Origin of the sequence: Salinimicrobium marinum, assembly GCF_014651535.1 — a bacterium.
GTDB classification, from domain to species: domain Bacteria; phylum Bacteroidota; class Bacteroidia; order Flavobacteriales; family Flavobacteriaceae; genus Salinimicrobium; species Salinimicrobium marinum.
Window position 1 is genome coordinate 115344 of record NZ_BMXB01000003.1, and the last position, 115343, is coordinate 230686.

Sequence of the window (115343 nt, forward strand, 5' to 3'; positions counted from 1 at the left end):
GCAAGAAGCTCATTCCTGGTTTCCTGGTCGTATTGATGTTCATCTACAAGCTTCGAAAAAACCTCTTTGGGTTTTAAATCTTCCAGCTGCTGCGAATTTTTATAAAGATCACCGGCAGATTTTACCTGATTTTTAAAGGTGGCCCTGTGTTTCACAATTTCAAAACCAGGGGTTTTAAAATTTGTGACCAGCTCGTCAAGTAAATAAATTTTTGTTGCGTCGTAATTTTCTTCTTTCAGTTCCACTTCAATTAAAGAATCAAGGTTCTGATGAGTTTCCAGAGCATCCAGCTTAAAGTGTAATTCCTCCACAGTTCCCGAGATTTTCAATAATTTTCGAAAGGAGGGCACAGGTATACTTTCCGGAATCCAGCCATTTTCAGGATCTATAAGCAGCACGCGTTTATTATCTTTTCTTTCGCTGAACGAGAGCTGAAGCGGAGATCCGCTATAGTAAGTTGGCACGGCAGCAGAGACTTTTTGCGGTTTATGGATATGGCCGAGGGCGATGTAACTAAAGTATTCTCCAAACTGAAGCGCATTAAATGCCGCCTGATTCCCAATCTGGATGTCTCTTTCACTTTCTGAAGTTTCAGAACCTGCAGCAAATAAATGTCCCATTGCAAGTGCCGGTAAAGCCGGGTATTGTTTTTGGCAAATATCTGCTGCCTGTGCAAAGATCCCCTGAATGCCTCTCCTGATGGCTTCCAGCCGATCGTCGTACGTGTAACCATCTTTGGCGCCCCGCAAATCTGAATCCCGCAAATAGGGTAGTGCTGCGATTACCAGCGCTGGTTTTCCGTCTTTATCAGTTATAGGGATAATTACATCTTCCAGATTTTCCGGTAAACCTCCAATGACATGCATATCCAGTTCCCGAAGGATTTCCCTGGGTGCATCCAACATCCCCGGGGAATCGTGGTTGCCTCCGGTAAGGATGATTTTGCAGTCCAGTTTCCGCAGTTCCATGAGGGCCTTGTAATATTGTTTCCGCCCTTCCGAGGAAGGATTGGCAAGATCAAAAACATCTCCTGAGACAAGCAGGACGTCAACTTTTTCCTTTTCAATAGTACCGGAGAGCCAGTGAATAAAGAGCTCAAAATCCTTGGAAAGATCATGTTTATGTAATTTCTTGCCAATATGCCAGTCGGCGGTATGGAGGATTTTCATGATAATAGTTTAATGCTGTGGAAATGCTTTTGCAGGTCCCGAAATTAAGAAAAAAGCAATAGAATAACTCCTGCTTTTCTATTTTCAAAGATACTTTTACAATGGGACAAAGGCTGCCGTTTCTTTTATTTTGTAGAGATAATTTTATTTGTTTTTGAAGTGTACATGAGGTGAAAACCTCAAGATTAGCAGCTTTTTTAAAAAAATATGATTTCCATCATATTTTAGGGAAGCGAGGTATCCCATCTTTACCTGCTTAAACCAATTCGAGATGCAAACACTATCACCACATAATTTTCATATACCTGTGATGGGTATTGCGTTTACCATTGATTCGCCTCTTAAAGTGGCTCATTTCGGGATTACCTCTGCCTTATCGATCATTGAGGATAATCTTATCGAAGCAATGCGTAAATATTATTATCAACAGAACGAGGAAGCTTACATTCCTATCACCACAAAAGAAAAAGATTTCAGGTCCCGGCGAATTACAGATTACCTTAACTTAATTAACCGGAATGTACAGGGAAAGGTAGAACAGCTGAAAAATTCAGCTTTTGAAGCAGGATCAGACCTTGTAAAATATTTCGAAATGCTTCCGGAGAACCACGGCTTAAAGGAGAAATTTCGGGATTTGATGCATTTGACAGATGAAACTGAAAAAAAATCTTTGGAAAACTTACTTCGGAAGGAAGTAAAACCCGGAGCTATCGAGGTAAACATTATGACCAAGGTAGATAAGACCAATCTGGATAAAGCCGGAAATCCGATCGAAAACGGATCGGATGCACTGGAGGCCCTAAAAGGGTACGCCCAGAGTAATTTAGATAATTCGGCCGTGATATTTTCAGCAGGAATGAATCCGAGGCTATACAATTACCTGGAGAATTTCAGGGAATTTGATGCTACCGGCTGGGGAGATTTCAGGAAAAAAGTAGTTATAAAAGTCAGTGATTACAGATCTGCACTTATCCAGGGGAAATATTTAGCTAAAAAAGGTATTTGGGTGAGTGAATTCAGAATTGAATCGGGTCTTAATTGTGGAGGTCATGCCTTTGCCACCCAGGGATTGTTGCTGGGTCCTATTCTTGAAGAATTCAGAAAGAAAAAAGAAGAACTGGCAGAAAGCCTTTTTGATCTTTATAATCCTGCAATCGCAGAGAAGGGGCTGGAAACCTTTGAAAAGCCTCACCCTATTAGAATTACGGTGCAGGGCGGGATTGGTACTTTTGAAGAAGCAGATTTCCTGCAGTCCCGCTACGGGATAGACAGTACAGGCTGGGGTACCCCGTTCTTATTGTGTCCAGAAGCTACTACAGTAGAGGAGGAAACGCTTCAATTGCTTAGCATAGCAAAGGAAGAAGATGTGGTGCTGAGTAAAAATTCACCTTTGGGTGTACCTTTTAATTTCCTGAAGGGGACCAGTTCTGAAAAAGAAAAACTGGATCGTATCGACCGTGGAATTCCAGGAAGTCCCTGTACAGAAAAGTACCTGGTTTCCAATACCGAATTTACCAAAGAACCTATTTGTACCGCTTCTCGAAAATATCAGAAATTAAAACTAAAGCAACTGGAAACCGCAAATTTACCGGAAGATGATTACAAAAAAGAAGTGGATGATCTGCTCGCAAAAGAATGTCTTTGTATTGGATTGAGCAACTCGGCTGCAGTGGAATATAAAGAACCATTCCTGAAGAAACTAACCGCTGTAACTATTTGTCCGGGGCCAAACATTTCCAATTTCTCGAAGGTCGCTTCTCTCAAAGAAATGACCGATCATATTTACGGACGTATTAGTTTGCTCACTAATCCCCAGCGACCGCACATGTTTATAAGGGAGCTGGAGCTTTATATGGATTATTTCAGGAAGCAGGTGAAGGAGCTGCGGAATCCCGATAAGAAGGCACTGAGGACCAACACTTCTTTCCTTAACAGTCTCCTGGAAGGGATTGGGTATTACAGAGATTTGGCAGCAAGTTATGCTTTTCCAAATCGTTTCGAAGAATCGCTGAACAAGGCAGAAAAGGAGTTGGAGGAGTTATCTTCAAACCTGCAGGTTACCGCCTGATCTTTGGCAGATAAAAAAAGTACAAAACACCTTTTAAAACAAAAAAGCTGACTAAAGAGCACTTTTTACGTCAACCTACCCTGAACCTGTTTCAGGTCAGGATCATAGAAATCAAAACAATAAGATTCTGAATTAAGTTTCAGAATAAGGATTTAAAGCTTTTTAGACAGCCTCTTTTTTAGAAACAAAGAAGAGGCTGAATAAAAAGTTGATTTGTACGTCTACCTGTTAATTAGGCTTTAATATTCTAAGAAATAGAACATTTTAATCCCTGGTGTATTGGGATCAAAGGACGTTTTATGGAGTATTTTATACAGCCTCAATCCTCATTAATTAATTTCTACGCATTTGTTGCTGAATTTTTTCTATGGCGTTTTCTATGGATTTATCTGGTTCTATAATATTATTTTCTCCCCAAAAAGCCATGTCATTAAATCCGGAAGCATCATCTGCCATGACTACTCTTTCATTAATAAAGGAATCATCTCTTTTAACTTTACCATCAGGATTTCTTTCCCAGTCAGTAACGGCCATTTCACTGTTCACTGTGTAACGGGAGTTGAATAATTTCCGTTTCCAGTTTATTACGAATTCCAGTTCGGCACGTCCATAGCCATAATACCATTTGCCATTCTGTTCGCGGTAATTTACTTCATAATTCACATTAACGGGATAGGCCTTCGTGCCGCCTGGCTTTTTCTTTACAAAAAGATTGGCTGCGGCTTTCCGATCATCTACATTAAGGTTAAAATCTGCTTTAACAAGAGTCAGGGTTTCGGCATCAATAAACAGTTTTCCGAAATACCATGGTTCCCCCTGATATAGTTCACGAAAATCTACTACGTAAAGATATTTGTTGTTGATCCTGGCTGGGTCATCAAATTCAAATTCGTAATTATCAAGTTCATCCCTGTTGAAAATGAACTGCGGATTTTTCATCAGGTCTATGTGCAGTGTATTGAAAGGGCCACCTCTAAGTTTCAGGGCAAGGGTATCCAGTCTTTCATAATCGGCACTTTTGCGGGATTTGATTAGGGAAATTTCATCCTTAGCCCAGGAGTCGTATGGTTTCTTGTGTATCTCAACTACTGCTTCAGAAAGGGAGACATTTCTGCTGCCTTTTTTAATGGTTTCCCTGTAAAAAGCCTTCATCTGTGTGTCTTCAGTAAAATAATTATCACCTCTTTTACTGAGTACCTCACGCACAAGGGATTTAGCATCAGTAGCACTAAAAATGCTTACTTCAGATAGTTCTTCAACCGATTCCTGCATCTCAATGACGGTGTTACCTTCCTTAAAATAACTGAGGGCGAGTTTTTGTCCTGCGTATCCCATTGCAGAAACCGTCACTGTAGTCTCGAAAATGTCTTCAGGTACCTTGAGGGAAAAATCCCCTTCAGAATTGGTGACCGTAGTAATATTGGTTCCGTCTACAGAAAGATAAGCAGAAGAAATCGCTCTGCTACTGTTTTGATCGACTACTTTTCCTTTATAGGTGTCATATCCTGTAGTCTCTGTTTCCTGGTAAAAAGCGGTTGCACTATGAGGACCTAACCCCATAAGAATAAGGAGTAAGGTAATTAGGGCCCTTCCTCCGGTAACGTTCAGTTTTGTTTCCATAATGAAAAAATTATGTTAATCAATAAAATACATTCTTCCTAAGATACTGAATTTAAGTGAATTGTGGATATCTTCAAAAGTTAAATATTCGAGCTTAGGCCAGTAGCTGCAGTGGGTGTAAGGAAATCTGTACAGCTTTTAAGGAGATGCATTTTTCAGGCTTCTGAAGAGTACACCAAACAGGGAGTTTTTCATTATGTTTCCTAAGAAACAACTGATGTTTTTACTAAAGGAATTTGATGAAGAATTTGTAAATATTAATCTATTTTATCCTAATTTAATTCTTCCCACCACTTTGTGAAATTCTGATCATCACTTTTTAAATAAACTTTTTCGCCTATTCTTGGTGTGAGTAACTGAAAGTAATCGTTTCTATGCAAAGTGCTGATAGTTTTAAGGGGTGCATCCCAGGAATGATTGGCAAGTGCGAATTTTGAATTGTGCACCGGCAGCAACCTTTTTGTCCGTAGATCTTTTGCAGCCTGCAAAGTTTCTTCTGGCATCATATGGATATATTTCCAGTGCCTGTTGTATTGTCCGTTTTCCAACAGCGCGAGGTCAAAAGGACCGAATTTCTTACCTATTTCTTTAAAATGATCATCATATCCGCTATCCCCGCCAAGAAACATTTTATAAGAGGGAGTTTGTAAGACGAAGGAGGTCCAAAGCACGCCATTCCGCTTAAACCCTCTTCCGGAAAAATGTCTGGCAGGAGCTGTATTTACCTTAATACCATCTTCCAAAATAACTTCTTCATTCCAGTCTTTTTCGGTAATTATTGCCGGATTAAATCCCCAGGCTTCCAAATGTTCCCCCGTTCCCAATCCGGTGATGATCTTCTTTATTTTTGGCTTTATTTTCATGATGGTATCATAATCCAGATGATCCCAATGATCATGAGTAAGAAAGAGAATATCTATTTCGGGAATATCTTCTGCCTTATAATTATTTGTTCCCTTAAAAGCCCTGGCGCTAAAAGCAACCGGCGAGGCGTGACCGCTAAAAACTGGATCTACCAGTATTTTTTTTCCGTCAACCTGAAAAAAATAAGAGGAATGTCCAAACCATACCAGGACTTCTTCCTGTGGGTTCAGGTTCTGTAAATCCGTTTTTATAGTAGGAATTTCTTTTGACGGAGTGGAACGTTTATCTTTTTCAAACAGAAATTTTTTCAGGACTGTAAAATAATTAGCTCCTTCTGTAAAGGAAGGGGTGTCACTAAGATTCTGAAACTGGCCGTTCCTGTAATTGGGAGAATTTTCCACTTTATTTTTTCTTTCTCCCGAAGGTGCTTTGCCAAACTTAGACTGCTTCATAAAAGCATATCCTCCGATACCAAGAATTGTCAGAACAGGAATTGAAATATACATAAGATTTTATATAGGTGAATGAGTTAGGCTCAAAAAGTAAATCTTTTTGCAGAGAATCAATCTTATAGAAGTGATAAAATCATCCTGATCTAGTTCGAAGCTTGCGATCTGAATATGTAAATTATTTTAGTGAAGATAAAATGACAAAGATGTTATGATATCAGCCATGCGAGGGGGTGGGCCAAGATTTGAAACCTAATTGTTAACGCTCCTTTAACAAAAGATAATAAAGAATTGTAATATTTTCACATTTTGAAATTTACAGATAGATTTCGTATAAAAATATCCTAAAACCTGTGTTTTTTGAGGTATTATTCATGTCATATATGGTCAATAGACATCAATAATAGCTTTATTTTTGAATCTTTCTATTCCTAAATTAAAAGTCGACCCATATTCCTATGAGGAAATATACCCACAAGCTACCTTCTGAATCTCCCAATCAGAAAGAATTAGCAGATGAAGTAAGAATTGTTGCGATTGGTGCAAGTGCAGGAGGATTGGAAGCTCTTAAAGCTTTTTTTGAAGGTGCCCCTAAAGAAGATACTAATGCCTATGTGGTAATTCAGCACCTTTCTCCCGATTATAAAAGTATGATGGGGGAATTGCTGAAAAAAAGCACCGGTTTACCTATCGTGGAAGTTTCAGAAGGACTGGAAGTTCTACCGGGACATGTGTATCTCATTCCTCCGGTAAATAACCTCATTTTACAGGACGGTTTCCTTCACCTTACCGAAAAACCAAAAAATCAATCCCTGAATTTGCCTATTGATATGTTCTTTGAATCTTTGGCAAAGACCAGGAAAGAAATGGCTATAGGAGTAATCCTTAGTGGCACCGGTAGTGATGGTACACGTGGAGCACGAGCCATTAAAGAATATGACGGGATGGTAATGGTGCAGGATCCATTGCAGGCACAGTTTGACGGCATGCTTAGGAGTGCCATTAATACAGGACTTGTGGATTACGTACTTCCTGTTGAACAAATGGGCACAGAGATTAAGAATTTCATAACAGCCCCCGAATTTCCGTTTGAACTTGGGGATGAGGAAAGTGAGCAGACAGAATTAATGAAGATCCTTACATATGTAGATGAAACTACAGGTCTGGATTTTCGAGAATATAAGAAATCCACTTTGGCCAGACGGGTTGCCAGAAGGGTAAAGGTTTGCAAATGCAGTTCCCTTTCAGAATATTACACTCATTTAAAAACTGAAAAGGAAGAAGTTGATATTCTTTATCACGAATTTCTTATCGGGGTCACCAAATTTTTCAGGGATAGCAATGTGTGGAATATTTTACGTGATAAAGTAATTCCCGAAATTGTTAGAAATAAAAAGAACGGAGAAGTCCTGAAGGTATGGGACGTGGCCTGCAGCACCGGGGAAGAGGCCTACTCGTTTGCTATGTGTATTAGCGAAGAAATTGAGCGCCAGGGTAAAACCATAGAACTCAAAATATTTGCAACAGATATTTCGGAAAGACACCTGGAAACGGGTAGCGCCGGGATATATCCCGAAAGTATTGCTGCCGATGTGCCACATGAGCTGCTAATCAAATATTTTATTAGTCACCCCAGGAGTTATAAGGTGGTGGAAAAGCTTCGCAACTCTGTGGTTTTCTCCCGTCATAATATTATCAAGAATCCGCCTTTTAGTAACATGGATCTTGTGGTATGTAGAAACCTGCTTATATATTTTGAACCTGCTATTCAGAAAAAAGCATTGCACATGCTGCATTATGCTTTAAAGAAGGACGGTGTTCTGGTTCTGGGAACCAGTGAGACGGTGCAGACAAAAAAGGAAGATTTCTATGAAATTGACCGGAAATGGAAAATCTACCGGAACATTGCTCCCAGTACCCGGCTAAATTCGGGGGTTTCACCGATCCGGGCGAATCATCTTATAGAAAACCGAGCCTACAGAGAGAGCCGACCAGCCAGAACTAACACTACTCAAACAAGCCCTTTAAAAAATAAACTTCGGGATGAACTGCATGAAAGTATCCTGGAGCAATTTGGAGGGGCCAGCGTTTTTATAGATTCAGATTTTAATATTCTTGAAGCGCTTGGGGAGTTCAGGAAATATGCAACTTTACCTACTCATGGGTTTTCGATCAACCTTCTGGATATGATGGGGGATGATCTTAAATACATTCTTCAAAATACGCTGCGAAAGGCTAATAAGCAGAATGATAAAATTTACTATAAAAATGCTGTTTTTCAACATGAGGGAGAACCAAAAGCTGTAGATATTATTGTAAAGCCTTACAAGCAAAGAAAACTGGATGCAGAAAACACATTCGTGGTAACTTTTATTGAAAAAGAGCTCAACCTTGATGATGTAAAAAGCGTTGACAACATAACCATTACGAACCATACCAGGGAATATGTTTCAAATCTTGAGGAAGAACTAAAGCAGACGAAAGAAGATTTACAAACCTCTCTCGAGGAAATTGAAACCAGTAATGAAGAGTTGCAGGCAGCCAATGAAGAGTTGCTTGCTTCCAATGAAGAGCTGCAAAGCACCAACGAGGAGCTGCAAAGTGTCAATGAGGAGATCAATACGGTAAATGCAGAGAATATCCAAAAAATGGAAGACCTCGAAGCTTTAAATGCCGACATGAATAACCTTTTGGAGAGTACACAGATTGGTACTATTTTCCTTGATTCGTCGCTTTGTATAAGAAAATTCACCCCGGCAATTACCCGACATTTTAGTTTTATTAATTCTGATATTGGAAGACCAATTACTCATTTTACGAGCAACATAGGTAAAAATAATCTCCTTAGGCGTTGTGAGAAAGTTCTCAATACAGGTGAAGTGCTGGAAAGAGTGATTACTTCAAAGGAAGGCGGGCACTATTTAAGAAGAATTTCTCCTTATATAGATTCAAAAGACGAGATAAAAGGTGTTGTGATCACTTTTATTGATGTGGAAACACTACAGAAATCCAGGGAGAAATTATTGGCCAGCGAGAAACGCTATAAGTCATTTTACGAGGAAGACCCGGTAATGCATATAAGTGTGGATCCTAAAAGTTCACTCATTGTTCATTGTAATGCAATTGCCGTCACATCTTTGGGGTACGAATTTAAAGATGAACTTATTGGTATGCCAATTTTTGACCTTTATAGCGAAGAAGGGCAGATCAGAGCCATAAAGAACAACAAAACATTTCAGAAAACTGGAGAACTGGTGAATCTGGAGCAGAGTTTAAAAACCAAGTCGGGAGAAATTCTTCCGGTCATCTTAAATGCAATTGCAGAAAGGGATGAGCAGGATAGTATTATTACGATTCGATATACCTGCGTAGATATTTCGGCTCAGAAAAAGGCAGAAAAGCAGTTAAAGCGTCAAAAAGCAGATCTGGAAAGAGCCAACAGGGATCTTGAGCAGTTTGTTTCTATTTGTTCCCATGATCTTCAGGAACCGCTTTCTACTATTAAATTCGGAAGTGATGTACTGGGGAAAATTTATTCCAGTCAATTGGATGAAAAGGGGAAGGATTATATTTCTTACATAAAAAACGCTTCCAACAGACTTTCCTCCCAGATCAAAGCTTTACTGGAGCATTCACGTATAGGTCGTAATGGGGATAAGACGCTTGTGGATACCCAGGAGCTGGTGGAGATCGTTAAATATGATCTTGGAAAAAGTATCAGGGATACCGAAGCCAAAATCCATGCAAATGAACTTCCGAAGATATCTGGTTATGAAGTGGAACTACGACTTTTGTTTCAGAACCTTATAAGTAACGCCATAAAATATACTCCCCAGGAACGGAATCCGGTGATACGCATTTCGGCTTATAAAGAAGAAGAGTACTGGGTGTTTTCTATTGTAGACAACGGTGTGGGAATTTCCAAGGAGAACCTTAAAAACATTTTTACCATTTTTAACCGTGTAAATAAGGATGATGAGAAAGACGGTACCGGAGTCGGACTCGCACATGTTGAAAAAATCGTGCTGTTACATGACGGGAACATTTGGGTAGATTCACAGGAAGGGGTTGGGAGTACTTTCTATTTTAAACTTAAAGCATAGCTTATTGTCTTTAGACGCTCAACTTTACCCAGATAAGATCGATATTTCCAACTGTGAATTGGAACCCATTCATATTATCGGGAAGTCACAATCACATGGGGTGATTCTTGCCTGCAGTTCCCAAAAGATGGAGATAACCCAGTGCAGTGAAAATACTCTGGAGGTTTTCTCATTGCCACATGAAGATCTTAAGGGGGAACCACTGTCGGTGCTTATTGGGGAAGAGCAGGAGACGAAACTGAAAAATGGGTTTTTAAAAGGTGAAGCGCTACTTCCGGAGGAAATAAAGATCAAAGGAAAGTCCTTCCTAATGCTATCTCATATTTTGGAAGCACAGCTACTTCTTGATTTTGAACCTTTGGAAAACCAATATGATCCTGTAACTTTTCAAAGACAGCTTACTCGCATCCTCAACAACCTGAGATCTGCAGGGACTGTAGAAGGTCTTTGCAGGGAGGCGGCCGCACTTACCTGGGATTTCTTTGATTATCACCGCATCATGGTGTACAGGTTTGATAAAGAATGGAACGGAGAGGTAGTGGCAGAGGAAAAAGAAGAAGAAGCTGAAAGCTGGTTAGGATTAAGATATCCCGCCAGTGATATTCCTGCGCAATCAAGAGAGCTTTTTCTGAAAAACAGGGTTAGGATCATTGCCGATGTAAATGATAATCCCGTACCAATTACTCCACAGCTCTCCCCTGTTACCGGTCAACCGCTGGACCTTTCAGAATCGGGATTAAGAGGAGTTTCCCCTATACATATAGAATATCTTCAGAATATGGGAGTGGGAGCCTCTCTTACAGCAGCCATAGTGGTAAACGGAAAATTATGGGGCCTTATCACCTGCCACCATAATTCGGCCAAATTCCTGAATTATTATCAGCGGGAGAGTTTTCGGTTTTTGGCGCAAATGTTCTCCAATGAAATTGCACTAAGGGAAACCAACAGTTTTTTAGAGAAAACATCCATTTCAGAAGAGATTCGAGAGAAATTGGTTGTTCAGATAAACAATAAAAAGCCTCTTTTGGAAACCCTGACTTCAAAAGTGAAATTTACAGATCTCGTAGCCTGTGGCGGGGGAGCTTTGTTCTTTAATGGAGAATTATTACTGCAGGGGAATACGCCTTCAGAAGCTGAAGTGAATTCCTTGATCGATGTTTACTTGAGCAAGATAAAGAAAGGTGTTTTCTACACCTCAAAACTTTCTGAAGACTTTCCTGAAGCGGAAACCTATAAGAAAACTGCTTCGGGAATTCTTAGTATTCGTATTTCAGAAAATAATTTTATCATCTGGTTCAGACCTGAAGTTTTACAAACAGTGGAATGGGGAGGTAATCCGGAGAAGAAAATGAGCTATAATGAGGAGAAGCAGCGTTTAAGCCCCAGAAAATCTTTCGAAAAATGGAGTCAGTTGCTCACAGGAACTTCCAGGGAATGGGAAAACCACGATCTTAACGTGGTAAAGGCTTTACAGGAAAATGTAAGGTTCGTGATCCTTGAGAAGCAAAGGAATAAGATTAAAAATCTGAATGCCAGATTGATGAAAGCCAATGAAGAACTTGAACTCTTCAGCTACGGACTTTCTCATGACCTGCGGGCACCCATTCGAGGTATTAGTGGCTATTTAAAGATACTTCAGGAAGATTTTGGGAAAAAGCTGGGAGAAGGGAAGCAATTTGTAGACACCACCCTGGGACTTACCGAAAAGATGGATTTACTTATTGATGATATTCTTTCTTATTCGAGGTTAAATTCCGGAGAGATCCAAAAAAATAATTTTTCTGTTAATCTATTGGTAGCGGAAATACTCGAAGTTTTTAATGTGAAGATGAATTACCCGAAGGCAAGCATCAGGGTGCAGGATGATATGCCCGAAGCCTTTGGAGATCGCAGGATGCTCTTCCAATTATGGGCAAATCTCATTAATAACGCACTTAAATATTCTTCTGCTAACGAGGAACCACAGGTAGAAATTGGGGCGGTGAGGAAAGAAGATAAAATTGTGTATTTTGTGAAAGATAATGGAATAGGCATTGCCCCGGGTTTTCAGGAGAAAATATTTGAAACCTTTACCCGTCTTGCAGGTGAAAAATTTAAGGGTTCGGGGATTGGACTGGCCATCGTAAAACTGGTAACAGAAAAACACGAAGGCGAAATCTGGGTAGAAAGTGAACCTGGAAACGGTGCAATTTTCTATTTTTATATATAACCCTGAAGGAATTGTTTGGGGTTTTGGAAATTGATAAAATGAGAGAATGATAACAACAACTTTACGCATTCTGTTGGTAGAAGATTCAGAAACAGATGTCGTCCTTATTAAGAGGAAAATAGGAAAAATTGTAGAAAACCCTCAGATAGAAGTGGTGGATAATTTGGATGACTGTAACTATCAATTACAGAATTTTGTTCCCGATATCATCTTATCAGATTATAATCTTCCTACCTGTAACGGGATGGACGTGCTCGAACTGGCAAAATCTGTAGATCCATCTGTGCCCTTTATCTTTCTTACTGGAACAATTAATGATGAGGAACTTGCTGCCCATACTATTCTTGCGGGAGCTTCTGGTTATATCCTGAAAAAACACATGGATGTACTGGAAGAAAAATTGAGGCCAATCTTTAAAAAGGTAGTTTTTAACATGGTTGCCAAAAAAGATATCCGGGAGCAGATTCGCAAGAATAAAATTGCCGTAAACCAGATCCATAATTACCTGGATTCCCTGAAGGCAGATAATGCCGAACAAAAGGATAATATCGGGAAAATAAGGGAAAGTATTGGAAAGTTTAAATTCAGAGAGGATGATCACGAGATTTAGAGAGCACACCAGGGAATTACATGAGCAGATAGAAAAAGAGAATCAGGCAAAAAAGATCATGGACCATTCTATAGATCTGGAAGAATATAAAATTTTGCTGCTTCAAAATTATATTGCTTACAGAACGGTGGAAAAGGAGATCTCCAGGCATATTTCCAGTTATGAAGGTTCGAAACATCAACAGCTGGAAATAGATTTAAAAGCACTTGAAGTGGATTTTTCTGTAGCTTCGGAATATGAATCAAGGTTTACCTGTACCAGTTACCTGGAAGCATTGGGGGCTGCCTATGTTGTAGAGGGATCTGCCCTGGGCGGAATGGTGATCGCAAAAGAACTAAAAGAGTGTGAAAACCTGAAAAGCCTGGAAGATCAGAACTTTTTCAGCGGAAAAAGAGATAATTTAAAATCCTGGAACCGGTTTAAAAAAGAGCTGAATTCCCGTGAATTTTCAGAAGAAGAAAAAGAGGAGGCTTCCGAAAAAGCCAAAGAAACTTTTAGGTTTTTTGGAGAAGTTTTCACTTCGGCACCGGGAAGGTCACTGCAGGATTAAAGTTCAGGAAAAATTATATTTCGCCAAAAAGCTCGTGTAATTTTTTTCTCCGGAATTCAAAAATTTCTTCCAGTTTAGGCCCGACCAAAAAAGGATGTACCACTTGCCCCAGAAAGCCGAAGGGAAGTTTGTAATCCACAATGTCTTCCATTTCCACCCCATTTTCGATCTCTTTGATAAAATGCTTGTGGTGCCAGAGGGCATAAGGTCCGAACCGTTGTTCATCTACAAAATATTCCCCCTCCTTTACGTGCGTGATCTCTGTGACCCATCTGGTCTTAATTCCCGCCACCGGAGTCACGATATACTGAATTATTTGCCCCGGATACATGGCCCTGTCTCCACCCGAAATAATATCAAAACCCATATACGGCGGAGTAATGACTTTCAGGTTAGCAGGATCTGAAAGAAAATTCCAGGCTTCCTGTACCGAAATGGGTAGCCGCTGTACGGTCTTTAAGGTGTAGATCTTCATGTATGTTATTTTATTAAAGATATTATTTCTGATCCATTTTTTTTTAAAATAATTAAGCCGCTTCAAATCGGAGCGGCTTAAATATAGTCAGTAATACTTTTTAATTCCGATTCCGGATTTTATTTTAATTAAAGGATATAATCTGTACTTACAAAATTAGATGTTTTAGAATTCAGAAGTTTTTGCAGAATCTCGTTATTGTATGGGTTGTCCTTGGAAGCTACAAAAGTCCTTATGGAAAAAGACCTTAAAGCATCGTGCACACTTAACGTACCGACGGCAGAGTCTTTACGTCCTGTAAATGGAAATACGTCGGGACCACGCTGGCAGGAACTGTTCAGATTCACCCGGCAAACGAGGTTCACCAGCGTATCAATTAACGGAGCGATCTCCTGGATATCCTTTCCGAAAAGACTCACCTGCTGTCCATAATTGGAATCGGCCATTTCATCCAGGATTTCCTGTATGTCTTTAAAAGGTTTTACCGGTACAACAGGTCCGAATTGTTCTTCCTTATACACTCTCATTTCTTTGGTAACAGGATAAAGAACTGCAGGATAAATATAGTTATCGGAAATTTCCCCTCCTTTTTCATTAATGATCCTAGCTCCTTTTTCAAGGGCATCGTCGATTAGCTCTTTGATATATTGAGGTTTCCCGGGCTCTGGTAACGGAGTAAGTTTTACTCCTTCTTCCCATGGATTTCCAAATTTTAAACTATCTACTTTTTTAGCATAACGCTTATTAAATTCCTCCCTAATGTCTTCATGTACATATACTATTTTGAGGGCTGTACAACGTTGTCCGTTAAAGGACAATGTTCCCGAGATACACTCTTCAATAGCAAGGTCAAGATCGGCATCGGGTAAAATGATGGCTGGGTTTTTTGCTTCCAGCCCAAGCACAAGTCGTAAACGGTTTTTATATGGGTGCTGGTCCTGCAAGGCAATGGCAGAGGTACTGTTTCCTATAAGGGCAAGCACATCAATTTTTCCGGTAGCCATGATTGGCGCGGCTACTTCCCGGCCGCGTCCGTAGATCACATTCACTACACCTTTTGGAAAACTGCTTCTAAAGGCTTCCAGTAATGGGGATAATAAAAGAACCCCGTGTTTTGCAGGTTTAAATACCACTGTGTTCCCCATGATAATTGCCGGGATGAGAAGGGCAAAGGTTTCATTTAAAGGATAGTTATAGGGCCCCAGACATAAAACAACACCCAGTGGGCCACGGCGAATATGAGCGTTGACGCCATCACGTTTGGAAAATTTAGAACTGTCGCGATCCAGCTGCTTGTAATCTTCTATGGTATCTTCAATGTATTCTACCGTACGGTCAAATTCCTTTTGAGAATCGGGCAGGTTTTTTCCAATTTCCCACATCAGATATTTTACTACTTCTTCCCGTTTGGTCTTCATTTGAGCCACAAAATTCTCCATGCATTTAATTCTTTCGGCTTCTTTCATGGTAGGCCATTGTCCCTGTCCGCGAGCATAGGCATCACAGGCAGATTGCAAAACATCTAATGCTGCTTCTTTATCCATGTGAGGAACTGTACCTAATAAGGTGGGTTTATACTCTTTGGTAGAAGAAATGGTGGAATACACTTCATCGGTTTTCCCTTTCCATGCTACCAGTTCCCCGTTCTTTAAATAGGTGGTTTGGTGCAGAGGATCTTTAATTGCAAAATTAGAAGGTATGCTCATAAATTAAATTTTAGTTGGATTCCTTGGTTAAAAAATAAGACGAAAAGTTACAAATTATATGTTGACTAAATTAACTTTTCGAGTATAGAATTATTTATGAAACATTTAAAACTCATTTGATGATTAGATAGTTATATTGAAGAGATAATCAAAATCATGGAAACAATGAAAGAGAAAAAGAACAAAACAGTATTAATTACAGGGATTTCGAGCGGAATTGGTAAAGCACTTGCACATGAATTTGCTGCAGAGGGCTATGACTTGATTGGTGTGGCAAAAGAGGAAGATTCACTTCGAAAAGCATCTTCTGAATTAGAGAATAAACATGGGATAACCGTAAAAGTTATTTCTAAAGACCTGGCGAAAGATGGAGCCGCACAGGAAGTTTATGATGAGATTAGATCATGGAACACAACGGTAAATATTCTGGTGAATGATGCCGGAGTGGGGCAGCGGGGCAATTTTGTAGATATAGCACCGGCGAAGTATTCAGAAATCATTCATCTTAATGTGATGTCTCTTACCCATCTTACACGACTTTTTCTACAAGATATGGTGGACAGGAACGAAGGGAAGATCATGAATCTTGGATCTGTTGCGGGATTTCAACCAGGACCTTTATTGGCCGTGTATCATGCAACAAAAGCTTTTGTGGTTTCTCTTTCTGAAGCTATTGCGACAGAACTGGAAGAAATGGATAGTGAGGTGACCGTAACCTGCCTGTGCCCGGGACCAACAGATACCAATTTCTTTTCCAGGGCAGATATGGAAGGAACCAATGTAGTGGAGCACAAGGATAAATTAATGCTCCAACCCGAAGAAGTGGCCAAAGGAGCTTACAAGGCCCTAATGGATGGAGAAAGGATCTTTATTCCGGGTGGCATGAATAAAGTAACAACTTTTATTCGACGGGTGATTCCAAAAAGTACCCAATCCAAAATGCAGATGAAATATTATGAAAAAAAGGAAGAATAAGGTTTTCTTCTGAAAAGCTGAATAGTAAGAAAATTTCACATAAACCTAATTTCCTCCATTTGAAAAAACCCACTGTACTATGCCAGAATCAGAATTTGTTGCTCCTGCTGAAACAAGGATTGGGCATGTCCACCTGAAAGTATCCAATATAGATCGAGCGCTGGAATTTTACCGGGACCTCTTGGGATTCCAGATAACCGAAAGAATGGGAGACTCGGCTGTCTTTCTTTCTGCCGGAGGATACCATCACCATATAGGGTTGAATACCTGGCAGAGTGCAAATGCTTCAAAAGCTTCGCAAAATGGAGTTGGGCTTTTTCATACTGCCATTGTATTTCCCACCAGAAAGAATCTTGCAGAAATGCTGCAACGGCTCCATGAAAAGGGATATCCTCTTACAGGAATGGCAGATCATGGGGTTTCTGAAGCAATCTATTTAGACGACCCCGATGGTAACGGAGTGGAGTTATACTGGGACCGGCCCCGGGCAGAATGGCCTCAGAAGCCTGACGGATCCCTTAGAATGTACACCCGCAGACTGGATGTGAACAACCTGCTGGCAGAATTGCTTTAATCTCAGATTTGGATTTTTTTATCAGTTCTTCTCAGGAGTCACCATAATATGCGCCCTGTGAGTGCCGGGATCCATGAGCCATGGCATTCCGGGAGCATGTGGTTTATCTGGTAATCCGGTGGATTCTGTGGTTGCAAAAGGAGTGTAGATCACATACCGGAAATACGAATCACTTAATTCACCGGTCTCTTTGTTGTAATTTTCGTCGTCTCCACTAAGAATATAAAGCATGGAGGGAGCATCGGGCATTTCCAAGGTTCCCGATTCCACTTCCTGTTTTCTGGTTTCGCGAATGCTCATCATATCACTTCCCGCGGCCTGCAGTTCTCTTCCGCGCTTCATAAAAGGTTCCAGTTTTTTTGAATAACAGGATATATTGATGCCTTTTTTGGAAGGATCATCAGCCAGACACACCATGTTATTGGTGCCTTCCCTCAGGACGACCATTTTACCCGATTCGTCATAACCGTACACCATAGCTGCATCTCTGTCTTCTCCCGGTGCAGGGAGAACAGCAGTTTTGATCTGGATCTCTGGTGATAAAATTTCCTGTTTTTGCTGTGCAGTAACAGTAAGGCCTAAAAGGAATAGAAAGGTAAATGCCGGTATTTTCATAATAGTATTTTTTAAACAAGTCCCTGTATGATTTTAAAGATAAGAAAAATCAATACAGGAACTTTAATGCCAGCGTGTATTCCTATAAATTAATCCCAGTCCAGCAACCTTTTTTCTCCTTCTATATTCTTAATATCTGTAATATCCTGGGACATTTCGATCACACCGCGATATTTTTTTTCAGTATCTCTTACTGCGAAATACCTGATGTAGATAAGCCGACCTTTGAAATTGATCCAGAAAGAAGATTCATTTTTAGTGCCTTTTCTGAATTCTTCCAGAATACGTAATACGGTACCCACACTTTTCGGCGGATGACAGAATTTTACTTCGCGACCAATGATGCCTGCACTTCTTGGAAAAACACGTTCTTCACCGCGGTTGTAAAAAATCACCTTGTCATTTTCATCTACATATGTAATATCCAGCGGCATGGTTTTAAGCAGAAGATTTACCTGTTCCACTGTCATATATCCTTCATCATAGTGAGCTGTATTTTCTGTCGAAAAAGTGAGTTCCCGTCGCGTATGATCCTGGCTGGGGTGAATATATTCTTCTTCTTCTTCTTCTTCTTTTACCTCGGGATAAGCTGCGGGCTCTTCAGGAAGCATCCAGCCAATCTCTTCTTCCCCTTTTCTTACCTGTTTCCAGTCTTCCTCCGTCAGTAGGCTAAGTGCATTTGGGAAAAGCACCGAATCTTCAACATCAAGTAATCTAAAGATGCTGCTAATCAGGTAGTGTGCATCCTGATTTATTTCTGAATAATCGCTGTTTTCGATCTTCTTCCGAAGTAATCTGAACTGGTCTCTGATGGTGTCATGAAACGACCACATATTTTTGGAAGGCCCGGTCCAGCCTTTATGCTCCAGCACCGGAAAAAGCTGATTCTCCTTACGTTCAAACCGCCTTTCAATTTGCTGTAACTGATTAAAAACATTATAAAATTTCTGCTTTTCTGATTCAGGATCTGTTCCCTGTAGTTCCTCTCCAAGTCTTTGGATCAGCTCCTTTTCTTTGGAATAGATGCTTACAGGATGGCCTGCCGGAAGAGTGGAAATATCAAGAGTCTCGTTCATGTTTTAAATTTTTGATCCGGAAGGAGTTTAAGAGCGAGTGAGAATGTGAGTTTGAACCCTTTACCGGTTTGTTAGTTAATCGAGACAAAGAAAAGAGGAAAAATCAGGCTGATTTATGACTCTGGTCACAAGCGATATTTCAGATAAAAGTAACCTTTGGCAAGTAATATTGTTGGCCTTTACTTCGGAAAAATAACTTCCTGAAATATGATTTTCGTCACTTTTTATTGGAAGCCTGATCCATACTTTTGCAGCGTTTTTTCGGGCGCAAAGGCTTCTGAAGAAATGGATTTAAAAGCTGAAAGGAAATTAAAGATAAAAGTAATGAAACGCGGATCTGAGAAAATAGAATTAATGGCACCTGCCGGAAACTTTGAATCGCTGCAGGCTGCATTGGACAATGGTGCCGATTCAGTTTATTTTGGGGTGGAACAACTTAATATGAGGGCTCGCGCTTCCATTAATTTTACGATAGATGACCTTCTGGAAATCGTTACAAAGTGTGAGAAAAAAAACGTTCGTACCTATCTAACCCTCAACACCATTATCTATGACCATGACCTGTCACTCATAAAAGTGGTGATGGCAAAAGCAAAAGAAGCAGGAATCACCGCTGTGATTGCATCAGATCAGGCAGTAATTGCTTCTGCCAGAAGTATGGAGGTGGCAGTCCATATTTCAACGCAACTAAATATCACGAATGTGGAAACGGTTAAATTCTACAGTTTGTTTGCCGAAACCATGGTGCTTTCCAGAGAACTGAGTTTAAGGCAGGTGAAGAAGATCACAGATCAGATAGAAAAAGAGCAGATCAAAGGACCTTCAGGGGAACTGGTGAAAGTTGAAATATTTGGACACGGGGCATTGTGCATGGCAGTTTCCGGAAAATGTTATCTGAGCCTGCATTCTAATAACTCCTCTGCCAATCGTGGTGCCTGTAAACAAAACTGCCGTAAAAAGTATACAGTGGTCGATCAGGAATCGGGGTTTGAGATCGAGATCGACAATGAATATATGATGTCGCCTAAAGATCTTTGTACTATCAACTTTTTGGATGAGGTACTGGAAGCCGGGGTCCAGGTACTTAAGATTGAAGGTCGTGGACGGGCTCCCGAATATGTTGCCACGGTCACAAAAGCCTACCGGGAAGCGATCGATTCCTGGTATGAAGGAACTTATACCGAAGATAAACTGGAGGGCTGGATGGAACGGCTCAGCACCGTTTATAACCGCGGATTCTGGAGCGGGTATTATTTGGGACAAAAGCTGGGGGAATGGAGCAAAACATCGGGATCTCAAGCTACACAGAAGAAAGTGTACGTGGGGAAAGGGGTACATTATTTTCCAAAAGCAGGAATTGCTGAATTTAAAATTGAAGCCTACAACATTAAAAAAGGAGATAAGATCCTTGTCACCGGACCCAGCACGGGGGCTCAGGAGTTGGTAATTGAAGAGATGCTGGTAAACGACCTTGCTGCAGAGGCAGCAAAAAAAGGTGATAACTGCACTATTAAACTGCCTTTCAGGGTACGGATGTCTGATAAGCTTTACAAATTGGTAGAAGCGTAAGATGGTAGTGATCACGCTTCAGCGAAAAAAATGCATAGGCTGCAATTACTGTGTTGAATTGGCACCTGGACAATTCCGGATGTCAAAAAAAGATGGCAAAAGTGTTCTGCTGAAGGCTGTTGACAAAAAAGGGTTTCACACCTTAAAATCATCAGATCATGGGATTCTGGAAACTTCAGAAGCGGCAGCAAAAGCCTGTCCGGTGAATATTATTTCTGTGAAACTTAAATGAAATATTCAGAAGCGGGAATTTTCAGAAGAAGATTGTTTCAGGAAAACATAAGAGTCCAGAAATAGCTAACAATTTCATGTTCTTTTTCAGCATAAAGAATGTACAGGATCAAAGCTATGGATAATATTGCCACTATAATATGTGCGTATTGACAAAAAACAGCATCCCATATCGTCCAGTGCCCCGATTCTTTTAGTAGTTCCCTTTCGTCTTTACTGATGTTAAGCATAGCTCATTTCTTGTGCCATCAAAGAGTATAGGGGATGTTCTTTCGCTGACTTAATTAACTTTATATCACTAAGTTAAAAAAAATATTAAATAATGGTTTACCTTTTTTGTTAATTAAATGCATGTTTACTATGCCTTTCTGTTGAACCCTCTGTTTATGCGGGTAAAATATTAAAAAAAAATGCCTGAATAATTTATAGTAATTCTTGTTGGTGTTTGTTCCTTATCGTAAGAACAGAGTTTCATCAGTAAATTTGCTTTTGAGGAAAAACAGTGCTTTTACATCCATGAGAAAACTATCAACCGCGGACTTACCACGTTCACTGTTCACCTGCGGCTCTTTCATTTTAAAGGGCTAAAATTATTTTATTGTAAATTGTGTTTTCTTTTATCAAGTTTTAGCTTTTTAAAAGCATTTCCGGTTTACATTTTCCTACAAATTTATTACATTTTAAAAAAAAGCCTATGAAGACACCAAATAAGAAAATAGAAAGTTATTTTTCCTCCAACGGCATAGTTTCTGGGAAATTGGGACTTTCAAAAGATGAAATTAAGGATTCTTTCCTTGAGAAGACTTTTTATGGATTGGGAAGAATTCCTGCTTTAGCTACTCAGAATGATTTTTATACTGCTATGGCATTTGCTATACGGGACAGGGTACTGCGACAGTTTGTGAGGTCCACGCAGCAATTCAATGAAAAAGATGCCAGGGGAGTTGCTTATTTATCTGCAGAATATCTTCCCGGACCCCACCTGGGAAATAATTTACTTAGTCTGGAAATCATTAAGGAAACCAGGGAAGCTCTTGCAGAGGTGAATCTGGATCTGGATGAGATTCTGGATCAGGAAGTGGAACCGGGATTGGGGAACGGAGGATTGGGAAGACTGGCTTCGTGTTATATGGATGCGATGGCAACCCTGGGGATTCCCTCCATTGCGTATGGGATTCGTTATGAATTTGGGATCTTTAAACAGGAGATCCGGGATGGCTGGCAGGAAGAATCTACAGATAAGTGGCTGCATTACGGGAATCCGTGGGAGATCGTACGGCCCGAAATTGCGTACGAAGTTCATTTTGGCGGAAAAACTGAATCTGGTATTGATGAGAAAGGCAATTATTCTGTTGCATGGAATGCCGATACTGTAATTAAAGGAGTTGCTTATGATACCCCGATCCTGGGATATAAAAGTAACGGAATCATCATGAGGTTGTGGAAGGCTGAAGCAATAGAATCCTTTGACTTTTCAATTTATAATTCCGGAGATTATTATAAGGCTGTGGAAAAGAAAATGCGGTCCGAAAATCTTACCAAAGTTCTGTATCCCAACGATGAAAACCTTCAGGGAAAGGAGCTGAGGTTAAAACAGCAGTATTTCTTTGTTTGTTGTTCTTTAAAAGACACCATCAGGCTTCACCTGTTACAGGGTAGAAAACTGGACCAACTTCATGATAAATTCACTATTCAGTTAAATGATACGCATCCATCCATTGCGGTAGCCGAGCTCATGCGATTACTGGTAGACGAACATAAAATGGAATGGGAAAAAGCCTGGCATGTGACGCGCCATACCTTTGCGTATACAAATCACACCCTGCTGCCTGAAGCCCTGGAAAAATGGTCGATAGATCTGTTCGGCAGACTTTTACCACGACATCTTGAGATCATATATGAAATAAACAGTAGATTTCTCAATGAACTTAGGGAACTTCAATACAGTGCAAACAAAATTGCCCGTATGTCTCTGATCGAAGAAAGCGGCGAGCCAAGTATACGAATGGCACATCTTGCCACTGTGGGAAGTTTTAAGGTGAACGGAGTTTCTGCCCTTCATTCGAGACTACTGAAGGAACAGGTTTTAAACGATTTTGCCGAGCTATGGCCCGATAAGTTTACGAATGTTACCAATGGAATCTCACATCGAAGATTTTTGGTAGTTAGTAATCCTGCTTTATCTGACTTAATTTCTGAAAAAATAGGCAGGGACTGGCTTACAGATCTTTATAAACTGAAAGGACTTGAAGCTTTTGCTGAGGATGAGGATTTTCAGAAAAAATGGATGGACATAAAACTGGAGAATAAAAAAGCCCTGTCGAAGCATATCGAAGAATACGCGGGAGTAAAGATTGACCCAACTATGATGTTTGATGTCCAGGTGAAAAGGATCCACGAATATAAACGGCAGCACCTGAAGGTACTTCACATTCTTAGTCTTTACCGTCGAATTAAGAAAGGAGAGGGAGAACGCATATCTCCAACGGCCTTTATTTTTGCAGGAAAGGCTGCGCCCGGCTATTTTATGGCCAAAAGGATCATTAAATTGATCAGCTCGGTAGCCGATCTTGTAAACAAGGATCCAGATGTCAATGGAAAACTAAAGGTGGTATTCATTCCTAATTTCAATGTGAAACTGGCGCAACGGATCTATCCGGCATCAGATCTTTCTGAACAGATCTCCATGGCAGGAAAAGAGGCTTCGGGGACAGGAAACATGAAGTTCGCCCTGAACGGAGCTCTGACCGTAGGAACGTTGGACGGAGCCAATGTGGAAATCAGGGATGAGGTAGGAAAGGAAAACTTCTTCCTTTTCGGATTAACCACCGAGGAAGTGCAGCAAACCCGGCAGGACGGTTATCGTCCTTCAGAATATTACGAGCAGAACAAGGAACTGCAGGGGATTCTGGATATGCTGATTTCCGGGGAGCTTTCAAACGGGGATACCGAATTGTTCAAACCCATTTTTGAAAATCTGCTGCAGCAGGATCCTTATTTACTACTGAAGGATTATCAGTCTTACATAGACTGCCAGGAAGAAATCCATGAGGCGTGGAGAAAACCAAAAGAATGGGCCAGAATGTCTATTCTGAATGTCGCCAATATGGGGAAATTTTCAAGTGACAGATCGATTCAGGATTATGTTGAAAAGATCTGGAACCTGCAACCCATAAAAGCCGATTAAAATTTAAGATAAGAACTGCTTTAATAAAAGAACTGCCTGAAGAGGTTTTATTACTCCTAGTGAAAGCAGGAATAAGAAGCTTTTCAGGCAGTTTTATTTTTTAGGAATAGGGGCCATGACTAACAAATAACTTCTTTTATAATCCAATAGTCCTGAAGCTTTGTAATTCCCTTTTATGATTTATTCTGTAAAAATCTTTCCGATGGAATAAGTTCTTGCTGCACCTGTAATTAATACCCTGTCTTCCCGGTTCCTACAGAATAACTTACCACCACGTTCGGACAATTGTTTGGCTGTGAGCTCCTGTTTTCCGAATTTAATACTCCAGTAAGGGATGAGGGAACAGTGGGCAGAGCCGGTTACAGGATCTTCAAAGACAGAAGCTCCGGGGGTGAAAAAGCGGGAAACAAAATCACAATCGGTTCCTTTTGCAGTCACTATGACGCCGCCTGTACCTAGCTGTAGTTGATCAAAATGCAGCCGGTCAATCTCTATGTTCTTTACCGCTTCCTCATTTTCCAGGACCAGGACAAAATCCCTCGCTTTTAAAACTTCTATTGGCTGAATGTTCAAAGATTTACGCAGCAATTCCGGTAGTTCTGCAGGTTCAGGATTGCGGGCAGGGAAATTCAACGTGTACTTTGAATTTTCCGCTGTGACTTCCAGTTCTCCACTCCGGGTTTCGAAGAGGATCTTCTTTTTTGAATATTTCCTGATTTTTCGAAGGGCATGAGCGGTGGCAAGGGTTGCATGTCCGCAAAGATCCATTTCCATTTCGGGTGTGAACCACCTTAGTTCAATTCTATAACCGGAATCCACAAAAAATGCAGTTTCGGCTACTGCATTTTCTTTTGCTATTTTCAGCAGTAAATCATCTGGAAGCCATTCTGAAAGCGGTACTACGCAGGCAGGGTTTCCCGAAAAGATTTCTTCTGTAAAGGCGTCTATTTGATAAAGGTGTAATTGCATATGTATTGATAAAAATAAGAAGCTAAAAGTAGGGAAACCACAGCAATTAATTCCTCTTTTTGCAGGTTGAAAAAATGGCTTTTACGGGAGTTAATTCTGCTCTTTTCCCGGGTCTTGGCGTCTTTCTTTCCTTTCTTCGGAAGCTTCCTTCTCCGAAACCTGTTTCCTCAAACGAATGATGGTGTATACGATCACAGCTAAAAGGATTGCCCCCATGATCACCCCAAAACCTGTACTAAAATTATTTTGCATGTTCTTCCTTATTTATAGCAAACAGCCTATTTCAGAAATATGTTTGATTTTTGGAACCAGCTGTTCATTTATCTGAATTTAAAAAGCAGGATAAGATTAGCCTTAACTTTAAGAAACAATTGTCTTTTTTATGGGAAAATTTTAATACTGGCAGCGATAAAATAATCTGATTTTCAGTTACTTTTAAAATTCACCTTAAATTTAAAGCCATGGTGCAATTCGGAATTTGGATGTTTGACGAGAAACTGGGAATAATAGGCCGCCCCGAGAATTTACCTGAATTATATCTGAATAATGATCAGATTTGGGAAATCAAAGAAACCTCTCTGGGAAAAGTATGGAAATGGCCTATAGAATTCGCGCCCAATCAGTGGTTTTCACCCAAGGTGGCAGATGACTTTAATAAAACCTTTTTTTATGCCCATAATTTCTTTAAAGGATTTCGCCCGCCCGAATCTTCTGAAGATCTTGACCTGGACATGAGAACAGTTGAATTACAAACAGATTTATTAAGTGACTATTTCCCGGGACCTGATGGCGGACAGGAAATCAGAGTATAAATTAAAATGTTTAGGAGCCACTTCTATTCTAGTGAATAACTCTTGATCTCCTCCAGAATATCCTGTACATTTTTCTCTGTTTTATAGAGTTTGTCTTTACAAATTTTTAAAAGTTCAGATGCACGTTTTATCTTTGTATCCAGTTCATCTATGGTAATTTCAGAACTTTCCATTTCAGAAATGATTTCCTGCAGTTCCTCGTGAGCTGCGGTATAGCTGATTTCTTCACTCATTTTTTTCAGATTTTTCATTAATTTTTTCAATGCGGCTGCTCACTGTCCCGGCATAAAATCGGGTTTCCAGCAAAACTTCAGGCTGCAATTCTTCAGCACTGGTAATAATTTTTCCGTTTTGCCGCGTAATGCTGAAACCTCTTTGCAGAATATTATCAGGGGAAAGCATTCTTACCATGCCTTCCATGAAGGACAGGTCATTTTTCTCTTCTTTCAAGGGTTTCATCGCATGCAGCAGCACCGATCTTTTCGCCTGCTGTATTTGTTCTTTTTGTGCGGCTATAGTCTGTTGTGCAAGGCTGTCAATTTTAAAAGCCATGCTATTAAGATTCGCCCTTGAATTATCAAGAGCACGATTCGTGAAAGAATTAAATAGTCGCGCGGTCTCTTTAAGATTGTTTTTCTGCTCTTTAAACATCCAGGCAGTTTCATTTCTTATCTTTACTTCCCCGCTGCTAAGGGGCTCTGCAAAATCCTGAAATTTCTGCAACAGGAATTCTGCGATTTTGGTAGGGGTAATGAAACTTTCAAAACTCACCAGTTCACTTACAGTCTCGTTAGTAGCGTGGCCAATCCCTGTTAATACAGGAATGGGAAACGTGGCAATTCTTTCAGCCAGGAAATAATTATCAAAACTGCTAAGGCCAATTTCACCCCCGCCACCCCGAATAATCGCCACAGCATCAAAAACATGGGCATGTGTTTTTATTTTTTCCAGTTGTTGCGCAATCATACCAACAGAGCGTTCTCCCTGAAGAATGGAAGGAAAAAGCAATTGATGAAATTTGAACCCCCTGGTATTATTTTTTATCACATTTAAAAAATCCTGATAACCTTTGCTGGACTCCACAGAGATAACGGCAATGGTTTTAGGCAGGGCAGGTAAAACCGTTTGCTTGTTCTGGAAGAATAAATTTTCAGCTTTAAGTTTTGCAATGGTTTCCGCCTTTTCCCTGGCTAGCTCCCCCAGTGTATATTCGGGATCGATGTCAATGATATTCAGGGCTATTCCGTGGATAGGGTGATAGGTGACCGAGCCTTTGATCACAACCGTCATATCATCTTTAAGCTCCTCCTTTAAAACAGTCCGGAACTTCAGATTGATCATCTTAAACTGCTCTGCCCAGATATTCCCCCTAAGCTCTGCTATCACTCTGCCATTTTTTTTCTCTACCAGGGTAGGATAGCAGTGGCCTGATTTTGAATAGTAATTCAGCTTTACGATCTCTACCTTGATCCAAACCACTTTATTGCAATACGAATTAATAACATTTTGAATGGATTGGGTAAGATTTGAGAGAGAGTAAATTTTTTTTTCGGGCATTGCAGAGCTTAGTTTGGCTAAAGATATTAAAATAACAGAAAGATTGTGGAGTATTTTTTTCTCCTGATTATTAAAAATATGCTTTAATGTATTGAAAAATAGTAAATTACTGCAGGCTTACAGCTTTGTGCAATAAGGAAAATTAATTTTGATTTACTTCTGATTATTTACCTGAATTGAAGATTCATATCTGTTAGAACTTACCTTTAAAAACTTCGAATTCTTAATAGAATGAGTTTTGTGTTATTCCGATGCTCTAAAAACGTTCATCATTTAATCCTTTTAGTGGTGCAGGTCATTCAAAAGATTTTGTGAAACCTAAGTTCAGAATATCAAGAGAAATTGTGGCTATGGAGAGAATAGTAACTGTCAGCCATAGTATTAACTCGAAAGAACCGTTCCCTTCGGTGTAAAATATTTAATAATGAAATGTTAACTAGCAGGTGAAACCGTTAGCAATGGCAGAAATTTACACTTTCCCGCTTTCTGCGGCTTTTCAGGAATAATTAGGAAATAATTAACTTTCTGATATACTTGTTATTACGCGGCTTAAACTTATTTTTGAACCATTGATTTAACAGCCGATAAAAATCCCATAATTTATGAATACAATTCTTTTTGTTGCCTCGGAGAATGATGCCATACCAAATTGTAAAGTTGGGGGAGTGGGTGATGTAATTCGGGACGTGCCAAGGCAAATTTCTGAAAGAGGAGACCAGGTTCATGTGGTTGTTCCTTCGTACTCAAGGTTACATCATAATGGCATTTTGAAAGCCCATTTAAATTTACAATTGAGAGGAGTAACGTATGTTGCGCATTTGTATGAAGTGGAGGGCAAAGAGGAACATAAGAATATACGGCATTACGTGATCCATCATCCCGAAATGGAAGCGGGAGACATTGGAGGCATTTATACCAATGATCTTGAAGAGCCGTTTTTTAGTGATAATGTAAAGTACACGATCTTTTGTACTGCAGTGGCCGAAGCAATTAAACAGGGGGAATTTGGAAAGCTGAACATTGTGCATCTGCACGACTGGCATTCCAGTCTTTTACTTTTTCTGAAAAATTATCATCCAGCTTATGCCGATCTTAAGAAAAGCCGGTTTGTTTATTCCATCCATAACCTGGCTATCCAGGGGATCCGTCCGTTCGAAAATAGTTATTCTTCCCTGAGAAACTGGTTTCCCACACTGGATTTCAATTATGATGATCTAAGGGATCCACGTTATCATGACTGCTACAATTTAATGGCTATAGGAATCCGTCTGGCCGATGCGGTGCACACAGTTTCACCGTCTTATAAAGAGGATGTGCTGCTGCCAAGTTTAGCTCCGGAGTTTATTGGAGGAGAAGGTTTGGAAAATGATCTTAAACGGGCCGATAAAGAAGGACGGTTCTATGGCATCCTGAATGGGTCTACTTATCATAACCTGAAGGATGTAAAGAAAAACCGACTTTTTTTTAACGTTGCAGCCACTATTTTTAAACAGTTACAGAAGGAAACCGACAAAGAAAAAGCAAAATTTCTTGCACATACAGGAGAGAAAATTGTTCCGTTTGTTCAAAAACGTCCCGGTTTTATTTGTGCGAGTGTAGCGAGATTAACAGAGCAGAAATTTTACTTTTTCAAACGCTCTCCCGAAGCCCTGCTTCAAATCCTGGATAAACTGGAAGAAATCAACGGAGTGTATGTTTTGTTGGGAACCGGTGCTCCAGAATATGAAGCATTGCTGAAATCAATTAGTTACCAGAAGAAGAATTTCATTTTCATCAACACCCAATGTGAAGATGTAGTGAATTCCATTTATAAGGACTCCGATTTATATTTTATGCCTAGTCTTTTCGAACCCTGTGGGATTAGCCAGATGCTGGCCATGCGCAACGGGCAACCCTGTCTTGTACACCATACAGGAGGGTTAAAGGATACCGTGCAACATGTGGAAACAGGTTTTTCTTTTGATGGGAAAACCTATGATGAAAAGATAAAGAACATGGTAGCCAGTTTTCAGGAAGCCATCTATTTCTTCCAGAATGACAAAATTAAATGGAAGCAAATACGCGATAACGCACGGAAAATGCGGTTTACCTGGAAAAAATCTGTAGATGAGTATTACAAGCTGCTGTATTCCTTCGGAATGGATCGCAGGATTGCATAAGTTATTCTGCAGTTTACATTTTCTTCTGTAAAATCTTTGCTGGTTCGGCGAAGACTCGAATTTGCAAAAGGAGTGATATTTCCTCTGCCAAAGCCGGAACTTTTTAACAGACTGGCTACATATTTTCTTGCAGAAATGGGAGGCTATTTCTTATAGAAATTATGGGTTTTATCAAGATTAAAATACCTGGATATATCTACTCTTTTTCAGGAATTGTCCAGAGATGGATCGTGGAGCCGTCAATGATCTGGGTCTTTTCAGGCTTCCAGTCGCCCATATTAAAGGAGTGCGAAACGACGCGGGTTCCGGGTTTTAGTTGTTGCATAAGGATTGGTCGTAGTCTTTCATTAAGGCTGCTTAACAGGTAAAGGGTAATGACCGTAGCTTCACTAAAATCGGATTCAAAAAGGTCCGCCTCAATGAATTCGACACTATCTGTTACTCCGGCCTCTGCAGCATTTTCATTTGATTCTTTAATCCTCCTGGGATCTATGTCTATTCCTACCCCTTTAGCACCATAATTTTTTGCCGCAGCAATTACAATACGTCCGTCGCCGCTCCCGAGATCATACACAATATCTGAAGAGTTCACATTGGCCATTTTAAGCATCGCGTTTACCACTGTGTCACCCGTGGGAACGTAAATCACGTCCTGCGACTGAACATGATGAGAAATGAAGGAAATGAGCACTAATACCAAGAGAGTTCGTAGTTTTTTCATTAGAGTTTATTTTAATGTTTGTTATATTTTTCAGGTTATAAATTTTCATTGTTCTGGTTTCTACTTTATATTATTAATATTCTTTGGCTGCAATGGAGGGTTTAAAGATGAGGATCAAAATTCCTGCTGTAAGTACACCAATTCCGGCAAGTGCTCCCCACCCTGTATAGACAATGCTGGAGTATAACAAATAGGCACTTGTGATACAAAAGGCCAGTGGAAGAATAGGGTAGAAGGGTACCCTAAAAGGCCGTTTAACCCTGGGTTCCTTTTTCCTAAGTACGAAAAGAGAGATTCCTACCAGCAGGAGAAAAAACCAGAAGACAGGTGCTGTATAATCTATCATTGTTTCGAAGCCACTTCGGGAGAAGAATCCGAAACTTACCAGAATGAGTGCTATCATTCCCTGGACCAGAAAAGCATTTACAGGGCCTTCGACTTCAGTTTTCCATTTTCCGAGGAAGGAAAAAGCTTTGAAATCCCTGCCCAATGCGTAATTAGATCTTGCGCCTGTGAAAATTGTAGCATTGGCAGAAGTCATTGCGGCCACTGCGACCATTAATGAGATAGATGTTACACCTGCGGTGCCAAATGCAATCCCCAGGAGGTCTCCGGCAACTGCATTTGTTTCTGCCATTCCCTCAATACCAAGTCCCCGTAAGAATGCAAAGTTTACAAGGATATACACCAGCGTAATTATAATGATGCTGAAAATAAGTGCAGCAGCCATTTTTTTACGACCAGATTTTATTTCGGCCGAGATATACGCCGCTTCATTCCAGCCTCCAAAAGTAAGCAGCACAAACACCATGGCAAGTCCCAGGGAGTTGCCGTTGTTGGTTACAGGAACGAATGAAAAAGAACTTTCGAAAGCATCTGGAACAAAAAAAGAACCTACAATAATGATGACTACAATACCTAAAATCTCTAATGCAGTGAGCAATTTCTGTATCCCGGTGCCCATTTTGATCCCAATAATATTGATGACCGTTAAAAGCGTTACAATTATAGCGGCATAAATTACCGAGGAATATTCTCCCAGGTTGTAAATTTGAGTTACATAATCTCCAAATATGAACGCCAGTAAAGCGATAGATCCCGTTTGTATAACACTCATTCTTGCCCATGCGAAGAGAAATGCTGTGCGTTTTCCAAACGCCCGCATCAAAAAATGATAATCTCCACCCGTGTTGGGAAAAGCAGTGGTAAGTTCGGCATAACAAAGGGCACCTATTAAGGAAACTGCACCTCCAACAATCCATGCAAGCATTAACATTCCTCCCGATTCCACATTACCAGCCACCAGCGAAGGCGTTCGGAAGATTCCTGCGCCTATCACAATGCCCACGATAAGAGCAATGGCGTCTATAGCGCTTAATACAGGTTTAGGTACCGTAGCTTTTTCCGTCTTTCGGTCTCCTGGAGGCACTGTTACTGCTTCTGTTGCTATAGGCATTTATTAATCTTTTTCTATGGAAAACCGAAGGAAAATGTTTTTGTTTACACATAAACAGCCTGAATATAAGTGTTTTATAAATACTTGAAGTTAGGATTATGAAAATTTTAGGTGTAAGCTATTCTCTTATCCTTTACCACCAACCAATATTTCGCTCAAGATATGGACAAAGCTTTTTAGCGGATTAGCTTGAGGATTTAACCCGGCTTTAACCTTTACAAATGATGAGGTTGTTATCTTTAAATCCAAAATGAAGCTATGAGGTTATCGAAAAATGTTCAGGTGCTGGTTTTTTCTTCCATAGCTGCTGTTACTACAGGGCTGGCACTGGTCGGCAACAGGTTGCAAAAAGATCCCGGAAAACTGCTCAAGAACACGGTAGAGGATGCTACAACAAAATGGAAGAAAAGACTCTTTCTTACTCCGGAGCAAACAGAACTGATGCGAAAAAACCTGAAGGATTTCGCTCTGCGCAAACACAAGGTCCTGCAAATCAAGATAAATGAGCACGGAAAAAAGGAGCGCCTGAAGGAACTTCAGCTTCTTGAAAATGAGGAAATAAGAAAGTTCCTTACTGATTCCCAATATGACTCTTACCTACAGATCATTTCGGAACGGGTGGAGTAACCCCTTGAGAAATCATTCAACTGGTTCACAGTAGGTTCCGCTGAAAAAGAATTACCGGAAATCCCGAACCCCATCCAAATGAAATCTTATCTGGACCTCTTCGCCAGTTTTTACTGAAATCCTGTAGAGGTCAATAGTGCTGAAACTATCACGGTAAGGGACAACAAAGGTCACCGGGCTGCCAGAGCGGCTGGTACAGTGAAAAATGATCTTTTGTTCTTCGTTTTCCAGAGAATGGATTTTATAAACTTCAACTTCTTTTCCTTGCAGACTTTCGGAAATAATACTAATTTCTTCATTCCCGATCCAGATGCTGCGGTCGATTTCTTTAAAATCTGTTGTAAATAAGTTGGGCCAGTATTGTGTTACAGGAGAAGTAAAGGAAATTTGTCCCGATGCTGTGCTAAGGGAACTGAAAAATAGCAGAATGATAAGGTAGCCTTTCACTTTCCTTAAAGTACAAAAAAATTCAATCAAATGTCGAAAGAAATTTCTCCACAGCAAGGAATTATTTCCAGCCTTTCTGTTTTTTTAGACTTGTAATGTGTGCCAGGTGATGGTTCCCGTGCCAGGCGTAGGTAGCGATCGTTTCATCTACTCTTCGTTCTGTTTCATCTGCAGGATGTATATAGGTTCGCTGCAGTTGATCCCTAGTTAAAGATTCCAGTAAGATCGTCCAGCGCTCGTGAAGGCCATCCAGTGTTTTTAAAGCAGCGGAAACAGGTATGGAAGACGTATCCTGAAGCTGTGCCCAGCGTTCTTCCTGGTATGGCTTTATGGTTGGACGGTCTTCAGTCAGGGCTAGTTTTATCCTTATAAATCCGTTCATGTGGCTATCTGCACAATGATTAACTACCTGCCTTAAGGTCCAACCTCCATCGCGGTAGGTGGTATTCAGTTGATTATCAGATAAAGTATCCACCTCTTTTCGTAATCGATCGGGAAGTGTTCGGATTTCGGAAATGAAATTTTTTAATCCTATTTCACTTATTTTTTCAGGCTTTACAAAGCGACCAATGGGATATTTTTGTTCTTCGAGTGTCATGTGGTGGTTTTAGAATTACCACCTAATGTAAGAAATTGAATTTGTAATTTTTTTAAACTGCGTAAAACATGGGAAGGCTTAATTGATAAACCATAAAATAAAGCAAATTAAACCAAGTAAAATTATGCTACCAAAGATTAATTGCCCTTTAAGAAACAACCAGTCCCAGTTAATTTGAGCTCCGTAAATTTTGTACAAATCTTTTCTGCTGAATTTTTTTTCCCTTGATTCCATGATTGGCGGTTAATGTGGTATATCAGGAGAAACAAGTTTAGTTCCAAAATTTCCTACAACAGAAGCTTAATTTTGTAGGTCATCGGAAAAGAAACCTGGGAGAAAATTACATAGTCCTTAAGAAAGTGGTTTATTTTCAGGATCTAAGGCGGTGGATCCAGTGAGTGATTTCAGATAAAAAAATAGTTCAGGATAGTATCCAGATTAAAATATTATTTTCTGGTTAAGAATATCCGGAGCTGTAACTGTTAAATAAATGAGCATTTTTTCCACACTTTTGCCTGCTTGTTCTACAAAATTAAGAGAACTTTATAGTCAGTGACTAGATCCTGGCAATGGTAAAATCCAAAAGTTATGAAAAATTTATGGTCACTGTGTCTCTAAGAGACAGACCAAAAAGGGCAGAAGCACTTCCCACGGTACTATGGTTGCTTTTATAAACGGCGAGTTCAATGTAGCCCGCGGAATTGAAGATTGCCAGTTTTTTACCATCTTCTTCCCGTACCTCTTTTTGTAATGAAAAATCAATGGCATCGCTGTAGGTGCTGTAGATCTCCCGGAATTTTGCAGCACGGGCGGTAATGAGGAAATTCCGCCCTTTGGCGGTATCTTCAAAAAAACGTTTTTTGATGTTAGTCACCACGTTTCCATAGTGATCAATATAAAGAACATATCCAATAATCTGATCTTTCTCTGAATTCACCACAGGTTCTGTCTCCTGAGTATATCTGAGGTTTGAAATGGATTCCCCTAAACTTTCAGGACTGGCACCGTTCACCAATTGTGCTGCAATGTGTGCAAATGTTAGCTCCGGAAAAGGGGTTTTTGAGGTATTTATGTTGCTAATCCTGATAATTCGGTCAGGTTTAATTTCTGAAGCAATTAGGGAAAGAATTCCGTTATCGGCACAAATAAAAAAATGTCCATCCATTTGCACTAAAAGGTGGTCATTTTCTAAAGTGTTTTCACTGTCAATCCCCAGGATGTGAATAGTACCGGAAGGAAAAGGTCTATAAGCATTTTTAATTATGTAACTAGCTTCTATAATGTGGAAAGGGGAAACAGCATGGGAGATATCTACTATCTCAGCATAGGGCAGGGAAGAATATAATATTGCTTTTAATTTCCCGACGGAGGAATCTTTTAATCCAAAATCTGTAGTAAGGGTAATGATGCGCTGTTCCTTCAATGTGTGGTGTTTTTCGATTGGATTTTACAGGAATTTTCTCATTCCCTGCGACAGGTAAGAATAAATTAGCACTTTTAATTTCCTGTTCCTGAAAGCATAATTCTGTAATTCTATTTTTAGCTTTTGGTAATTCAACAGAACAGATTCTGGCCAGGAAAGTGCATCATTGTCAGAATTTTTTTCCAGTTCTAGCAGGGTTTTCCCAAGCTCGTACGTTAAATTCTCCTTTTCATCATCCAGTAACATCAGTTCCCGGTTTAACAGATCCACATTCACTGCAGATATGCCTGCTTTTTTAATCAATTCTGAAGAAAAAAGTTTCAGGTAGAACTGATTTTCAAGGTCGTGGTAAGTAATTTCAGATTTCCAATTATGCAGATCGGTGCAAATATTAAGTTTTTCAATATCAGAATCTATAGGATAAGGGTAGGCCATGTTTTATTAAATGATTATAAAAATTGACTGCAACGGGGCCGGTTTAATGGGAAAAGATAATTTTGGCTTCGGATCCTAAACAATCCGAAGCCTTTAATTATCGGGGGGCAACTTTTTGAAATTCTCAGGAGTACCTTTTAATTATTTTTGAAAGGCTGATTCTCCTGATTATTGTATCCTAAAAAAGGCTGTTTGATCTCTCTGCTTATAAATTGTTGCAGAGAAGCCTGTAGCGTACGATAATTGCTGAAATGCTTTTCCAGCGATGCCTTGAGCACCAGGTGATCCTGTAAGTAGTAATTCTCACACTGCACATCATCACATTCTTTCATTCCTTCAAGTTTCCGCTGAAAGTCTACAAGCGTTTGATGATGAAATTTATTGTCTACTTCAATATCTTTTAACTGATGCATCCAGTTTTCCACGTCTTCGGAATTACTTCCGAATTTTTCCATAAGGTTTAAATTCAGCAAAGATTTATAAAAATTAATTTCATTCTTATTGAATTCCAGTACCTCTTTCCATTTTGCTGTTTCAGAATTAATATTCAATCTCATGATGTCAGCATCACTATAATGGTCTTCAAATTTTTCGCTCATAGTCCTCTATTTTTACTGTTGCTGTAGGTTGCACTACTTCCAAAATCTTAATGGTATTCGCTCCCATTGGAAATTGCCAGGTGAATTCATCTCCTTTGGCATAACCAAATAAAGCGAGGCCCATTGGGGCAAGAATGGATATTTTATCCTGCTTGATATCACTTTGTTCGGGCACGACCACCTGATAACTTCGTTGTACATTCCACGGGGTTTCAATAGTCACTACCGAGTTGAACCTTATGACATCCTCCGGCAACTTTTTGGCATCAAGGATTTTGGCTTTAGCCAGTTCTCCTTTAAGCTTTTCCAGGGACTGTTTGTAGGTTTCTTCTCTGTAGAACTGAGACGTGGAGAGAATACTTTTTAATAATTCATATTCTCTTTTTTCTATTATTATATTTCCGTATTTCATGACGCTGTTATGAGAGGTCACCACCTTGCAGATGTTGCCCCTTTATTTTAAACTTTTAAAAAGATATTATTTATAAAAGCAATTTATAGGTAATAATCTGATGTTGGAACTATCAGACCATTACCTATAAAAGTTTTACAGGCTTACTTACAGGCCACTCGGAACCTTATTTCTAAGGAAATATTCCGCGTTGTGTGTAAGATGTTTCGATCCTGGAGATAGCAATAATATAAGCAGCCGTTCTCCAGTCTGTTTTTCTTTCTGCTACTTCATTTGAAACATTCTTGAAGACCTGTTTAATTTTCTTTTCCAGTTTCTGCATGACCTCATCGAGTTCCCATAATTCTCCATTTCTGTTTTGCAGCCATTCGAAATAACTACCAATCACTCCGCCAGAATTACAAAGAATATCCGGGATGATGGTTACTCCCTGCTGCAGTAAGATTTGTTCACCTTCTGCATCTGTAGGTCCGTTTGCACCTTCAGCTACCACGGCAGCTTTTATTTTATACGCATTCTCTGCAGTGATCTGGTTGCCCAGGGCAGCAGGAATCAACAGGTCACATTCAAGACCAAAGAATTCTTCAGGTTCCATTTCTACAGCACCTGTAAAGCCTTTGATAGAACCTTTTCTTGGGCTGGAATGCTCAAACAGATCTTCTACTGAAATTCCTTTTTCATTGATAAGGGTAGCGTGAGCATCCTGTACAGCTAAAAGGGTAGCTCCATCTTCTGTTAAGAATTTTGATGCCCAGTAACCTACATTTCCAAAACCCTGTACAATAAATGTTTTTCCTTCCAGATTTTCTCCGCGGGATTCGTACAGCATTTTAATCGTTAAATAAACTCCAAATCCTGTGGCACGATCTCTACCTTCCAGTCCGCCAGATCCTACAGGTTTTCCTGTAACTACATGTTGGTTTTGAGAACGTTCAGAAGTTGATTTTGTAGACATATAGGTATCTGCGATCCATGCCATTGTCTGTGCATTTGTATTAACATCTGGTGCAGGAATATCATGTTCAGGTCCAATATTTTCACCTAGAGCATACGTGAAACGCCGGGTAATTCTTTCCAGCTCAGAAAGGCTGTAATTCCTTGGGTCTAGCTGGATTCCTCCCTTGGCACCACCATATGGTAATCCTGCCAGTGAAGTTTTCCAGGTCATCCACATGGCCAGAGCTTTTGCTGCATCCACATCTACGGTTGGGTGATAACGTAATCCTCCTTTGTACGGGCCCAAAGCATTGTTATGCTGCACACGATAACCGGTAAAGATCTCCACCTCTCCATTGTCCATTTTTACTGGAAAATGTACAATGATCTCATTGTTGGTGAGGGCAAGGATCCTTCTAATGTTTGGGTTAAGATCTATTAGATCTGCTGTTTTATTAAATTGGTTAAGCACGGTATCATACATGCTTTGTTTATTTTGTTTTGCTTCTGTTATCATATTTTTACTATTCAAAATGTTCACAAGTTACTTTTCGTTCTTCTTTCCAAATACAGTGACGCCTGTTATCACAATTAAAGCAGAGACTTTTTAGCATCTCGCGGGTAAGCGGTACAGAAACTTCTTCGGCTTCCAATGTCCGGGCGACAGGAGTCTTTGTTTGTGTCAAGATCATATGTAATTTTTTTTAGAATTTTTCCTGAACACAGAAAGGCAAAGGATATGCCCTTAAAAAATTAAAAATCACATAAAGGTGGTTATGGTCTGGTAAACAGATATTTAGCAGGAATAATTAATCTGAAGATATTTTAGTGGCCGGGGAATAATTACCCGGCCGGAGAGAAATGTACCGTTGCCTAATGAAGCTTTTGACGCAGGGTTTTTCGATCGATCTGAAGGATCTCTGCAGCCTTCGTTTTATTGTTGCCTACAGAAGCCAGCACTTTTAAAATATATTCTTTTTCAATCTCTTTCAGGGGCTTGTGAAGGTCATCGCTGTTAGGGGTAGGAGCAGGATACTTCAGGTAATCGGGAAAATGTTCTAGTTCAATACTGCGCTCACTCATGATAATGGCACGTTGTACTACATTCTCAAGTTCTCTGATATTGCCCGGCCAGCTGTGCCTGTGCAGCAGCTGAATGGCCTTTTCAGAAATTGTAAGATTGGGCCGGTTGTATTCCATCCCGTATTTTCTTATAAAATTTTTAACCAGCAGCGGAATGTCTTCCTTCCTTTCCCGAAGCGGCGGTGTATTAATGTTCACTACGTTTAGCCGGTAATAAAGATCTTTCCGGAAAGAGCCTTTTTCTGCCATTTGAAAAAGGTCACTATTAGTGGCAGCTATGATACGGATCTGGATTTTTTCTGCTTTTTGCGCCCCCAGCATTCTTACTTCCTTCTCCTGGAGAACCCGTAACAGACTGGTCTGTACATTGGCTGGGGCTGTGCCAATTTCGTCGAGGAAAATAGTTCCGCCCGCTGCAGCCTGAAAAAATCCTTTTCGGGTCTCTGTGGCTCCTGTAAAGGCTCCTTTTACATGTCCGAATAATTCTGCTTCCAGTAAATTTTCGGGAATTGCACCGCAGTTAACGGCGATAAAAGGATTGGCAGCAAAGGTTCCCTTGTAGTGGATAGCACGGGCCACGAGCTCTTTTCCGGTCCCACTTTCTCCCTGGATGAGGATGGTGGCACGATTATTTTTTACCCGATCGATGAGATCGATCATTTCTTCAAATTTTTCAGAAGAGCCTGTCATTCCCGCATAACTCTCGCCAGCACCCGAAACCTTCTTTTCAGCTTCAGGAGTAACTTTTGAATGTTTCAGGGATTTCTCAACAGCTTCTGTCAATTCGTCCCGCGTAAAAGGCTTGACCAGGTAATCCAGTGCGCCCGATTTCACAGCATTTACCGCCCCGTCTACAGAAGGAAATCCTGTAATGACCAGTTTTGGAATGTCGGGAAAGTGTTCTTCCACATATTTTATGAGTTCCATACCATTTATTCCCGGCATCTGGAGATCGGTAATGAGCAGGTGGATTCTGCTTGTTTTTAAGATATCTATCGCATCGGTTACAGATGCAGCCTTGTATGTATGAAAGTTGTGACTGTCCAGGTTACGCTGCAGGAGCTCCAGCATATCATAATCATCATCTACAATAAGAATGTTTTCTTTTTTAATAGGCATAGTTATGATTTTAGAGGCAACCGAATCTGGAAAACCGTACCTGCAGGATCATTGTCAAAGGTAATAATATCTCCCCGATGACTTTTTATGATTCCGTGTACGACACTCAAGCCAAGGCCAGATCCTTCTCCAATGGGTTTGGTGGTGAAAAACGGCTCGAAGATTCTGGAGCGGTGTTCTGCCTTTATCCCGGGGCCTTCATCGGCTATCTCTATGAAAAGGTCGTTTTCACGGCTGTACACTTTTATTTTTATAACTGAATTCTTTGGGGAAATGTATAAGGCATTGATCAATAAATTGAACAATACCTGGGTAAGCTGTATGGGATCTAATTGTGCTTCCAAAGAGGCATTTTCTACCTCTAGTTCATGAACGATCTCTGCTTTCCTGAAGTTTGGCCCCAGAAGCGCCAGTGCCTGAGTTATGACAGGTTTCACCCTGATTAATTTCATTTCCTGCGGCATTTCACAGGCAAAGAACATTAATTTTTTCACCACCTCACGAGAATAAATGGCGGCCTTAATAATTTTTCCAATATCTTTTTTTACCTGCTCATTCGCGGTACGTTCCTCAATAAGCTCTGCAAAACCGAGGATATTTCCCAGTGGGGTATTTAGCTCGTGGGCAATCCCAGCTGTGATCTCTCCTAAAATTGAAAGTCGGTCGTTTCTTTGTGCGGTTCTTTTCAGTAGCTCTTCCTGTTCCTTCTGAAGCTGTTTTTCATAAAAAGAACCCATCTCTTCAGCAGCTTTATTGAGGAGCTTTTGCTCTTCAGGCAGGAAATATTTTTCTGAAAATTCTGGGGCAGGATAATGCACTTTTATGAATCCGCTGTTAGCTCCCATGATCCTGATTTCAGTTTGTTGTAAAACAGATTTTTCAGGAACATCTTCGGTAGCAGAGCAATAATCTTTTAATCTTAATTCTACTACGGCTTTTTCGGGAAATCGCCAGGCTTCTTTTAATACAATTAAAATTTCATCCAGCGTGCTTTCAAGATTTCCCTTGTGCTCCCTAAGAATTGAAGAGATCTTGTAGAGGCATTCCAGCTCCTTGATTCTTTCCTGAAGTTCTTCGTGGGTGGAGGTGATGGGTGACATAGAAAATCCTTTACTTGAATGATAGAAGCATCAAATATATTCTAATTTACCCGTAAGTTCTAATGATGAGATTCTGTAATCGGCATTTTCAGAAATGGTTTGCCAATTCAAAAATGTACGAGTAGAAGAGAAATTTTCGTAAAAATTCCGGATATCAACGGGCTTTTGGCTCACCTGGTTAGAAGGATGAAGAAAGCAGCCTGAGAAGCTTCAGAAATTACAAACGTAATTAACTTCGGGTGGAGCTTAGGAACAGCTAAGGTTTTACCGGTGTAAAAGAAAAATGGTCAGGATTGCCTGCAAGACAATCCTGACCAAATTTTAGCTGTGTTAATCAATTTTCAGGAAACTTCCGTCTTGGTCAAATTCAAGTTCGGTTCCGTCCATCAATTCCACTTCCTGTCCTTTATCCTGTTTATCCCAGCTTACAACTTTTGCATCAGGATAGTTGGATTGTAGATAAGAAACGATTTCTGAAGGTAGGGCTGCTACCGGAATAGTTACATTTTTGTGACCGTCTATTTCAAGAACATTTCCGTTTTTGTCGAAATCCACTTCAATTCCGTTAGCAAATCTTACTTCATACTTTTCATCTTCCCAAATTTGCCAGCTGCTGTTTTCCTGAACCTCCTTTATAGTAGCTGAAGAAAAATGCTGACTAATAAATTCCTGAGCAGTTGCCGGAAGTTTATCTGTAGTATTCTGTGCAAACACTCCAACAGACATAAACATTAAAATTCCCGATAACATTACATTTACTTTTTTCATATCTTAATTTTTAAATTCGGGGCAAACTAAATACCTAAAACTGGAAAAAATCGGGAACAGATTCTGGTTCAGTCCTAAATGTTTCCCAATTTAGCTTGTACATTTGACTTATGAAGATCCTGATAATAGAAGACGAGAAGGACATGCGGCAGAATATGAAGGCCACTCTGGAGAAGGAAAACTTTCTCGTGGAACTGGCAGGTACGTATAAAGATGCCATGTCTAAAATAGGAATTTATGATTACGATTGTATCCTTCTTGATATTATGCTCCCCGACGGAAATGGGCTGGAGGTTCTAAAGGCTATAAAGGAAAAGGGATATGGAGACTCTGTAATCATTGTTTCGGCCAAAAATTCACTGGATGATAAAGTACAGGGGCTGGACCTGGGTGCCGATGACTATCTTCCGAAGCCATTCCACATGGCCGAACTTAATGCCCGCGTCAAAGCTGTTCTTCGCAGGCGCAAATTTGACGGAGCCAACCTACTGCAGATTGGAAACATAAGCATAGACATGGATAATCACCAGGTATCTGTAGATGGCAGGGATCTGGAGCTAAATCGAAAAGAGTTCGATGTCCTTTTCTATCTGTGTACGAATCAGAACCGACTTGTAAGTAAATCGGCTCTTGCAGAACACGTATGGGGAGACTACATCGACCAGGCAGATAATTTTGATTTTATCTATTCACAGATAAAAAACCTTAGAAAAAAGCTACTGGATCATCATGCAGAGGTCGAAATAAAAGCAGTTTATGGAATAGGGTATAAGCTGTTGGTCTCATGAAATTACTCAATTATACGACCACTTATTTTGCCGGAATCCTTATTCTCTTACTGGGAATATGGGCAGTAATTTTTTACTTTGAAATCCTGGATGAGATCTATGACAGTATGGACGATGGACTGGACAACCAGAAAATGCTGATTATTAGAAAAGCCCGGCAGGATCCATTTGTACTCGAAAAAAATGCCTTCGAAGACGGAAATTACATTATTACTCCCACAACCCCTGAAAACAGCCACAGTTTTACTGATTCTTACCGGGATTCCCTGATGTACATGGAAAACGAATCGGAATATGAGCCGGTAAGACTTCTAGAAAGTGTGTTTCAACAGGAAGGAAGGTTTTATAAGATAAAGGTAGTAACCTCTATGGTGGAAGAAGATGACCTGCGAAAAGAACTTTTCTTTTCACTTATTTGGCTCTATCTTGGTTTGATTTTAAGCATTCTGGTGCTAAACAATTTCCTGCAGCAAAAGACGTGGAAACCTTTCTATAAACTGCTGTCCAGGCTCGAAAATTTTAGCATAGAAAAGGATCGGGATATCAAATATGAGAAAACCAATATTGATGAATTCCAGTTACTTAACGAGCGGGTAGACCGGCTGCTTAAAAAATCGGTAGAAAGTTATCACAGTCAGAAAGAATTTATTGAGAATGCTTCTCACGAGCTACAAACTCCGTTGGCCATAAGTATTAATAAGCTGGAGTTGATGGCAGAAAATGCGACTCTTTCTCCCGACCAAATGGAGGAGCTGGGAACAGTGCTCAACAGTTTGGAAAGGCTCACCCGGCTAAACAGATCCCTTTTATTGCTCTCGAGAATTGAGAACCGGCAATTTGTGGAAGAAGAAAAGATCAATTGGAATGAGCAGGTGAAAACAGTTATGGCCGAATTTCAGGATTTTGCGGCACATCAACAGGTAGAAATGATTTTTTCTGAAGACGCAGTAGTTGAACATACCGGTAACAGAGATTTGGTTAGAATCCTCCTCTCCAACCTTATAAAAAATGCCATTTTACACAGCTCTTCTGGAACTGTAGTAGAGATACAAATTCTTCCGGAAATCATTCAGTTTAAAAACTCCGGAAACAACCCTCTGGATAAGACCAAGATCTTCAACAGATTCCAGGGAGCGGAAAAAGTTCAATCAACAGGCCTCGGCCTTGCAATCTCGAAAGCCATTGCAGAAAGGTTCGGTCTGGAACTCAGTTATAGTTTTATTGATAAAAAACACGTTTTCATTATAAGATTCTGATTGTCTCCAATTCCTAATTCTTTCCAGTTTCCGGCCTTACCTTAGCTTGAAATGGAATTATTGGTGAGATTAAACCTTTTATATACCGTCTTTTTCTGTGCGCTTTTCATCTCCTGTGACGATGATGATTATCCGTATGCAGACTTGCCTTCTGTAGTATTGAACGGCTTTCGGGCAGAGTTCTCAGATGCGAAAGATATCGAATTTAAAAAAACAGGGGAGCATTATGAAGTTGAATTTGAAATAGATCAGGATGATGCTGCAGCCATGCTGGATTCCACAGGGACGATATTGAAGGAGAGGAGGGAAGTCTCCTGGAAAGATCTGCCATCCCAAATACAAATAAGCCTTGACAGTGAATTCGGAAAGGAAAAAATTGAGGATCCGGAGATCATTACAGTGGGCGATAAGGTGTATTATCAGGTACAGATACAGCAATTTTTAATGGACAAAAAACTGGTTTACGACGCAAATGGAAAACCGGATGCTTCCCTGGAGTATTGGGACTAATTAAAGTGTAGAAAATGAAAAACTTAAAAGAGATCATACCGGGAATATTGATATTAGTGGCAGGGATACTAGTGGTTCTTTCTTTCAAGCAAAAGCCTTCCGAACAACAGATGACCGATTCCGGTTATGAGATAATCAAAAAGTGGGAGTTGCCGGAGATCCTTAATGAAATATCCGGAATTGCCTATATAGGGGATCATCGCATTGCTTGTGTTCAGGATGAGGACGGCGAACTCTTTGTTTATAACCTGAAATCTTCAAAAGTTGAGAAATCGATCTCTTTTGCTGGTGGTGGGGATTATGAAGGAATTACTCTATTGGGAGAAGATGCGTATGTGCTGAGAAGTGACGGCGTCATTTTTGAAATTTCAGATTTTCAGGATAAAAGTCCGGAAGTAAAAAAATACCTGACCAAAACTCATCAACTTCCGGGGATCAATATCGAAGGACTTTGTGCTGATTCTGACAATAACCGACTTCTGCTCGCAGTGAAGGAACGGAAGAACTCCCCACTCTATAAAGAAATCTTTGCTTTTGATCTTAACACAAAAGATTCAAATGAAAATCCGTTGTATAAGGTAGCATTGGAAGATGGTGTTTTTGAGAAGGTTAAGGGAAAAAAGGAAAAAAGATTCAGTCCCGGGGAAATTGGAATTCACCCGAAGACGGGGGAACATTATATACTTGATGGTAGCAAACCAAAACTTTTGATCACTGCGAAGGATGGTACTCCCAAGGAACTCATAATGTTCCAGTCCAGGGATTTCGGAAATCCGGAAGGATTAACCTTCAGCCCTGAAGGAGCTCTTTATATATCCAACGAAGCCGAAGACGAACCGGCAAATATTCTTCATATAACCCTGAACAGAACATCGAACTAAACATTCCCCAATTTGTCATCAAAGTATCATTAATAAAATAAGATTCTTTCTTTGACCGACCAAGACCTGTAATAGCAACAATATGGAAAACAACTCTTTGGAAACAGCTTCAGTAAAACAAAGTAAGCTCCCCCTTTACATATCAATTGGAATTGTACTCACCCTGGTACTTTCTTATTTTTTAATACCCGGAGTCCAGGGATTTTTGAATGAAGCCTGGAACGTACTTACAAGCGACGATAATGTCAGGATAAAATCCTGGGTGGGTGATTTTGGATGGTTTGGACCCGTGGTTTTGGTGCTGGCAATGGTTGCTCAAATGTTTCTTCTGGTGATCCCTACCATTGCTCTAATGGTCGTGTCAGTGCTGGCGTATGGTCCTGTTTTTGGCAGTCTAATCATTCTGCTGTCTGTTTTTGCTGCCTCTTCTGTAGGATATTTTATCGGAAGTTATTTTGGGCCTGTGATCGTGGAAAAACTTATAGGCCACAAAAATGAAAAGAAGATTGGGGATTTTATTGATGATTACGGATTTTGGGCAGTGATCGTAACCCGACTGAATCCTTTTCTTTCCAATGATGCCATTAGTTTCGTTGGTGGAATTCTTAAAATGGGATACTGGAAGTTTATTGGTGCCACGATATTAGGGATAGCTCCTCTCACTCTTTTTATAGCTATTATTGGAGAAAGTACAGATACATTGACCTCAGGACTGTTATGGGGATCTGTGGTGAGTTTGATTTTGTTTGGATTGTATGTGTACTGGGACAAAAAGAAAAGAAAATCCCGAAGAGAAAATTAGAAAACCATTCATGAAATTTTATTTCCGGAATACTATTTTATTCTTGCTATTTCTGTTGGTGAACTGCAACCTGGCTTTCTCCCAAAACAGTAAATCCTACTATTATGAAAATGAATTTGATCTCTCTCTGCCGGTAGGGGAGAAGTGGTCCATGGAAATAGGAGTTGGAAACCGGGGCATGTCACAGGAAACGCTGGAGGGTGAGAAATTATCTGGGTATCAACATGATCATCTGGAAATAAACCAATTCACAAAATACGAATCCAGCGAGTCTTTGGTGTTAAGCCTGGGGTTGAGGTACCGCTTCAAAGAACTTTTCGATTCTTCTGAAAGTAATGAATTCAGGGTCATTGAACAGCTGGAATTTGAACCTGTCAATGCAGTCGTACCGCTATCTCACCGGCTGCGACTGGAACAACGGTTTAAGGAGCATACCATTCACAGGATGCGGTATGAAATGGAGTTTAGCAGGCCATTAAATGATACTTTTGAAGTTGGCGTAGCAACAGAAGCCTTATATGCAGTTTCCTCCAGGGAAAAGCCCGAAGCAGAACAACGCTTTTCAATAGCAGTGGAGAATACTTCTTTCCGGAATCTGGAACTGGAAATTGAATTTGAATACCGCATGGAAGATTATGCACGTGACCTGGGGCATGAATTTTTTATAGTTACTGGAGTCAGCCTGGAACTTTAGTCAGACTGTTCAGGGGAACAAAATCTTAGAACAATCCAATTCAAAGTCAACTACGTTGTTCTAGACCATGTAGATATTCAAAAATTACCCTCATTAAAATAGATAACAAATTTTAGGAAACTTTTAATGCACGAAATATTTTAACCGCCACGTTATCAAATTGTTCCACTGTAAAAAATAATGGTTTCTAAAAATTGTGGATATCTCTTTGCTGAATTTTGAAGAAGGCTTGTTTAAAATCCTACTTTTGGCTCCCTAAAAAAATATTATGAGCGCAACCTGGTATGAATGTAAGGTGAAATACAGAAAAACACACGAAACAGGAGAACAGAAAGTGACCACAGATACTTATTTGCTGGATGCCGTATCTTATACAGAAGCAGAATCCAGGATCACCGAAGAAATGAAGGCTTATACCAATGAAGACTTCAGGATCATGAACATAAAAGTGGCTAATTTCGCTGAGGTGCATCCTTTTGAAAATTCCGACAGGTGGTTTAAGTCGAAGGTTTCTTTAATAGCCCTTGATGAGGAAAGTGGCAAAGAAAAGAAAACGAATATTTATCTTCTTGTACAGGCCAATGATGTAAAAGAGGCGTTTGAAAATACTACCAAGGCAATGGAAACTACCATGGGAGATTATTCAATTCCTTCTATTACAGAATCTCCTATTCTGGATGTTTTTCCATATTTCACTGGAGAAGAAGAACAGTTAGAGAAATTTAATGTCCTGGATAAATCTGAAAATCCGAAAGAAGAAGAAGAGCAAACGGAAGAGACTGCAGCTGTCTAAAAAATTTAAACTTTTTGGAAGTTTTTGACCGTAGGTTCTGATAAATTCAGGAAATCGGAAAAATAAAATTCTGAAATAAATTCAGAAGGATAATTCAACCCTTTGAAGTAGTTTCCTTATTTGCTTCAGAAGGAATAGAAATAATACACCCGTAACCTTTTCAGGATTACGGGTGTTATTTTTTATAGATATGCTTTAGTTCCTAATCAATGACTCATAGGAAGAGCCAGGGAGGTCTCCGGGACTTCACGATTGTTTTCTTTTAAATAGGTATCGAACCAGCGCATCATGCGTAGGTTGTAATCGTATCTGGCGGTGGAATTCCTGTTGCCATGGCCTTCTCCCGGATAAAGAACCAGTCTTACAGGAGTGTCTGTCCTGGTTTTGATATGCCGGTACAGTTCATATGACTGCCCCGGATCTACACGGGTATCTTCTTTACCGTGCAGGATGAGAAGTGGTGTATTTGCCTGGTCGGCGTAATAGATAGGGCTTCGCTCCAGGTAAAACTGATAATCATCCCAGATCCTTTTGCGGGAGTGCACCAGGAACATTTCTTCCGGAATGTCACTGGTTCCCCACTTTGAAATGTTGTTGCTGATCCCTACAGACATTACTCCTGCAGCAAACCTTTCGGTATGGCGCGTAGACATCCATGCGGTAGCATATCCACCGTAGGAGCCACCTGTGACTCCCACTTTGTCCCGGTCTACATTATGGTTTTCTATGAGAAAGTCAATTCCGTCAATAATATCATCAAACTCTTTTCCGGCAGGATCTCCCTGACTAGTCATGGAGAATTCCACGCCTCTCCCTGTGCTTCCGCGGTAGTTGGGATAGAAAACAGCATAACCCTGTCCCGCGCCTACCTGTCCCGGCATATTGTAACCTGTAAGCCAGCCATTGTCATAATGAGCTTCAGGTCCGCCATGAACCACGGTGATCAAAGGGATCTTTCCGGAACTGTTTAAAGGATGAATAAGAATACCTTCTATCTCCATTCCGTCGGAAGCTTTATAACTAATCCTTTCCTGTCTGCCCATTTGTTTCTCCTCTAACCATGAATTGGATGTGGTAATCCTTTCAGGTGATTTCCCTTTAGCATTCATTACAAAAAGTTCATTTGGATGCTGAGCGGCATTTGCGACCAAAGCTAAGGTGTTGTTATCGGATGCAGAAAATCGAATAATATTGAGATCTTTGTTTTCATAGGTCCTCTCCAGTTTTCCGTTGAGGTTTAATCTGCCAAGACTGCTGTAAACACCTTCGCTGGCCAAAAAAGCCATGGTTTTATTATCAACCCAGGAAAGGCTTTCAAACTTCCCTGTAAAATCTCTTTGCAAAATAACAGGGCTTCCACCGGTAATTTCAGAAATAAAAATACTACCGTCTATGGGGTCATGTTGATCTGCCCCGGCTATAAAAGCAAGTCTTTTGCCATCGGGGCTCCAGGCGAGCATTCCCAGTTTGGCTTTGTGATCTACTTCTGCAGTGACTTTACCGGTATTTGCGTCAACTATGTAAATACGCTGACTGGTATAAAAATCGTCTACAAGGGAAGAAGGCGCTGCACTTACTGCCAGGTTTTTTCCTTCAGGGCTCCATTGAAGTGCACTTACATGGCCGTCTACTTCTAATTCTTTTGGATCTTGACTGTTTAGGTCTACCATGAAACCTGAATTGTTTTGGAGTTCAGTTTCATAAATTTCAGGCTTATAAGGAAGTTCTCCCTCTGTTTTTTCTTTGCTTTTCTGAGATATGAAGGCCAGTTGATTTTTGTTTGGGTGCCAGTCATAGGAAGAAATAGAACCCTCAAATTCATAGAGTTTTTTTGGTTCTCCTCCAGAAGGCGTGATCTCATAAAGTGCAGTCATTTTATCCCCCTCCCTGCGAGCCGTGAAGGTTATGCTGCTACTCCCAGGTTTAAACTTGATGTTGCCGGCGCTAAAATCGGTTACCAGGGCAGTAGAGGTTCCGGCAGTTCTGTCATAAACGTACAGATGGTTTTTTGCAGGAGCATTTTCTACTGTTGGATCTGTAGGAACCAGTAATTGATAAGCAATGTGGTCTCCGTCTTCAGAAATGATTGCATTAGAGATATATTCTAATTTTGCCACATCCTCGGGCGTCAGCACATTCTGCTGGGCTAAAAGAGAATGGACAATAAAAAATAAGAGAAATGGAATGGATCTTTTCATGTTTTTCAAGGATTACAAAGTGTTTAATTTTCCGCTTATTATTATAATGTAAAATGGGAATTAGGGCAAATAGTTTCCTGCTATTTTGTTTAAAAAAGCAGGAATTAAAACACCTATTTTACTGAAAGATAGATCAAACTCCTTTGCTTTTCGAAATTTCGTAAGAAGATGGGTGGTTGTAGAAACTATACTTTTTCAGAACCATCTGCATCCTGAACCTTCTGAACTAATATTATTTTCCTAAGTCTGCTGCTTAGGGATATACTGTTGCCTGATTTTATTATTTTATGCCTGAAAACAAAAAAAGTTACTGAATTGCTTCAGTAACTTTTTTGCTGTTCCGGAAGAAAACTCCTTAAACAGAACACTTAGATCGATCTATCTTCTATTTTTTTTGCGGTAGTTCCCGGGTTAACCAACCTCTTCTATTGGCAGTGGCCATAGCGTAAGGAGTGATCCAGAATAATCCGAAAGTATAGAAAATACTATACGAATAGGCCCAGAAAGCTTCCGAAATATTATATTTTTTAGCATAAAAGAATGCCGGAAGACTTGAGAATATTAAAATACTCAGTAATGTTGAACTGATAAATAACACAGGATGTAAAACCAGGAGAACAATCATCATCAGAAACAAAGGATAAGCGGTTAGCATGTGCATCCATTGATTCAGAAGTAAAAGTCGGGTTCCCGATTTAGATCCATTCCTGAAAGGCTTGAAAGCAAATTTTGACATCATTAAATTTTCACGCACATTACTTCTTTCCCATCGGGTAAACATTTTGTGCAGACTGCTGAATTTTTCAGGAATATTTGTCAATACATACGCATTACGTTGAAACAACACGTGATAACCTTGTTTAAGGATCATGTTGGTCATGGCACGATCTTCACCAATATCTGTAGGTTGCCCCATAAACGTTTGGTTGATCCACTCTGGCAGGCAGTCCATCACTGCTTTACTTCGATATGCTGCCAATGCACCCGGTGTACAAAGTACAGATCCCAACATACTTTGTGCGGAACGAATGAATTCAAAACTGAAAACAAAACTCACATTAAGCATACGTGGAATAATGGCTTTTTCGTTATTCAGAACCCGTACATTTCCTGCAACTGCGCCACAATCTTTATTGGTTACAAAAGGAGAAACAAGGTTACGTAGAGTATCTTTTTCTACAATAGAATCACTGTCAACCGTAACGAAAACTTCGCCTTTTGCTAAATTGAATCCGCGGTAAAGTGCATGTCTTTTTCCCTGATTATTTGGTTGCTGATAAATTGCCACCCGGTTTCCAAGGTGCTCTTTGGCTTTTTTCATCCAGTCCCAGGTATCATCTTTACTTCCATCGTCAATGGCGATCAATTGCAGCTTTTCTTCCGGAAAATGGCTGTTTGTTAAACTTAACAAGGTCTCATAAACCTGTTTTCCTTCGTTATAAGCCGGTACGATCACAGTACAGGTCGGTAATTCTTCATCGCTAACCGAACTTACAGGTTTATAACGGAAGAATAACCTGGAAATATAGGCCAGAAATCCTAATCGAAACAGCAGTAAAAAGCTGGATACAAAGATCAGGATCATTCCACCAAGGGTGTTCATTCTGCCCAAATTCATCTCCTGAAATTGTGGCTGTAGCAGGTAAACTGAAAAAGCTCCTCCCAGCAGGAGTAAGAATGTTCCTGCCAAAGTGAAAAGATGTCTTTTTGTGAAAGTTGCTTTACGATAATTCTCTGAAACCTGTTCCTTTTCGGTTTTACCAGAGGTACTCTTTTGTTGTGGTTGTGTAAGGTAATTAGATTCTGAATTCTCAGCAGATACTGAAGGGGGTAACCTAAGTTCTCTTGTTATCATCTTAATCATTGTTTTTTCTGTTTCACATTCATTTATAGCTTTTATCTTAAAGAGAACTATAAATGATCCGATCCATTTCCGGAGAGGAAAAGCCAATTACTGTACCGCAACCTAACGCCTTTGATTATCAGGCTATACAGCTTTAAGGCTGTGGAATATGTTGTGGTGGAGCTGGAAAAGTGTGGATTAATTCCACACTTTAGTATGTAGAGTGGGGATATTTAATGGAAATTCTAATCTTGATGGAGTAGGATTTTCGGATTTATTAATAGATGGTTTCTGCAGGAAAATAAGCGCTACGAGAGACAACTTTAAAAAGGAAATAATAGCAAAACTTCATTTTAAATATGGCAAACATTTAGGCTTTAAACCAACCTTTAAATGGTGAAAAATGATTATAATGTTGAAAACGGGAAAGTTACCTAAAACAACCGGAAAAAAATTTAAGATGAAGTACAATATAAAAATAGAAGAGGTTCATACAGTTGATGAAATTCAAGAATTTTGGACCAATGAAGATTATGTCCAGTTATTGGAAAAGTTCGACTATCCCGATGCAAAAGATTCCAAAAATGAGAATCTAAGGGAACTATTGTTTATGGCCATTACAGATTTTGAACCTTCCGAAGCAGCGAAAGTGGTTCTGAGGTATAAACTCGGTGAACAATTATCCGAGGGGCAGGTGGAGCAGATTTCCAATGATATGTTGATAGATACGGTATGTGAAGAATATCCCGAGATGGAATTACAGTCGGTTTTGTTTCATATCAACCAGTTACTCTTTAAAGCCTACAATGGGAAGTTTCCCAGTTCCAGTGCTACGATCATAGAATGCTCCATGAATCCTTCCGGAGAGGAGCATGCGCCGGGTCTTACAAAAGAAATGGTGTTGAGGCTATTAAATGATGGTCTTTCCGACAGGAACATTGTAAAAAGGTTGTTTGAAGATCAAATGAATGGAAACGGAGCATTTCCCGAAGCAGAAAATATCATTTGGGACCTGCAGCATTCAAAAGATAATCATTATAAAATTACAACTTCCGGAAATCTTATCAAAAAAGAAGAGATAATCTCTTCAGCATGGGAAAGCGAGGTAGAAGAAATGATGGTTGATTCTGATAAATAAATCATTTGTTTAATTAAACCAGGATTATTAAATGCTGCTTCCTCTTGGGAGCAGCATCTTTTATATTGGCTAAACATATCTGCTGCATTCAGGTATTGGATGGAAAAATTCCAATCTGTTGGATATTTTCCGGATATTAAAATATTATTTCTATTTTTACCTTCTTTAAAGCCATTTATGAAAGATCAGTTATTTGCAGTTATTGATGTGGAAACCACCGGAGGAGGAATTAACGGAAATCGCCTAACGGAAATTTGCATTGTTCTTCTACGCGGTCCGATAGTTGTTGAAAAATTCACCAGCCTCATTAATCCTGAAAAGGACATTCCGCGGCATATTACAGCGCTAACAGGTATAGATAATGCGATGGTTGCAGATGCTCCCAGGTTTTATGAAGTAGCCAAAAAGGTAGAGGAATTTACCAGGGATGCCATTTTTGTGGCGCACAATGTCAATTTTGATTATAACGTACTGCGGAATGAATTTAAGGAACTGGGATTTGAGTATAGCCGCCGAAAGCTTTGTACGGTAAGACTTTCCCGGAAACTTATTCCCGGATTGTTCTCTTACAGTCTTGGAAGATTATGCGACTCCATTAATATTCCAATTTCTAACCGCCACCGTGCCGAAGGGGATACCGATGCCACAGTGATCCTTTTCCAGCGTTTACTGTCCTTAGATGACGATTACAAGGTGATTAATTCTTTCCTGCATGTTCATTCGCGGCAGGCCACCTTACCACCCCATATTGAAGCTGAACAAATTCACGGGCTGCCCGAAAGTTCAGGTATTTATCTATTTAAGGACCGGCAGCATAAAGTGATTTATGCAGGAAAAGCCATCGATATCAAGAAAAGGGTGGTATCCCATTTTTATGACCGCATGAGCAAGGAATATCAGCTTGGACAGGAAACGTATCATATAGATCATGAAACTACCGGTAGCGAACTTGTAGCTTTGCTCCTGGAAGCAGAATGTATCAGAAAATACTACCCGAAGTTTAACAGAGCTCAAAAACGACCGGGAGCGGTATACCAGATCGTTTCTTATACCAATCAGCGGGGAATCCTGCAGCTGGCTTTGGAAAGAACCAACAAGCTGAGAGAATCCATAGGTACTTTTTACAGCAGGGCACTGGCGCAGGAAAAGCTTGAATTCCTGTGCAGGGAATTTAGTCTCTGTCCAAAATATTGCAGTCTGCAACGCAATGTGGAGGAATGCTCGCACTATAGTATTGTGAGTTGCGAAGGAATTTGCTCCGGAAAAGAATCAGTGCAGGCATACAATGAGAAGGTAAGAGCAGCCATTACTTCTATTACAGAGGAATCTTCAACATTCGTTATCAGGGAGAAGGGCAGGCATTTTGAAGAAGAGGCTTTTGTGTTAGTGAAGAACGGAACCTATCAGGGCTTCGGATTCATTGATGCTGAAGTACAGGTAAGTCGGGTGGAAGATTATGAGCCATTTCTAAAACGACAGACGGCCACGTATCATACCCACAAAATCCTGAGCAATTATCTGAGAAAGCAGGGAACTCCGGAGGTTATATTTTTTGAAAATGAACAGGAAACTGAAATGGAAAAACCGGTAGCCGGGGCTCACAGGAACGCTTTGATCATGGCTACACATGGTACCCTGACCATGGAATTTTAGATTTTATTTACCCGATAGATCTTGGTCCATGAAGTGACTGCATTAATTTTTTGCTATTCTACTTGATGTTGTGATTAAACATAATTTTCTTTTCCCTTTAAATATTATCCAAATCTTGAATTAAAGGAAAGGAATATTGTTTCAAGTAGGGAGAATGTGTTCTCTATTCATCTTGTTCTAAAATTTTCAACAAGAATTGGAATAGGAACACCCGGTTTGATTCAGGAGAGATGACATTTGTGTTTGGTTTTCCTAAAAAACCCGTGCTAAGCCTTAATATCTGCTTATATTTATTTTTTTGAAAAAAGAAAAAAAAGCCTTTATGCGCATCATTAATGCCCACCAGAATAATCTCAAAAATATTACTTTAAACATTCCTGAAAATCAATTGATCGTCGTGACTGGATTATCGGGTTCGGGCAAATCATCCCTTGCCATGGATGTTATTGCGAATGAAGGCTACCGCTATTTTTTAGAAAGCCTCCCTGCATATAATCAGCAAAATGGCCAGTTAATACCCACTGCTGAAGTGGATGATATTTCAGGATTACCACCAGTGATCAAGGTGGAGCAATCCAAGCGCTTCCAGTCTGTTAACGCCACTTTCGGTACACTCTCAGAGCTCGCTGCTGTCTTCAGGATCTTGTTTGCCCGCTACGCCGGCACAGAAACCATGAGCAAATCCCTCTTTTCCTTCAATCATCCAAAGGGGGCATGTGGCCGTTGTAATGGTATTGGCCAGGCAGAATATATTGATCTTGATAAGTTGGTTGGGGATGAAAACAAGACCCTTAGGGAAGGAGCCATCACCACCACCTTACCCAATGGTTACATCGTCTATTCCCAGATCACCGTAGATGAATTAAACAAAGTGTGTAAGGCACACGGATTTAACGTGGATGTCCCCTGGAAGGAACTTTCGGAAGAACAAAAGGATGTGGTTTTAAACGGAAGTGAAAGGATTCAGGTTTTTTATGGAAAACATACTATAGAGTCCCGGCTGAGATGGACAGGCTTTAAAGCAAAGCCGCGGGAAGAGGGCTTTTATAAAGGGATACTGCCCATCATGAACGATATTCTTAAAAGGGACCGGAATCCAAACATCCTGAAATTCGCAAGTTCCAGTATTTGCCCAGGGTGCAAAGGCGCGAGAATTAAACCTGAACACCTGAATTTTAAGTGGAAGGGGCGGAACTTTCAGGAATGGATGGACCTTTCCTTAAACGAGTTATATGGCAAGCTGAAAAGCCTTGCCCTTATAGCAGGAGAGAAGGCGTTGGTTGATAAGGTCTGTGTTCAGTTATCTGATCTGATTCGGCTGGGGATGGAGGAATACCGACTAAGCACACCAAGTATTGAGATCTCTTCCGGTGATGCACAGCGTATAAAATTGATCAGACAGGTGAACAGTAATCTGCAAGGGATCCTGTATGTATTTGATGAACCCTCCATCGGGTTATCTGAAGACTACCAGCACTATTTACGTCACATTCTCCATCGCCTGATAAGCCGTGGAAATACTGTGATGGTAGTAGAGCACGACTTAAACTTTATAAGATCTGCAGATTGGATCATCGAATTAGGACCCGCAGCGGGAGCGAATGGAGGAGAAGTTGTTTTTAGTGGTGCCATCAGGGAATTTTTACATGAGGAAGGGCTAAAGACTCCCACTTTAACTGAATTACAAAAAGGAAAATTTACGCCTGAAAATGGACCAACACTCGCTTCAGCAGAGTCATTTCAGCCTTTAAAAGAAGCCTTGATGGTGGTTAGCAGGAAAACACCTCAGATCCTGAAAAAGCTTTCAGAATATGTAGAAAAAAAGGATTTTAAATTACTTACCGTTTCAGATCAACCCATTGGCAAAACCCCAAGAAGTAATCCAGCTACCTATACCGGGCTAGCCGATAAAATACGTGATCTATTGGCTAAATCTCCGGAAGCAAAATCCCTGAATTTAGCCAAAGGAGCATTCTCTTTTAATAATAAAAGTGGAAGGTGTGAAACCTGTGAAGGGGCAGGTGTGATCACCCTTTCTATGAATGTGATGGGGACCATCAATCAGGTTTGTCCCAGGTGTAACGGCAAACGTTTTAAATCTGAGGTTTTGCAGGTGCATTGGAATACTAAAAATATTGCTGAGATTTATAACCTCAGTATTTCCGAAGCTTATGATTTCTTTTCAGAGGAAAAGAGGATCACTGAAATTCTGTCGTTAATGCTGAAGCTGGGGCTGGGATATATAAAGCTGGGACAACCCTCTAATACTTTATCTGGTGGGGAAGCGCAGCGAATCAAACTAACCAAATATTTCGCGAAACAATTAAAAAAGACATTTTTATTACTGGAAGAACCCAGTATAGGGCTGCATCAGCAAAATGTGAGGCAGCTGCTAAAAGCTTTGCATGAACTAAAAAAGCAAATAGCAGGTATTATTTGTTTTGAAAATCATCCGCTTTTTCAGACTTCATGCGATGTGCTGGTGGAGAATGCTCCGAAAGCCCAGGCACCGGAAATAAAAGAATTAGCAGATCAACGCAGGAATATGATCTCCATGAAAGGGGCTCGAACGCACTACCTTAAAGACATTGATATTGATTTTCCCAAAAACCAGTTATCGGTGATCACAGGGATTTCGGGTTCGGGAAAGTCTTCTTTGGTGATTGACACCCTGCATGGTTATGGCCTTCAGGAAATGACCAAACAATTTTCAAGCTATCAGCAGTCAAGGGTAGGAGTGAATTTTCAGTTTGAGGTTGATCATATCGAAGGCCTTAGTCCCACCATTTGCATTACACGTAAAGAAAAGAGCTTTACAGATCGCTCTTATATTGCCAAACAAACGGGAATAGATAAAATTTTACGGTTTGCTTTCTCCCGGAAAGCACAGTACGACGGAGAGGATTTATCTGCCAGCCATTTTTCCAATAATCACGAACTGGGGAAATGTCCCATCTGCGATGGGGTAGGCCAGGAATTACTTCCTGATACTAATAAAATAGTGCTCAATAGTGAAAAAGGCATTGCTAACGGGTTGTTTGAACACAACAAATCCCTGATTTATTATGGGCATGCCGGGAGTCAGTACATGGCGATTGCAAAGGAAGTAGGAGCCATCCACGGATTTAGCCTGGATACCCCTTTTAAGGAACTGACAGCCCAGCAAAAAGACCTTTTGTTTTGTGGTGCGGGTGAAAGGGTATGGAAGACGCAATGGGTTTATAAAACGAAAACAAGGCAGGGATTACAGGAGATAAGTATGGTATGGAAAGGACTTTTCCATTACTTAAAAGAAGAATATTACAAGACCCGGAAGAATAAACATATTGACAAGCTAAAAGCACTTTTTTCGCTGGAGGAATGTAGCCACTGTTCGGGAAGCGGATTAAAACCGGAGCGTTTAGTATTTCAAATCGGAGGAAAATCCATTCATCAAATCAAGTCAATGGATTTTAAGGGTTTGGAAACATGGCTTTTTGCTGATCATACGCAAGAGGAAATAGACCGAAAACTGCTTTCAAGGATAAGGCCTCTTTTGAGCAACACCATCAAAAGAGCAAAGCAGTTACATATAGATCACCTGCAACTCAACCGTAAATCATCCACCCTTTCCGGCGGGGAAAATCAACGGATAGCACTTATTAAACAGTTGAACAGTCCGCTCAAAGGTATTACCTATCTACTGGATGAACCTTCCGCAGGATTATCCAGTGACAATATCCCGGACCTGGTCAAAATTCTGAAAGAGCTTATTGGAAAAGGAAACACGGTTCTGGTAATTGAGCATAACAAAGAGATTATCATGGCGGCTGATCAGTTGGTCCAGCTGGGACCTCAGGCTGGAAAGTTGGGCGGCTATATTACCTTTCAGGGTACGCCTGCGGAATTTTTAAGACAAGACGATTGCCATCCTTATCTGAAAGAATTTTCAAAATCGGTAAGATTAAAAGCAGGAAAAGATTCTATAACCATTAAGAACCTGTCCAGGCATACTTTGGTGAAGGAATCGCTGGAGGTTCCTGTAGGAGAGATCACAGCTATCAGCGGTAAATCGGGGATAGGCAAAACCACCCTCGTGAAAGACATTCTGATCCCGGGTATCGAGACCGGAAACCCGGTGAATTGTGAGAGCATAAAATTCCCGAAAAAATACATGGGGGTGCATTATTTTGAGCCTAAAAAATTGCGTTCACATGCAAAGACGTTATTGGTATCCTATCTGGATTTGCTCAAAGGAATAAGCAAAATTTTTGCAAGGGAAACAGGCCGAAAACCAAGTGACTTTTCTTATAAAACTACAGCTAGCCAATGTCCAAACTGTAAAGGAAAAGGCTATTTGGAAACCAGTTTAGATGTAGCAGCCAATGCAATTGAAAAATGTGAAGTATGTAAGGGGCAACGGTATCAACCGCAAATACTGGAACATACTGTTGGTTCAAAAAATATCGCTGCGGTACTCGCATTGAATCCCCATGAATTAAAAGAATGGTTAGCCGGATTCAGGGTATCTGAAAAAACTTTTGAATTCCTGAATCAGTTAGAGGAAATAGGATTGGAACATCTCAGATTAGACCAGCCGGTACAAACTCTTTCCTCGGGCGAGAAGCAACGATTATTGTTACTGAACTGGCTGCAGGATCAAACTAATGGGGTGCTTTACATCTTAGATGAGCCCAGCACCGGATTACATTATGCAGATATTGATCTGTTGTATGCTATTCTTAAGAAACTTAGTTTTAACAATGATATTCTAATTATTGATCATAATCCATACTTATTAGGGAAAATAGGGGTTGGGGTGGTTTTAGAATGAGTTGGTTTACCATTTTCGACTCACAAATTAGCGCATGATACATTATAGAATTGTGGTTACCTACAACCCATTTTTTTGGCCGGTGGTAAAAATCGAACCTGAGATAAGTATTACATATTTCCCCTGTAATACTCCAACACCTTTACCCTTAGCAGATATTCATACTTTGCGTTGGCCAGCCGAATTAGGGAATTATCGAGGTTGTTTTTGCTGATGATATATTCCACAATATTTGAGACGCCGCTGTTGAAGCGAATTTCATTTACACGGAAAGATTCTGAAAATGCTTCTGCCTGCTCCTGGAGGATGTGATATTGTTCAAAAGCTGCTTCCATGTCTGCATGTGCCTTTTTAATAGCCTGGCGGAATTGCAAAAGTGTGTTTTGATAATCCACTTTTGATTCTTTCAACTGAATTTTTTCCAGAGCCACATTATTTTTTGCCCGGAAACCGTTGAACAACGGAATATCAATTCCAACGCCCACTACCGAATTCAGGTTGTTGTTCAACTGATCGTAATACGGAATGGCTTCTTCAGAATAAATGATTTCATTGGTAAACACTGGGATGTTCTGATTTTCTATTGTTACAAAGCCGCCGGTTTCCGAACGTTGCGTTCCTGTTTCGTTATAGAGGCGAGCCACACTGGAATAGTTGGTATTCAGTTGAGCAAAAAGGGAAATTTCCGGAGAATATAAAGATTTTGAAACACTCACATCTTCTTCCGCAGCTTGTATACGTAACTCCTTTGCTTTAAAAGTAGCCAGGTTCTGGTGGGCATCTTCGAAAACTTCTTCCGCAGAAAGTTGATATTTTACAGGTTCCAGGAGCATATTCATATCTTCTGCAGTGATAGGATAATCAATATTCAGCAACTGCGAAAGGTTGAGAACGGAACTGAAATATGCATTTTTAGCATCTATCACATTCGCCCGGTCATTCGCCAGCTGCCCCTGAATATCGGTATAGTCTGCCGGATTTCCCTCGCCTTGATCATAAAGCGTTTTTAACCGATCCTGTTGTTTTTCCGTAGCCTCCAATCTTAACCGGGCGAGCTCAATTAGGTCACTATTGTTCAGGATTTGCAGATAGGCAAGGGTAATATCCAAAACCAGGTTTTGTTTGGCTTCTTCCGTTTCCATTTCTGAAGCCCTCAGGTTGTAACGATCTCGCTGAATGCTATTCCTCATCCTAAACCCATTGAAAATGGTCGCATCCAGGTTAAGCCCTGCATTTGAAAAGCTTAGTTGCTCATCAATATAAGCATTGGTAAAAGGGTCAATACTTCTCCCGTTGTTCAGCCCTACGTTCACTCCGGCATTTAAACTGGGAAGCACATTGGAGCGGGTTTGTTTAAAATTCACCTCCGAAGTTTCTGCCCTTAGTCCGGCACTTTTCAAGTCGAGGTTGTTTTCAAGCCCAAGTTCAATGCTTTCACCAAGCGTCAACGGAATGGTGTCATTCTGAGCGCAGGCAAAACTGAAAATAAAGAACCCTAAGCCTGTAAATAATTTTTGTAACATATTATATAGTTTCAGATTTCTCCCTTACCATACTGCCGTCCAGGAGGTGGATGATTCGGGAACCGTATTCTGCATTGTTTTCTGAATGTGTGGCTTGTATGATGGTCACGCCCTCTTCATTTAATTCTTTAAAAAGCTCCATAATTTCCTCTCCCTGTTTTGAATTCAGGTTGCCGGTAGGTTCATCTGCCAGGATGAGTTTTGGTTTTGTGATGAGAGCCCTGGCGATGCCAACGAGCTGTTGTTGTCCGCCACTAAGCTGCGCCGGAAAAAGATCTTTCTTGCCAACGATATTGAACCTGTCCAGGATATCTGCAACCAGAGCTTTTCGTTCAGAAGATTTGACGTTTTTGTACAGCAGTGGAGTTTCAATATTTTCATAAACCGTGAGTTCGTCAATTAAATGATACGCCTGAAAAACAAAGCCTATATTTTCTTTGTACAGGTTGGCACGCTGCTTTTCCTTTATAGTATGTACAGGTTCCTCCAGGAAGTAGTATTCTCCTTCATTAAAATCATCAAGCATCCCGATGACATTAAGCAATGTAGATTTCCCGGAACCCGAAGGTCCCATAATAGAGATAAATTCCCCCGATTCGACTTTAAGGCTGAGGTCATTCAGCAGGAAGATTCTTCTCCCGCCTGCTTTTACCCATTTATAGATGTGGTTTAGTTCTAGCATAATTTTAATATTGAGTAGTTAATATTGAGAATAGTAGTTAGTATATATTATCTTTTCCATTCGTTCTTCCTTCTTGTTGATGGATGACCTTTTTCCCTTGCCACAAATGCACAAATGTTCTTCTGAAAAAAAGGGAAATTTGGTCATTGGAATTTTAGTCTTTTGTCTTGGTATTATTCTCTTGGTGATTTTATTCTGTTCTTAAAATGTCGACCGGATTGGCAGTAGCCGCTTTAATGGTTTGAAAACTTACAGTTGCAAGGGCAATTAGCACCACCACCATCCCTGCGGAAACATACACCCACCATTCAATTGTGGTTTGGTAGGCAAAATCCTGAAGCCAAATATCCATTGCCCACCATCCCAGGGGAATGGCTATGAGACTTGCAATAAATACAAGCAATAGAAAATCCCGCCCAACAAGTGCTGTGATATTTCTGATATTTGCTCCCAATACTTTCCGTATCCCAATTTCTTTGTTCCGGTGTTTGATCATAAAAGCTGTTAAGGCAAATAATCCCATGACCGAGATGAGGATTGCTATACTTCCAAAGAAGGTAAGGATCTTCTGAAGTCGAAAATAAGAGCTGAACAACTGCTGAAAATTGGCATCAAGGAAGGAATAGCGAATCGGGAAATTGGGTTCTATAGACTTCCATTGCTGCTCAATGGCCGCAACTGAAGCCTGTATTTGATCTGATTTCAGTTTCACAAGGAATGCCCCGTTAGACTGGTACATGCAGGCTTTATTCTCTATAGTGTAGACAGCCGGCTTAATGGCAGATTCAAATCCGTGGACGTTGATATCTTTTACCACACCCACAATTTTTACCGTGCCTTCATCACATCCGCCGAAGGAAATTATTTCTCCAATAGGATCCTCAACCAGTAGTTTCCTTGCTGCAGTTTCATTGATGATAGCGCTGCGGGTATTCTGGTCGGCATAGCTTTCATTAAAATATCTTCCCGTTATTAACGGAACCTCCAAAGTCTTAAAATAATCGGTGCTCACCTTTACCGATCCCATACGCAGTTGTTCTCCTTTGTAATCAAAGTTATAGGTGGAGGAATCGGCAATCTTGTCGCCGGGAACCGTAGTAGTTTTAGCTACGCTGCTTACCCCGGGAATCGAGAGCAGCGTGTTCCGGGTTTGCTCAAATCCCTGTTCCCGTGTGGCTTGGGTGGTTTCGATGCGCAGCACCTGTCCATCTGTAAAACCCTTGTCTGAATTTTGTAAATAATCGAGCTGCCTGTTCACTCCCAGGATTGTCACGATGAAAAATGCCGTTACCATAAACTGAAAAACTACCAGCACGTTCCTAAATCCTAAACTCTTCTTTCCGCTGGAAAAATTGCCTTTCAAAACCCTGATCGTATTGAATCGGGACAGATAGAAGGAAGGATAAAGTCCGGAAAGCAATATGATGACCAGCAGGCAAATCCCGAGTTGTCCTAAAAGTTTCCATGTACTTTGTTCCCAAAAATTGAGCTGTAGGTTCAGGGAAGTATTGATTACTGGAAGACTTACAACGACTATTAAAAGAGCAATTATCAAACTGATACTGCATTGCAGCGCTGTTTCGCTCATAAACTGAAAGATGAGTTTCCGGCGCCCGGAACCCAGCACCTTACGAATTCCCACTTCTTTTGCCCTACCTATAGATTTTGCTACGGTAAGATTGCTGAAGTTAATCGCTCCTGTGAGCAACAGTAACGTAGCAAGAATAAACAGGATAGAAATAGTTTTGATGTTACTGTTTCCATATTTTGAGAAATTTTGAATATTGGAAACGGCATCTGTAAACAATAATGTCCGGTTCCCTGTAGCAGATGCTTCTTTTAGTTCTTCATCATTTTGGATCCTTTCTTCAAAATATATCCTGTTAAGGTCTTTTTCAAGATCAGCTTCAGCAATGGGCTCTTTTAGTTTAATATAGGTTTCATAAGAGAAATTATTCCAGAAAAAGTTCTGTTTCTCATAAGGATCCCGCATTAGTAACTGAATTTTGCGGTGAGAAGGCGTCTCTGGCAACTGCATCACCCCTGTTATCACTCCTTCCATTGCATTGAATACTTTAACAGTCTCTCCCATAGGATTGTTGTCCCCAAAGAGCATTTTTGCGAGTTCCTCACTTATGATCATCGCATTTGGTGCATTGAGTGCCGTTGCTCTGTCTCCCTGACTTAGCTTATAAGGAAATACTTGGAAGAAGAGGGAATCGACAGATGTAAATCCGTTTTGGTAGATGCTTTTGTCCTGTGCACTTATTAAAACTTCATATTCTCCCGTACCTTGGAGGTAAGTAGCTGCCTCTAAATTGGGATATTTTTCCGCTAAAAAAGAAGCCAAAGGTGCCGGGGTAGCCTCCATAATATCGTCCTGCACTCGCATGGATACTTTATGCACCTTTTGCAATTCAGGATCCCACTGGTCATAGCTCAGTTCATAATTGAGCGCCAGCAAAACGATGATGAAACTGGCCATTCCCGCAGCCAGTCCCAGGATGTTTATCGCATTATAAGTCTTGCCCCTTCCAAGGTTTCTCCACGCGATTTTAAAGTAGTTTGTTATCATTGTTCTTTTTTTAACTCTATATAGGGTTCAAATAAACCTGTGTGGTTAGAGATTTTATTCGGTCCTTAAACTATCGACCGGGTTGGCAGTAGCCGCTTTTATACTCTTATAGGCAATAGTTAAAAATGCAATTACAAAAGTGATCAGTGCGGCCATTACAAATACCTGCCATCCGACTTCTATGCGATAGGCGAATTCCTGCAACCATTTATTCATTAGGTAAAAACAAATTGGAAAAGCAATTAAAAAGGAAATAAGAACCAGTTTCAAAAAGTCTTTTGAAAGCAAGGCTACAATTTGTGGTATTGATGAGCCAAGGACTTTTCTTATTCCTATCTCCTTAAATCGTTGTTCTGCAGTGTAGGTAACCAATCCGAAAAGGCCAAGGCAGGCTACAAAAATGGTTAGGAAGGCGAAAATGCTTAGAATGCTGCCCATCTTTTGTTCCGTACGATAGGTTTGATTGTAGGAATCGTCGAGGATACTATAACTGAAAGGTTCGTTAACATTAAAGCTGATCCAGGTGGCATTTAAGTCTTTAATTAAATCCGACATATTTGCTGTTTTCGCCCTTACGATTATTCCGCCGTAAGGATTGTTCAGCATAATCAGGGGATCGATGTTCTGGTGTAATGATTTGAAATGGAAATCCTTCACCACCCCTATTACGGTTAATTTTTGGCCCCCGTCGTGGGTATCACGTATAAAAGATTTTCCCAGTGGATCTTCCTTGAAGTCAAGAATTTCAGCAGCACGTTCATTAATGATCACATTAGTGGAATCAGATCCATACTCTTTGGAAAAATTACGTCCTGCAACCAGGTCCATTCCCATTGTTGGGAGGTACTGCTCATCAACGTTATAAACAAACATTCTTCTCTTGAATTCCTGCTGAAGAAACACTCCCGACATACTGTTGTCTGAAGGTCCTGCCGGCACAAACGCCGATTGCGTCACGTGTTCTACCCTGGGGTCACGGATGATCTTATTCTTAAAAGCATTCTGTTTATTTCCCAACAAATAAGTCTCCCGCAGCACCAGCATCTGGTCTTTTTCGTATCCAAGATTCTTGTTTTGAATATATTCCATTTGCTGATTTACGATAAGGGTAGCCAGTATTAGTCCTGCTGAAATAACAAACTGGAAAACCACCAGTCCACTACGTATATTTTTGCTCTCACCTGAAGAAGAGAATTTATTTTTAAGAGCTGCAATGGGTTTAAAGGAAGAGAGAAAGAAAGCGGGATACCCCCCTGCAAGAAATCCAATGATAATTATTAAGCAAACTAACATCAACAATATGTTTGGTTGAAGCAGGTAATTTAACGGAAGCTCTTTTTCGGCCAAATCATTAAACACAGGCAATGCAAGGGAGAAAAGAACTATGGCAATCAGCATTGCAAGAGTAGTTGCTATAAATGATTCTGCCAGGAACTGATAGATAAGCTGATTTTTACTGGATCCCAACACTTTGCGAATGCCTACTTCTTTGGCTCTTTTTGAAGCTGCAGCAGTAGCAAGATTGGTAAAGTTGATACAGGCAATCAACAACATGAATAAGGCTACAGCACTGAAGATATAGATGTACTTTATATCGCCTCCCTGTTCCAGTTGCGTGGAAGCTATAAAATCAGACTTCAGGTGAATATCTGTTAGTGGCTGTAAGAATAGCCCGATTTCATTATTTTTTTTAAATTCAGAAAAAGTCATTCCCATTTCTCCTTTCATCTGTGGACCCATATATTTTTCCACGATAGAAGGTAATTTAGCCTCGATATTTTCAGAAGAAGTGCCTTCCTTCAGCAATAAATAAGTATAGAATTCAGAATTCATCCAGGAAGAGTTCTGTGCAGGTAGATAACCTTCCGTAGAAGCAAAAATATCAAAGTGGAAATGTGAGTTTTTAGGCACCTCCTCAATTACAGCGGTGACTTTAAACTGCTGGTTCTCATCTTCAAGGATCAGTATTTTTCCTATAGGATCTTCATCTCCAAAATATTTTTTTGCCTCCTGTTCTGTGATCACAATACTGTTAGGCTCTTTTAAAGGATCATTTATATTACCTTTTACAACAGGTAAGGTGAAAATTTCAAAGAAATTTGGATCTACATAAGCAAACCTACTGTCTCTATAAGAAGTATTTTTAAAAGAAAATTCTGGGTTGTAATGATTGGTTAACCGTGTAGCATCCACCACTTCCGGAAATTCACTTTTCAAGGCTTCGGCAACAGGGGCCATTACTACTGCCTCTTTCATCTCTTCCCCGTTAACTTTGGCTTTGAACACCACCCGAACAATCTCATCGGCATTTTCATTGAACCTGTCATAGCTAAGTTCATCCACCACGAACAGCGTAATCAAAAGACAGGAAGCGATACCTATTGCCAGCCCTGCAATATTGAGAGAAAAGATTCCCGTGTTTTTAAGAATGCTCCTCCACGCGATTTTGAAATAGTTCTTTATCATTGCTTTCTGTTTTTATCTCTTTTTAGTCAGCCTCGAATACACGAATGTTTTTTGGCTGTACTTTTTACCTTTTTATACTCCTCATCATAGCTCATAACTAAGTGATTTTTTTCTATTCTCTTCCTCAATCCTGGCTCCTGATGCTTGCCTCTTGCTTTATTCTGTCTTTAAACTTTTTACCGGATTTTGTAATGCTGCTTTGATCGTCTTAAAACTGATCGTAAGTACTGCAATAACAGCTGAAAGCACTCCGGCGGCGATAAAAATCCAGATGTTAAGTTCAATTTTATAGGGGTACTCCTGAAGCCATTTAGACATAAGCCACCAGGCAACGGGCGCAGCAATAAGAAAGCTGATGCCAACCAGTTTTAAAAAGTCCTTTGTCAACATTAAAGTAATGGTGGAGACACTGGCACCTACTACTTTTCTTATTCCTATTTCTTTACGGCGCTGAGCAACAATGAGGAGTGAAATGGCAAACAGACCAATGCAACTTAAAACAATAGCGATGATGGCACCACTGCTGATTATTGTGGTCATAGTACGTTCCCTTTTTAAAGTTCGATCAATATTTTCATCCAGAAAGGAACCTGTAAATTCGGCGTTGGGTTCAATTTTATTCCAGGCGGCTCGTATCTTTTCAAAGGAAGTTGTGGCATTCTTCGGAGAAACTTTTACGTAAGCATAGCGAGTACTCCGCTCAGGGTTTAGAAATAGCGTAATAGGTTCTATGGTGTTATCTAGATCCTGAAAATTATAATCCTTCACAACTCCAATGACAGAAAAGGATAGGGAATCATCCAGATAAATACGTGCATTCAGCGGATTTTCTTCCTGAATTGTACGTGCCATAGCTTCATTGATCACTACCGAAAGGCTGTCTGTGGCATACTTTCTGTCAAAAGATCTTCCTTGAATAACTTCCAATCCAATAGTTTCTGAGTAATCATAATCCACAAAGAGCATATTTGTATAGACGTTTCGACCTTTGTATTCAAATCCCAATACACTGGTAGAACGGCTGCCATCTTTGCCCAGCCCCAGGATATTGTTTGCTGCCGTTATCTGCAGGATTCCGGGTTTATCCTCCAGTTCGTCCCGTAGTAGCTGCATAGTACGGGTATCGTTTTGTTTTCCGTTAAGTGCAAAGGCAACCACTTGTTCCTTGTTAAAACCTAAATCTTTGGTACGCATAAACTCTAATTGGTTATGCAAAACAAACGTGCCGCTTATAAGCAGGATGGCAATGCCAAACTGCAGTACCATCAGGAAATCCCGCACCCTGTTTTTTCCTGATAATTTCAATTTTCCTTTTAAGGCTTGAATGGTGCCGAGTTTACTGAGAAGCAGTGCAGGGTAGCCTCCGGCAATCAGGGTTATTAAAAGCAAAACGAATATAAATCCGGTTAAAATTTCTGGAGTGGCAATAGAGGAAAATGTCGCTTGGGTATTGAAGAGGGTTTTGAAAGGATCCATCAGCGCAAGAGCAATCAGCATTCCCAGTGCTACAGAAATGATGAAAACCAGGATGCTTTCGCCCCAAAACTGGAAAAAGAGCTGTGATTTTCCTGCACCCAGGGTTTTGCGCATCCCAATTTCCCGCAGGCGTTGTGTGCTTTTCGCAATGCTCATATTGATGAAATTCACACTAGCGATGAAAATGATGAGGAACGAAATCCCTAACACTAGAAATGGCATTGTCTTGTTGGCTGTGGCAATCCCGTTTTTAAACTCTGCTAAAGAGATATCTGCAACAGGGAAAAGCCGGATTTGTATATAATTTCCTTCTGCATTAGGTTGTGCACCGTCCCGCTTGGCGGCTGCCATATCATCTGCATAATGTGCAACTGTAAAGGCTTCAGTAGATTTTTCAAATTGTTGGGGAGTAACACCTTTTGCAAGCTGCATATAAACCTCATGGTTTTCCTTGTCCCAGTCTCCAATATTATCTGCGTATGAAAAGTCAGATTGATTGGTGAAATCCAAAGCCAAATCAAACTTAATGCTGCTTTGATCTGGCATATCCTCTATAATGGCCGAAACGGTAAACGGGCTTTCTTTTCCTTCTGTAATGACCCTTATTGATTCGCCCAAGACATCTGTATGTCCAAAAATTTTGTTGGCTGCAGCTTCTGAAATTGCAACAGAAGATTTTTTACCAATAGGATTGTTTTTCTCCCCTTTGATCGCTGGAAAACTGAAGATCGAAAAAAAATCAGGATCAACGTAGGCGGCTGTCATGGTTAATTGTTTGTCCCCGTTCAACACTAGAACGCCCCTGCCATTAAATCGGGTGATTTTCTCAACCCCCGGAACTTCCTCCTGAAGTGCCCCGGCAAAGGGAATTGATTTGGAAACATCCCCTTCAGGGCCATCTGGCAATTGATCGGTGGAATAAACCTGATAAATACTGTCTTTATTTTCATGAAATTCGTCGTATGATAGCTGGAACAGCGCATACGTGCTCAGTAAAATAGCAACACCAAATGCTATTGTTAATCCAAGAATGTTTAAGGAAGTGAAGGTTAGGTTCTTCCACAGGTTCCTGAAGGCAATTTTGAGATAGTTTTTATTCATTGCTGTTCTTATTTTGATTGATGATGATGTCTTACTCCGTTCTTAAACTTTTTACCGGATTAGCGATGGCTGCTCTGATGGCCTGAAAACTTACTGTAGCAAAAGTTATTAATAAGGCTAAGACTCCTGCGACAATGAATGTTTGCCAGTTCACCTGTATGCGGTATGCGAATTCCTCCAGCCATCTTTCGGATATCCAGTAAGCCAGGGGAAAAGCAATGAGTAATGCTATAAAAACAAGTTTTATAAAATCTGCTGAAAGCAGTCTGGTAATTCCCACAACACTGGCGCCCAGCACTTTTCGAATTCCTATTTCTTTGGTTCTTTGTTCGGCCGTAAATGCAGCAAGACCAAAGAGTCCCAGGCATGCTACAAAAATGGCCAGAATGGAAAATAACATGGCTATACGTGCTGTCTGCTGCTCAGAAGCATATAACTTCTCCAGGTTTTTGTCTAGAAAAGTGTATTCAAAGGCAGAATCCGGGACAGTTTCTTTAAAGACCTTTTCAAATTTTTCGAGAGTCGCAGGTATATCGGAGGAATTGAAGCGTAGCAGTAAAAATTTCTCATATTCCGAATTGTAATTATGGAAGGCGTAGGCACCTATAGGTTCATGCAATGAAGAAAAATTAAAATCTTCTACCACACCTCTTATATACGCATTGTTCCCCAGCTGCATATTAACTTTTTCACCAATGGCTTCTTCGGGGGTGAATCCTAAAAATTCTACAGCTTGCCTGTTCAGCACAACATCTGTTAAACTATCTCCTTCGGCTTTAACAGCAGGCAATGTTTGTCCTGCAAGCATTTGTAATTTCAGAACTTCAGTAGTAGATGCCTCTGCTTTATTTGTCTTGATGTTGGTACTCCCATTGGTTGCATTGTCCTTATACAAGGAACGACCGCTAACGTCTACTCCCGGGAAACCCTGTGCCATACTTACTTCGGAAACTTCGGGCAGGACTTTAAAATTATTCATTATAGTATTTTTATTCCCTCCTGAATGAGCAGCCATAGTGGATATTGCAATCACGTTTTCCGGGTTGTAACCAAGATTTTTGTTCCTGATGAATTCCATTTGATTATGAATTACCAGTACACTAATGATCAAAATAATGGAAACAGAAAATTGTGTCACGACTAGTCCTTGCCTGATGACGGAAGCAATACTTCCTTTACTGCTAGAGGAATACATTGCTTTCCTGGGGGTGAAACGGGATAAATACAATGCCGGATAGGAGCCTGCTACAAGCGTGGTAAGAATCCAAATTGCTATAAAGGCCATAAAAAATTGAAATGAAAAAATGATATTGAAGTTGAGGTTTTGCCCGGTGATATTATTAAATACCGGAATTACCAGGATAGAAAGGATAGTACCCAATAAAATCGCCACAAAAGTTATAAAACCAGTTTCTATGTAAAACCTTAAAATAAGTGCTTTTCTCGAAGCACCCAAAGTCTTGTTGATACCTACATCCTTTGTTCTCTTTTGAGAACGGGCTGTGGTAAGATTCATATAGTTAATACAGGCAGTTAACATTATTATAAGTGCCAGTAATGAAAGGTTTCGGATCTCAGTAATACTTCCATTTCTAGAACTATAAGAATCGGTAATTCCGGCGGAATAGAGATGAATTTTAGCAAGAGGCTGTAACGTAAAAGAATACCATTGATCTTCCGGAGCCATTTCTTTGTCTAATATGTGCTGAATTTTCTGCTCCGTATCTGAAGGAATAGTAGAGGGAGACAGGAGAAAATAAGTTTCAAAACTGGCATTGCCCCAGCTAGGGTTTTTTGAAAAATTGGTAGTACTGAAGGAGGCTATCACATTAGCATCAAACGTGCTGTTTTCGGGAAGATCTTCAAAGACACCGGTAACTTCCAGCGTTTTGTCATTATCCACTATAATGGTTTCTCCAACAGGATTTCTGTTGCCAAAGTACTTCGTAGCAGCACTTTTGGAGAGGAGGGTGGTATTAGGCCGGTCAATGGGAGAAACAGGATTTCCGTAAACGTAATCCACCTCAAAGATATTTAGGATCTCAGGATCACTCCAATATAGACCTGTTTCCACAAAATCCTGCTCATTGGCCTGAATAAAAGCTGATCCGCCAAAGTCATGCTTTAATAATCGGGCAGTTTTTTCTACTTCAGGAATGGATTGTTTAACTGCCGGAGCAAGTGCAGCAGGTACGCTAGCCCAGGTTTCTTCTCCGTGGTTGCCCTCCCTGTGTAGAAGAACGCGGTAAATATTCTCTTTTTTGGCATACATCTGGTCAAAACTCTTTTCCCGTACAATGAACATAAAGAGCAAAATGCTAATGGCAAGTCCCATTGACAAACCAAGAATATTTATTACCGAGAAAGTGCCATCCGATTTTAAATTCCTCCACGCGACTTTAAGATAGTTTTTCAACATAATTTTCTTCTTTAGTTCCCCTTCTGGGTTAGGGGCTTTTATTCCGTTCTTAAACTTTTTACAGGGTTTGCTATTGCGGCTTTGATAGCTTGGAAGCTTACGGTTAACATAGCTATTAATATCACCAAAAAACCTACTGCCAGAAAAACCCACCATTCTACCCCAATGCTGTAAGAATAGCTCTGCAACCATTTTTCCATGGCATACCAAGCAATAGGTGAAGCTATACAGAAAGCAACCAAAACGAGCTTGAGGAAATTCCGGGATAAAAGGGTCACTATCCCCAAGGTACCTGCTCCCATTACCTTACGGATACCAATTTCTTTGATACGGTTTCTAGCGATATACGTAGCTAGTCCAAACAAGCCTAGGCAAGAAATAAAGACGGTTAATGCGGCAAATAAAGCTGCCAATGAAGCGGTTTGTTGAACAGATTCGAACTTTTTGGCATAAGCCTCATCTACAAAATGATACTCAAAAGGAAATTCCGGATTATACTTTTTAAAAATTCCTTTTGCAAGTGCTAAATCTTCAGCTATAGTATTCCCCGGGTTCAATTTAATATGAAGCACTCCAAACCAGCTTGATGGTCCATTTATCATCATGGGTTCAATGGGGTCGTAAGGAGATTCTATAATAAAATCTTTGATAACCCCTACTACAGTTTTATTTTGATCTCCCTGCGTGATTACTGTACCTATAGGATCTTCCAAGCGCATCCTATCCACAGCAGTTTCGTTCAGCAAAACAGCCGTACTATCTGATGGAAAATCATGTATATTAATATCGCGTCCTTCCACTAATTCCACACCCATCACATTTGCAAAATCTGCATCGGCACTCATTATGATAAAATCCAGCATTTTATCTTCTTCGGTGCTTCCCTTCCAAGTAAACCCCCAGCTATCACTATACCTTTGGGTTACAGGGCTAAGTGTTTTGGTCACCGCAGTAGCGGCTCCACTTGAAAGAAGCTCTTGTTTTATGAGCTCATAATTTTCACGTATATCACCCTCTAAAAAAGTATAAATTAAATTGTTCTTATTATAGCCCATATCCCTTTGCTGCGCATAATTGATCTGGCGATTGATGATAATGGTGCATATGATGAGTATTATGGCAAATGAGAACTGTAAAACAACAAGTACCTTTCTGGGTGTTAATATCGATGTGGAGGAATTCATAGTTCCTTTTAAAACCTTTATAGGTTTAAATGATGATAAAAAAAATGCAGGATAACTTCCAGCAAGAATCCCGGTGAACAGCATAAAACCTAAAAAAGTCAACCAAAATTGAATACTTGAATAATCTATATATAATTCTTTGTTGACCAACGTGTTAAAGGGGTGTAGGCTTAGTTGCACGAGAATCAATCCTAAAACACCAGCTACAAAAGCAATCATTGTACTCTCACCCAGAAACTGAAAAATTAGATTCCTTTTAGGGGCTCCTGCCACTTTTCGTATTCCTACCTCCCTGGCACGCTTTTCACTTTGTGCGGTACTTAAATTCATAAAATTGATGCAAGCAATGAGTAGTATAAGAATGCCCACCACAGTAAATAATCGTACGGTCACAATTCTTCCATCCACTAACTGGCCATTTTCGCTTTTGGAATACAAATGAAGCTTATATAAAGGCCAGCTGAAAACCTCGGTAGAAGAAGGGTTGCCTGAATCTTTTGTATGATCTATGTTGATATTTTGCACACGTTTATCAAAAGAAGCTTGGGAAGCAACGTTATTTAACTGTACATATGTTTCTACTGAATTGTTGCCCCAGTAACTATCGTCCCATCCACGTGTTTTCATGTAGCTCCATGGTAGAAGATAATCAAAATCGAATTGGGTATTATTTGGTAAATCGGTTAAAACACCAGTTACTTTAAAAACATCTGACTGATCTACGGTTATATTTTTTCCTATAGCTTCTTCGGCACCAAATAATTTTAGGGCCAAGTTTTCTGTTATAACTATACCGGAAGGTTCATTTAGAACAGTTGAAATATTTCCTTTCAGGAGCGGAAAAGAAAACATTTTTAAAAATCCCGTATCTGTAATATATCCTTCAGCCTTAAACTTTTTGTTGCCCACGCCCAGCCAAAATTCTTCACTTGAAATTCGGGCTACATTCTCCACTTCAGGATAATCCTGATTTAAAGTTTTGCCCAGAATTTTAGGAGTAGTTCCCCAAGCCCATGGTTCTCCATTAAAATTGTCCCGGTTATACATTCGATAAATACTATCTCCATTTTCGTGAAACCTATCGTAACTAATCTCGTTCTGTACCCAAAGCAAAACGAGTAAAGCACTTGCCATACCTACAGCTAACCCACCTATGTTAATAGCCGAAAACCCCTTTCTTTTCCAGATATTCCGCCATGCTATTTTAAAGTAATTCTTGATCATACTATATTTCTTTTAATATCTCACAGGTTTCCATAACCTGAGAGGTCTGGAGGATGGATTATTCCGTTCTTAAACTTTTTACAGGATTGGCAATGGCGGCTTTGATGGCCTGGAAGCTGACGGTTAATAGGGCGATAAATATGGCCGCCAGACCCGCAAAAGCAAATACCCACCAATTTATGGAAATGCGGTAGGCAAAACTTTGCAGCCAGTTGTCCATGAACCACCACGCCAATGGAACGGCCAGTATGATGGCAATCAAAACAAGTCGAATGAAATCCTTAGATAAGAGACTGATAATTCCGGGAACACTTGAGCCCAAAACCTTGCGAACTCCTATTTCTTTCCGACGCTGTTCTGCGGTATAAGCAGAAAGCCCAAAAAGTCCCAGGCATGAAATCAAAATTGCCAGAAATGCAAAGATCTGTGATAGGTTCCCCATTAACTGTTCACTTTTAAACCGGGCATTAAAATCATCGTCTAAAAAACTGTATTCAAACGGAAACCCGGGATTGTAGATAGTTAAAGTGGCTTTTAGTTTATCAAGAATCTCGGTAGTAGCATATTCAGGATTTGTTTTTATATACATATACTGTGCTTCCGAGGGTGAATTAAAAAACATAACTGGGTCGCTATTGGCATACATGTCACCATATAAATAATCATTGACTACACCAATTACAGTGTAAATATCGCCCCATCTATCAATTCTTTTCCCTATCGCACTACCTTCTCCCATAAGCTTTGCAAATGATTCTGTAATTATAGTATTGAGACTATCATTTTCTACAGCCGTATTAAATCCACTACCTTCTTTAAAAGTGATACCTGTAGTTTTCATAAAATGAGAATTCACGTATCTGTAAGAGACCAAGATTTCTTCGGTATTTGTGCCACCTTTCCACTTTAAACCAGATCCATTATTACCTCCAGATAAGGCGTGGGAATTTGTTAGCCCTACACTTTTAACCATTCCAGAAGCCGTGAGAGTTTGTTGTAACGGATCAAAATTTTTAATAATCTCACCATTAACGGGAAGTTCGATCAGATTTTCTTTGTCCATCCCCAAATCCCGATTTTTCACGTGTTGTACCTGCTGGTAAACGATAATTGTACAAATTATAAAGACTATGGACACTACAAATTGGGTGACCACAAGCCCTTTTCTTATAAAACCGGAGCTTCCCGCTTGCCTGCGACTGCCTTTTAGAACATCAACAGGTTTAAAAGAAGAGAGGTAAAATGCCGGATAAAGACCTGCAAAAATTCCGCATATAATAGTAATACCTAATAGGGAAAGAAAGTGTACAGGTTCATCGATCCCCAGCGTTAGCTGTTTGTCTATAAGATTATTAAATAATGGCAGTATCAGTTTTAAAAGAGCAACACTCAGTACAGCAGCAAGAATAGAGGTAAGGAAGGCTTCTGCTAAAAATTGATAGATCAACTGCCTTTTACCAGATCCCAGTGTTTTTCGCACACCCACCTCATTAGCCCTCTTTTCACTTCTTGCAGTCGCCAGGTTCATAAAATTGATACACGCTATAATCAGGATAATTATGGCAATAAGGCTGAATAGCTGAACATACTCTATACGTCCCCCAACTATTTTCCCATCTTTAAAATCAGATCGCAGATGCCAGTCATTTGCGGCATGCAGAATGGCATGTGTGTCGTAATCTTCCGTTTTTGTAGGAAGAATCTGCTTTACTTTTTCATTAACCGTTTCAAAATCTGCACCGGGGGTTAATTTGACAAAGGTATCTGCAAAATTGTTTTCATAGCCTTGCGTCCATTCTTTTCCTGCTGTAAAACGTTCAAATGGAGCTAGCCATTTAAATTGAAAAGTGGAATTTTCGGGCAAATCTTTTACAACACCAGTCACTAAATAATTTTCTGTTTTATTTATCTGGACTATTTGTCCCAAAGCTTGTTGGTGTTTGCCAAATAGCAAAGCTGCCGTCTTTTGGGATAGTACCATCCCATTTTTATTCTTAAAAGCCTTTTTTGCAGAACCCTCCAGGAAATGCAGTCCATAGATATCAAAAATATCAGCATCGGCAAACGCACCGAGTTGGTTTAGTCCCTGGTCACCGGAAGCAAACATAAAGTTGGTAGTAAACAACCGGGCTGCTTTTGAAATTTCGGGGATTTCTTCTTTTAGTGCAGCAGCTAAAGGTCCCGGGGTGGAATAAAATGTACGCCACTCCCCATCATATTTTTGATTGGTAGGCACATAATGCACCAGGTTCTTATCCACAATGTCCTTATCAAAATTAACCTCATCTTCTACCCAAAGAAGAATAAGGCTAGCAGTTGTAATGCCAATGACAAGACCAAAGATATTGAGTGCACTATATCCTTTCTTTTTCCAGAGGTTCCTCCATGCCATTTTAAAGTAATTCCTGATCATAACTGCTTCGTTTTTTGATTGATGATGATGTGGTTTTTAAGCATTGACCAAGATATTCTCCGTGACCTTCTCCCCATCAAGCATCCTGATGATGCGGTGGCTGAATTTTGCGTCATGCTCGCTGTGGGTGACCATGATGATGGTGGTTCCGGCTTCGTTCAATTCGGTGAGCAGGTCCATCACCTCGTTTCCGTTGCTGCTATCAAGGTTACCGGTGGGTTCATCGGCAAGGATCAGTTTCGGGTTATTGACCACAGCCCGGGCAACGGCAACCCTTTGCTGCTGACCTCCCGAAAGCTGCTGCGGAAAATGTTTCCGGCGGTGCATGATCTGCATCTTTTCCAGAACCTCGTGCACCCTGGCTTTCCTGTCAGCAGGTCTTACGCCAGTATAAATCAACGGAAGTTCCACATTTTCAAAAACAGTCAGTTCGTCAATGAGGTTAAAACTCTGGAATACGAAACCAATATTGTGTTTCCTCAAATTGGCCCTTTTGCGCTCGTTAAAACCGGCAACTTCAATTCCGTTAAAGATAAAGCTGCCTCCATCCGGATCGTCCAGAAGCCCGAGGATATTGAGCAAAGTTGATTTTCCACATCCTGAAGGCCCCATTACAGCCACGAATTCCCCTTGTTTCACTTCAAAAGAAAGTTTGTTTAGGGCGATGGTCTGAACCTCTTCGGTTCGGTAGTATTTTTCAAGTTCGGTAATTTTTATCATTGGTTCATTTTTATACTTCTTTATATTTTTTAATTGGAGTTTCTTTTTTTTTTCCAGTCCTGCAAGGTTTGCAAAACCTTGTAGGTCTCTCTTCTGTGGAGGGAAACCTTCAAGGTCAAAAAAAGACCTGGCAGGAGGGGGTTTTTTAATCTCAATCTATTTTTAAATCCTGCTCCCCAATTTTCCGAAGAACAGGATTTGGCTAACTAATTAACTAATCCAAAACCAATTCCTGAATGTCCCCAAAGTTGTCATAGTTGGAGGTGATCACTTTATCCCCCGGCTGAAGTCCCTGTATGACTTCATAATATTCGGTATTCTGACTTCCCAGCTGAATGTCTACTTTAAACGCCCTGCTGCCATCTTCACTTACCTTAAATATCCAGTTGCCACCTGTTTGCTGAAAAAAGCCTCCCTTTGGAATCAGGATCGCCTGTTTTTCCTGGCTTAATGCAACCCTGATCTGCAACGTCTGACCTCTGCGGATTCCTTCGGGCACTTCCTCCACAAAATTCATATCTACCTGGAACCTTCCGTTGTTCACCTGGGTATATACTTTTTTGATTTCCACGGTGTATTCCTTATTGTTCATATTAAAGGTGCCCTGCTGCCCGGTGTAAATCCGGGAAATATAATGTTCATCTACATCCACCCTCACTTTGTATCCACTCACCACATCAATTTGCCCCAGGCGTTCCCCTTTGTTCTTTGACTGACCTATTTCAGCATCAAGGGAAGTTAGTTGTCCGTCCACCGGCGCACGAACAATCAGGTCTTCTACCTTTTTTCGCATCAGCTCGAGGGCTTTCTGTGTCCTGCTATAGGAATTTTTGGACTGGTTCACTTCCTGTTCAGTGGCAATGGAATCTTGTTTCAAGACTTCTTCTGCCAGTTCCATTCGTTGATTTTGGTAGTTATAGTTGTTTTCAGATTCAATTAATTCCTGTTTTCCAATGGCACCTTTTTCGTAGAGCCGCTGGTTCAGCTTATACACCCTTTCTGCTTCAATCAGATTGTTTTCCACATCTGTTTTCTGGTTTAACCTATTGATGGTATTCTGCCGGGCAGCAGTTTGGGAAATCTGCATTTGAGTAAGCAGGTTGTAGACTTGTGTCTCCTGATTCACCAGGCTTAACTCCAGGTCGGTATTGGAAAGCCTCAGAATAGGATCACCAGCTTCCATTATAGTACCGTCTTCCACAAATTTTTCTTCCACCCGTCCGCCTTCAAGGGCATCTAAATAGATCGTTGTAATAGGTAAAACAACTCCGTTGACAGGAATATTCTCCTGAAAAATTCCTTTATTTGCCGTGTTGATGGAGATTCTTTCTTTATCTACGTTTAGCTTCGAATTTCCTCCTGAAGAAATCAGGACGAAAGCTATTAATGCCAGAAGTAGTATTCCGCCAACCAGCATTGCGATTCGTGACGCAGTAAATGTTTTCTTTTTAATTGGGATGTCCATGTAATTCTGTTTCTTTCTATAATTTCCTAAGACACAATTGTGCCACAAACGTAAGTAACTAGCAAACAGTAATATGCGCTGCTTCTGAAATTTAAAAGTGTCCGATTTTGATACACCTGCTGTTCGATATTAATACATTTTTAACAACACTTAAATTTATCTTTTCGAATCGAATTACGGCAAAAATAAAATTGTAATATTGTGCGTATGGTTTTGAAAGATGCTAAAATATTGGTTATTGATGATGACGGAGATGTGCTCACGGCGCTTCGTTTAATGCTGAAACCATTAGTAAAAGAAGTCATTATTGAAAAGAACCCGAACCACATTTATTCCCTGGTAGAAAAAGGAAAGTTCGACATCGTCATTCTTGATATGAATTTCAACGGACTCGTAAATACGGGTAATGAGGGGATTTTTTGGCTGAACAAAATAAAGGAGATCGACCCTGCCGCTCTGGTGATCCTGATTACGGCTTACGGGGATATCGATCTTGCCATCAGATCTTTAAAAGAAGGTGCTTCAGATTTTCTGGTCAAACCCTGGAAAAATGAAAAATTGATCCAGGCAGTCAAAGAACTGCTAGAAAAGAAAAAGGTTCGGAAAAGCCCCCGACAAAACCTATCTGTTGAAGGAACTAAAATAGTGGGCGAGAGTGAGGTGATGAATGAAGTTTTTGTTAAACTGAAAAAAGTTGCCCCCACCGATGCCAATGTTCTCATCCTGGGCGAAAACGGTACAGGAAAAGATCTTATAGCCAAAGCAATTCACGATAATTCGCTGCGTAAAAACAAGCCTTTTGTGAAAGTAGATGTAGGCGCCCTTACTGCTACCTTGTTTGAAAGTGAACTATTCGGATATAAAAAAGGTGCTTTTACCGATGCACGGGAAGACAGAAAAGGAAGGTTTGAAGCAGCACAGGGGGGCACGTTGTTTCTGGATGAGATTGGAAATATCAGTTTAAGGCAGCAGGCGCGGTTATTAACGGTGCTTCAAAACAGGCATATCACTCCGTTAGGTTCGAATGAAGTTATTCCTGTTGACATCAGGCTGATTTGCGCTACTAATCTGGATCTTTCTGTTTTGGCCGATGAGGAAAAATTCAGGAAAGATTTAATCTACCGCATTAATACGGTAGATATAACTGTTCCTCCACTAAGAACCAGGGGAACCGATATTAGCCTTTTGGCAAAACATTTTGTAGAAGGATATACTGAAAAATATATTAAAGATCCCTTTAGCCTGGACAAAAGTTTTATTTCAAAGCTGAAGAACCATTCGTTTCCCGGAAACGTGAGGGAACTGCAATATGCTATTGAAAGGGCAGTTATTATGGCTGAAGGCAGCCTCCTGAAAGAAGAAGATCTGGTATTTTCAGCAATAGAGAAACATCAGGAGTCTTTCGGTTTTCAGGATATGAAACTCGACAATATTGAAAAAAATGCGATCCTCACAGTGATTGAAAGAAATCACGGGAATATCTCGAAATCTGCCAAAGAACTTGGAATTACCAGGGCAGCGCTCTACCGAAGACTGGATAAATATGATCTATAAAAATTACAGTCTGTTCCTGTTTTTCAGGATTTTGATCTTGTTCATCTTACTGGCAATGTTGGCCTTTGCTCTGAGTTATTCCAGGTTTTACGCAGCAGGTGGAGCTGCGGTTCTGTCGCTCTTTGCATTCTATAACCTGTACAAATTCACCACCCGAAGGTTTATCGAGATGGATGACTTTTTTGAGTCGGTGAAATATCGGGATTTCTCAAGATGGTTTCTTGAAGACAAAGGGCCCCGGGATATCCAGAAACTACACAGTGGGTTCAACGAAATTAATCGCACCATAAGGGAGATTAACAGCGAAAAAGACACCCAGTATGTTTACCTGCAAAAAATACTGGAGATGGTGGATATCGGGATCGTTGCCTATAATACCGAAACCGGTGATGTATTGTGGGTAAACGATTCTTTTAAAGACACCATAGATTTTCCGACATTTAAAAACATCCGGTTTGTTGCCAACAGAAAGCCGGAGCTCTACGAAGCTATTTTTGAAACTCCGCATTCCGAAGCACAATCTGTTATCTTGAATGTGAAGCAGGAAAAAATTAAAGTTCTCATCTCTGAAACAACTTTCAGGGTAAAATCAGCATCTTTCAAACTGGTGGTACTCCATAATATTGATGAAACCTTAAATAAAAATGAATCTGAAGCCTGGAAGAAATTGCTGAGTGTGATGACTCACGAAATAATGAATTCAATTGCACCAATTTCTTCACTGGCAGACACGCTTCAAACTCATATTCAGCAGTATCAAAATGATCCGGAGAAATATCCGTTAGAAGTCGAAGATCTGCATTCGGGCATATCCAGTATTAAAAAGCGGAGTGAAGGACTAATGAAGTTTGCAAAAACCTATCGCAGTCTCAATAAAGTGACACATTTGAACCTGCAAAAGGTGAGTTTGAATGAGCTTTTTGAAAGTATACAAAACCTGATGCAGCCCTCGTTAAGGGAGAAGGATTTAAAAGTTGATTTCGTCTTCGAAAGTGCAGATATGGAAATTGAAATGGATAGCTACCTAATTGAACAGGTATTGATCAATCTCCTTCTGAATGCTATGGATGCGGTAAAGACTGTTCCGGATGCTCAAATCTCCATTTCTGCCAAAAGAAACCTTCAGGGGGAAACAGTGCTTCGTGTTACAGACAACGGAACAGGAATTCCTGAAGAAATCTTAGATACTATTTTTGTCCCGTTTTTTACCACTAAAAAGAACGGCAGCGGAATCGGGCTGAGCCTGTGCAAACAGATTATGATGCTGCATAAAGGGAAAATAAATGTACATAGTGAAGAGGGGAAGGGAAGTGTTATTAGTCTGGTCTTCTAAAAATAGGGAGGTGAAATATTTGTTGAGATGAGATACAATCTGATAGATATATTTTCATCAATGTATGTGGTGGGGCATTTAATGCAAAAAAAGGTTAGTGAAGAAACCAATCCTGAAACAGGTGAAATTCCCTGATAATAAAGTATTATAAAACTCCACTGAAGTTTTTGGCGGAAATTGAATAATCAGTAATCGCACTACAAACCTCAGTAATTCGGATACTATTCAGTAGTAAATCATTCCCAACTTTGTATTCAGAAATAAAATATGAAATTATGAATACAGAAAATCAAAAAGTATGGCTCATTACCGGAACGTCGAAGGGAATAGGTCTTGATCTAACAAAACTAGTACTTTCAATAGGACATAAAGTAATAGCAACCAGTAGAAACACCGATGCTCTTGAAAAGGAAATTGACCTAAATAAGGAACACCTATATCCGGTACAATTAGATATCACTTCCGATAAAGAGGTGAAACTAACAATTGACAGACTTGTTAAAGAGCTGGGTAAGATTGATGTAGTAGTGAACAATGCCGGTTACAGCCTTGTGGGAAGTATGGAAGAAATGACCGATGAAGAATTTAGGGCTACAATGGATGTCAATCTCTTTGGATCGGTAAATATCATTCGGAATGTGATGCCTTATCTCCGCAAACAACATAGCGGCCATATTATTAACATTTCATCTAATGCCGGTTATATAGGTTTTGAAAAGGCTGCCAGTTATAATGCAGCCAAATTTGGAATGATCGGCTTATCGGAAGCTTTGGCGCAGGAAGTGAATGGTTTTGGGATCAAAGTAACAGTAGTGGCTCCGGGACAGTTTAGAACGCAATTTATGGATTCCATCAATTATGTTAAAAACAGAATAGTCGTATATGGTGTGGATGAAGCAGAAAAAATGTGGAGCAAGCATAGCGGTCAACAACCGGGGGATCCGGAAAAACTGGTGAAGATTTTGGTGAAAATTACAGAGATGACAAAACCACCGCTTCATTTACTGTTAGGACCGGATACTTACAAACTGGTGACTCAAAAGAGAAAAGAAGAAGATGCCGAATTTGAAAGCTGGAAATCACTCACCTTATCGACCGATTTTGATTAAATTGTTATTCAAAATCCAGGTTCCTGTTTAATAAACTGTTTAAGTGATGAAACCCTATACCATTCGCTCTATTCGTGAGCTTCACCAACTTTTGGAATTGCCAAAGCCAAAGCATCCGTTGATTAGCTTAATCGATTTTTCGGTGATTAAATGTTATGATGATGAAAAACTAGAAACCGTTACATACGGCTTTTATTGCATTGCCATCAAAAAGAATTTTAAAGGTAAAATGCGGTATGGGCAACAGCATTTTGATTTTGATGAAGGCATTATGACCTTTTACGCCCCCAATCAGGTAATCATTACCGAAATAAGGGATGACTGGGAACTAGAAGGCTATTGGTTAACAATACATCCAGATTTTTTACAAGGGTCTTCGTTGAGTAGGGAAATTCACGAATATGGTTTTTTCTCCTACAATCTTAATGAAGCTTTACATTTATCTATGGAAGAGGAAAACACCATCAACCAATTGTTATTGGATATTTCTAAAGAAAGTCAATTTTCCATCGACACATTTTCGCATTCCATCATCATCAGACAAATAGAATTGTTGCTTACTTATTCCAATAGATTTTATAACCGCCAATTCCTGACCCGCAAGCAGGCAAATAGCTCCTTACTTTCAAATTTCGAAACACTTTTAAATTCCTATTTTGTAGAATCAGAAGAAATTCCCAGTGTGGGGTATTTTGCCGAAAGAATGAATATATCCAGGAATTATCTAAGCGATATGCTTCGCAGTACCACAGGTCAAAGTGCTCAACAACACATCCAACAAAAATTAATAGAAAAGGCCAAAATCTTACTTAGCACTTCAGAACTGAATGTTTCTGAAATAGCCTTTAAGTTAGGTTTTGAACACCCACAATCCTTTCATAAACTTTTTAAAAGTAAGACGGATTTATCACCCTTAGAGTACAGAGCCAGTATTGGCGAAAATTGAATCTACCTCAAAATAGTTACATTTAAACACTTTTTCATATACTATCTTTTGGAGAATCATACGTTGCAGATATATCCCAAAGGAATTATATTTGAATGTGAAACCGATATTTACTTAATTTTATAGAGAGGTACGAAAGTGGAGGTTTCATTCAGTGAGGGGGGAATTTTCTTCTCAATTCGTAAACATTATGTAAGCCACCTTACTAGTACATTACTCCATCGCCCATTTTTCCAGTTTCTCCAGTACAGCAGCTTTATAGCTTCTACTTATCGGTAAAGCCTTGCCTGCTACTTCCAGGTGTTCATTGGTATAGGAATCCAGGGCGGCAAGGGAGACGATAAAGGAGCGGTGGATCCTTATAAAATCTGGTTCCGGAAGTTCCTTTTCTATGTTGCTGATGGTTTCCCGAATCACAAGGGAGCCGTTGCGGGTGTGAATCTTCAGGTAATCGCTTAAACTTTCTATATAAAAAATGTCCTGAAAATTGATCCTGATCATTTTACGGTCTGCACGGAAAAATATAAAATCCTGCCGGAATTCTTTTTCCGAAGAAAATTGGTTGGCTCCTGACTTGAAATGAATACTGGAAAAAGTATTTACAGCTCTTAACAATCGTTCAAAAGAGATAGGTTTCAGCAGGTAGTCTACGGCCTGTAGATCAAAACCATCTACGGCATATTCCCGGTAGGCAGTGGTGAAAATGATCTTTAACTCCGGATTAATGGAACGCGCGAAGGATAATCCTGAAATCTCCGGCATGTTGATGTCCAGGAAAATGAGGTCTACCTTATTTGCATTAATTAACCCGAAAGCTTGCGCGGCACTTTCACAGGAACCAAGAACTTCTACGTGGCTGATCCTCGCCAAATGCGTGGCAATGACCTCCCTTGCAGTTGGTTCGTCATCTACTATGATACAGGAAATTTTATTATCCATGTCTATACACTTTAGAATGGGTTAATGACAGATGAGCCTCAAAGCTACTTCCGGTTTTCTCTGCGGAAAAGCTATGTTGGTCCGTATACAATAACTGCAGTCGTTTTTTCAGATTTTTCAAGCCGAGTCCGTTGTGGGTTTCCCGTTCCTGATCATCTTTCACAGAATTCCTTATAATAAACCGAAGTTGTTCCTCATCTATCTGAAGGCTAATGGAGATCTTCAGTTTACCATTTACCAACTGCCCGTGCTTAAAGCTGTTCTCCACAAAAGGAAGCAGCAACATAGGCGGGATTTCAATATTTTCAGTAGTAGGAGGGAGGTCAAGATCCACAAGCAGGTTATCTCTAAACCTCATTTGCTCCAGGGCAATATAATCTTTTATATGCTCAATTTCGCTGCCAAGGCTTACCAGGGGCTTATCTGCCTGGTACAACAGGTAATCCAGCAAATTGGAGAGCTTCAGGATCATATTGGGCGTTTCTTCGCTTTTTTTTAGGGCGTGACCGTACAGGGTGTTGAGGGTATTAAACAGGAAGTGGGGGTGCACCTGCAATTTCAGGTAATGCAGCTCCTGTTCCTTCAGCTTTAACTGTGCCTCCAGAAACTTGTTTTCCAGAGCCCGGTTTTCAGCAATAGAAGAATAATTCTGCTTCAGCAAAGTGAAAGCGCTCACCAGTACCACCACGAGATATACGAGCACCATCATTGACAGGAGGCTTCGACCAGGGCCAGGCATTCCGCGGTAATCCATATTCAGGATAAAAATGAGTCCATAGAAAATGGAGATTACAATGGCAAAAGCAGAGAGTACCAGGGTATAAAAACTATAAAGGCTAAACAACAGATATTTTTTTTTCAGCAAAAATCCCGGGAGGAGGTAATAGATGGTGGTGTAAGTGGTGGCCATCGTTACCGGCAGGAGAAATGCCGCAAAGGAGCCCGAATAGAAAAGGTTCTCATTTGGTGCGCCTAGGAAATAGGAGAAAAAGCTAAGCACGAGAAACCAGAAAAGGCTGTGCAGCGCAATTTTTCTCCATAAAAAATATACAAGTGTCCCGGTGATCATAGAACCTACAATATCCAATTAATTTCACAATGGTTGAGTCCCTTGCGATGAATAACAGGTTTTTTGCCCGATTCAACCCAACGGATTAAAGGCACAACCAAAACAAGCGCAGAATCTGCTGAAATACGACCGAAACTGGTAGTTGGTATCTTTAAAAGATTTTCGCCGGTAATAAGCAGTAGATTTGGCTATAGACAATTAAAAATACCAAAATCATGATATTAGCACTACAACAGCAGACGCAAAAAGGATTTTTCGAAGTGGTAGGAGACAGGTTTGAGGAAGGCGGATTTTTTATAATGATGTTTATCTTTATTGTCTTGATCATCGGAATCTTTCTCCTGGTAAGGGGAATGTATTTCACGAAGAAAAGAGATCCTAAAATTGCCAGGACAATTACCCTGCTCAATTCCATCGGACTTTTTGCCCTGGTGCTGGGAGTGTTCGGGCAATTGATAAGCCTCATCGAGACCCTGGATTACCTGAGCTCCTTTGACGATACCACTCCGCGGGATTTTGCTCAAGGCCTTAAATTTACCATGCTGCCTACGCTTTTTGGCTCTTTGGTATTCTTGTTTACCCGCTTTTCAACCATCGTACTTAATTGGGTGAAGCCGATAAAGTAATGGAGGGAGGATTTTCAGGACTTAAAATCTAACTCAATTTATTCAAACCGAAAACGATCATGAAAAATTTTAATTCTCTACTGCTCGTGGGTTTAGGAACGCTTCTTCAAGCGCAATCACAGGAACATGGAAAGCTCACAGGTATTTTGTAAAGGCAAATTTATCTATTGGTTCGGCCAATAATCTATCACCAGCACTTTGTCCAGGTGAGGACCTACGATACCACCAAAGGCCTTGTGAGCAGGATGTGGCAAATATTCATCCCTGAATTTTTCATCTTTAAAGGTCTTAAATAAGCAATGCGTGAATCCATCAGATAGTCCCTCCGGGCTAATATCTATGCCCTATTAAAAATCCACTATTCCGTCAATCTTTTGAGGAAGTTCTCTAAAAGCCTCTACGATCTGCCTGATCTCTGTCTCAGTGCACTGTCTTTGGATTTTTCAAAAGTTACAGATGCAAAACCTCTTCAACAATATATTGGCTCCCGGCATTAAAAGAAAAGTTTGTTTAGATCAGTAGTTGATAAGATTTTGAAATAATAGTGGTTGGTGATTACCTGGAGCATTGGATCCCAGGTTCTTGCCGTTATTATATGCGTTCTGAAACACAGAAACTAAATACCACATAATGCTCAGCTTCCTGAAAAAGATGTTTGGGGCGGAAGTGGGGAAGTTGAAGATGTTGAGAATAGAAAATATGGGCTATATCTTAATAACAACGTTTCCCGTCTTCTGTCCCGTCAGTACATATTCGTAAGCTCTGGAGAGTTCTTCCAGCGGGAATTCCCGGTCTATTACAGGCCTGAACGTGCCTTTCTGCAAATGATCAGTAATATAGGGGGCCGATCTGTTCTTGTGATAGGGGATGGGAAAGATCACTTTTTTGTCCGACATTGATTTCAGCAGGGGATAATAGACATTCTGGAAATAAGGTCCCAGCTCTGAAGACATGTAGACTCCTTTTTCCTTAAGCAGTGGTCGGCACTTGCCGAATGTGCTCTTGCCTACCGTGTCAAATATATAGTCGTAGTGGTCAGGGTCCTTATTAAAATCTTCTTTGGTGTAATCATAGATCCTGCCGGCGCCTAAAGATCTTATCAGCTCAATGTTCCTGGTATTACAGGTGGCCGTGATCCTGACATCATACGGCCTCACAAACTGCAGCAGCGCAGAACCGATGCCTCCGGTGGCCCCATTGATAAGAATATTTTGCCCTGCCCGGAGTTCGGTCCTTTGAATGAAGGAGTACGCATAATGAGCTCCTTCCAGGCTTGCAGCTGCCTGTTTGAGATCTGTCTGGTCCGGAACCCGGAATACGTTTTCAATGGAGGTTGTGAGATATTCAGCTTGTGATTCTGAACCCATGTCATTAAAGCCAAATACTTTATCGCCTATACTGAAGGAGTCGACGTTTTTTCCTGTGGCTGCTACTTCTCCTGCAAAATCGTTCCCTAATATTATTTTTCGGGGTTTACGCAGGCCCAGGAAGAATCGCATAATAAATGGTTTGGCAGTCAGGTTGGCACAATCGGTCCTGCTGACAGTGGTAGCATGGACCTTGATCAATACCTCATTATCCTCTGGAACAGGTCTCTCTAAACTTTCTATCCTTATCTGATCCGGGGAGCCGTAATTCCTGCGGATGGCAGCTTTCATTTTGGTCATTGTTTTCTTTTAACTGGAGAACCATGGGTTCAGGTTGGCAACAGGTATTAGCAACAGTAATTTAAGGGGAGTTGAAATATTGTATATGGGACAGAAGAGGTGAGGTTTTTTCCTGTTCTGCTAAAATTTCCGATAGGTATGAATCGTTCGTTTTACCGGTATTGAAGATAAACATTTTTTACCTCAAAACCTTTCCAGTACAAATTCCTTGTTCAGCATCATCCCTGCGGTGGCTCCCGTCGAAACAGTAACTGAAAGGGTTCGTAGTGGCGTTGTGCTATCTCCAAAGGCATAAATGCCGGGTACACTTGTTTTCTGGGACTGATCCGTTTCTATATAACCTTCATCGGTTAATTTGCAACCCAGTTCTTCGGCGATCCGGCTATTTTGTTCAAACCCAGGTTTGGTGTAGACAGCTTTAATGGCCGATCTGGAGCCATCAGTAAACACAAGGTTTCGGAGATAGCCGTTGGTATGCTCCAGCTCCCTTATTTCCTTTTCGATGATCCTGACCTGGTGTTTTTCAACCAGCCGGCTTTGCTCTCTGGTCAATGCAGATCTTCCGCTGGTATAAAGGCTCAGGTTTGGGGTCCAGTTCAAAATGAACTTCGAGAATTCGAAGCCGTATTCGCCATTTCCCAGGATGCCTGTAGGTTCGTTTTTCACCTCATATCCGTGGCAGTAGGGACAATGAAGCAACGAAATGCCCTAGCATTCCAGGAGTCCCTGATGTTGGGTAACATGTCTTTAATGCCCGCTTCAAGGATCAGTTTGGCAGCCGAAAACAGTTCGCCTGAAGAGGTCCGGATCTCAAAGCCTTTTTCTGTTCTTGTTGCAGTGTCTGCTGATCCTTTAAAAAACTTAACGCCGGAATACTTTACCAACTGTTGTCTGGCAAGATCTGCTATTTCTTCAGGGGTTTTTCCGTCCTGGGTCAGGAAATTATGCGACTGCGGGGTTTCCCGGTTGCAGGGTTTCCCGCTGTCGATAACCAGTGCGTTTCTCAATGCCCTGACCAGTGCCATTGCGGCGGCAAGCCCTGAATAACTTCCGCCTACGATGATCACGTCATAATGTTCTGTTGTTTTCATAGGAATGTTCTTTTAGCTGATCGCAACGATCAGGCTTGTGAGGAGCTGGAGGAAAGCCACAGGTGCCCAGATACGTTCTATCCTGCTGGGGGTAATGGTATTCATAATTGTCCCGGCAATGAAAAGTACAAAATAACCCAGATCCCGATGCGGGAGATGGATCTTAATTGGGGAAATAATAAGTTGGCTTCTGATAATACTAGTGCTGCGATCAGAGCTAGGATCAGGATACTGATAGCTGCAACGATCCTCATGTGGGAAGGATATTTTCCCGGATATTTTCCTCCCATAGACGCTGCTCCCCATGGCACTCCGGCAGCTAAGGAGGCCTGAAAGAAGATTACTATGCCGGTTAGGGCGGTAAATATAATAGCTGATGCAGATTCCAGCATATCCAGTACATGTGTTTATTCAATTCCCATTCCTTTATTTCCCTATAGCAGTTAATCCAGCGATAAGGGAGCACCAACTACCTTCATCTCATTCTGTTCAAAAACTTGGTTCAGTTCTTCAGGAGAAGGATCATGATCAAGGGAGGCCAGGAACACGAAAAAATCCTCAAGTTTTCCTGCGGGTTGCACTGTAACCGCTCATTTTCCCCGTCAGGGATCTTTGAGTCCAGGCATGGGGCACATTGCGGGGTAGAAATATAAGGTCTCCTGCGCTCATTTCATAGTTTACCTCTCCTACGCGGAATAGATAATCTCCCTCGATAATTGAAAAGATCTCATCCTGGAGGTAATGCACATGAAGTGGAGTGCCTCTTCCCTGGGAAAGGGAAGTTTGCTCAAAGATCGCCAGATCTCCATCGGTGTCCTTCCCCGAAATCTTCACCTTCAGAATATTGGAATTTACCCCTCGTAATGTTAAAGACCCATGGTATCTTCCTTCCCCTTTGTTAACCTTAAAACCTGTTGTTGTTCTACTTTTAACCTCTTCCCTTAATCGGGACCACCAAAGCGGTAGGGTAGAAAAGCTGAAAAGCGCGGTAATAAAACTGATTCTTTTCATTATAGTTCCTGTAATAAGCTGTTTAAATGCCTTAAAGCCCTACATTCTGTACTTACCTGTCCAGTGGAAAAAAGCATTATGAAAGTGAAGGTATTGCGGGTCAGAAACTATTATATTACATATTTACTGAAATAAATTATATAAATTACAGCACGTAGCCTTAACCTTTTATAAAGGGTAAACCTTAAAACATCTTCCTATGATCCTACACATAAAATTTATGGTGAGCCTGAGGTGTAAAATGGTAGTGAAGGAAGAATTGAAAAAACTCGGACTACATTATTCAAATGTGGATCTGGGAACAGTTGAAATTATAGAGGAACTGGATCCTGCACAGAAAAGCCAGCTAAAAAATAATCTGCAGAAGTACGGTCTTGAGCTTCTTGATGACAAAAAAAACATTCTAATAGAGAAGATCAAGTCACTTATTATCGAAATGATCCATTATTCCGAAGAGCCACCCGAAGGTAATTATTCCGATTACATCAGCGAAAAACTGGGATATGACTATACTTACCTTTCGAACATTTTCTCTGAGGTCAAAGGCACCACTATTCAGCAGTATATCATTATTCACAAGATTGAACGTGTAAAGGAGCTGTTGCTTTATGAGGAACTAAACCTTACGGAAATTTCCTATAAACTTCATTATAGCAGTGTCGCCCATTTATCGAATCAGTTCAAGAAGATAACCGGATTGACCCCTTCGTACTACAAGAAGATAAAGGAAAATCGCAAGAGAAATCTTGAAGACCTGTGAATCCTGTAACATATAATATGGAGGCTGTAATTTTTTGTTGTTGAAATTTTCGAAAATTGTTTAATATTCCGGACCTGAACCTTTTATAATCATAATGCGCCGATGAAGGGATTGGGGGATTCCAACAGAAGCAATTAAAAACCTTATGATCAGCATAAGGTTTTTTTCTATTTTTTCAGAGTAAGACTTACCCGGTTAAATGAATCCTGAGGCCATCCTTTCTTTTGTAAGGCTTCCGTGATGGCCGGGAAAACAGGCGAAAGAGGGAATTCCCATCTAACCTAAATATTTGAATTATGGAGAATGTCGAAGTAGAAAAATCCAAGGCTTTTGCTATTATTGAGATGATTGAATATGTATCCAATGCAGTGGTCATAAAAACTGTTTTAAAAAAGACCACAGGAAATGTCAGCGTGGCCTCCTTTGATTCGGGTGAATTCCTGACCGAAAAAATTTCTCCTTTCGATTGCTTTATTCAGATCATTGAAGGAAAAGCGGAAATTGTGATCGAAGATCTATCCAGCATCCTAGAGACCGGATATTCCATCATAATCCCTGCACATTCCAGGAATACGATCAAAGCAAATGTTCGCTTTAAAATGATCGTCACCATTATTAAAAGTGGTTATGAGTAAGTGGTTGTTTTTGCTATAGCTGAGAAATGAAATAAAGCTTCCGGGAAGAACATCTCGTGTAACGTATAAGAGATCGATATTCTTTCAGTAGTGGATATTAAATGATCTGTTCCCCATCTATTGATCCGGTATTTAATCTAATGTTTTTGTTCTAAAGTGAAAGAAAAGGAAATAATAAAGAGCGGGAGTAACATAGCTGTGATCGTAGCCCATCCGGATGATGAAACCTTGTGGTGTGGTGGTACGATCCTGGAAAATCCTTTCAGTGACTGGTTCGTTGCTTGTCTTTGCAGGAAAAATGATTCAGACAGGGCACCAAAATTCCAGAAGGTACTAAGTATTCTCCGAGCCAGGGGGGAAATGGGCGATCTTGATGACGGTCCAGACCAGTTGCCCCTGGCCATGCAGGAGGTGAAAAAAGCAGTTTTAGAACTCCTGCCCCAAGAAAAGTTTGATCTTATCATTACTCACTATCCTTCCGGGGAATATACCAGACACAAAAGACATGAAGAAGTAAGCGGGGCGGTTATAGAGTTATGGCAGGAAGATAAGATCCGGACCGCGGCATTATTCACTTTTGCTTACGAAGACGGAAATAAACAGTACCTCCCGAGAAAGCAAGCTTCTGCCGGTATACAAATAAAGCTGAAAGAAGAAACGTATGACCTGAAGTATAGAATAATAACTGAAGTCTACGGATTTCCCCCTGATGGGTTTGAAGCATTAACAACCCCGAAAGAAGAAGCATTCTGGAAATTCGACACATCTCTAGCTGCTCTCAACTGGTTGGAAAAAACAAGGAATCAGTAACACCACTCCGACATGAAAGCTTTAGTATTGTATGATTATCCGCCCTCTCCGGGCGGACTGGCAACCCAGGGGGACCTGCTTTACCGGGGGCTCCTGGAAATTGGTGTAGATGCTCATGCGGTTCATTTTGAATCTGCCCAGGAAAAAGAATGGTATTATCGCTGGTTCGAACCCGATGTCGTGGTAGGGATCGGATACTGGGGGCATACCCCACAACTCATTCTCCATCCCAAACGCTATGGCGCACTACCGGTACCCTGGCTGGTAGCAGATGGCTACATTGCAAATTACCAGGAAATACTTAATGGATTGCCTCTCATTCTGGTTACCTCCAACTGGGTCAAAGAGATGTACGTGAGGGACGGCATAAAAGCGGATACTATCGAGGTACTCCCGGTAGGCTGTGATACTGATTCATTTACAATCTTTAAAAAAGATGATCCCAAGATCCTTGCCGTGAGAGAATCACTGGGAATTTCCCCGGGACAATTAATGATCCTAACCGTTGGTGGCGATGCAGCTTCCAAAGGGGCCCAGGAAGTAATGCAGGCGTTGTCTATTATAGATACAAAAGCGCCGGACTGGAAGTATGTATGTAAGGTATGGCCACAACCAAGAACCAAGGCGCAGAACTTAATTGACCTGGAAATGGCAAATAAGCTGGGTCTGGAGAAAAACATTACCTACGCCACAAATACCATTTCCAGAACCTTTATGCCATACCTCCTTGGTGCCTGTGATATCTATGCGGCACCTTCAAGGCTGGAGGGTTTCGGAATGCCGCAGGTAGAAGCAGGAGCCTGTGGGAAACCTGTTATTGGAATTCGGGCAATGGGCATGCTGGATACCCTTGTTCATAAGGAAACAGCGCTTCTTGCAGGGGTAGCCAAAAGAATAGTGGTGAAAAATGTGATCCTGGGGGAAGAATCTGGTTTTGAAGAGAACAGGACCATTGAATTTGACACTCCGAGAACAGTAGATTACCGGGCAGACATCCAGGATATTGCCAAATACCTCTTACTACTTATGAAAGATGCAAAGCTAAGGGAAACCATGGGGTTATCAGGAAGGGAACGTGTAGTAGCCAATTTTGATTACCGGGTGGTGGCACAAAAATTCGTAAAGATTATTCAAGACAGGCTGGGAATAAAATAGAAAAAGATGAATTCGCAAGACAAAGATCTGTTGGAAGCCGCTAAGGCAGCAGCCCTGGAAATTCTGCTTCACAACGTGAAAGGTCCGTTCCATGATCTGCCCAGGACGGCCGGCTGGGGCTACCCTGAACCTTATACCCGGGACTTGCTGATCTCCATCTTCGGAATAGCGGTTTCCGGAAATGATGTTCTCCTGGCCAGTATGAGAAAGGTTCTGGAAACGCTTGCTTCCAACCAATCTCCAAAAGGACACATCCCTTCCCTGGTCCACGACAAGGAAGATCGCGGCGCCAGTGATACCACTCCCTTGTTCCTGATAGCTGTGGCAGTTTTCAGACAGGTCGTTCATGAACCCGGGTTCCTGCAGGCCGCTGCTGATAAAGCAATGGTATGGATGGATTACCAGAACCCTTCTGACCGATATCTTGTGGCGCAACAACCTACCAGTGACTGGCGTGATGAACAATGGGTTAGCGGATACGGCCTTTTTGTGAACAGCCTTTCCTACACCTACCTGAAATTGTTCAATGTGCATGATAAAGCCGAAAAGCTGCGGAATGAAATGAGTCGCTTTACTATAACCGCAAAAAAAGCCCATCGGCACGTCCATGAAGGCCTGGTAGTAAAGCATAAGCCCTATTACGCCTTATGGTCCTACAAAATATATAGTAGCGAGCGTTTTGATCTCCTGGGAAACAGCCTAGCCATATTATCAGGCATTGCCCCACTTTCGCGATCAAAGGCCATGATCTCCTGGATAGAGAAAGAATGTGAAGCCATGAGGGTCAGCGACAAGCTTGCACCGGGCCTTATCCCTAATTTCTTTCCGTTCATCAATCCGGGAGAAATAGACTGGCATCCCAGATATGAACATTTTAATCAGCCAGGAGACTACCACAACGGCGGAGTATGGCCATTTATTACCGGATTTTATATTGCTGCCCTGACTGCTGCAGAAAGACATTCTCTTGCTGAACGAAAGTTAATGGATTTGGTGCATACCATAAAGAGGTCGAGAACCCGGAAGCTGGAATTTGGGTTTAATGAATGGTATAAGGCTCAGGACGGCAATCCTATGGGTCAGGATTGGCAAACCTGGAGTGCTTCAAGTTTTTTATACGCCGCAAAATGTGTAGAGGATAAGAACACCCTATTTTTTGATAAACTCAGAGTACAAAAAGGAAGTAATTGAAGACCTGTGATTTTTGTAAATTTAATTGGGAGTGATATAGTTTTCTTCTTCTAATTGCGAGTAACTTGTTGGATTATAGTAAATTATTTTAAATAAAACTATGGTAAAAGGAAAATCAGGGTCTAAGTCTGATAAGACAAAGCCGACAGTAAACTTAAAGGAAAAACGTAAGGCAAAAGAAGCCAAACGAGCAGAAAAAAGTCATAACCACACACGCCTGAAATAATACAGACTAAAAAGCAGAAGAAATGAAATTAGTATTTATAGGTACTTATCCTCCCCGGGAATGTGGAATAGGAACTTTTACCCGGAACCTGACAAAATCCTTGTCAGGATCCGATAAGAAGGGCGGACCACAAAACGAGGTGCTGGTGATCGCAATGGACGATCACGACCAAAAATACAAATATCCTGCTGAAGTTAAGCTCAGCATACAACAGGAGCAACAAACGGATTATCTCCAGGCAGCTGACTTTATTAACCTTAGCGGGGCAGACGTATGCATTCTCCAACATGAATTTGGCATTTATGGTGGACAGTGCGGGGTTTATATCTTACCACTTTTACATCGGCTGGATATTCCGTTTATTGTTACACTTCACACCGTGCTGGATTCTCCTTCTTACAGTGAAAAAGCTATTTTGAAAGAGATCTGCAAAATGGCCAATAAGATAGTGGTTATGAATGAAAAAGCTGTTTTTTTCCTAACCAGCATTTACGACATACCTTCTGCAAGCATTGTTTTAATAGAGCACGGTGTGCCTGATATACACTTCGATAAACAAGAATCCAGAAGAGAATTCAAATTAACCAATAAGAAGGTTCTCCTGACCTTTGGTTTTATAAGTCGCAATAAAGGAATTGAAACAGTCATTAAAGCCTTACCTGAAGTCATTAAAAAACATCCGCAGGTACTCTATATTATCCTGGGTAAAACCCATCCAAACGTATTACGGCATTCCGGGGAAGAATACAGGACTTATCTTCAGCTTTTAATAAAGAACCTGGATCTTCAGTCGCAAGTCTTGCTCTTAAACGAATTCATTGCAGAGAAAGAACTTTTTAAGTATTTAAGTGCCTGTGACATCTATCTTACGCCCTACCTTAATGAAGCACAGATTACTAGTGGAACGCTTTCGTATGCCATGGGTGCCGGTTGCGCCGTGGTTTCCACCCCTTACTGGCATGCTGCAGAATTGCTTACGGAAGAAAAAGGAAGGCTTTTTGGCTTCAATAATTCTGAACAACTGGCGGAAATCCTGGATGACCTGCTAGATCATCCCGAAAGCCTGAAACAGATCCAGGACAATGCCTACAAATATGGAAGAGAAACCACCTGGCCCAAGATCGGGAAAAAATATCTTCAGCTTTCTAAGGCTCTGAAAGACATTCCAAAAGTGAAAACAGAGAAAAAAGAAAATGCTATAGACCTTCTATTATTACCTCCGTTTTCCCTTACGCATATCAAAAGATTGACAGATGACACCGGGATCATTCAACATGCCAAATTCGGGATTCCGAATCTTAAGGAGGGATATTGCCTGGATGATAATGCCAGGGCTCTGCTGATGGTCCTGATGACCTATAAACAGAAAAAAGGTGCCGCTGCGTTAAAGTTTATGCCCATTTACCTGAGCTATATTCATTATATGCAGAATAAGGACGGGACCTTCAGGAATTTCCTGAGCTTTAACAGGAATTTTCTTGATGAGGTAGGTTCAGAAGATTCCTTTGGAAGAACAATATGGGCACTGGGTTATTTAATTGGGAACGCGCCTAATGACGCCTATTATCAAACCGGGAAACTGGTGTTTTTTGATGCTCTCCCCAATTTTAAAAGATTAAGATCCATCCGCAGTATAGCCAATACCATTATCGGGGTATGTTATTATTTGAAGACCAATCCGGGGGATGAGGGCATGGTGGAGATTTTAAAAAACCTTACAGACAAACTTATTGGACATTATGATGCAAATCATTCTGAAAACTGGAAGTGGTTCGAGTCGTTACTTGCTTACGATAACGGAATCCTGCCCCTGGCACTCCTGCATTCAGCACAAATAATTCCGGACGAGCGGATTGCTGAAGTAGCCATGATAACCATGGATTTTCTTACAGAGCACACCCTGAAGGACGGGGCTCTTTCTGTGATTGGTAATAGTAAATGGTATGTAAAAGAGGGGGAACGTTCGTTTTTTGCCCAGCAGCCTATAGATGCCATGGCCATGGTATTGATGTTTCACCAGGCTTTCCTTCTGACAGGCCGGAAAGAGTACCTGAACAAATTATTCGCTTCCTTCATGTGGTTCCTGGGCGAGAACGATCTTAGGATGAGCCTTTACGATTTTGAGACAAAAGGCTGCTGTGACGGATTTGAGCATTATGGGATCAATCGGAACCAGGGGGCAGAAAGTTCTTTGGCGTATCTTATATCTTATTTGACGGTATTGCAGGCTCATGAGGAATTCTACAAAACCAATGATTCCAAATTTTCTGAAAAGGAAAGTTACCAGCCTAACCAATCTATGCACTTGTGAAAGTTGCTGTGTTGTCGCCCGTTGCCTGGAGGACACCTCCCGAGAAATACGGACCCTGGGAACAGGTTGCCTCAACCATTACCGAAGGCCTGGTTAAAAAAGGCCATGATGTAACTCTTTTTGCGAGCGGTAATTCGGTTTCCTCCGCAACACTGAAATCCGTATGTGAGCTACCATACGAATCTGACCCTTCGGCCGATCCCAAAGTCCTTGAATGTCTGCACATCAGCAACCTCATGGAACATGCTGCAGATTTTGATATCATCCACAACCATTTTGATTTCCTTCCCCTTACGTATTCCCGGCTGATCAACACCCCAATGATCACCACCATCCATGGCTTTTCATCTCCCAGGATCGTTCCGGTATACAAGAAATACGATACTGAAGTCGCTTACATTTCCATTTCAAATTCTGACAGGCACCAGGAACTGACTTATCTGGATACCATTTATCATGGGTTAGATGCTTCCCTTTTCAGCTTCAGGAAAGATAAGGAGGACTACTTGCTGTACTTCGGCAGGATACATCCTGAAAAAGGCCTGCATAGGGCTATAGGAATTGCATTAGAATCGGGATTTCCTCTAAAGATTGCAGGGCTGATACAGGATCAGGATTATTTTACAAACGAGATCAAGGAAAAGATCGATGGAAAAAACATACAGTACCTGGGGAACTTAGGAAAAGAGGACCGGAACATACTGCTGGGTGGTGCAAAAGCCCTGCTGCATCCCATTAGCTTTGAGGAGCCTTTTGGCCTGAGCGTAGTTGAAGCCATGATGTGCGGAACCCCGGTGATCGCCTATTCCAAAGGCAGTATGCCAGAACTGATCGTCCACGGGGTCACCGGATTTCTTGTAAAGGATATACCTGAAGCTGTTGTTGCGGTTCAAAAGCTCGACGACCTTGATCCTGAAAATTGCAGGACTCATGCAGAAACAAACTTTAGTATGGAAAAAATGATCAATTCTTATATAGCAGCCTACAAGAAGGTGATTGCCGGTTATAATTCATTTTAACAAGGCAGTAAACAGTTCTTCCAGGTTAACCACCGCATAGGTGGAAGAGTAATCGGATACCGCATAGGGTAAAATAAGGCTGTTATTGTGGATAAGGGAGCCGCAGGAATAGACCACGTTGGGTACATACCCGTTTCTCTCTTCTTCAAGGGGCATCAGAATAGGTTCTTCAAGCCTTCCGATCTCTATGGAAGGATCGTCCAGATCCCTGAGTGTTGCCCCGATACTATAGCGTCGCATGGGTCCCACCCCGTGGGTGATAATAAGCCAGCCCTTTTCAGTCCAGAGAGGAGAGCCGCAATTGCCTATCTGGGTAAATTCCCAGGGATATTTTGGTTCCTGTATCATGACAGGATTTTTCCAAAGGGTGGTCCTTTCGGAAAACATCAGGTAATTATTCACCCCATCGATCCTCGAAAGCATGGCATATTTGCCTTTTATCTTTTTTGGAAATAATGCAAGGTTCTTGCCCTGGGCACCGTTTCCGTGTAAAGGCATTATCCGGAAGGTGTAGAAGTCTTCGGTTGATAAAAGCTTGGGCAGAATGGTATGGCCGTTATAGGCAGTGTAAGTGGCATAGAACTTAACGGTATTATCATCTTCCGTAAACCTAACAAACCTCGCGTCTTCTATGCCGCGGTTTTCAGATTCTGAGATGGGAAAAATGACACGCTCAGAAATGTCGGCATCCTTGTGGAATTTGATATCATAAAAAGAATCCACCAGCCAGGTGATCTCTTCCAGAGCCATCCTCATAGAGGAATCGATCTCCACTTGTTTCAGCAGGTTATTTACCGCATTTTTTAGGATATAATAATCAAACCTGTCCGGGAGATCATCCATGATAATACCGGAATGTTCTTCCGAAACCTCCATCTCCTTCAGCTTTTTGACAAATCTTTTTTTATCATATAGTTTTTTATGCAGAATTGCAGCCATATCCACATAATCTCCCACTTTGGCAAGACGCAGATCGTTGTTGATACCCAGGATCCCTCTTCTGAATACTATGGAGGAAATATGCCCTTCCCCCGTTGCCCTGAAGGAAATAATGACTCTCTTTTCTCCTTTTTCGAGATAGGACTGGTCCAGATCTTCTATGATGGAAGGATTGAAAAATGCGGCAGATTCCAGGGAATATTCCATCGTATTATAGGACCCGATAAGCATTTTACGTTCATCAGAAAGATCATTATAATCAATTTCCATTTCCTCAATGATGCCACGAATGTTGTCACAGTGTTTAAAGAAAAGACGGGATACATTCCGGTGCCGACTGGCAAATTCCCTGAGGGTTTGTTCAAGGGTTCGGCTTACCTGATCTTCAGTCATCAGAAGGATCCTGTTCACCAAAGCTTTGGTTCGATGGTCTCCATTGTTGAAAAAGCGAGCTACCACCCGGCTTGCATCGGGAAAAAAGGTGAAGTCCTTACGTGTTATAGAGACTCTCATAGGTAGGGATGAAAGATGGAAGATACATCTAATTACCATAGAATAAATGCTTTTTCTTATGTATTAATGGATCATATGCAGTTTTTTAGCTGGAAGTCTTCAGTTAGGATTTAGTGCATCTAAGCCTCCAACTAATGATACAGAATGGTAGCCTAGACATGCTGGGAGAAGTAGGTGCCCAATATTTGGGCTACTCTTCTTCAGATCCCGCATACTATCCATTTTACAGGATAGCCGAAGAGGAGGGGATTCCTGTAGGGATACATACCGGAGCGAGTTTTCCCGGACCTCCTTTTAGGTGCTGCCCAAAATTCAGGCTCAGATATGGAGATCCGCTGCTCCTGGAGGACATGCTGGTGTAATTCCCAAAGCTAAAGGTCTTTATGATGCACGCCGATGGGGCAGGATCATATTCCGAATATACTTTGATTTTGATGAACATTTATCCCCAGCTCTATACAGATATTAGTATAGTCAACTGGATTCCGGGGATGGAACAGGTGCTTGAATCTTTCCTGCGGCAGGCGAAACAGATGGGACTGGTAAACCGTATACTTTTCGGAACAGATCAAATGATATGGCGCGAAGCAATTGGAATAGCAGTGAATCGTATCAATTCCCGGGACTTTCTGACTGCGGAAGAAAAAGCGGATATCTTCTATTACAATGCAGCTGAATTCCTTGGCCTTGAAGAGGATGTGATTGGTCAGCATCATCAGATGGTGAGGGAAGTGAAGGGGAATTGAATTTAAGGTTGACAAGCCAAAAGGAAAGTAAGAACATAAATGGAAATAATAGATCTATGGGAATTAAAAAGAAGATATCTATAGGAATTCTTACCCTGGTTTGTGCTGTAATGTTATTATTCGCAGGTGAGATATTTACGATGGCCGATAGCGGCAATTTGATGCCGGTCATATAACAAAATATTGAAAAAACATCCGCTGAAATTGAAGAATATAGCCCTGCACTACTTTCAGTTTTTTTCACCTCCATGAAAGCCGTTTCTGCCTTGTTGCTAAGTCTGTCTGTCGGAGTCTTAATATTGATCTATGGCCCCTTCAGGAGGAGAAGAAAATGATATAAACCGAGAAAGGGAAGGAAGTGCTTGTAATTCTTTTAATAGTAAAATCAATTCGGGGTCGACTGCACCCATATCAATGCTTAAATCTAGCAAATTCTTTCGTATGAAATCGATCGGCTACCATAAGACACACCTTATTACTAATTCTTTCTTTAGTATTTTTTAGATGCTTAAGGATTTGACTTTTAGAATATAGGTCTTCTAATTGTCGAATATCTTCCTGAAACGTTAGTTCTGTAGTGGCATATAGTGCTCTAGGAATAATAATATCTTTGTCTTGTTGAAGATCAAGTCTACTATAATCCATATCCCAAAACACGTGTTTTGGAAAGATATCAGCTATATTTCTATGACGTCTCATAATGCAATTTTATAAAATATTTTTTTATTGCTTCTGAGATTATATTAAATCTAACCTTGAATAATCAAAACCTTTGCCACAATCTTTAATAACAGGGCAAATATGAACTCACTGGTAATCTCTCCTTAAATTTCCTAATGATGTCAAAAGCTATTTTTATCTTGTGATGAACATTTTTATTTTTTGAAGAAAACTAACGTTCCACAATTAAACTTTCCTGATCCAGACCTTTTTTGTATTTGTGTAGCAGATCGATCAGAACTAAAAGATCCTTTTCCTCTATTGAATTGATATTAAAATTCATTTTTTGTAGATTATATCTTTCACGACTACCTGATATTTTCAATAGTTCCTCAAATCCTTTTGGAATGAAAAACCGGCTTTTTTCAGGGATGTATTTTTTATATTCATGGAGATAAATTCCGATTCCGGCCAAATCGAAATCCCCAAAATGAAGATAGTTATTGGGTATGGATCTCATCCATTTTACAAAATCTTTATTCTGATTTTGGGGATAGCGGCTTATAAACAATGGCCGGATATCTTCAAATAGATAGGCCTGTTCCTTTAACCTTCTGAAATTCTCAGAATTTTCCACGCCCACAATGGTGACATCGGATGCAGGAATAAAATCTTCAAAGTCATAGATGAAATGAAAAATGCCCTCCAAGGGTTGGATCAGAATTTCTTCAGCATTTAATGTTGCAGAAATAGAAGTGAAGCAGTTCACTAAAAATCCTTTGAAGGTCCGAATGGACTTTAATTTAGAATCCCCTGTGACGTTCACAAGGGATGCACGAGAGGTATCGCTTTCCTCCAAAGCTGCCACGTAGGCTTGTAGGTCTTTAATGGAAAATCTAGTATTGATGTACAAGTCCAGCTTCTCTTGATTGGCTAAGCCCACTGTTTTCCTGATCTTCCCGGTTCGAAATAAAATATTTTCCTGAATGAGATCTTCAATTACGGCGTGCTTAGCGGCACTTCCGGGAAGTATAGTGCCATCAGATAATTCTAAAAGAACTTTTGCTATGCGAAGGGGAAGTTTCATATACTACAGGCTTTTCGCTGCCGGTATCTTTTGTACCAGTCGTTTTACAGTGGTGAAATTTTTGCTGTTTTTGGACAGGATGTAAGTGTAGCGGTATTCCGTCGCGTTATAACTGGTGGGAGAACCGTTGATCAACAGGATATTTCGGTCATTGGCAAATTTTAGAATACCTTTCACATTGTTGGGGTGAAGCCTGCCAATCTCATCCATCATGCAGTGAAGCTTGAAATCCTTAAACTTTTTTGAAGCATTGTCCTTAAATACATTCAGCAGCATAATATTGATCATTGCTTTCACCAGCACATCGGTGCCTTCAGATCCTACGTTGGATAGTTTTTCCACCCATTGGGAATCATTGTCATTTTCAACGATCCTGAATTCCAGCCCAAAAGAATCAGAAAGTTTCAGTTCATCGGCTTTAAAAAGATTGATCTCTTTGAGTAATTGCTTAAGAAGCTTTACCGCCTGGGCATTACTAGAGTTCTGATCATCTGAAGAAAAAAGATTGGTTTCACCCAATTGCATTCCGTTTTCATCATTGAAGGCTTTTATTTCAAGCAGGATCTTCATAATCTTATTGGAACTTTCCACGGTTCTCATCGCCATACTTTTTATAGCGCCTACAAAGTTTCTGTATTTAAAATCTGAATTGATCTTTTGGATTACCCGGTTGATCTCTCCTTCTTTAGAAAGCATTTCCCCGGTCTCTTTTCCAATTTGCCTTATAATGTGTGAAAAACGTTCATTCACCCGTGCTTCATATTCTGCAATTTTATCTTCCTCTAAGAATTCCCTTAGGTCTTCGGCAAAATTCAGGTAATTATTGGTGCTGTTGAAGCGGGTTGGGAAATTGAAAATGTTCTCTTCGGCAAAATTTCCGGCGAACCTGGTAATTGCTTCCTGTAGGGTCCTTAGTTTTTCAATGCCGGAATAGTGTTTTTCTGTGATGTTTTCAATCAGTTTGCTTCCGCTGAGGGCTGTTTTGTCCTTTTCATTAAACTGATTTAAAAGCTTCTCAATTTCGGGAAACCAATCCAGCTTCCTGAAATCCTCATACTTCTCCAGGTCCTGTAGGATTTGTCTCAATTGATTTTTCAGTTCTTTAACCTGTTCAGTCTTATTTTTCAGATCTTCGAGAAGGTTGTTTTCCTTACTCCTATATTCTGCTTCTGTTCTTTCCAGTTCTTTATTTAATAATGATCGGCGGTTCCTGAGGTCGGGTTCTTTATCAAATAATTCCCGCTTGTCCTTGTGATATTCAATGACCAGTATATTATTGGATTCAATAAGATCCAATTCCAAGCCTATTTCCCCCAGATTTTTGTCAATTTCTTCGATCCGCCCGGTATCTGCTCCCTGTTTATTGAATTCAGATTTCTCCTGCGCTTTTATCTCTTTTGTTCGTGAGGCAATTTCCTTTTCTTTATTTGTTACCTGTTCTTTTAAATCCTTAAGAAGGTGTTTTAAATTCGTTTCCTCCTGAAGCAGCAGGTCTTTCTTTTCTTTGTTTTTAGCTGAAACTTCCCTCTTTACCCTTGTCAGTAATTTGTCCAAAGCATCTTTCGTGTCCTGTTTTTTCGCGGCTAAATTTTTCCAATCCTCCTGAAGTTTTTCCAGAGCCTCTGTTTTTTCTGCAGCTGCTTTTTGCTCCAGTTCATGAAGGGAATTTTCTGTTTTAGTAAGCTTTTGTGAAAATTGCTCCTTGTGATAGCTATTAGAGGAAATCTGTTCTTTCAGGCTATTGATCTTAGGACGGAATCTTCTCTTTAAATTTTCCTTTGCTTTTTCCTGGTTTTCTAAGGCTTCTTTCTTCCTTGACTGTAGTTTTTCCGCTTCTTCTGAAAGTTCCTGAATTTTCTCCTCATAGTCTTCCAGAGTTCTTACCTGTTTGTCAATAGCGCTTAGATCAAGCTGCACCCCATAAAAGCTATCGGAATTTCCCTCGCTTAATTGCGGACTTAGATCTTTGCTGAAGAGTACGTTTTCTTCATCCACCACTTTTCCAATAGAGCTCTCCCAGTTTGGAAGGTTCGTATTAAGCCATTCATAAAAAGAGCCTTTGCTGTCATCTATTTTTCTTTTAACGGTCTCTATTTTTTTACTGGTTTCCTGAAGTGATCTTTCCAGATCATCTAATATAGCCTTAGAACCATTTTCTGCCTTTGCATTTTCCAGTTCCCATTCTTTTTTCAGGTGGTCTTTTTCCTTTCCGGAATTTTCTATGGTGGCTTTAGCAGTAATTATTTGTTGTTCCAGATCTTTTTTCTCCTCTTCCAGGGCTTTTGTTTCAGACTTAAAAAGAGGTGTATGTTTAATTTTTACTTCTTTAATTTTTAATTCCTGAAGGGAGTAGTCTTTATCCTGTATTTCATTTTCAGCAAGTTTGATTGCCTCGTGGTGCTGTTTTTCTATCTGCGCGATCAGGTTCTCATATTTTTCCTGCAGGTTTTCTTTATAAGTACCAAAGCTCTCCTGGTGTTCCAGTCTTTCCCGGGTGATCTTATTTTTAAACTTTTCAAGCTGGGTTTCAAGTTGATCCAGCCTGGCCCGGTATTGTTGTTCAATGGCCTCGAATTTCCCGGTAAGCAGCTTTCGTTCCTCCTGTAAGTTTTTTTTGTTGAAAATTAGGCCCGACTTTCTTTCAGCCCTGGATAAAATGGTTTCAATACTTTTGTCTTCGTAAACCTTCTTTTTCTCTTTCAGCTCTTTAAGTTGGCTGGAGATAATCCCAATGTTTGTTTGCAGCTGTTTTTGGTTTTTTTCAAAGTTGGCTCTAAGAGCGTTCAGGCGATCCCCGGCTTTTGTTTCCGCCACCGTGGCTTTTTCCAGTTCCTCTTCTATTTCAGGTTTGGTGGATTGGACGCTGTAAAGGAACCAGCCCAATTGTGTGGAAGAACTTTTCTTTTCCTGTTCCACAAATAAATAGGAACGATTTGCTGTGGCCACAGCTTCAGCCTGGGAACGCACAATGATCTTTCCGGCTTTGTTTTTTTGGGACCAGATCTTTATATCATTCAGCTCTGTTTCAAAATTCCGTAAGTGGTTGTGGGCATAGGTGCTTAGATCGATCTTTATTTCTTCCTCGCTTAGGGATTTTATAATGGTTTCCTTGATAAAAGCGGCATCCAGTTTAGAATTCAAAAATACATTCTGAATGGTTCGCGGAATATTCTGATACTGCCTGCTTTCCAGAAGGGCATATTTTCTGAATTCAGTTGCCAAACCTTTGTTGTTTCCGTAGAGAATATTGCGATAATCCTCGTAATTGCTGATGATCTTTGTATAATAGACTTCCCTTCCAAAAGCCGTTGTCTGTTCAAAAGTGGGATAGGCCTTTCCGGTGTCATCTATAAAATAATTCTTATCATACCTGGCATCAAAGAACCGAAATGCCACCCGACCCTGGGATTTAAAGGCTATAATAGAATAGGTAATATCCTCCCGTTTTACCTCGTAAATGATATAGGAATTTTGGTAGGGGAAATAATACTGATCAAAATTCTTTTTTTCGCGGGGAATACCCAGTTTCATTTTATCGGCATTATAAAAGAACAGGATAGCCCTTAACAAGGTACTTTTTCCCACGCCCTGGGTACCTATTAAATGGACATTTCCGTCGAGGCTAATTTCTGCATAATGTGCCGCGGCGCTATTGATGAAGATAATTTTATTCAGGTATCTCATTGGCGATATCTTCAGGGATATGTAAGGTCATTATTAATTCTTCCAGGTATTCAAAAGAGGAAAGAACTTTATAGGTGTTAGTTATCTCATCCTGTAATTCCACAAAATTGTCTTTTAACAGGTAGTCAACGAGTTTGGAAACCGCTTCTGTGTAATTGGTCCTTTTTGTGATCTTTTTCAAGGCAGTCAGTTTTGATTTAAGGTCTGCATCGGTATTCAGCCGTACGGTTATATCTGCAATGCTAAACCGAAATCCTGAGCCAAAAGAATGATCAAAGGTTTTGAAAAAGTCGAGAATATCTATCCATTTAAAAGCAATTTCCAATTTGCGCTCCAAATTAACTTTCGATTCATTTCTGCTAAAATAAAAGTACCCATTCCCTCTTTCCAGGATGAAATTAATATTCCCGAAATAGGAGGTGAGCAGCTCAAAATGATCTTCATCTTCCAGGACAGCATATAATTTGCGATTAAGGTCTTTGGAACTGTTGGAACAAATAAATTTTCCTTTGCTCAGTACATCAAAGATCTCTGCGGTATTTTTTGGGAATTCCTGCATTTAGTTTGATTTTGGATAAACAAGTGTGTATTCAATATCCTGAAAGGTTTCATAGCTGGAGGTGATTTCAAAGATATCTTCATACTGTGAGATCAACTGGCAATACAGGGTCACCCGCTCTGCAAAAGAAACCTCTTTTAGAAAGTCGTAGTTCATTAAAAATTTAAAGAGATTATTTCCGGTAGCCATAAAACTGTTTTTAACCTCCTCCAGGTTGATTAATATTTCCTCCTGTATCTGCGTATCCAGTTGATCTCGAGAAATATTTTCTGCAACAGGAATTTTAATTTCTGCTTTTGTTTTTATTCGTCCGCTTATCCTTTTAATAGCCACAAAAGCTTCATCTGTAGCCAGGAAATCGGGAGAAAGCTTTACGGGGTAGGCGGGTTGTTTTTCAAAGACTACTAAATTCCGTTGACTTAACACCTCTTTGATATCAGTACCTGCCTGAATAATAAATTGGTCCTTCAGGTATTTTACTTTCCGTAATTTTTCTATAATTCCACTTTGGTATTTTATCTGGTTGAGAAATTCGATGATCTGTTTTTCCGTTTCAATGAGGTTGTGGGAGCATTCAATAAGATCATGTTTAACCTGGATAATTATACTATTTAGTTCTTCATCCAAAGCGGCTTTAAAGAAAGTTTTTTCTTCGCTTGAAATCAAGGTTTCCGTTTGATGGATCAGGTCCTGGATATCACGCCTTTTGCGATCAAAATTTTCCAGTTTAGCTTTTTTGTTTTTGTAATTAGGTTCGTTTTTGAATGTGGTATCAATATTTCGACGCAGATCCACCACGTTTTTCAGGGTGCTCAATGCGATCTTTTTAAAAGTATTCTTTATAAACCTAAGGTAATTGTATCTCCTTATTTCATTGTTCTCATTCAGGAAATAATCAATATTTTCCCGGACACTTTTTATGTTTTCATTGATATAGGAAGTATTGATTTCCTCATTTACTCCCAATACATTTTCAAAAAACTCCAGGTACTGGGTATCTAGCTCCAGGTAATCCCCATTTTTATAGATAACCGAATGGTCGATAAGGAACTGGATCTTTTCCTCCTTATAATCAACCATCTCCAGTGCGTAATCATAGCTGTACACAAGGGATTTTCTCTTGACGAACATTTCAGACAAAAGTCTTTCCTCCATTTGGAGGGCCCTGAGAAGTTCTCTTAAATTTAAAAAAGTGTTCATATAAAAATAATAACCGGCAAAGTCGGAAATTTTTATTTCATTACCATACCTTTTTCCAAGGTCTGTCCAGGATCTGAATATTTACTACCTTTTTTATCAGGAGGATTTTCTTTTTTCCTAAAAGCAGGAGAAGTTTGGAGGGATTAATAACCTGTTACTTTAATATTGGAAATCATTAGCTTCAGGAAAAAGATCCCGATTGCAGCCTTCCCGGAAACCAGGAGCCAGGTCCTGTTGATAGCTTTGCAACAAGAAATTACTTGATCATTCGAACCCTCTCAACCGGTTCAAAGCCCATTTAAAACAGGAAGGCCTCCTTTGTTTGATGCAACAGACTTTTCAAGAATACATTAATTATGATTAAAGTGTAAAGCTTAACAGAAGTAAAAATTACTATTTAATCCTCAACAAAGGTAAAAACTTCTAATATTTACCCTTATTAGATAAGCAAGAGTAAATTTTACCTCTGTAACAATGACGAATTTTAATAGAAATGAGCCTTATAATGATCTGCCTTTGCTACCACCAAAGTCTGCATTAGAAACAACAAAGGTACTTCGGAAAACGATCGAAGCCAGCAGGGCATTGGCAAAATTCAATGGTATGCTTATTAATTTACCCAATCCCATTTTTTTCCTTGACACTATCCATTTACAGGAAGCTAAAGCTAGTTCTGAAATTGAAAATATCATCACCACAAATGACAATTTTTTATAAGGCTATTGTTGCAGATAAAATGTTTGACAATCCTTCAAACAAGGAAGTAATCAGATACAAAGAAGCTTTATGGCAAGGGTTAGAGACTATTGACAAAAAACCTTTTATCAGTACTAACTTGTGCATTGAGATTGTACGAAGTATAAAGAAAAATACCGCAGGAATTAGGACCACTCCTGGCACAAGTCTTAAAAATCCACAAGGCGAAACTATTTACACACCGCCGACAGGTGAAGCTGTAATACGAGATAAATAAGCCAACCTCGAAAAATTCATAAATGAAAAAGATGTCATAGACCCCTTAATTAAAATGGCAATCATGCACTATCAGTTTGAAGCGATTCATCCGTTTACTGATGGAAATGGTCGAACAGGACGTATTTTACTATTACTCTATTTAAAAATTGAAAAACTTTTAGATATTCCGGTATTATATCTAAGTGAATATATTATAAAAATAAAACGTCTTATTATTCAAAATTACGACACGTAACAGAAAAAGATGCGTGGGAAGAATGGATTTGGTAAATGCTTGAAATGATACCTTTTACTGCCAATAAAGGATTGAATCTTTTAAATCAAGTGAATGGATTGATGCAAACCTTCACCGATGAAGTAAAAGAGACGCTACCAAAAGTCTATTCTAAAGATTTAATAGAAATTCTCTTTAAATTACCTTATACAAAATGTCAATATTTAATCGATGCTGGATTAGGAAACCCAAAAACTGTAGGAAATTATCTGAATGAATTAGAAGAGGCAGGGTTTTTAACCTCCGAAAAGGTTGAGAAAGAAAAACAGTATCTTAACTACAAGTTGATGGAAATATTGGAGAATTCTTGATCCGCTATAATTAAGTTTATAAAATTTTATGCTCTTAACAGAAGCTACCATTCTATTTGCCTACTGGCCTTACCGGAGTTTTAGGTGAAAAATTGGCACGAGGGCATTGTGAAATTCTTAAAAGAAGTAAAAACATTATATAAGTTTATTTCATAGGATGGAATTCCGATTTGAAATTTAATGGTTACCGCGGATAATTAATTCTTTTGCAACCCGTACTGCAACATACAATTGCTAATATCATTATAGAACTTATTTAAGTATCTCCTTTAATTAAGCTCCTTAAAATAACTCGATGTGTGAAATATTGCGATTTTTGATTGGACTTAAAATCACCATTAGTGGGTATTGTTTTTAGAGTTTATTATTGGCAATTTAATAAAGGTTTAGGAATGATCGTTTTGTAACTTGTTGTATTACAAATAATCATGTAAATCTTTTTTTAAATCCCTCCATAGAAAATTATTTCTTTTTTGTATAAAATCCAAAATCAATAAAGGAAAAGAGTTAAGGTTTCAAAACTTTCAAACTTTCAAAATATTAACCTTTAAAAATCATTATAATGAAAGAACTATTTTTACTACCGGAGGGAATGATGTTTCCGAGTTATCAACCTTACAACAGTTCTGGAATAAAGTCCAGAAATGATTCCTCCTCTAAAATAAATTTTTTATCACCATTAATTGGTAAAGTCTTCTTGTATTTCGCCATAGGGATGATTTATTTCAACAGTGAAACTTTGGTGGCTATGTACCAGGAAAGGCAATCTGCAAATGTTCTGCAAAAAAACGAGAGGGATTGCCCAAAACACAATACACCACAATGTGCCATACCTATTGAAATTGGAAAACGTGAAAATGCTTCTTTTACCAGAGATTTAGTGTACTATAAGTTTAATGTTGAGAACCCGGATGAATTTATATTTACGCTAAACCCTGTTCCTAATACCCGTGGTATATCATTGGAATTACAAGATGGAGACTACAACAGGATGTACAGGAGTTCTTTTGAAGCTGGGCATCCGAGTAGTGCCGATTTTAAAATTAGAACACCTGGAGAATATTATCTAGTACTACGTCCGGCCTCATGCTGCTCTGGAGCTAACACTAAGTATGGTCTGTTAATTTCCACTGCTGAACAGACTCCAGTTCTTGATATAGTAGCAACAGATTGCCCGAAACGAAATACTCCTCAATGTGCTATTCCATTAAATATAGGGGAAATGGATAGTGATACGTTTAATCGAAATGAAATATACTACACGTTCGATTTGGAAGATGCGAAAAAAATCAAATTTACTCTTGATCCAATGCCAGTTACTCGTGGTGTTTCTCTGGAAATAAAAGACAGTAACTATAATATGGTGACAAATCATTCCTTTGAGAAAGGAAACCCAGGTAATTTCGAATTTGATTTCTTGAACAAAGGAAAGTACTACTTGCTTCTAAAACCAGCTGCTTGCTGTAGCGGAGGGAGTAACGACTATACCATTGCTGTATCGGAATAGCTAAATCATAGTTTGTTTTTTTATGAAGGTTAGAGATATATACATCCAGATCCAGAATCATGACTTTTGTTCAGAAGTATCAGATCTTTTTCTTGGACGAAAGCTAATCCAGACAAATCTCAGAAGAAGACTACAGCCTTCAAAAAAAAACACTCGTTATAGGGGAGCTTATTTAGTGGCCGGATATCGCGGAATGGGTAAGTCTACTTTGGTTAGAAAAGTAATTGAATCAATAAACAAACCAGTCAACACAAAAATAAAGGATGGTAATTCCGGATTATTCAAATACAAAAAACGGTCGGAAATGCCAGAAAAAAAAATAATATCAATTGATGTATACCTTTCTCAGGGGAATTTAAATGATTACGACTTATTGAGGCAAATGTTCATCCAGTTGGACTCGAAGCTTAAACTGGAGTTACATCAACCATATGAGGGCTATAGAAAACCTCTTCTGGCTTTACTGTCATTTGTTTTATTATTTGGTGGTTCATACGCAGTTTGGCACTGCTTATATGCAGAGGAGAATTCTGAAGATAAGTTTGGTGCTTTCCTTTATGTGATTTCCCAAGTTGAAAATCTCTTATCTCTTATAATTTATATATTCCTTTTTGTTCTTCTTTATCTAACCATGAGTTTTCTTTTTAAGAAACATTGGAAGCCAAAAGGAAAAGCTAAATCTGAACTTAGAAAGAAATTAGAAGAGATAAAGAGAAGGATTCATTCTGATTATGAAGAATCTGGAGGTGATAAGAATAATTCTATTTTCTCAGAATTAAGTTCTGATCTTAAATTACCGACAGCACTGTTTTCCGGTATGGAAGATTCCAATTCATATAAGCAGAATTTTAAAAAGTTGACAGCTAAAGAACTTGAATACGAATTAAAAAATGTTCTATGTCTTTATAAGAATTATCGCGATAATAATTTCAAACAGAATTATATAATTTTTATTGTTGATGAACTTGATAAATTAGAACCAGAGTTTGTAGAAACTAAATCAAACTTAACGAAGTCAAGAGAAGAGGCGCGGAAAGAAACCATTTTAAATTTGCTGGGAAACCTTAAGAGTTTTGTCCATACTGCAGAAGCTAAATTTATTTTCATAGGTGGTGCTGAAATGTACGATGCAAGCTTAGCAGATATTTCCGATAGAGAATCTTTTTATAGTAGTATTTTCAACGAAGTATTTTATGTAAACAGCTTTTTTAAAGATTATACCGGGAGAAGAAAAACAAATATCACCGAAATGTTTTCAACTTATCTCATGACTATTTTCTTAAAAGAAGATGGTGAAATAAAGGAAAACTTTTTATCAGACACTAGTACGTCGCGGATTTACAGGGAATTTTATCAAAAATTACCCAGAGATGGTGAAAATGACTCAGACAAGGATCTACTCCTATATCATGTTAATCAATTTATACTATATCTCACCTACAGAAGTAATGGAAGTCCTAAAAAACTTAGACAATTAGTAGACTATAATATCATTAGTTCCACCAATGATTTAGCCATTGTTCAGGAAGATTCTTGTGTAATTGGTTTTGAAAGCAAGGAAGTAAAGGGTGAGATTATAAATTTAAAGGAAAACAGGCCAAAGAAAAAGAAGAAAGTAGGTGAAAGTATTCCTGGTCTGAGCAAGAATGAAAATACGGATAAGGATGTATGTTATTCTTTTTTGAGGCTAATGAAAAATCCCCAAACTTTAAAGGATGAACTTTTACCACCAGGAAATTACCTGAGATTAGAGTATCGGCATCAGTACAAAGTGGGGCTGCTGACCTCTATTTTTCTGCCTTACTTAATTAAAAATGAAAGCTATTTTAAAGAATACAACGATAAAAACTTGTATCTGTCAGCATTTTTAATGGATCATATTCTTAAATTTCACAAATCTGCTTTTTCCTGGAGACAAATTGAAATAATGCCTGATATCATTATTGGCAGTAAAGATCCAAACTTACGAGATACTTTGAGTAGTATTCTTTCCTATTTATCTGTTAAGCACATAAGAGAGACTACCAATTCCATGTATAAATACAAGTTTAGAAGCAGAACAGCTTCAGAATTAAGATATATTTCCAAGATTTCCGAGGAGAGTGCTGCCGCTTTTAACTTTACTTATGATGAATCTCAGCATTTGAAGTTGTTTTTTAAAAGAAAATTAAAGGAAAAAATAGAAAGCTATAGAGAAAATAAATCATTTGGGGATGATTCTTATATTCATACACTGGCATTTTTAAATTCCACAATAGCTGATGTTCATTTTTATGATGAAGAGTATGATTCTGCCATTAGATATTATTCGGATGCGATCCAAGGTTTAAACAAATTACAGAATAAAAGCAATCATCAAAAAATACTCTACACAAGAGATAGATTACTGCTGAGTCTATGTTTTGAAAAAAGTAATAGGTATGAAAGTGCATACTCGATCCTTAGAAGTATTATTCTTGATTCAAATAAATTTAGGTTTGCTAAGGAGGAAGTAAAGAATGGAGCAGCCTGGGAAGATCCATACAAGAGAATGCAGTTATTTCTTAGGCCCCACCTGGCTCTCGTTTCCATTATTGAAAAAAACAGGTCCGACGGATTAACTTTTAGTAATCTGAAAAGAAACATTAGCGAGTTTACCAACTTCATGGATTTGAAATGTTTGTTTCCAGAGGTTTCCTTTAATGAATCTCTGGATCACGAGAAAATGTTGAAAAATGGCCTTATAGGTGATTCTAAAAGAATTCAAACTTTACTGGCAGATTACTATCAGAACGTTGGTTCTATCCTTTTTTACAAGAACCGAAATTTTAAATCGCTTTTTGAATGGGGTGCGGAAGGTATACTCCACCGGTTTCTTAATATTGCTGATTTTCCCCACAAGTTTCACTCAAATTTTTCAATGGATAAAAGGGAAATTGAAATTGATGGTAAAGTGATCGACCAAAAAAAGAAATATTTTAGCCTGGACAATGTTCGGAAGTTCTATGGTAAAGAAAGATCGGAATTTTATTTTCCTTCATTTGCTTCTTTTTTTTATTACGTCATTTCACTTAACCATTTGCTTTTCCCATACATTGAAAATATAAATTCAATTTTTGCAAATGATGATGAAAAATTCAATTCTGGAGACCAGAATCAAATCCTGGAGAAATTAGTTTTTGAGGATCGAACATCACATATTTTAGGTGGAAAGCAAAAAGGGCTAATAGCTTTAGTTCTGGGGCAAATGGCAGATGCTGTTTTATCCTGTTTAGGGAAAATAACAGTTAAAAAAAGAAATCTGAGAAACAGGAGATCATATGGCTTAAAAGAGAAAAACGTACAGGAATGGACCAGGTTCTTTAAAGAGGTATCCTGTATAGAAGGTAAGCAGCTTTTATTTAATGACTTTTTTTCTATACAAACTGTTCTTTATTATAATTTATTGAGCTACGAGTTCTACCGAAAAGCCGATAAATATTATGATGCTCTTTTCAACCTTAAGAAATGCATCTATATAATAACTTCTCATAAAGAATTTCAACAATTAGGTGATAAACACCACATAAATTTATTTACTAATTGGCTCTTTGATGAATGTAATGAAATATTGAAAAAAACTTTTCTTTCCACTAAAGAAAACAACAAAGAATTTTTTCGTAGTATAAAAGGAGAGAAATTCGCGCACCCAGATCTATTTAATTCAGAAGACGAAGAAGAGGTAGGCCTATTGAGGCAGCGGTTTGATAGTTTCAATTTGCGAAGCAAATCAGTCGCAACGACAGATTGGGATGACCACACCAAAAACCCTCAGGTTGTTAACAATATTTTTTCAAGAATTCAAAAGCTGAAATTTACTAGTGATATTCACTACAAAAAGTATAAGGAGACTATTCAGAAATTTGATTCAGATTTTCAAATTGCTGAGATTACTGAAGATTCAGATATAATTACCTTCTCCGGAAATGGTACAGAAATAAAATGTGACTATACCACTTTTATAAAAATTTCAAAATTAATAATTTTCTGTTATAAAAATCTCTTTAAAACAATTAATACGTATGGGATATCATATACCATGTCCTACTCTTATTTAGCCAATATCTACAAAAATGTGGTTAATTGGTGTCCTGTTGCTGAGAAAATCGAAGAGTATTTAAGAAAACCCGTTCAGAAGAGTAAGAAAGACAAATTGCATCAGGATCTCAGGATGATCTTTGAAGATAATTTACTTCTTTTTAGAAAGGATGCTAATGTTGAAAAGGCCATCGAGAACTATGAAAAAGCAATTAGTGTTCATTCGGAGGGGGCAGAGTACAAAAGCATGATCAGAGACATGTATATGCTTGAAGATGATTTCAATGATAACCTCACTCACTTCTTTGCTGCTTTGGAGCGAAGTTTAATAAATGTAGGGATAGTCGAAACAAATCTTAAGAGATTAAATGAAATGAAGGTAACTGCGAATAAATAATTTTAAAATTAGAATATCACCCATTCCTGTAAATATTCATTTTCATTTTTTCCCACGTTACAGGACCAATTATACCATCTGAATCTTTTTCAGAAAAGCCGTTTCTACTTTGCCGTACTGCGACTGCTTCCGCAAAAGCTTCTTCGCACAGGCTAATATTTTCCCGGCCGATGGTTTTAAGCAGGAGCTCGTTTATTTTGGGAATAGCAATTTATCCAGCCCGTTTCTTTGGCGTATTTCCGGTTTAAGCGCACGGCTTTGGGAATTGCTGAAGCATCTTCAGCGGGAGGCTCATTTGAAGTCGTTTTCTCCGGAATCCTGAAGCCGGGCAGGGGATTGTGTTCCCAGTGCCAGGGTTCGGCAGAATAAGGATAGAATCCGAAGGATGAAGCATGGCTTTGCAACCATTTGTAGACTGCGGTACGTCGCTGCAGCGCCACAGATTCCTTGTTGTTTTTGGTTCCCAGGAAAAGATCCAGAGCCCTGCCGCTATGGAGGGCACTGCCACCCGGTTTGGTAACCCACTTCCTGGCCTTGGTCTCACTTCCACGTTTCCGCAGTGCTTTTTTCCATAGCTCCGTCTGCTGTGCGGTTGAGCGGTAACCCGATGTGGGGAGTAACAGGGGATGTTTATGTCCCGCCGCCCTGGCTGCTGAAACCATTGCCTCCCAGGCAGCCTTTGTTGATCGATGTACCGGAATTTTACGGAAGGAGTCTATATAAACTATTTCTGAAGGAGGAGGGTCTTTTTTTAAAGCCAGTCTTCCTCCACCTTTTTCTCCGTAGATATTGCTTGCCGGTGCTTCTTCCTCAAACGCTTCTTCCCCTAATAACTCCCGGGCCAGGATGAAATCCAGTTCATTGTCAAACTCCTCCAGCAGCTCAACTTCTCCTTCATGAGAAGGGGAGTGGAGAGCTTCAAAAGATTCCTTCTCAAATTCAGAACTGCCGGTGCTGCTGCTTCCCTCAGGATGATCTGTAACTGGCCGACTTTCTGAATTAAAAATTTCATGACGATGCAGATGTCCCTCCAGAACCTGTTCCAGATGATCCCCGGCTTCACGATGCTCTTGAACTGCTGCTTCCGCAGCATTG

94 protein-coding genes and 1 pseudogene (2 of these 95 cut by a window edge) are annotated in these 115343 nt (G+C 40.0%); 43 read left to right on the forward strand and 52 right to left on the reverse strand.

Annotation, left to right across the window (positions count from 1 at the left end; all coding sequences use genetic code 11):
• Positions 1-1169 carry the 5' portion of an exonuclease SbcCD subunit D C-terminal domain-containing protein gene (locus IE056_RS06985; protein ID WP_189603981.1) on the reverse strand. The gene continues 55 nt to the left of window position 1, outside the view, so only the first 1169 of its 1224 coding nucleotides appear in the window; its start codon is at positions 1167-1169; its stop codon lies beyond the left edge, outside the window.
• Between the two features lie 271 nt (positions 1170-1440).
• On the opposite strand from IE056_RS06985, the gene IE056_RS06990 reads away from it, so the two are divergent.
• The gene (locus IE056_RS06990; RefSeq protein ID WP_189603982.1) at positions 1441-3237 is read left to right on the forward strand and encodes a hypothetical protein; all 1797 of its coding nucleotides are present in this window, start codon (positions 1441-1443) and stop codon (positions 3235-3237) included.
• 333 nt (positions 3238-3570) lie between these two features.
• Here the strand turns inward: IE056_RS06990 and IE056_RS06995 are convergent, their stop codons facing one another.
• Both IE056_RS06995 and IE056_RS07000 read right to left on the reverse strand, forming a co-directional pair.
• Positions 3571-4857: a carboxypeptidase-like regulatory domain-containing protein gene (locus IE056_RS06995; protein ID WP_229793684.1), complete on the reverse strand. Its 1287-nt coding sequence runs from the start codon at positions 4855-4857 to the stop codon at positions 3571-3573.
• 272 nt (positions 4858-5129) lie between these two features.
• The gene (locus IE056_RS07000) at positions 5130-6227 is read right to left on the reverse strand and encodes an MBL fold metallo-hydrolase (RefSeq protein ID WP_189603983.1); all 1098 of its coding nucleotides are present in this window, start codon (positions 6225-6227) and stop codon (positions 5130-5132) included.
• Positions 6228-6628: 401 nt separating this feature from the next.
• Between IE056_RS07000 and IE056_RS07005 the strand changes: the two genes are divergently transcribed.
• Genes IE056_RS07005 through IE056_RS07020 form a run of 4 tightly spaced genes read left to right on the forward strand, consistent with a single transcriptional unit; the run spans position 6629 to position 13642 of the window.
• The gene (locus tag IE056_RS07005; protein ID WP_189603984.1) at positions 6629-10273 is read left to right on the forward strand and encodes a CheR family methyltransferase; all 3645 of its coding nucleotides are present in this window, start codon (positions 6629-6631) and stop codon (positions 10271-10273) included.
• A gap of 4 nt (positions 10274-10277) precedes the next feature.
• Entirely contained in the window at positions 10278-12482 is a 2205-nt protein-coding gene (locus IE056_RS07010; RefSeq protein WP_189603985.1) for an ATP-binding protein, read from the forward strand.
• Between the two features lie 46 nt (positions 12483-12528).
• A complete protein-coding gene (locus IE056_RS07015; RefSeq protein WP_189603986.1) occupies positions 12529-13092 on the forward strand; it encodes a response regulator in 564 nt (187 codons plus the stop codon).
• Positions 13076-13642: a biliverdin-producing heme oxygenase gene (locus IE056_RS07020; RefSeq protein WP_189603987.1), complete on the forward strand. Its 567-nt coding sequence runs from the start codon at positions 13076-13078 to the stop codon at positions 13640-13642. The genes IE056_RS07015 and IE056_RS07020 overlap by 17 nt, the downstream gene beginning before the upstream one ends.
• A gap of 13 nt (positions 13643-13655) precedes the next feature.
• Here the strand turns inward: IE056_RS07020 and IE056_RS07025 are convergent, their stop codons facing one another.
• A complete protein-coding gene (locus IE056_RS07025) occupies positions 13656-14117 on the reverse strand; it encodes an SRPBCC family protein (RefSeq protein ID WP_189603988.1) in 462 nt (153 codons plus the stop codon).
• A gap of 128 nt (positions 14118-14245) precedes the next feature.
• On the reverse strand, positions 14246-15823 hold the full coding sequence (locus IE056_RS07030; protein ID WP_189603989.1) for an NADP-dependent glyceraldehyde-3-phosphate dehydrogenase: 1578 nt from the start codon (positions 15821-15823) through the stop codon (positions 14246-14248).
• Between the two features lie 165 nt (positions 15824-15988).
• Between IE056_RS07030 and IE056_RS07035 the strand changes: the two genes are divergently transcribed.
• Positions 15989-16798, forward strand: coding sequence for an SDR family NAD(P)-dependent oxidoreductase (locus IE056_RS07035; RefSeq protein WP_189603990.1), 810 nt, complete (start codon positions 15989-15991; stop codon positions 16796-16798).
• A 79-nt stretch (positions 16799-16877) separates the two neighbouring features.
• Positions 16878-17372 carry a VOC family protein gene (locus IE056_RS07040; RefSeq protein WP_189603991.1) on the forward strand — a complete coding sequence of 165 codons (495 nt, stop codon included), beginning with the start codon at positions 16878-16880 and terminating at the stop codon, positions 17370-17372.
• Between the two features lie 21 nt (positions 17373-17393).
• Here IE056_RS07040 and IE056_RS07045 read toward each other — a convergent pair whose 3' ends face one another.
• The gene (locus tag IE056_RS07045) at positions 17394-17987 is read right to left on the reverse strand and encodes a hypothetical protein (protein WP_189603992.1); all 594 of its coding nucleotides are present in this window, start codon (positions 17985-17987) and stop codon (positions 17394-17396) included.
• 89 nt (positions 17988-18076) lie between these two features.
• The gene (locus tag IE056_RS07050; protein WP_189603993.1) at positions 18077-19063 is read right to left on the reverse strand and encodes a DUF438 domain-containing protein; all 987 of its coding nucleotides are present in this window, start codon (positions 19061-19063) and stop codon (positions 18077-18079) included.
• 324 nt (positions 19064-19387) lie between these two features.
• On the opposite strand from IE056_RS07050, the gene IE056_RS07055 reads away from it, so the two are divergent.
• Both IE056_RS07055 and IE056_RS07060 read left to right on the forward strand, forming a co-directional pair.
• A complete protein-coding gene (locus IE056_RS07055) occupies positions 19388-20632 on the forward strand; it encodes a U32 family peptidase (protein ID WP_189603994.1) in 1245 nt (414 codons plus the stop codon).
• Position 20633: 1 nt separating this feature from the next.
• Complete coding sequence (locus tag IE056_RS07060) at positions 20634-20864, forward strand: ferredoxin (RefSeq protein ID WP_189603995.1); 231 nt, start codon at positions 20634-20636, stop codon at positions 20862-20864.
• A gap of 37 nt (positions 20865-20901) precedes the next feature.
• Here IE056_RS07060 and IE056_RS07065 read toward each other — a convergent pair whose 3' ends face one another.
• Complete coding sequence (locus IE056_RS07065; RefSeq protein ID WP_189603996.1) at positions 20902-21093, reverse strand: hypothetical protein; 192 nt, start codon at positions 21091-21093, stop codon at positions 20902-20904.
• 464 nt (positions 21094-21557) lie between these two features.
• Between IE056_RS07065 and IE056_RS07070 the strand changes: the two genes are divergently transcribed.
• A complete protein-coding gene (locus tag IE056_RS07070; RefSeq protein WP_189603997.1) occupies positions 21558-24050 on the forward strand; it encodes a glycogen/starch/alpha-glucan phosphorylase in 2493 nt (830 codons plus the stop codon).
• Between the two features lie 180 nt (positions 24051-24230).
• Here the strand turns inward: IE056_RS07070 and IE056_RS07075 are convergent, their stop codons facing one another.
• Together IE056_RS07075 and IE056_RS07080 are read right to left on the reverse strand one after the other, a co-directional pair.
• A complete protein-coding gene (locus IE056_RS07075; protein WP_189603998.1) occupies positions 24231-25019 on the reverse strand; it encodes a PhzF family phenazine biosynthesis protein in 789 nt (262 codons plus the stop codon).
• A gap of 90 nt (positions 25020-25109) precedes the next feature.
• Complete coding sequence (locus tag IE056_RS07080; RefSeq protein ID WP_189603999.1) at positions 25110-25271, reverse strand: hypothetical protein; 162 nt, start codon at positions 25269-25271, stop codon at positions 25110-25112.
• 209 nt (positions 25272-25480) lie between these two features.
• Here IE056_RS07080 and IE056_RS07085 point away from each other — a divergent pair, with 209 nt between their 5' ends.
• Positions 25481-25831, forward strand: a complete 351-nt coding sequence (locus IE056_RS07085; RefSeq protein WP_189604000.1) for a hypothetical protein — start codon at positions 25481-25483, stop codon at positions 25829-25831.
• Between the two features lie 23 nt (positions 25832-25854).
• On the opposite strand, the gene xseB is transcribed toward IE056_RS07085, so the two are convergent.
• Together xseB and xseA are read right to left on the reverse strand one after the other, a co-directional pair.
• On the reverse strand, positions 25855-26064 hold the full coding sequence (gene xseB, locus IE056_RS07090; protein WP_189604001.1) for an exodeoxyribonuclease VII small subunit: 210 nt from the start codon (positions 26062-26064) through the stop codon (positions 25855-25857).
• A complete protein-coding gene (gene xseA, locus IE056_RS07095; protein ID WP_189604002.1) occupies positions 26057-27388 on the reverse strand; it encodes an exodeoxyribonuclease VII large subunit in 1332 nt (443 codons plus the stop codon). The genes xseB and xseA overlap by 8 nt, the downstream gene beginning before the upstream one ends.
• 602 nt (positions 27389-27990) lie before the next feature.
• On the opposite strand from xseA, the gene IE056_RS07100 reads away from it, so the two are divergent.
• Entirely contained in the window at positions 27991-29547 is a 1557-nt protein-coding gene (locus tag IE056_RS07100; RefSeq protein ID WP_189604003.1) for a glycogen synthase, read from the forward strand.
• 196 nt (positions 29548-29743) lie between these two features.
• Here the strand turns inward: IE056_RS07100 and IE056_RS07105 are convergent, their stop codons facing one another.
• On the reverse strand, positions 29744-30268 hold the full coding sequence (locus tag IE056_RS07105; protein WP_189604004.1) for a class I SAM-dependent methyltransferase: 525 nt from the start codon (positions 30266-30268) through the stop codon (positions 29744-29746).
• A gap of 73 nt (positions 30269-30341) precedes the next feature.
• On the reverse strand, positions 30342-31724 hold the full coding sequence (locus IE056_RS07110; protein WP_189604005.1) for an APC family permease: 1383 nt from the start codon (positions 31722-31724) through the stop codon (positions 30342-30344).
• Positions 31725-31982: 258 nt separating this feature from the next.
• Between IE056_RS07110 and IE056_RS07115 the strand changes: the two genes are divergently transcribed.
• On the forward strand, positions 31983-32351 hold the full coding sequence (locus tag IE056_RS07115; RefSeq protein ID WP_189604006.1) for a hypothetical protein: 369 nt from the start codon (positions 31983-31985) through the stop codon (positions 32349-32351).
• Positions 32352-32402: 51 nt separating this feature from the next.
• Here IE056_RS07115 and IE056_RS07120 read toward each other — a convergent pair whose 3' ends face one another.
• The 11 genes from IE056_RS07120 to IE056_RS07170 form a co-directional block, all read right to left on the reverse strand.
• The gene (locus IE056_RS07120) at positions 32403-32798 is read right to left on the reverse strand and encodes a hypothetical protein (protein WP_189604007.1); all 396 of its coding nucleotides are present in this window, start codon (positions 32796-32798) and stop codon (positions 32403-32405) included.
• Positions 32799-32859: 61 nt separating this feature from the next.
• Positions 32860-33396, reverse strand: a complete 537-nt coding sequence (locus tag IE056_RS07125) for a YfiT family bacillithiol transferase (protein ID WP_189604008.1) — start codon at positions 33394-33396, stop codon at positions 32860-32862.
• A 586-nt stretch (positions 33397-33982) separates the two neighbouring features.
• On the reverse strand, positions 33983-34819 hold the full coding sequence (locus IE056_RS07130; protein ID WP_229793685.1) for an SAM hydrolase/SAM-dependent halogenase family protein: 837 nt from the start codon (positions 34817-34819) through the stop codon (positions 33983-33985).
• 24 nt (positions 34820-34843) lie between these two features.
• Positions 34844-35254: a hypothetical protein gene (locus IE056_RS07135; protein WP_189604009.1), complete on the reverse strand. Its 411-nt coding sequence runs from the start codon at positions 35252-35254 to the stop codon at positions 34844-34846.
• 137 nt (positions 35255-35391) lie between these two features.
• The gene (locus IE056_RS07140; protein ID WP_189604010.1) at positions 35392-35853 is read right to left on the reverse strand and encodes a hypothetical protein; all 462 of its coding nucleotides are present in this window, start codon (positions 35851-35853) and stop codon (positions 35392-35394) included.
• Positions 35837-36265 (reverse strand): GreA/GreB family elongation factor, encoded by a 429-nt coding sequence (locus IE056_RS07145; RefSeq protein WP_189604011.1) that lies wholly within the window; start codon positions 36263-36265, stop codon positions 35837-35839. The genes IE056_RS07140 and IE056_RS07145 overlap by 17 nt, the downstream gene beginning before the upstream one ends.
• 172 nt (positions 36266-36437) lie before the next feature.
• Positions 36438-37718, reverse strand: a complete 1281-nt coding sequence (locus tag IE056_RS07150; RefSeq protein ID WP_189604012.1) for a Glu/Leu/Phe/Val family dehydrogenase — start codon at positions 37716-37718, stop codon at positions 36438-36440.
• 7 nt (positions 37719-37725) lie between these two features.
• Positions 37726-37893 (reverse strand): hypothetical protein, encoded by a 168-nt coding sequence (locus IE056_RS07155; RefSeq protein WP_189604013.1) that lies wholly within the window; start codon positions 37891-37893, stop codon positions 37726-37728.
• A gap of 181 nt (positions 37894-38074) precedes the next feature.
• On the reverse strand, positions 38075-39403 hold the full coding sequence (locus tag IE056_RS07160; protein ID WP_189604014.1) for a sigma-54-dependent transcriptional regulator: 1329 nt from the start codon (positions 39401-39403) through the stop codon (positions 38075-38077).
• A 2-nt stretch (positions 39404-39405) separates the two neighbouring features.
• Complete coding sequence (locus IE056_RS07165; protein ID WP_189604015.1) at positions 39406-40503, reverse strand: sensor histidine kinase; 1098 nt, start codon at positions 40501-40503, stop codon at positions 39406-39408.
• A 330-nt stretch (positions 40504-40833) separates the two neighbouring features.
• Complete coding sequence (locus IE056_RS07170) at positions 40834-41271, reverse strand: PepSY-like domain-containing protein (protein WP_189604016.1); 438 nt, start codon at positions 41269-41271, stop codon at positions 40834-40836.
• Between the two features lie 110 nt (positions 41272-41381).
• Between IE056_RS07170 and IE056_RS07175 the strand changes: the two genes are divergently transcribed.
• The 7 genes from IE056_RS07175 (at position 41382) to IE056_RS07205 (ending at position 46995) form a co-directional block, all read left to right on the forward strand.
• On the forward strand, positions 41382-42059 hold the full coding sequence (locus IE056_RS07175) for a response regulator transcription factor (protein WP_189604017.1): 678 nt from the start codon (positions 41382-41384) through the stop codon (positions 42057-42059).
• Positions 42056-43315, forward strand: coding sequence for a sensor histidine kinase (locus IE056_RS07180; protein WP_189604018.1), 1260 nt, complete (start codon positions 42056-42058; stop codon positions 43313-43315). Before IE056_RS07175 ends, IE056_RS07180 begins: the two co-directional genes overlap by 4 nt.
• 63 nt (positions 43316-43378) lie before the next feature.
• A complete protein-coding gene (locus IE056_RS07185) occupies positions 43379-43825 on the forward strand; it encodes a PepSY-like domain-containing protein (protein WP_189604019.1) in 447 nt (148 codons plus the stop codon).
• Between the two features lie 14 nt (positions 43826-43839).
• Positions 43840-44706: an SdiA-regulated domain-containing protein gene (locus IE056_RS07190; protein WP_189604020.1), complete on the forward strand. Its 867-nt coding sequence runs from the start codon at positions 43840-43842 to the stop codon at positions 44704-44706.
• Between the two features lie 82 nt (positions 44707-44788).
• Complete coding sequence (locus IE056_RS07195) at positions 44789-45508, forward strand: TVP38/TMEM64 family protein (RefSeq protein ID WP_189604021.1); 720 nt, start codon at positions 44789-44791, stop codon at positions 45506-45508.
• 10 nt (positions 45509-45518) lie between these two features.
• Positions 45519-46202 (forward strand): DUF2490 domain-containing protein, encoded by a 684-nt coding sequence (locus IE056_RS07200; RefSeq protein ID WP_189604022.1) that lies wholly within the window; start codon positions 45519-45521, stop codon positions 46200-46202.
• Positions 46203-46470: 268 nt separating this feature from the next.
• On the forward strand, positions 46471-46995 hold the full coding sequence (locus IE056_RS07205; protein WP_189604023.1) for a DUF4494 domain-containing protein: 525 nt from the start codon (positions 46471-46473) through the stop codon (positions 46993-46995).
• A 206-nt stretch (positions 46996-47201) separates the two neighbouring features.
• Here IE056_RS07205 and IE056_RS07210 read toward each other — a convergent pair whose 3' ends face one another.
• Positions 47202-49193 (reverse strand): S9 family peptidase, encoded by a 1992-nt coding sequence (locus tag IE056_RS07210; RefSeq protein ID WP_189604024.1) that lies wholly within the window; start codon positions 49191-49193, stop codon positions 47202-47204.
• Positions 49194-49578: 385 nt separating this feature from the next.
• Entirely contained in the window at positions 49579-51048 is a 1470-nt protein-coding gene (locus tag IE056_RS07215) for a glycosyltransferase family 2 protein (RefSeq protein WP_189604025.1), read from the reverse strand.
• A gap of 448 nt (positions 51049-51496) precedes the next feature.
• Between IE056_RS07215 and IE056_RS07220 the strand changes: the two genes are divergently transcribed.
• The 3 genes from IE056_RS07220 to IE056_RS07230 all read left to right on the forward strand — a co-directional run bounded on the left by IE056_RS07220 (position 51497) and on the right by IE056_RS07230 (position 58640).
• Positions 51497-52174, forward strand: a complete 678-nt coding sequence (locus IE056_RS07220) for a hypothetical protein (RefSeq protein WP_189604026.1) — start codon at positions 51497-51499, stop codon at positions 52172-52174.
• A 177-nt stretch (positions 52175-52351) separates the two neighbouring features.
• Positions 52352-53827: an exonuclease domain-containing protein gene (locus tag IE056_RS07225; RefSeq protein ID WP_189604027.1), complete on the forward strand. Its 1476-nt coding sequence runs from the start codon at positions 52352-52354 to the stop codon at positions 53825-53827.
• Positions 53828-54149: 322 nt separating this feature from the next.
• Complete coding sequence (locus IE056_RS07230) at positions 54150-58640, forward strand: ATP-binding cassette domain-containing protein (protein WP_189604028.1); 4491 nt, start codon at positions 54150-54152, stop codon at positions 58638-58640.
• Between the two features lie 110 nt (positions 58641-58750).
• Here IE056_RS07230 and IE056_RS07235 read toward each other — a convergent pair whose 3' ends face one another.
• The 10 genes from IE056_RS07235 to IE056_RS07280 form a co-directional block, all read right to left on the reverse strand.
• On the reverse strand, positions 58751-60163 hold the full coding sequence (locus IE056_RS07235) for a TolC family protein (RefSeq protein WP_189604029.1): 1413 nt from the start codon (positions 60161-60163) through the stop codon (positions 58751-58753).
• Position 60164: 1 nt separating this feature from the next.
• Positions 60165-60848, reverse strand: a complete 684-nt coding sequence (locus IE056_RS07240) for an ABC transporter ATP-binding protein (protein WP_189604076.1) — start codon at positions 60846-60848, stop codon at positions 60165-60167.
• A gap of 187 nt (positions 60849-61035) precedes the next feature.
• Positions 61036-63420 (reverse strand): ABC transporter permease, encoded by a 2385-nt coding sequence (locus IE056_RS07245; protein WP_189604030.1) that lies wholly within the window; start codon positions 63418-63420, stop codon positions 61036-61038.
• A gap of 54 nt (positions 63421-63474) precedes the next feature.
• Positions 63475-65886 (reverse strand): ABC transporter permease, encoded by a 2412-nt coding sequence (locus tag IE056_RS07250; protein WP_189604031.1) that lies wholly within the window; start codon positions 65884-65886, stop codon positions 63475-63477.
• 156 nt (positions 65887-66042) lie between these two features.
• Entirely contained in the window at positions 66043-68463 is a 2421-nt protein-coding gene (locus tag IE056_RS07255) for an ABC transporter permease (RefSeq protein WP_189604032.1), read from the reverse strand.
• Between the two features lie 31 nt (positions 68464-68494).
• The gene (locus tag IE056_RS07260) at positions 68495-70882 is read right to left on the reverse strand and encodes an ABC transporter permease (protein WP_189604033.1); all 2388 of its coding nucleotides are present in this window, start codon (positions 70880-70882) and stop codon (positions 68495-68497) included.
• A 38-nt stretch (positions 70883-70920) separates the two neighbouring features.
• The gene (locus IE056_RS07265; protein WP_189604034.1) at positions 70921-73290 is read right to left on the reverse strand and encodes an ABC transporter permease; all 2370 of its coding nucleotides are present in this window, start codon (positions 73288-73290) and stop codon (positions 70921-70923) included.
• Between the two features lie 58 nt (positions 73291-73348).
• A complete protein-coding gene (locus IE056_RS07270; protein WP_189604035.1) occupies positions 73349-75703 on the reverse strand; it encodes an ABC transporter permease in 2355 nt (784 codons plus the stop codon).
• Positions 75704-75739: 36 nt separating this feature from the next.
• The gene (locus tag IE056_RS07275; protein ID WP_189604036.1) at positions 75740-76423 is read right to left on the reverse strand and encodes an ABC transporter ATP-binding protein; all 684 of its coding nucleotides are present in this window, start codon (positions 76421-76423) and stop codon (positions 75740-75742) included.
• 214 nt (positions 76424-76637) lie between these two features.
• Positions 76638-77888, reverse strand: a complete 1251-nt coding sequence (locus IE056_RS07280) for an efflux RND transporter periplasmic adaptor subunit (RefSeq protein ID WP_189604037.1) — start codon at positions 77886-77888, stop codon at positions 76638-76640.
• A 207-nt stretch (positions 77889-78095) separates the two neighbouring features.
• Between IE056_RS07280 and IE056_RS07285 the strand changes: the two genes are divergently transcribed.
• From IE056_RS07285 to IE056_RS07300, 4 genes are all read left to right on the forward strand, one after another.
• Entirely contained in the window at positions 78096-79442 is a 1347-nt protein-coding gene (locus IE056_RS07285) for a sigma-54-dependent transcriptional regulator (RefSeq protein WP_189604038.1), read from the forward strand.
• Entirely contained in the window at positions 79390-80775 is a 1386-nt protein-coding gene (locus IE056_RS07290) for a sensor histidine kinase (protein ID WP_308427606.1), read from the forward strand. The genes IE056_RS07285 and IE056_RS07290 overlap by 53 nt, the downstream gene beginning before the upstream one ends.
• Before the next feature lie 275 nt (positions 80776-81050).
• Positions 81051-81884: an SDR family NAD(P)-dependent oxidoreductase gene (locus tag IE056_RS07295; protein WP_189604039.1), complete on the forward strand. Its 834-nt coding sequence runs from the start codon at positions 81051-81053 to the stop codon at positions 81882-81884.
• Between the two features lie 46 nt (positions 81885-81930).
• A complete protein-coding gene (locus IE056_RS07300) occupies positions 81931-82830 on the forward strand; it encodes a helix-turn-helix domain-containing protein (protein WP_189604040.1) in 900 nt (299 codons plus the stop codon).
• A 213-nt stretch (positions 82831-83043) separates the two neighbouring features.
• On the opposite strand, the gene IE056_RS07305 is transcribed toward IE056_RS07300, so the two are convergent.
• Positions 83044-83769: a LytR/AlgR family response regulator transcription factor gene (locus tag IE056_RS07305; RefSeq protein WP_189604041.1), complete on the reverse strand. Its 726-nt coding sequence runs from the start codon at positions 83767-83769 to the stop codon at positions 83044-83046.
• Positions 83762-84856 (reverse strand): sensor histidine kinase, encoded by a 1095-nt coding sequence (locus tag IE056_RS07310; RefSeq protein WP_189604042.1) that lies wholly within the window; start codon positions 84854-84856, stop codon positions 83762-83764. Before IE056_RS07310 ends, IE056_RS07305 begins: the two co-directional genes overlap by 8 nt.
• A 197-nt stretch (positions 84857-85053) precedes the next feature.
• On the opposite strand from IE056_RS07310, the gene IE056_RS07315 reads away from it, so the two are divergent.
• Complete coding sequence (locus IE056_RS07315) at positions 85054-85464, forward strand: MotA/TolQ/ExbB proton channel family protein (RefSeq protein ID WP_189604043.1); 411 nt, start codon at positions 85054-85056, stop codon at positions 85462-85464.
• A gap of 164 nt (positions 85465-85628) precedes the next feature.
• Here the strand turns inward: IE056_RS07315 and IE056_RS18770 are convergent, their stop codons facing one another.
• The 6 genes from IE056_RS18770 to IE056_RS07340 all read right to left on the reverse strand — a co-directional run bounded on the left by IE056_RS18770 (position 85629) and on the right by IE056_RS07340 (position 89233).
• Positions 85629-85805: a Dabb family protein gene (locus tag IE056_RS18770; protein WP_189604078.1), complete on the reverse strand. Its 177-nt coding sequence runs from the start codon at positions 85803-85805 to the stop codon at positions 85629-85631.
• 363 nt (positions 85806-86168) lie between these two features.
• A complete protein-coding gene (locus IE056_RS07325; protein ID WP_229793686.1) occupies positions 86169-87131 on the reverse strand; it encodes an NAD(P)-dependent alcohol dehydrogenase in 963 nt (320 codons plus the stop codon).
• Positions 87132-87314: 183 nt separating this feature from the next.
• On the reverse strand, positions 87315-87797 hold the full coding sequence (locus IE056_RS18670) for an FAD-dependent oxidoreductase (protein WP_308427607.1): 483 nt from the start codon (positions 87795-87797) through the stop codon (positions 87315-87317).
• Positions 87794-88222, reverse strand: coding sequence for an FAD-dependent oxidoreductase (locus tag IE056_RS18675; protein WP_308427608.1), 429 nt, complete (start codon positions 88220-88222; stop codon positions 87794-87796). Before IE056_RS18675 ends, IE056_RS18670 begins: the two co-directional genes overlap by 4 nt.
• Positions 88223-88323: 101 nt before the next feature.
• Complete coding sequence (locus tag IE056_RS07335) at positions 88324-88614, reverse strand: hypothetical protein (RefSeq protein ID WP_189604044.1); 291 nt, start codon at positions 88612-88614, stop codon at positions 88324-88326.
• A 166-nt stretch (positions 88615-88780) separates the two neighbouring features.
• Positions 88781-89233 carry a cupin domain-containing protein gene (locus IE056_RS07340; protein ID WP_229793687.1) on the reverse strand — a complete coding sequence of 151 codons (453 nt, stop codon included), beginning with the start codon at positions 89231-89233 and terminating at the stop codon, positions 88781-88783.
• A gap of 199 nt (positions 89234-89432) precedes the next feature.
• Here IE056_RS07340 and IE056_RS07345 point away from each other — a divergent pair, with 199 nt between their 5' ends.
• From IE056_RS07345 to IE056_RS07375, 7 genes are all read left to right on the forward strand, one after another.
• Positions 89433-89993 carry a helix-turn-helix domain-containing protein gene (locus IE056_RS07345; protein ID WP_189604045.1) on the forward strand — a complete coding sequence of 187 codons (561 nt, stop codon included), beginning with the start codon at positions 89433-89435 and terminating at the stop codon, positions 89991-89993.
• A 296-nt stretch (positions 89994-90289) separates the two neighbouring features.
• A complete protein-coding gene (locus tag IE056_RS07350; protein ID WP_189604046.1) occupies positions 90290-90628 on the forward strand; it encodes a cupin domain-containing protein in 339 nt (112 codons plus the stop codon).
• A 156-nt stretch (positions 90629-90784) separates the two neighbouring features.
• Positions 90785-91438 (forward strand): PIG-L deacetylase family protein, encoded by a 654-nt coding sequence (locus tag IE056_RS07355; RefSeq protein WP_229793688.1) that lies wholly within the window; start codon positions 90785-90787, stop codon positions 91436-91438.
• 12 nt (positions 91439-91450) lie between these two features.
• Positions 91451-92593, forward strand: coding sequence for a glycosyltransferase family 4 protein (locus IE056_RS07360; protein ID WP_189604047.1), 1143 nt, complete (start codon positions 91451-91453; stop codon positions 92591-92593).
• Positions 92594-92599: 6 nt separating this feature from the next.
• A complete protein-coding gene (locus tag IE056_RS07365; RefSeq protein WP_189604048.1) occupies positions 92600-93784 on the forward strand; it encodes a glycoside hydrolase 100 family protein in 1185 nt (394 codons plus the stop codon).
• 248 nt (positions 93785-94032) lie between these two features.
• Entirely contained in the window at positions 94033-96321 is a 2289-nt protein-coding gene (locus IE056_RS07370) for a glycosyltransferase family 4 protein (protein ID WP_189604049.1), read from the forward strand.
• Complete coding sequence (locus IE056_RS07375) at positions 96318-97340, forward strand: glycosyltransferase family 4 protein (protein WP_189604050.1); 1023 nt, start codon at positions 96318-96320, stop codon at positions 97338-97340. The genes IE056_RS07370 and IE056_RS07375 overlap by 4 nt, the downstream gene beginning before the upstream one ends.
• Here the strand turns inward: IE056_RS07375 and IE056_RS07380 are convergent.
• Positions 97332-98792 carry a glycoside hydrolase family 130 protein gene (locus tag IE056_RS07380; RefSeq protein WP_189604051.1) on the reverse strand — a complete coding sequence of 487 codons (1461 nt, stop codon included), beginning with the start codon at positions 98790-98792 and terminating at the stop codon, positions 97332-97334. The genes IE056_RS07375 and IE056_RS07380 overlap by 9 nt on opposite strands.
• A gap of 134 nt (positions 98793-98926) precedes the next feature.
• Here IE056_RS07380 and IE056_RS07385 point away from each other — a divergent pair, with 134 nt between their 5' ends.
• The gene (locus tag IE056_RS07385; RefSeq protein WP_189604052.1) at positions 98927-99154 is read left to right on the forward strand and encodes an amidohydrolase family protein; all 228 of its coding nucleotides are present in this window, start codon (positions 98927-98929) and stop codon (positions 99152-99154) included.
• A gap of 12 nt (positions 99155-99166) precedes the next feature.
• Positions 99167-99538, forward strand: a pseudogene (locus IE056_RS07390) (amidohydrolase family protein); the annotation flags it as partial.
• Between the two features lie 411 nt (positions 99539-99949).
• On the opposite strand, the gene IE056_RS07395 reads toward IE056_RS07390, so the two are convergent.
• From IE056_RS07395 to IE056_RS07415, 5 genes are all read right to left on the reverse strand, one after another.
• The gene (locus tag IE056_RS07395) at positions 99950-100237 is read right to left on the reverse strand and encodes a DUF6922 domain-containing protein (protein WP_189604054.1); all 288 of its coding nucleotides are present in this window, start codon (positions 100235-100237) and stop codon (positions 99950-99952) included.
• A gap of 193 nt (positions 100238-100430) precedes the next feature.
• Entirely contained in the window at positions 100431-101285 is an 855-nt protein-coding gene (locus IE056_RS07400) for a DUF7281 domain-containing protein (protein WP_189604055.1), read from the reverse strand.
• A gap of 3 nt (positions 101286-101288) precedes the next feature.
• Positions 101289-104969, reverse strand: a complete 3681-nt coding sequence (locus IE056_RS07405; RefSeq protein WP_189604056.1) for an ATP-binding protein — start codon at positions 104967-104969, stop codon at positions 101289-101291.
• Entirely contained in the window at positions 104953-105528 is a 576-nt protein-coding gene (locus IE056_RS07410; RefSeq protein ID WP_189604057.1) for a condensin complex protein MksE, read from the reverse strand. Before IE056_RS07410 ends, IE056_RS07405 begins: the two co-directional genes overlap by 17 nt.
• Positions 105529-106728 (reverse strand): hypothetical protein, encoded by a 1200-nt coding sequence (locus tag IE056_RS07415; protein WP_189604058.1) that lies wholly within the window; start codon positions 106726-106728, stop codon positions 105529-105531.
• Positions 106729-107202: 474 nt separating this feature from the next.
• Here IE056_RS07415 and IE056_RS18450 point away from each other — a divergent pair, with 474 nt between their 5' ends.
• The 6 genes from IE056_RS18450 to IE056_RS07430 all read left to right on the forward strand — a co-directional run bounded on the left by IE056_RS18450 (position 107203) and on the right by IE056_RS07430 (position 114248).
• Positions 107203-107445 (forward strand): Fic/DOC family N-terminal domain-containing protein, encoded by a 243-nt coding sequence (locus IE056_RS18450; protein WP_229793689.1) that lies wholly within the window; start codon positions 107203-107205, stop codon positions 107443-107445.
• Positions 107429-107701 carry a hypothetical protein gene (locus tag IE056_RS18455; RefSeq protein WP_229793690.1) on the forward strand — a complete coding sequence of 91 codons (273 nt, stop codon included), beginning with the start codon at positions 107429-107431 and terminating at the stop codon, positions 107699-107701. The genes IE056_RS18450 and IE056_RS18455 overlap by 17 nt, the downstream gene beginning before the upstream one ends.
• Before the next feature lie 63 nt (positions 107702-107764).
• The gene (locus IE056_RS18460) at positions 107765-107938 is read left to right on the forward strand and encodes a Fic family protein (protein WP_229793691.1); all 174 of its coding nucleotides are present in this window, start codon (positions 107765-107767) and stop codon (positions 107936-107938) included.
• Between the two features lie 44 nt (positions 107939-107982).
• Positions 107983-108288: a hypothetical protein gene (locus IE056_RS18465; protein WP_229793692.1), complete on the forward strand. Its 306-nt coding sequence runs from the start codon at positions 107983-107985 to the stop codon at positions 108286-108288.
• Between the two features lie 562 nt (positions 108289-108850).
• On the forward strand, positions 108851-109795 hold the full coding sequence (locus IE056_RS07425) for a hypothetical protein (protein ID WP_189604059.1): 945 nt from the start codon (positions 108851-108853) through the stop codon (positions 109793-109795).
• A gap of 304 nt (positions 109796-110099) precedes the next feature.
• Positions 110100-114248 carry a hypothetical protein gene (locus IE056_RS07430; RefSeq protein ID WP_189604060.1) on the forward strand — a complete coding sequence of 1383 codons (4149 nt, stop codon included), beginning with the start codon at positions 110100-110102 and terminating at the stop codon, positions 114246-114248.
• Between the two features lie 176 nt (positions 114249-114424).
• Here IE056_RS07430 and IE056_RS07435 read toward each other — a convergent pair whose 3' ends face one another.
• Positions 114425-115343 carry the 3' portion of a M15 family metallopeptidase gene (locus IE056_RS07435; RefSeq protein WP_189604061.1) on the reverse strand. It continues 98 nt past the right edge of the window, so 919 of the gene's 1017 nt are visible here — the last part of the coding sequence; its start codon lies off the right edge, out of view — the gene reads right to left on this strand; its stop codon occupies positions 114425-114427.

What these genes read in the sequence shown, in the direction of transcription:
- IE056_RS07370 (WP_189604049.1), top strand. Translation starts at nt 94,033, where the DNA reads ATGAAATTAGTATTTATAGGTACTTATCCTCCCCGGGAATGTGGAATA.
- IE056_RS07220 (WP_189604026.1), top strand. Translation starts at nt 51,497, where the DNA reads ATGAAGTACAATATAAAAATAGAAGAGGTTCATACAGTTGATGAAATT.
- IE056_RS18455 (WP_229793690.1), top strand. Translation starts at nt 107,429, where the DNA reads ATGACAATTTTTTATAAGGCTATTGTTGCAGATAAAATGTTTGACAAT.
- IE056_RS07430 (WP_189604060.1), top strand. Translation starts at nt 110,100, where the DNA reads ATGCCAGAAAAAAAAATAATATCAATTGATGTATACCTTTCTCAGGGG.
- IE056_RS07145 (WP_189604011.1), bottom strand. Translation starts at nt 36,265, where the DNA reads ATGAAATACGGAAATATAATAATAGAAAAAAGAGAATATGAATTATTA.
- IE056_RS18450 (WP_229793689.1), top strand. Translation starts at nt 107,203, where the DNA reads ATGACGAATTTTAATAGAAATGAGCCTTATAATGATCTGCCTTTGCTA.
- IE056_RS07160 (WP_189604014.1), bottom strand. Translation starts at nt 39,403, where the DNA reads ATGCCTATTAAAAAAGAAAACATTCTTATTGTAGATGATGATTATGAT.
- IE056_RS07335 (WP_189604044.1), bottom strand. Translation starts at nt 88,614, where the DNA reads ATGCTGGAATCTGCATCAGCTATTATATTTACCGCCCTAACCGGCATA.
- IE056_RS07230 (WP_189604028.1), top strand. Translation starts at nt 54,150, where the DNA reads ATGCGCATCATTAATGCCCACCAGAATAATCTCAAAAATATTACTTTA.
- IE056_RS07380 (WP_189604051.1), bottom strand. Translation starts at nt 98,792, where the DNA reads ATGAGAGTCTCTATAACACGTAAGGACTTCACCTTTTTTCCCGATGCA.
- IE056_RS07210 (WP_189604024.1), bottom strand. Translation starts at nt 49,193, where the DNA reads ATGAAAAGATCCATTCCATTTCTCTTATTTTTTATTGTCCATTCTCTT.
- IE056_RS07255 (WP_189604032.1), bottom strand. Translation starts at nt 68,463, where the DNA reads ATGAATAAAAACTATCTCAAAATTGCCTTCAGGAACCTGTGGAAGAAC.
- IE056_RS07040 (WP_189603991.1), top strand. Translation starts at nt 16,878, where the DNA reads ATGCCAGAATCAGAATTTGTTGCTCCTGCTGAAACAAGGATTGGGCAT.
- IE056_RS07065 (WP_189603996.1), bottom strand. Translation starts at nt 21,093, where the DNA reads ATGCTTAACATCAGTAAAGACGAAAGGGAACTACTAAAAGAATCGGGG.
- IE056_RS07410 (WP_189604057.1), bottom strand. Translation starts at nt 105,528, where the DNA reads ATGCAGGAATTCCCAAAAAATACCGCAGAGATCTTTGATGTACTGAGC.
- IE056_RS07425 (WP_189604059.1), top strand. Translation starts at nt 108,851, where the DNA reads ATGAAAGAACTATTTTTACTACCGGAGGGAATGATGTTTCCGAGTTAT.
- IE056_RS07075 (WP_189603998.1), bottom strand. Translation starts at nt 25,019, where the DNA reads ATGCAATTACACCTTTATCAAATAGACGCCTTTACAGAAGAAATCTTT.
- IE056_RS07265 (WP_189604034.1), bottom strand. Translation starts at nt 73,290, where the DNA reads ATGATCAAGAATTACTTTAAAATAGCATGGCGGAATATCTGGAAAAGA.
- IE056_RS07395 (WP_189604054.1), bottom strand. Translation starts at nt 100,237, where the DNA reads ATGAGACGTCATAGAAATATAGCTGATATCTTTCCAAAACACGTGTTT.
- IE056_RS07280 (WP_189604037.1), bottom strand. Translation starts at nt 77,888, where the DNA reads ATGGACATCCCAATTAAAAAGAAAACATTTACTGCGTCACGAATCGCA.
- IE056_RS07270 (WP_189604035.1), bottom strand. Translation starts at nt 75,703, where the DNA reads ATGATCAGGAATTACTTTAAAATGGCATGGAGGAACCTCTGGAAAAAG.
- IE056_RS07215 (WP_189604025.1), bottom strand. Translation starts at nt 51,048, where the DNA reads ATGATAACAAGAGAACTTAGGTTACCCCCTTCAGTATCTGCTGAGAAT.
- IE056_RS07190 (WP_189604020.1), top strand. Translation starts at nt 43,840, where the DNA reads ATGAAAAACTTAAAAGAGATCATACCGGGAATATTGATATTAGTGGCA.
- xseA (WP_189604002.1), bottom strand. Translation starts at nt 27,388, where the DNA reads ATGCCCGAAAAAAAAATTTACTCTCTCTCAAATCTTACCCAATCCATT.
- IE056_RS07325 (WP_229793686.1), bottom strand. Translation starts at nt 87,131, where the DNA reads ATGACCAAAATGAAAGCTGCCATCCGCAGGAATTACGGCTCCCCGGAT.
- IE056_RS07285 (WP_189604038.1), top strand. Translation starts at nt 78,096, where the DNA reads ATGGTTTTGAAAGATGCTAAAATATTGGTTATTGATGATGACGGAGAT.
- IE056_RS07400 (WP_189604055.1), bottom strand. Translation starts at nt 101,285, where the DNA reads ATGAAACTTCCCCTTCGCATAGCAAAAGTTCTTTTAGAATTATCTGAT.
- IE056_RS07025 (WP_189603988.1), bottom strand. Translation starts at nt 14,117, where the DNA reads ATGAAGATCTACACCTTAAAGACCGTACAGCGGCTACCCATTTCGGTA.
- IE056_RS07045 (WP_189603992.1), bottom strand. Translation starts at nt 17,987, where the DNA reads ATGAAAATACCGGCATTTACCTTTCTATTCCTTTTAGGCCTTACTGTT.
- IE056_RS07305 (WP_189604041.1), bottom strand. Translation starts at nt 83,769, where the DNA reads ATGGATAATAAAATTTCCTGTATCATAGTAGATGACGAACCAACTGCA.
- IE056_RS07360 (WP_189604047.1), top strand. Translation starts at nt 91,451, where the DNA reads ATGAAAGCTTTAGTATTGTATGATTATCCGCCCTCTCCGGGCGGACTG.
- IE056_RS06995 (WP_229793684.1), bottom strand. Translation starts at nt 4,857, where the DNA reads ATGGAAACAAAACTGAACGTTACCGGAGGAAGGGCCCTAATTACCTTA.
- IE056_RS07345 (WP_189604045.1), top strand. Translation starts at nt 89,433, where the DNA reads ATGATCCTACACATAAAATTTATGGTGAGCCTGAGGTGTAAAATGGTA.
- IE056_RS07020 (WP_189603987.1), top strand. Translation starts at nt 13,076, where the DNA reads ATGATCACGAGATTTAGAGAGCACACCAGGGAATTACATGAGCAGATA.
- IE056_RS07165 (WP_189604015.1), bottom strand. Translation starts at nt 40,503, where the DNA reads ATGTCACCCATCACCTCCACCCACGAAGAACTTCAGGAAAGAATCAAG.
- IE056_RS07030 (WP_189603989.1), bottom strand. Translation starts at nt 15,823, where the DNA reads ATGAGCATACCTTCTAATTTTGCAATTAAAGATCCTCTGCACCAAACC.
- xseB (WP_189604001.1), bottom strand. Translation starts at nt 26,064, where the DNA reads ATGAGTGAAGAAATCAGCTATACCGCAGCTCACGAGGAACTGCAGGAA.
- IE056_RS07140 (WP_189604010.1), bottom strand. Translation starts at nt 35,853, where the DNA reads ATGAGCGAAAAATTTGAAGACCATTATAGTGATGCTGACATCATGAGA.
- IE056_RS07050 (WP_189603993.1), bottom strand. Translation starts at nt 19,063, where the DNA reads ATGAACGAGACTCTTGATATTTCCACTCTTCCGGCAGGCCATCCTGTA.
- IE056_RS18675 (WP_308427608.1), bottom strand. Translation starts at nt 88,222, where the DNA reads ATGAAAACAACAGAACATTATGACGTGATCATCGTAGGCGGAAGTTAT.
- IE056_RS07235 (WP_189604029.1), bottom strand. Translation starts at nt 60,163, where the DNA reads ATGTTACAAAAATTATTTACAGGCTTAGGGTTCTTTATTTTCAGTTTT.
- IE056_RS07365 (WP_189604048.1), top strand. Translation starts at nt 92,600, where the DNA reads ATGAATTCGCAAGACAAAGATCTGTTGGAAGCCGCTAAGGCAGCAGCC.
- IE056_RS07080 (WP_189603999.1), bottom strand. Translation starts at nt 25,271, where the DNA reads ATGCAAAATAATTTTAGTACAGGTTTTGGGGTGATCATGGGGGCAATC.
- IE056_RS07015 (WP_189603986.1), top strand. Translation starts at nt 12,529, where the DNA reads ATGATAACAACAACTTTACGCATTCTGTTGGTAGAAGATTCAGAAACA.
- IE056_RS06990 (WP_189603982.1), top strand. Translation starts at nt 1,441, where the DNA reads ATGCAAACACTATCACCACATAATTTTCATATACCTGTGATGGGTATT.
- IE056_RS07340 (WP_229793687.1), bottom strand. Translation starts at nt 89,233, where the DNA reads ATGAAAAGAATCAGTTTTATTACCGCGCTTTTCAGCTTTTCTACCCTA.
- IE056_RS07200 (WP_189604022.1), top strand. Translation starts at nt 45,519, where the DNA reads ATGAAATTTTATTTCCGGAATACTATTTTATTCTTGCTATTTCTGTTG.
- IE056_RS07100 (WP_189604003.1), top strand. Translation starts at nt 27,991, where the DNA reads ATGAATACAATTCTTTTTGTTGCCTCGGAGAATGATGCCATACCAAAT.
- IE056_RS07085 (WP_189604000.1), top strand. Translation starts at nt 25,481, where the DNA reads ATGGTGCAATTCGGAATTTGGATGTTTGACGAGAAACTGGGAATAATA.
- IE056_RS07070 (WP_189603997.1), top strand. Translation starts at nt 21,558, where the DNA reads ATGAAGACACCAAATAAGAAAATAGAAAGTTATTTTTCCTCCAACGGC.
- IE056_RS07260 (WP_189604033.1), bottom strand. Translation starts at nt 70,882, where the DNA reads ATGTTGAAAAACTATCTTAAAGTCGCGTGGAGGAATTTAAAATCGGAT.
- IE056_RS07135 (WP_189604009.1), bottom strand. Translation starts at nt 35,254, where the DNA reads ATGGCCTACCCTTATCCTATAGATTCTGATATTGAAAAACTTAATATT.
- IE056_RS07000 (WP_189603983.1), bottom strand. Translation starts at nt 6,227, where the DNA reads ATGTATATTTCAATTCCTGTTCTGACAATTCTTGGTATCGGAGGATAT.
- IE056_RS07060 (WP_189603995.1), top strand. Translation starts at nt 20,634, where the DNA reads ATGGTAGTGATCACGCTTCAGCGAAAAAAATGCATAGGCTGCAATTAC.
- IE056_RS07175 (WP_189604017.1), top strand. Translation starts at nt 41,382, where the DNA reads ATGAAGATCCTGATAATAGAAGACGAGAAGGACATGCGGCAGAATATG.
- IE056_RS07275 (WP_189604036.1), bottom strand. Translation starts at nt 76,423, where the DNA reads ATGATAAAAATTACCGAACTTGAAAAATACTACCGAACCGAAGAGGTT.
- IE056_RS18460 (WP_229793691.1), top strand. Translation starts at nt 107,765, where the DNA reads ATGCACTATCAGTTTGAAGCGATTCATCCGTTTACTGATGGAAATGGT.
- IE056_RS07315 (WP_189604043.1), top strand. Translation starts at nt 85,054, where the DNA reads ATGATATTAGCACTACAACAGCAGACGCAAAAAGGATTTTTCGAAGTG.
- IE056_RS07225 (WP_189604027.1), top strand. Translation starts at nt 52,352, where the DNA reads ATGAAAGATCAGTTATTTGCAGTTATTGATGTGGAAACCACCGGAGGA.
- IE056_RS07180 (WP_189604018.1), top strand. Translation starts at nt 42,056, where the DNA reads ATGAAATTACTCAATTATACGACCACTTATTTTGCCGGAATCCTTATT.
- IE056_RS07415 (WP_189604058.1), bottom strand. Translation starts at nt 106,728, where the DNA reads ATGAACACTTTTTTAAATTTAAGAGAACTTCTCAGGGCCCTCCAAATG.
- IE056_RS07110 (WP_189604005.1), bottom strand. Translation starts at nt 31,724, where the DNA reads ATGCCTATAGCAACAGAAGCAGTAACAGTGCCTCCAGGAGACCGAAAG.
- IE056_RS07245 (WP_189604030.1), bottom strand. Translation starts at nt 63,420, where the DNA reads ATGATAACAAACTACTTTAAAATCGCGTGGAGAAACCTTGGAAGGGGC.
- IE056_RS07055 (WP_189603994.1), top strand. Translation starts at nt 19,388, where the DNA reads ATGAAACGCGGATCTGAGAAAATAGAATTAATGGCACCTGCCGGAAAC.
- IE056_RS07385 (WP_189604052.1), top strand. Translation starts at nt 98,927, where the DNA reads ATGATACAGAATGGTAGCCTAGACATGCTGGGAGAAGTAGGTGCCCAA.
- IE056_RS07295 (WP_189604039.1), top strand. Translation starts at nt 81,051, where the DNA reads ATGAATACAGAAAATCAAAAAGTATGGCTCATTACCGGAACGTCGAAG.
- IE056_RS07405 (WP_189604056.1), bottom strand. Translation starts at nt 104,969, where the DNA reads ATGAGATACCTGAATAAAATTATCTTCATCAATAGCGCCGCGGCACAT.
- IE056_RS07105 (WP_189604004.1), bottom strand. Translation starts at nt 30,268, where the DNA reads ATGAAAAAACTACGAACTCTCTTGGTATTAGTGCTCATTTCCTTCATT.
- IE056_RS07150 (WP_189604012.1), bottom strand. Translation starts at nt 37,718, where the DNA reads ATGATAACAGAAGCAAAACAAAATAAACAAAGCATGTATGATACCGTG.
- IE056_RS07115 (WP_189604006.1), top strand. Translation starts at nt 31,983, where the DNA reads ATGAGGTTATCGAAAAATGTTCAGGTGCTGGTTTTTTCTTCCATAGCT.
- IE056_RS07005 (WP_189603984.1), top strand. Translation starts at nt 6,629, where the DNA reads ATGAGGAAATATACCCACAAGCTACCTTCTGAATCTCCCAATCAGAAA.
- IE056_RS07195 (WP_189604021.1), top strand. Translation starts at nt 44,789, where the DNA reads ATGGAAAACAACTCTTTGGAAACAGCTTCAGTAAAACAAAGTAAGCTC.
- IE056_RS07170 (WP_189604016.1), bottom strand. Translation starts at nt 41,271, where the DNA reads ATGAAAAAAGTAAATGTAATGTTATCGGGAATTTTAATGTTTATGTCT.
- IE056_RS07205 (WP_189604023.1), top strand. Translation starts at nt 46,471, where the DNA reads ATGAGCGCAACCTGGTATGAATGTAAGGTGAAATACAGAAAAACACAC.
- IE056_RS07300 (WP_189604040.1), top strand. Translation starts at nt 81,931, where the DNA reads ATGAAACCCTATACCATTCGCTCTATTCGTGAGCTTCACCAACTTTTG.
- IE056_RS07250 (WP_189604031.1), bottom strand. Translation starts at nt 65,886, where the DNA reads ATGATAAAGAACTATTTCAAAATCGCGTGGAGGAGCATTCTTAAAAAC.
- IE056_RS18465 (WP_229793692.1), top strand. Translation starts at nt 107,983, where the DNA reads ATGATACCTTTTACTGCCAATAAAGGATTGAATCTTTTAAATCAAGTG.
- IE056_RS07350 (WP_189604046.1), top strand. Translation starts at nt 90,290, where the DNA reads ATGGAGAATGTCGAAGTAGAAAAATCCAAGGCTTTTGCTATTATTGAG.
- IE056_RS07035 (WP_189603990.1), top strand. Translation starts at nt 15,989, where the DNA reads ATGAAAGAGAAAAAGAACAAAACAGTATTAATTACAGGGATTTCGAGC.
- IE056_RS07125 (WP_189604008.1), bottom strand. Translation starts at nt 33,396, where the DNA reads ATGACACTCGAAGAACAAAAATATCCCATTGGTCGCTTTGTAAAGCCT.
- IE056_RS07155 (WP_189604013.1), bottom strand. Translation starts at nt 37,893, where the DNA reads ATGATCTTGACACAAACAAAGACTCCTGTCGCCCGGACATTGGAAGCC.